At 47.4% G+C, this 115,343-nt stretch carries 91 protein-coding genes and 1 pseudogene (2 of these 92 running past the window's edge); 40 read left to right on the plus strand and 52 right to left on the minus strand.

Translation table 11 applies throughout. The annotated features are described in order from the left end of the window. On the minus strand, positions 1–67 hold the beginning of the coding sequence (locus NF543_RS01975; protein ID WP_257666406.1) for a winged helix DNA-binding domain-containing protein. It extends 1,097 nt beyond the left edge of the window; only the first 67 of its 1,164 coding nucleotides appear in the window; the start codon lies at positions 65–67; its stop codon lies off the left edge, out of view. Positions 68–144: 77 nt separating this feature from the next. Here NF543_RS01975 and NF543_RS01980 point away from each other — a divergent pair, with 77 nt between their 5' ends. The 4 genes from NF543_RS01980 (at position 145) to NF543_RS01995 (ending at position 11,846) form a co-directional block, all read left to right on the plus strand. Next, positions 145–4,239, plus strand: coding sequence for a hybrid sensor histidine kinase/response regulator transcription factor (locus tag NF543_RS01980; RefSeq protein WP_257666407.1), 4,095 nt, complete (start codon positions 145–147; stop codon positions 4,237–4,239). 138 nt (positions 4,240–4,377) lie between these two features. Beyond that, positions 4,378–7,596, plus strand: a complete 3,219-nt coding sequence (locus NF543_RS01985) for a SusC/RagA family TonB-linked outer membrane protein (protein WP_257666408.1) — start codon at positions 4,378–4,380, stop codon at positions 7,594–7,596. An 11-nt stretch (positions 7,597–7,607) separates the two neighbouring features. Beyond that, positions 7,608–9,329 carry a RagB/SusD family nutrient uptake outer membrane protein gene (locus tag NF543_RS01990; protein WP_257666409.1) on the plus strand — a complete coding sequence of 574 codons (1,722 nt, stop codon included), beginning with the start codon at positions 7,608–7,610 and terminating at the stop codon, positions 9,327–9,329. Between the two features lie 63 nt (positions 9,330–9,392). Beyond that, positions 9,393–11,846 carry a glycoside hydrolase family 2 TIM barrel-domain containing protein gene (locus NF543_RS01995; RefSeq protein ID WP_257666410.1) on the plus strand — a complete coding sequence of 818 codons (2,454 nt, stop codon included), beginning with the start codon at positions 9,393–9,395 and terminating at the stop codon, positions 11,844–11,846. 16 nt (positions 11,847–11,862) lie between these two features. Here NF543_RS01995 and NF543_RS02000 read toward each other — a convergent pair whose 3' ends face one another. The 6 genes from NF543_RS02000 to NF543_RS02025 all read right to left on the minus strand — a co-directional run bounded on the left by NF543_RS02000 (position 11,863) and on the right by NF543_RS02025 (position 15,583). Then, positions 11,863–12,243, minus strand: a complete 381-nt coding sequence (locus tag NF543_RS02000; RefSeq protein WP_257666411.1) for a VOC family protein — start codon at positions 12,241–12,243, stop codon at positions 11,863–11,865. A 159-nt stretch (positions 12,244–12,402) separates the two neighbouring features. Beyond that, complete coding sequence (locus tag NF543_RS02005; RefSeq protein WP_257666412.1) at positions 12,403–13,218, minus strand: DUF6597 domain-containing transcriptional factor; 816 nt, start codon at positions 13,216–13,218, stop codon at positions 12,403–12,405. An 81-nt stretch (positions 13,219–13,299) separates the two neighbouring features. Next, a complete protein-coding gene (locus tag NF543_RS02010; RefSeq protein ID WP_257666413.1) occupies positions 13,300–13,722 on the minus strand; it encodes a hypothetical protein in 423 nt (140 codons plus the stop codon). Then, entirely contained in the window at positions 13,706–14,470 is a 765-nt protein-coding gene (locus NF543_RS02015; RefSeq protein WP_257666414.1) for a methyltransferase domain-containing protein, read from the minus strand. Before NF543_RS02015 ends, NF543_RS02010 begins: the two co-directional genes overlap by 17 nt. Continuing rightward, positions 14,458–15,198 (minus strand): DUF2071 domain-containing protein, encoded by a 741-nt coding sequence (locus NF543_RS02020; protein WP_257666415.1) that lies wholly within the window; start codon positions 15,196–15,198, stop codon positions 14,458–14,460. The genes NF543_RS02015 and NF543_RS02020 overlap by 13 nt, the downstream gene beginning before the upstream one ends. Position 15,199: 1 nt before the next feature. Next, the gene (locus tag NF543_RS02025; protein ID WP_257666416.1) at positions 15,200–15,583 is read right to left on the minus strand and encodes a DoxX-like family protein; all 384 of its coding nucleotides are present in this window, start codon (positions 15,581–15,583) and stop codon (positions 15,200–15,202) included. 107 nt (positions 15,584–15,690) lie between these two features. Here NF543_RS02025 and NF543_RS02030 point away from each other — a divergent pair, with 107 nt between their 5' ends. Together NF543_RS02030 and NF543_RS02035 are read left to right on the plus strand one after the other, a co-directional pair. Beyond that, on the plus strand, positions 15,691–16,233 hold the full coding sequence (locus NF543_RS02030; RefSeq protein ID WP_257666417.1) for a PH domain-containing protein: 543 nt from the start codon (positions 15,691–15,693) through the stop codon (positions 16,231–16,233). After that, positions 16,234–17,757, plus strand: coding sequence for a PH domain-containing protein (locus tag NF543_RS02035; protein ID WP_257666418.1), 1,524 nt, complete (start codon positions 16,234–16,236; stop codon positions 17,755–17,757). Positions 17,758–17,772: 15 nt separating this feature from the next. Here the strand turns inward: NF543_RS02035 and NF543_RS02040 are convergent, their stop codons facing one another. Continuing rightward, positions 17,773–18,528 carry an EcsC family protein gene (locus NF543_RS02040; RefSeq protein ID WP_308378389.1) on the minus strand — a complete coding sequence of 252 codons (756 nt, stop codon included), beginning with the start codon at positions 18,526–18,528 and terminating at the stop codon, positions 17,773–17,775. A 90-nt stretch (positions 18,529–18,618) separates the two neighbouring features. Between NF543_RS02040 and NF543_RS02045 the strand changes: the two genes are divergently transcribed. Beyond that, positions 18,619–19,254 carry a peroxiredoxin gene (locus tag NF543_RS02045; RefSeq protein WP_257666420.1) on the plus strand — a complete coding sequence of 212 codons (636 nt, stop codon included), beginning with the start codon at positions 18,619–18,621 and terminating at the stop codon, positions 19,252–19,254. A gap of 65 nt (positions 19,255–19,319) precedes the next feature. Here the strand turns inward: NF543_RS02045 and NF543_RS02050 are convergent, their stop codons facing one another. Together NF543_RS02050 and NF543_RS02055 are read right to left on the minus strand one after the other, a co-directional pair. After that, entirely contained in the window at positions 19,320–20,432 is a 1,113-nt protein-coding gene (locus tag NF543_RS02050) for a S1C family serine protease (protein WP_257666421.1), read from the minus strand. Positions 20,433–20,520: 88 nt separating this feature from the next. Continuing rightward, positions 20,521–21,129 (minus strand): RNA polymerase sigma factor, encoded by a 609-nt coding sequence (locus NF543_RS02055; RefSeq protein ID WP_257666422.1) that lies wholly within the window; start codon positions 21,127–21,129, stop codon positions 20,521–20,523. A 68-nt stretch (positions 21,130–21,197) separates the two neighbouring features. Between NF543_RS02055 and NF543_RS02060 the strand changes: the two genes are divergently transcribed. After that, complete coding sequence (locus NF543_RS02060) at positions 21,198–22,247, plus strand: polyprenyl synthetase family protein (protein ID WP_257666423.1); 1,050 nt, start codon at positions 21,198–21,200, stop codon at positions 22,245–22,247. Between the two features lie 136 nt (positions 22,248–22,383). After that, positions 22,384–23,163: an amidohydrolase gene (locus NF543_RS02065; protein ID WP_257666424.1), complete on the plus strand. Its 780-nt coding sequence runs from the start codon at positions 22,384–22,386 to the stop codon at positions 23,161–23,163. Positions 23,164–23,223: 60 nt separating this feature from the next. Here NF543_RS02065 and NF543_RS02070 read toward each other — a convergent pair whose 3' ends face one another. The 6 genes from NF543_RS02070 to NF543_RS02095 all read right to left on the minus strand — a co-directional run bounded on the left by NF543_RS02070 (position 23,224) and on the right by NF543_RS02095 (position 32,079). Further along, entirely contained in the window at positions 23,224–23,700 is a 477-nt protein-coding gene (locus tag NF543_RS02070) for a hypothetical protein (protein WP_257666425.1), read from the minus strand. A gap of 94 nt (positions 23,701–23,794) precedes the next feature. Further along, positions 23,795–24,691 (minus strand): DUF6528 family protein, encoded by an 897-nt coding sequence (locus NF543_RS02075; RefSeq protein WP_257666426.1) that lies wholly within the window; start codon positions 24,689–24,691, stop codon positions 23,795–23,797. A gap of 16 nt (positions 24,692–24,707) precedes the next feature. Further along, positions 24,708–26,450 carry a RagB/SusD family nutrient uptake outer membrane protein gene (locus NF543_RS02080; protein ID WP_257666427.1) on the minus strand — a complete coding sequence of 581 codons (1,743 nt, stop codon included), beginning with the start codon at positions 26,448–26,450 and terminating at the stop codon, positions 24,708–24,710. Positions 26,451–26,487: 37 nt separating this feature from the next. Further along, the gene (locus tag NF543_RS02085) at positions 26,488–29,961 is read right to left on the minus strand and encodes a SusC/RagA family TonB-linked outer membrane protein (protein WP_257666428.1); all 3,474 of its coding nucleotides are present in this window, start codon (positions 29,959–29,961) and stop codon (positions 26,488–26,490) included. 285 nt (positions 29,962–30,246) lie between these two features. Further along, a complete protein-coding gene (locus NF543_RS02090) occupies positions 30,247–31,401 on the minus strand; it encodes a FecR family protein (RefSeq protein ID WP_257666429.1) in 1,155 nt (384 codons plus the stop codon). Positions 31,402–31,497: 96 nt separating this feature from the next. Next, positions 31,498–32,079, minus strand: a complete 582-nt coding sequence (locus NF543_RS02095) for an RNA polymerase sigma factor (RefSeq protein ID WP_257666430.1) — start codon at positions 32,077–32,079, stop codon at positions 31,498–31,500. Positions 32,080–32,502: 423 nt separating this feature from the next. Between NF543_RS02095 and NF543_RS02100 the strand changes: the two genes are divergently transcribed. Further along, entirely contained in the window at positions 32,503–33,000 is a 498-nt protein-coding gene (locus tag NF543_RS02100; RefSeq protein ID WP_257666431.1) for an RNA polymerase sigma factor, read from the plus strand. After that, the gene (locus NF543_RS02105; RefSeq protein ID WP_257666432.1) at positions 32,987–33,586 is read left to right on the plus strand and encodes a hypothetical protein; all 600 of its coding nucleotides are present in this window, start codon (positions 32,987–32,989) and stop codon (positions 33,584–33,586) included. Before NF543_RS02100 ends, NF543_RS02105 begins: the two co-directional genes overlap by 14 nt. Before the next feature lie 36 nt (positions 33,587–33,622). On the opposite strand, the gene NF543_RS02110 is transcribed toward NF543_RS02105, so the two are convergent. From NF543_RS02110 to NF543_RS02120, 3 genes are read right to left on the minus strand one after another with little or no spacing between them, the layout of a single operon-like run. After that, positions 33,623–34,390, minus strand: a complete 768-nt coding sequence (locus NF543_RS02110; protein WP_257666433.1) for a Rossmann-like and DUF2520 domain-containing protein — start codon at positions 34,388–34,390, stop codon at positions 33,623–33,625. Beyond that, positions 34,390–36,840: a cytochrome c biogenesis protein CcsA gene (ccsA, locus tag NF543_RS02115; RefSeq protein WP_257666434.1), complete on the minus strand. Its 2,451-nt coding sequence runs from the start codon at positions 36,838–36,840 to the stop codon at positions 34,390–34,392. Before ccsA ends, NF543_RS02110 begins: the two co-directional genes overlap by 1 nt. A 10-nt stretch (positions 36,841–36,850) precedes the next feature. Further along, a complete protein-coding gene (locus NF543_RS02120; RefSeq protein WP_257666435.1) occupies positions 36,851–37,285 on the minus strand; it encodes a cytochrome c maturation protein CcmE domain-containing protein in 435 nt (144 codons plus the stop codon). A 236-nt stretch (positions 37,286–37,521) separates the two neighbouring features. Between NF543_RS02120 and NF543_RS02125 the strand changes: the two genes are divergently transcribed. Continuing rightward, complete coding sequence (locus NF543_RS02125; protein ID WP_257666436.1) at positions 37,522–38,514, plus strand: lipid A deacylase LpxR family protein; 993 nt, start codon at positions 37,522–37,524, stop codon at positions 38,512–38,514. 129 nt (positions 38,515–38,643) lie between these two features. On the opposite strand, the pseudogene arfB reads toward NF543_RS02125, so the two are convergent. Together arfB and NF543_RS02135 are read right to left on the minus strand one after the other, a co-directional pair. Continuing rightward, positions 38,644–39,018 (minus strand): annotated as a pseudogene (gene arfB / locus NF543_RS02130) (alternative ribosome rescue aminoacyl-tRNA hydrolase ArfB); the annotation flags it as partial. Positions 39,019–39,049: 31 nt separating this feature from the next. Next, the gene (locus tag NF543_RS02135; RefSeq protein WP_257666438.1) at positions 39,050–40,300 is read right to left on the minus strand and encodes a dicarboxylate/amino acid:cation symporter; all 1,251 of its coding nucleotides are present in this window, start codon (positions 40,298–40,300) and stop codon (positions 39,050–39,052) included. A 42-nt stretch (positions 40,301–40,342) separates the two neighbouring features. Here NF543_RS02135 and mnmC2 point away from each other — a divergent pair, with 42 nt between their 5' ends. Next, complete coding sequence (mnmC2, locus tag NF543_RS02140) at positions 40,343–41,014, plus strand: tRNA (5-methylaminomethyl-2-thiouridine)(34)-methyltransferase MnmC2 (RefSeq protein WP_258171672.1); 672 nt, start codon at positions 40,343–40,345, stop codon at positions 41,012–41,014. 56 nt (positions 41,015–41,070) lie between these two features. On the opposite strand, the gene NF543_RS02145 is transcribed toward mnmC2, so the two are convergent. From NF543_RS02145 to NF543_RS02155, 3 genes are all read right to left on the minus strand, one after another. Next, positions 41,071–41,568: an FKBP-type peptidyl-prolyl cis-trans isomerase gene (locus NF543_RS02145; RefSeq protein WP_257666439.1), complete on the minus strand. Its 498-nt coding sequence runs from the start codon at positions 41,566–41,568 to the stop codon at positions 41,071–41,073. Positions 41,569–41,606: 38 nt separating this feature from the next. Beyond that, entirely contained in the window at positions 41,607–43,610 is a 2,004-nt protein-coding gene (locus NF543_RS02150) for a thioredoxin domain-containing protein (RefSeq protein ID WP_257666440.1), read from the minus strand. A gap of 134 nt (positions 43,611–43,744) precedes the next feature. Beyond that, complete coding sequence (locus NF543_RS02155) at positions 43,745–44,242, minus strand: SixA phosphatase family protein (RefSeq protein WP_257666441.1); 498 nt, start codon at positions 44,240–44,242, stop codon at positions 43,745–43,747. Between the two features lie 480 nt (positions 44,243–44,722). Between NF543_RS02155 and NF543_RS02160 the strand changes: the two genes are divergently transcribed. Together NF543_RS02160 and NF543_RS02165 are read left to right on the plus strand one after the other, a co-directional pair. Continuing rightward, entirely contained in the window at positions 44,723–46,240 is a 1,518-nt protein-coding gene (locus tag NF543_RS02160) for a S41 family peptidase (protein WP_257666442.1), read from the plus strand. 322 nt (positions 46,241–46,562) lie between these two features. Continuing rightward, a complete protein-coding gene (locus tag NF543_RS02165; RefSeq protein ID WP_257666444.1) occupies positions 46,563–46,781 on the plus strand; it encodes a hypothetical protein in 219 nt (72 codons plus the stop codon). Positions 46,782–47,077: 296 nt separating this feature from the next. Here NF543_RS02165 and NF543_RS02170 read toward each other — a convergent pair whose 3' ends face one another. Next, on the minus strand, positions 47,078–47,272 hold the full coding sequence (locus tag NF543_RS02170; RefSeq protein ID WP_257666445.1) for a hypothetical protein: 195 nt from the start codon (positions 47,270–47,272) through the stop codon (positions 47,078–47,080). A 44-nt stretch (positions 47,273–47,316) separates the two neighbouring features. Here NF543_RS02170 and NF543_RS02175 point away from each other — a divergent pair, with 44 nt between their 5' ends. Next, the gene (locus NF543_RS02175; RefSeq protein WP_257666446.1) at positions 47,317–47,595 is read left to right on the plus strand and encodes a hypothetical protein; all 279 of its coding nucleotides are present in this window, start codon (positions 47,317–47,319) and stop codon (positions 47,593–47,595) included. Between the two features lie 493 nt (positions 47,596–48,088). Then, on the plus strand, positions 48,089–49,594 hold the full coding sequence (locus NF543_RS02180; protein WP_257666447.1) for an MAC/perforin domain-containing protein: 1,506 nt from the start codon (positions 48,089–48,091) through the stop codon (positions 49,592–49,594). A gap of 523 nt (positions 49,595–50,117) precedes the next feature. On the opposite strand, the gene NF543_RS02185 is transcribed toward NF543_RS02180, so the two are convergent. Genes NF543_RS02185 through NF543_RS02195 form a run of 3 tightly spaced genes read right to left on the minus strand, consistent with a single transcriptional unit; the run spans position 50,118 to position 52,798 of the window. Beyond that, positions 50,118–51,002: an alpha-1,2-fucosyltransferase gene (locus NF543_RS02185; protein WP_257666448.1), complete on the minus strand. Its 885-nt coding sequence runs from the start codon at positions 51,000–51,002 to the stop codon at positions 50,118–50,120. Continuing rightward, the gene (locus NF543_RS02190; RefSeq protein ID WP_257666449.1) at positions 50,999–51,754 is read right to left on the minus strand and encodes a DUF268 domain-containing protein; all 756 of its coding nucleotides are present in this window, start codon (positions 51,752–51,754) and stop codon (positions 50,999–51,001) included. Before NF543_RS02190 ends, NF543_RS02185 begins: the two co-directional genes overlap by 4 nt. 18 nt (positions 51,755–51,772) lie before the next feature. Continuing rightward, positions 51,773–52,798, minus strand: a complete 1,026-nt coding sequence (locus NF543_RS02195; RefSeq protein WP_257666450.1) for a glycosyltransferase family 2 protein — start codon at positions 52,796–52,798, stop codon at positions 51,773–51,775. 100 nt (positions 52,799–52,898) lie between these two features. Here NF543_RS02195 and NF543_RS02200 point away from each other — a divergent pair, with 100 nt between their 5' ends. The 4 genes from NF543_RS02200 to NF543_RS02215 are packed head-to-tail and all read left to right on the plus strand — an operon-like array spanning position 52,899 to position 56,497. Beyond that, the gene (locus tag NF543_RS02200) at positions 52,899–53,642 is read left to right on the plus strand and encodes a hypothetical protein (RefSeq protein WP_257666451.1); all 744 of its coding nucleotides are present in this window, start codon (positions 52,899–52,901) and stop codon (positions 53,640–53,642) included. Further along, the gene (locus tag NF543_RS02205; protein ID WP_257666452.1) at positions 53,639–54,505 is read left to right on the plus strand and encodes a glycosyltransferase family 2 protein; all 867 of its coding nucleotides are present in this window, start codon (positions 53,639–53,641) and stop codon (positions 54,503–54,505) included. Before NF543_RS02200 ends, NF543_RS02205 begins: the two co-directional genes overlap by 4 nt. 8 nt (positions 54,506–54,513) lie before the next feature. Beyond that, positions 54,514–55,314 (plus strand): DUF5672 family protein, encoded by an 801-nt coding sequence (locus NF543_RS02210; protein ID WP_257666453.1) that lies wholly within the window; start codon positions 54,514–54,516, stop codon positions 55,312–55,314. 10 nt (positions 55,315–55,324) lie between these two features. Then, positions 55,325–56,497, plus strand: a complete 1,173-nt coding sequence (locus NF543_RS02215; RefSeq protein ID WP_257666454.1) for a glycosyltransferase — start codon at positions 55,325–55,327, stop codon at positions 56,495–56,497. Here NF543_RS02215 and NF543_RS02220 read toward each other — a convergent pair. The 7 genes from NF543_RS02220 to NF543_RS02250 form a co-directional block, all read right to left on the minus strand. Next, positions 56,494–57,501, minus strand: a complete 1,008-nt coding sequence (locus NF543_RS02220) for a glycosyltransferase family 2 protein (RefSeq protein WP_257666455.1) — start codon at positions 57,499–57,501, stop codon at positions 56,494–56,496. The genes NF543_RS02215 and NF543_RS02220 overlap by 4 nt on opposite strands. After that, positions 57,498–58,295 carry a glycosyltransferase family 2 protein gene (locus NF543_RS02225; protein WP_257666456.1) on the minus strand — a complete coding sequence of 266 codons (798 nt, stop codon included), beginning with the start codon at positions 58,293–58,295 and terminating at the stop codon, positions 57,498–57,500. Before NF543_RS02225 ends, NF543_RS02220 begins: the two co-directional genes overlap by 4 nt. Positions 58,296–58,601: 306 nt before the next feature. Beyond that, entirely contained in the window at positions 58,602–59,687 is a 1,086-nt protein-coding gene (locus tag NF543_RS02230) for a glycosyltransferase family protein (protein ID WP_257666457.1), read from the minus strand. Then, positions 59,680–60,768 carry a glycosyltransferase gene (locus tag NF543_RS02235; protein ID WP_257666458.1) on the minus strand — a complete coding sequence of 363 codons (1,089 nt, stop codon included), beginning with the start codon at positions 60,766–60,768 and terminating at the stop codon, positions 59,680–59,682. The genes NF543_RS02230 and NF543_RS02235 overlap by 8 nt, the downstream gene beginning before the upstream one ends. Before the next feature lie 92 nt (positions 60,769–60,860). Next, positions 60,861–61,985 carry a glycosyltransferase family 4 protein gene (locus NF543_RS02240; RefSeq protein WP_257666459.1) on the minus strand — a complete coding sequence of 375 codons (1,125 nt, stop codon included), beginning with the start codon at positions 61,983–61,985 and terminating at the stop codon, positions 60,861–60,863. Next, on the minus strand, positions 61,982–63,013 hold the full coding sequence (locus NF543_RS02245; protein ID WP_257666460.1) for a glycosyltransferase family 9 protein: 1,032 nt from the start codon (positions 63,011–63,013) through the stop codon (positions 61,982–61,984). Before NF543_RS02245 ends, NF543_RS02240 begins: the two co-directional genes overlap by 4 nt. Further along, positions 63,013–63,615, minus strand: coding sequence for a DUF4254 domain-containing protein (locus NF543_RS02250; protein WP_257666461.1), 603 nt, complete (start codon positions 63,613–63,615; stop codon positions 63,013–63,015). The genes NF543_RS02245 and NF543_RS02250 overlap by 1 nt, the downstream gene beginning before the upstream one ends. Before the next feature lie 250 nt (positions 63,616–63,865). On the opposite strand from NF543_RS02250, the gene NF543_RS02255 reads away from it, so the two are divergent. The 5 genes from NF543_RS02255 (at position 63,866) to NF543_RS02275 (ending at position 69,797) form a co-directional block, all read left to right on the plus strand. After that, a complete protein-coding gene (locus tag NF543_RS02255; RefSeq protein ID WP_257666462.1) occupies positions 63,866–64,744 on the plus strand; it encodes an AraC family transcriptional regulator in 879 nt (292 codons plus the stop codon). 242 nt (positions 64,745–64,986) lie between these two features. Next, positions 64,987–65,940, plus strand: coding sequence for a dihydrodipicolinate synthase family protein (locus NF543_RS02260; RefSeq protein WP_257666463.1), 954 nt, complete (start codon positions 64,987–64,989; stop codon positions 65,938–65,940). Continuing rightward, complete coding sequence (locus NF543_RS02265) at positions 65,937–67,430, plus strand: aldehyde dehydrogenase (NADP(+)) (protein WP_257666464.1); 1,494 nt, start codon at positions 65,937–65,939, stop codon at positions 67,428–67,430. Before NF543_RS02260 ends, NF543_RS02265 begins: the two co-directional genes overlap by 4 nt. A 53-nt stretch (positions 67,431–67,483) precedes the next feature. Continuing rightward, entirely contained in the window at positions 67,484–68,491 is a 1,008-nt protein-coding gene (locus NF543_RS02270; RefSeq protein ID WP_257666465.1) for a 4-hydroxyproline epimerase, read from the plus strand. A gap of 22 nt (positions 68,492–68,513) precedes the next feature. Continuing rightward, positions 68,514–69,797, plus strand: a complete 1,284-nt coding sequence (locus tag NF543_RS02275; RefSeq protein WP_257666466.1) for an NAD(P)/FAD-dependent oxidoreductase — start codon at positions 68,514–68,516, stop codon at positions 69,795–69,797. A gap of 27 nt (positions 69,798–69,824) precedes the next feature. On the opposite strand, the gene uvrB is transcribed toward NF543_RS02275, so the two are convergent. After that, positions 69,825–71,858 carry an excinuclease ABC subunit UvrB gene (gene uvrB, locus NF543_RS02280; RefSeq protein WP_258171673.1) on the minus strand — a complete coding sequence of 678 codons (2,034 nt, stop codon included), beginning with the start codon at positions 71,856–71,858 and terminating at the stop codon, positions 69,825–69,827. Positions 71,859–72,012: 154 nt separating this feature from the next. Between uvrB and upp the strand changes: the two genes are divergently transcribed. Further along, entirely contained in the window at positions 72,013–72,657 is a 645-nt protein-coding gene (upp, locus tag NF543_RS02285; protein WP_257666467.1) for a uracil phosphoribosyltransferase, read from the plus strand. Between the two features lie 184 nt (positions 72,658–72,841). After that, positions 72,842–73,315 carry a ribonuclease H-like YkuK family protein gene (locus NF543_RS02290; RefSeq protein ID WP_257666468.1) on the plus strand — a complete coding sequence of 158 codons (474 nt, stop codon included), beginning with the start codon at positions 72,842–72,844 and terminating at the stop codon, positions 73,313–73,315. A gap of 113 nt (positions 73,316–73,428) precedes the next feature. On the opposite strand, the gene NF543_RS02295 is transcribed toward NF543_RS02290, so the two are convergent. The 10 genes from NF543_RS02295 to NF543_RS02340 form a co-directional block, all read right to left on the minus strand. Next, the gene (locus NF543_RS02295; RefSeq protein ID WP_257666469.1) at positions 73,429–74,637 is read right to left on the minus strand and encodes a hypothetical protein; all 1,209 of its coding nucleotides are present in this window, start codon (positions 74,635–74,637) and stop codon (positions 73,429–73,431) included. 23 nt (positions 74,638–74,660) lie between these two features. Next, complete coding sequence (locus NF543_RS02300) at positions 74,661–76,061, minus strand: glycoside hydrolase family 2 TIM barrel-domain containing protein (protein ID WP_257666470.1); 1,401 nt, start codon at positions 76,059–76,061, stop codon at positions 74,661–74,663. Between the two features lie 7 nt (positions 76,062–76,068). Continuing rightward, positions 76,069–77,445, minus strand: a complete 1,377-nt coding sequence (locus NF543_RS02305) for a glycoside hydrolase 5 family protein (protein ID WP_257666471.1) — start codon at positions 77,443–77,445, stop codon at positions 76,069–76,071. Positions 77,446–77,480: 35 nt separating this feature from the next. Continuing rightward, complete coding sequence (locus tag NF543_RS02310) at positions 77,481–79,145, minus strand: FAD-dependent oxidoreductase (protein ID WP_257666472.1); 1,665 nt, start codon at positions 79,143–79,145, stop codon at positions 77,481–77,483. A gap of 52 nt (positions 79,146–79,197) precedes the next feature. Then, on the minus strand, positions 79,198–80,664 hold the full coding sequence (locus NF543_RS02315; RefSeq protein WP_257666473.1) for a RagB/SusD family nutrient uptake outer membrane protein: 1,467 nt from the start codon (positions 80,662–80,664) through the stop codon (positions 79,198–79,200). A 20-nt stretch (positions 80,665–80,684) separates the two neighbouring features. Beyond that, the gene (locus tag NF543_RS02320) at positions 80,685–84,029 is read right to left on the minus strand and encodes a TonB-dependent receptor (RefSeq protein ID WP_257666474.1); all 3,345 of its coding nucleotides are present in this window, start codon (positions 84,027–84,029) and stop codon (positions 80,685–80,687) included. Positions 84,030–84,207: 178 nt separating this feature from the next. After that, positions 84,208–85,377, minus strand: coding sequence for a FecR family protein (locus NF543_RS02325; protein ID WP_257666475.1), 1,170 nt, complete (start codon positions 85,375–85,377; stop codon positions 84,208–84,210). Positions 85,378–85,447: 70 nt separating this feature from the next. Further along, complete coding sequence (locus NF543_RS02330) at positions 85,448–86,041, minus strand: RNA polymerase sigma-70 factor (RefSeq protein WP_257666476.1); 594 nt, start codon at positions 86,039–86,041, stop codon at positions 85,448–85,450. 99 nt (positions 86,042–86,140) lie between these two features. Then, complete coding sequence (locus tag NF543_RS02335; protein WP_257666477.1) at positions 86,141–87,571, minus strand: sulfatase family protein; 1,431 nt, start codon at positions 87,569–87,571, stop codon at positions 86,141–86,143. 244 nt (positions 87,572–87,815) lie between these two features. Continuing rightward, on the minus strand, positions 87,816–90,083 hold the full coding sequence (locus NF543_RS02340) for a glycoside hydrolase family 20 protein (protein WP_257666478.1): 2,268 nt from the start codon (positions 90,081–90,083) through the stop codon (positions 87,816–87,818). A gap of 57 nt (positions 90,084–90,140) precedes the next feature. Between NF543_RS02340 and NF543_RS02345 the strand changes: the two genes are divergently transcribed. The 9 genes from NF543_RS02345 (at position 90,141) to lipA (ending at position 102,178) form a co-directional block, all read left to right on the plus strand. Next, on the plus strand, positions 90,141–90,305 hold the full coding sequence (locus NF543_RS02345) for a hypothetical protein (RefSeq protein ID WP_257666479.1): 165 nt from the start codon (positions 90,141–90,143) through the stop codon (positions 90,303–90,305). Positions 90,306–90,402: 97 nt separating this feature from the next. Continuing rightward, complete coding sequence (locus NF543_RS02350) at positions 90,403–91,077, plus strand: helicase associated domain-containing protein (RefSeq protein ID WP_257666480.1); 675 nt, start codon at positions 90,403–90,405, stop codon at positions 91,075–91,077. Positions 91,078–91,446: 369 nt separating this feature from the next. Then, positions 91,447–92,109 (plus strand): hypothetical protein, encoded by a 663-nt coding sequence (locus NF543_RS02355; protein ID WP_257666481.1) that lies wholly within the window; start codon positions 91,447–91,449, stop codon positions 92,107–92,109. 46 nt (positions 92,110–92,155) lie between these two features. Next, positions 92,156–92,782, plus strand: a complete 627-nt coding sequence (locus NF543_RS02360) for a hypothetical protein (protein WP_257666482.1) — start codon at positions 92,156–92,158, stop codon at positions 92,780–92,782. Positions 92,783–92,803: 21 nt separating this feature from the next. After that, the gene (locus NF543_RS02365; RefSeq protein ID WP_257666483.1) at positions 92,804–96,073 is read left to right on the plus strand and encodes an RHS repeat domain-containing protein; all 3,270 of its coding nucleotides are present in this window, start codon (positions 92,804–92,806) and stop codon (positions 96,071–96,073) included. A gap of 12 nt (positions 96,074–96,085) precedes the next feature. Further along, positions 96,086–99,601 (plus strand): DUF6443 domain-containing protein, encoded by a 3,516-nt coding sequence (locus tag NF543_RS02370; protein WP_257666484.1) that lies wholly within the window; start codon positions 96,086–96,088, stop codon positions 99,599–99,601. A 5-nt stretch (positions 99,602–99,606) separates the two neighbouring features. Continuing rightward, entirely contained in the window at positions 99,607–99,852 is a 246-nt protein-coding gene (locus tag NF543_RS02375) for a hypothetical protein (RefSeq protein WP_257666485.1), read from the plus strand. 913 nt (positions 99,853–100,765) lie between these two features. Then, positions 100,766–101,110, plus strand: coding sequence for a hypothetical protein (locus NF543_RS02380; RefSeq protein WP_257666486.1), 345 nt, complete (start codon positions 100,766–100,768; stop codon positions 101,108–101,110). Positions 101,111–101,296: 186 nt separating this feature from the next. After that, positions 101,297–102,178 carry a lipoyl synthase gene (gene lipA / locus NF543_RS02385; RefSeq protein ID WP_257666487.1) on the plus strand — a complete coding sequence of 294 codons (882 nt, stop codon included), beginning with the start codon at positions 101,297–101,299 and terminating at the stop codon, positions 102,176–102,178. Between the two features lie 11 nt (positions 102,179–102,189). Here the strand turns inward: lipA and NF543_RS02390 are convergent, their stop codons facing one another. Beyond that, positions 102,190–103,071: a bestrophin family protein gene (locus NF543_RS02390; RefSeq protein ID WP_257666488.1), complete on the minus strand. Its 882-nt coding sequence runs from the start codon at positions 103,069–103,071 to the stop codon at positions 102,190–102,192. Positions 103,072–103,100: 29 nt separating this feature from the next. Then, complete coding sequence (locus NF543_RS02395; protein ID WP_257666489.1) at positions 103,101–104,294, minus strand: MFS transporter; 1,194 nt, start codon at positions 104,292–104,294, stop codon at positions 103,101–103,103. 181 nt (positions 104,295–104,475) lie between these two features. On the opposite strand from NF543_RS02395, the gene NF543_RS02400 reads away from it, so the two are divergent. From NF543_RS02400 to NF543_RS02410, 3 genes are all read left to right on the plus strand, one after another. Next, positions 104,476–104,970, plus strand: a complete 495-nt coding sequence (locus NF543_RS02400; RefSeq protein WP_257666490.1) for a methylated-DNA--[protein]-cysteine S-methyltransferase — start codon at positions 104,476–104,478, stop codon at positions 104,968–104,970. Between the two features lie 119 nt (positions 104,971–105,089). Then, positions 105,090–108,398 carry a UvrD-helicase domain-containing protein gene (locus NF543_RS02405; protein WP_257666491.1) on the plus strand — a complete coding sequence of 1,103 codons (3,309 nt, stop codon included), beginning with the start codon at positions 105,090–105,092 and terminating at the stop codon, positions 108,396–108,398. Between the two features lie 4 nt (positions 108,399–108,402). Beyond that, complete coding sequence (locus NF543_RS02410) at positions 108,403–111,297, plus strand: PD-(D/E)XK nuclease family protein (protein WP_257666492.1); 2,895 nt, start codon at positions 108,403–108,405, stop codon at positions 111,295–111,297. 43 nt (positions 111,298–111,340) lie between these two features. Here the strand turns inward: NF543_RS02410 and NF543_RS02415 are convergent, their stop codons facing one another. The 4 genes in view from NF543_RS02415 to NF543_RS02430 are tightly spaced (at most 55 nt apart) and all read right to left on the minus strand, a layout consistent with a single transcriptional unit that may run on beyond the window. Continuing rightward, positions 111,341–112,288, minus strand: coding sequence for an NAD(P)-dependent alcohol dehydrogenase (locus tag NF543_RS02415; RefSeq protein ID WP_257666493.1), 948 nt, complete (start codon positions 112,286–112,288; stop codon positions 111,341–111,343). A gap of 45 nt (positions 112,289–112,333) precedes the next feature. Further along, positions 112,334–113,395, minus strand: a complete 1,062-nt coding sequence (locus NF543_RS02420; protein WP_257666494.1) for a HesA/MoeB/ThiF family protein — start codon at positions 113,393–113,395, stop codon at positions 112,334–112,336. A gap of 47 nt (positions 113,396–113,442) precedes the next feature. Continuing rightward, the gene (gene thiH / locus NF543_RS02425) at positions 113,443–114,573 is read right to left on the minus strand and encodes a 2-iminoacetate synthase ThiH (RefSeq protein ID WP_257666495.1); all 1,131 of its coding nucleotides are present in this window, start codon (positions 114,571–114,573) and stop codon (positions 113,443–113,445) included. A gap of 55 nt (positions 114,574–114,628) precedes the next feature. Further along, positions 114,629–115,343 carry the 3' portion of a thiazole synthase gene (locus NF543_RS02430; protein ID WP_257666496.1) on the minus strand. 59 nt of this gene lie beyond the right edge of the window, so 715 of the gene's 774 nt are visible here — the last part of the coding sequence; its start codon lies off the right edge, out of view; the stop codon is at positions 114,629–114,631.

Consider the following 115,343-nt stretch of genomic DNA (forward strand, 5'->3'; position numbering starts at 1 on the left):
TCAACGGTTTCTGCTGCCCAAAGATAAGGGTTTTGTCCACTTCCTCGTGACTTTTGCCGATGGGCATCACGAGAATAATTACTTTTTATGTACATTTATCCCGCTTTTGGTTAATTGCTTTATGGCGCTAAAGTCTCCCCGATCATGACAATCACCGGCCTGCTAACATTTGTGGCCTTACTACATAGCGGCTTGGAAAAGCCGCCTGAATATGTACCTCACCACTACACGATGCAGGAAGGGCTTATCTTTGACAACGTCAATAGCATAGCGCAAGACCATGTTGGTTTCATTTGGATGGCAACCGACGACGGGCTAAGCAGATTTGATGGAAAAACCTTTCAAAACATCAAATATGACACCCGAACGCCCGATGGGTTGGCGGGCAATTATGTCGCACAACTCTATACCGATCCGAAGGGAGATTTATGGGTCACTTCTAGAAACGGAATCAGTAAATATGATGTTTCCAAGGAGTCTTTTGTTCATTATCAATTGTTGACGCCACAAAAGGGCCGATACAAGACCGATGTAAGCTCGATCAATGGCGCGTCTACGGCACATGAATTATGGGTTTCCGCAAACGGACTCGGGCTGTACCGCTTTAATACAATTACGGGTGACTTCAAGCGGTATACCACCGAAAATCTATTTGGTCTTAACTCCAACATGATAACCTATGTTTTTGAGGATAGTCATGGTCTGCTATGGGTAGGCACTCAAGACAACGGCGTTCAAGTATTTGCTATACAGCCAGGAGGATTGGTATTATATGAGCCACTCAATGCCCTGCAAGAAGCAAATAAATACACAAGGGTACACCAAATCTATGAAGACAGCGAGAAAGACATATGGGTAACCACAGACAACGGCCTGTTGTATTGCAACGTACAAACTGCAAATTACACCTGGTTCAATGCCGCGGAATTAGGATTGCCTAGTAACAGATTTTTGTCTGTTATTTCCGACAATCATGGCTATGTCTTCTTTGGCCTACAAGATGGTGGCGTATACCGATTCAAGATCAGCAGAAAGGCGGCGATCAAGCTAGTGAAATCGCCTTTCGTCTCTGACACCAACCACAAAGCATGCCTTACCAATCGGTCTGTTCCTTCACTTTTTTTTGACCGTGCAGGAAATCTTTGGGCCGGTACATCTGGAGATGGGGTGTTCTTATCGGCAAAACCCAAGTATAATTTCGAAAATTTTCGCCACACGAAAGCCCCATCAACGGAAAGCTGGGACGGCATGCGCTTTTACGGCCTTACAGAGGATTCCGATGGCAATCTATTCATCGGCACCGACGGACATGGGATTTTCAAATTCGACAAAACGGATCGGTTCGTGACTCGCTATACCGCGAATAACCGTGGAGGAAGCATGACAGACAATGCCATTCTGTATGCCTATCACGACTGCAAGAATAGGGCTTGGTTTGGCACTTACAATGGGGGATTACTCTTATACCAGCCGATTACTGACGACTTCAAGTCCTATAGGTTCGACCCGAAAGAAGAAGGATTCTTAGGGGGCAACGATGTGCGCATTATTTTTGAGGACCGAAACGGCCAACTATGGATCGGCACCAACGGCGGTGGACTCAACAAACTGAATGAAGGAACCGGGAAATTTAGCCGCTACCTGCAAACCAACAGTAACATCCCTTCCAATGACATACGGGCAATTGCCGAAGATCAAGAAGGGCTTTTGATTATAGGTACTTATGGTGCCGGTATCACGTTCTTCGATCCCAAGAAAGAACAATTCGGGCAATTGCCAAACAATGAGTTATACGAGCTCCTGGCCAGTGAGGTAATTTTCGCGCTGCGAGTATCGGACGATGGTAAATTGTGGATCGCGACAGAAAGCTTAGGCCTTCTCGTATATGATCTCAAAATCCGAAGGGTAATCCACCACTTTGACGAACACCATGGCTTGGCGAGCAATACCGTTTTCAGCATCCAGTTTGACAACCATCGGCATTGCTGGACGAGCACAAACAAAGGGTTGTCAAAAATCATCCCGCATACTGGCCAAGTGTTTAATTATGGTCGATCATCGGGAATCCAGTCGGGGATTTTCAATCCTAACGCTACTCTTTACAGTCGTTTCCGCAATCAATTATTCTTCGGCGGCACGGGAGGCTTAACGCACTTCGATCCGCTTACCGTCACATCGGATACATTCATGCAGCCCGTCACACTGACGGGAGTCGAGATTTTTGGACAACGCGTGCGCGTTGGCAAACCTGAAGAGCACGTTATCATGGAACGGGCATTAAATGACGTGGCAATCATTAGGCTGAAGCCTTCCCAATCAACCTTTACACTTAATTATTCATCGCTTGAATATGGCTATGCTGATGGACAGAATTTCGCCTATAAACTCAACGGTCTGGACAATGACTGGAATTTCGTCAAAGGACAACAATCGGCCACTTATCGTTACCTATCGCCTGGCCGCTATACGTTTATGGTAGGCATTGAAAGCGGGGGGCGGGTTTCCGAAGGCAGCATCAAGACCTTGGAAATTGTTGTGCTTCCGCCTTGGTATCAAACAAAATGGGCCTATATCGGTTACTTTGCGATCGGCTGCTTCATCTTCCATTATTACCGAAAATATCGAAAACAAAGGGAAAAACTAAAATACCAACTGGCCATTTCACAAATCGAACGCGCAAAGGAACGGGAATGGAACGACCTAAAGATTAATTTTTATACACGCCTTTCCCATGAATTCCGCTCGTCATTAACGCTCATCCTCAATCCCGTCAAAGACTTGTTGAACAGCGGCCCGCCGCCTCAGTTTGAGCCATACGTTAATACATTGCACGCAAACACATCCCGCTTGCTGCGCCTAGCAGACCAAGCCCTGAGCATTCGAAAAGACGATCTGATTACCGAAAATGTACTATGGGAGGAGGTGGACATCGTCCAACTGGCTAATGATGTACTCAATTGCTTCACCAACCAAGCTGCCAAAAAGAACATCAGTATCACGCTGCATACGCAGGAAGAACAACTGTTCATCAAAGCTGACAGGGAGAAACTGGAAATTATTATTTTTAATCTGGTATTCAATGCGGTAAAGTTCACGAACCAAGGCGGTGTCAGTCTCGGCATCAAACGGCTTAATGAACGGTTAGAAATAACGGTTGCCGACACCGGTTGTGGTATAGCCGACTCTGTGGGGCCGCGTCTTTTCGAGCAGTTTTATCAGGAATCGGCATCCGACTCCAACGTACCAAAAGGGTTTGGCGTAGGACTATGGATGGTAAAATCATTGGTGGAGCTTCATGAAGGGAAAATCACATATCAAAGCGAAAAAGGCCTTGGAACGACGTTTACTATGTTTTTGCCCCAAAACACCGCGACAACAGCACCTACGAAGCTGGCTACAAAAGAAATCGCTCCGCACAAGGACATCGCCAGAAAAATCATGAAGGTACCAAAACCGCATAAAATCCTAATTGTTGAAGACGATATCGAATTAGCACTTTATCTGAAATCACTTTTTGAAGAAGATTATGGGGTATGGCTCACTGACAACGAAAGCGAAGCTTTAACGATTGTAGAAAAGGAACTGCCTGATATCATCTGTTGTGATATGATGTTGGCTACTGGCAATGGGATGGACTTTTGTCGTACTGTAAAGCAAACCAATAATTGGAAACACATCCCCATCCTGTTGATTACTGCCGCCAAAGGTGCCGATGTACAAATAAATAGTATTGAAAGTGGCGCAGACGACTTCCTAGCTAAACCATTTGATAAAGGTGTATTGCAGGCCAAGGTGAACGCACTCCTTCAACGGGGCAAGAATCTACGGGAGTACTTTTTCAATAACATCACCGATGTGATGGGCTACCAAAAGGTATCTTATGAAGATAAAGTACTATTGGATAAATGCGTCTCAATTATCGAAGCGCATCTCGAAGATGAAAGATTCAGTGTCCATGTGCTGGCCGACCAATGCGGCATGACCTATGCAACCCTTTCCAACCGCATCAAGGAAATCAACCAGCAGACGCTGAATACCCTGATTCGGACGGTTCGGCTCCACAAGGCTGCGCAGTTGCTGTTGACCACGGACAACACCATCTATGAAGTCGCCTATAAAGTAGGCATCAAGGACTTGAAATATTTCAGGGAACAATTTGCTAAATTGTATACGCTTAATCCCTCCGATTTCATCCGGAAATACCGCAAACCATTCCATGAAATCCATCATCCTAATTGATGTAAACGAAATTCACCCCCTATCATTTTCATTTTTACCCCTCACTCCCGTAAGGGCATATGCTTGACATTTGTCCTTAAGTTATAAACCGGTTATCCGTTGGTCTAACCCATCGGAATCCGCTAACCAAATTTAAATATGGCTATAGATGTACAATGTGCAACGCACAACAACAAGGGAGTTAAATGGATCGTGTTTTTGCTCCTGACGGGGTGGGTTTTAACCGTTAACACATTCCTCGCTTACGGTGCTCCGCCTTTATCAAACAGCCCTTCGCGAGATGCTTACGACGAATCTACTCAAACAACCCTATCAGGTATCGTACGGGATGAAGATGGAAATCCGATACCTGGGGTGACCGTAAGCAGCAAACAATCTGGAAAGAGCACCGCAACGGACAATGAAGGCCGTTATCAGCTATCGCTTGCGGCTGATGACGAAACATTAATCTTCAGCTTCGTCGGTTACGTTACACAAGAAGCGGACATCAGCACACAAGTAACGCTAAATCAAACCACGCTAGATATCGTTTTGGTCGCTGACCCCATGGCTTTGGAAGAAGTGGTGGTGGTAGGGTATGGAACCCAAAAAAGGGCCACATTGACCGGGTCCATCTCGGAAGTAAAAGGAGCGGAAATTGTGAAAAGCCCTCAACCCAACCTATCCAATTCCTTGGCAGGCCGTTTCTCCGGAGTTGTCATCAGCAACCGTAGCGGTGAACCTGGTTATGACGGGTCAAACATCACCATACGGGGATTGGCCACCACAGGCAGCAATAGTGTCTTGGTAGTGGTCGATGGCATACCCGGACAAGTTGGTGGACTTGAACGGTTGGATCCCAACGACATCGAAAGCGTATCCGTTCTAAAAGACGCTTCAGCTGCCATCTATGGCAATAGAGCGGCCAATGGTGTCATCTTGGTGACCACCAAAAGGGGAAAGAGCGGGAAGCCCACAATCAATTACAGCTTTAACCAGGGATTCAGTTCTCCCACCCGCTTGCCTCAGATGGCCGATGCACCTACCTATGCCCAGATGATGAACGAAATAAACTACGACGCCAATCCAGCCGGCGGCATGAATCAAGCCTATTCTGAAGAAGAAATACAGAAATTCAGGGATGGGTCGGATCCAATTCTTTACCCGAACCAAGACTGGATTGCGGCCACCTTGAAAAATACAGCGCCGCAAAATCAGCATAACCTGTCTGTAAACGGTGGCAATAACGACATCAAGTACTTCCTCTCGCTAGGGACGGTACGGCAAGACGCGATATATAAAAACGGAGCGACAAAGTATAAGCAATACAACGTGAGGTCAAATATTGATGCTAATATCAACGAACGCCTCACAGTAAGCCTTTCGCTATCGGGCAGGCAGGAAAACCGCACCTTCCCCCAAGTAGGTGCCGGAGACATCTTTCGGTCCATCTACCGGGCCAAACCCATCATCGCAGCGTACTATCCCAATGGCCTACCCACCACGGGAATCGAGAACAACAACCCAGCTGTGCAAGTGACCGATATCGGTGGAACAGCCGAATCACCCACGCAGGTGTTTAACGGTATTTTGAGGGGTAGTTATCAAATGCCCGGCGTAACGGGGTTGTCGGTAGACGGCTTTTTCTCGGCAGATAAGTCCAATACATTTAACAAGAGCTTCAGCAAGCCCTACCTGTTATATAGCTATAACGATGGTGAGTACAACAGTGTCATCGTGGGCGGCAACAACAACGCCGCCACGCTAATAGAATCCCAAAGACAGGAATCCCTCATCACCTCCAATATCAAACTAAACTACGCAAGAGCATTTGGGCAGCACCATGTAGACGCCTTCGTGGGCTACGAACAGAGCAGTAATCATTTGGAATATTTTGACGCCCAGCGCTTCAACTATCTTTCAACCCTGTTGCCCGAACTGTCACAGGGCGGTTCCGCGGCCACGGACTACCTGAATTCGGGCTATAGCTCCAGGTATAACCGGAGGAGCGTGATTAGCCGACTCGCTTATAATTTCGATGAACGTTACCTGTTCGAAGGCCAGCTGCGTGCAGATGGCTCGTCCATCTTTCCAGAAGGCAAGCAGTGGGGCTACTTCCCATCGGCATCCGTGGGATGGCGCATTTCCAAGGAAGCGTGGTTTAGTGGGGTTTCCTTCGTGGACGACCTGAAGCTACGTGCATCATATGGAACACTCGGCAATGACAATGTAAATGCGTTCCAATATTTTGACAATTATGTGCTGGTGGGAAATGGCCTCGTGGCCATCAACGATGGAACGCCTGTCATCCAGCCCAATATTCGCTTGGCAAAACTCGCCAATGAAAATATTACCTGGGAGGTCGCCAAAAAACTGGATATTGGCATCAATACTGTCCTGTTTAAGCATTTTTCGTTGGAAGCCATTTACTTCAACCAAAAGCGGACAGACATCCTCGCTACCAGGAACGCATCATTGCCCGGCTCATCGGGCATTGTGAATCCCTTTGGGTCCGACCCGCTGGTGCCCTCCGAAAATATCGGGAAAGTCAATAGCAGCGGTTTGGAAGGAACAATCGGCTATCAACGGCCGGGAGAATTTAGCTGGGGCATTTCGGCCAACCTCACCTACGCCAAAAGTAAGATCGTCTTCATCGATGAAGCCAGCGGCACATTGGAACATCAGCGGCAAACGGGCCGTCCCTTGAACACCTATCTGCTCTATCGCAGTACGGGCATATTCCGCACACAGGAAGATCTTGACGCTCATCCACATGTCACTGGAGCCAAGTTAGGTGATTTAATCTATGAAGATTATGACAACAACGGCGTCATCAATGCCGATGACCAAATGCGTACCAAATACGGCAACATCCCGGAGATTGCCTACGGCTTTTCGCTGAATGCGAGCTACAGGAATTTTGATGTAGCTGTACTGTTTGCCGGCCAAGGCCGAGTGTCGCAATATGTACTACCCGAATCGGGCAGCGTAGGCAACTTCTACAGCAGTTGGGCAGACAATCGATACAGCGTAAACAATCTCAATGGTACCTTCCCACGGGTGACCGAGCGTGCATCGAATGCCATCAGCGGTGGTCTGTATAACAATACCTTCTGGCTCAACGATGCTTCCTTCCTGCGCCTGAAGAATGTGGAAGTGGGCTATAACATCCATGCACCGTTCCTCGATAGGGCAAAAATCACAGGCCTGCGGCTTTACGCCAACGGGTTCAACCTGTTTACCATTACTAAAGTAAAAGACTATGATCCCGAGGGATCCAATGGTAGTGGGCAATCTTATCCTGATGGAGCCTATGGCAGCGGACAGTTTTATCCGCAGCAACGGATCGTAAACGTAGGTGTAAATGTCAAATTTTAATTAAGCAAAAAATGAAAACATTGAATAGCAATATTTGTCAACTACTCGCGGGCGCCACCATTATCCTATCGCTGGCCGCCTGTAATGAGGATTTCCTGAATGTGGATCCCACGGACAGGATCGCTACCAGCGGAATAGAAGCCGATACCGCACTACTGGAAGCCTATATCACCAACAGATATATTGGGGCACGTTTGCAGGACAAAGAGGGAGACGGCACGGATCCCGGCTTCGGCAGGGGATTTGAATATGCCATGTGGAGCTCGCTGACGGATGAATCAATCTATAACAATGACGACGCTACTTGGTTGATACAGCGCGGCCAACTGGCACCCGAAAACTTAGGAAATGCCGGGGTACTCTGGGCACGCAGTTACCGCAGCATCCGGGAGTGCAACTATGCCTTGCGCGCACTGACAAACATCGAGATGAGTGCAAGCAAGAAGGCTGCGCTGGAAGGCGAGCTGAAATTTATCCGGGCATTCCGCTACCATGATCTTATCAGGAATTACGGGCGTGTGGTCCTATTGGGTGACACGGTTTTCGGACTCACTGATGATCTACAGGATCCCATCCTGTTCAAGCGTGCCAGCATCAAGGAAGGGATAGATTATGCCCTTGCGCAGCTGGTGGAAGCGGCAGAGAAATTGCCCTTGGACAATAGTTCATCATGGCTATTGGGAAGAGCCACAAAAGGCGCAGCCTTGGCACTGAAAGCACGGTTGGCACTCTATGCCGCAAGTCCACTCTACAGCGCAGGCTCCTGGGAAGATGCGGTATCAGCGACCCAAGAAGTGATTTCTCTCAATAAATATGGCATCTATAATGGTGGATACAACAACCTCTTCTTGATCGATGAAACCAATGAAACTATCTTTGCACGGCATTATACGAAGAACGCCAACCATGTGCACTTGGAAATCGCCAACGGTGCCAACGGATATGGCGGATGGGCAGGCAACACGCCGCTGCAGAACCTCGTAGATGCCTACCAGATGGCCAACGGCATACAGCCGTTCAACGACGACGGTTCAATCAACGTGGCTTCGGGGTACGACGCCGACAATCCATACCAAAACCGCGATCCGCGGTTCACGGCAACCATCTTATACAATGGTGCCGAATACCGTGGCCGCGCAGTGGAAACCTTTACCCCCGGTGGCCGGGACAGCCGCGATGGTCCCGACAACTGGAACACCACCAAAACGGGCTACTACCTCAAAAAGTTCATGAACGATAACTATCCATTACAAAATCCCTGGGGCAATGCCGGTTTTCAGCCTTGGATTTATTTCAGATATGCTGAAGCGTTGCTTAATTTTGCTGAAGCTACCAATGAAGCGTATGGCCCTGATGTAATACCGGCCGGCAGCAACCTATCCGCAAGGCAAGCTGTCAATCTCGTCCGTGCGCGTGCAGGCGTCAATATGCCAGAACTGGCCAGCGGCATGTCCCAACAGGCGATGCGGCAGGCCATCCGGAATGAGAGGAGGGTTGAGTTGGCTTTTGAAGAACATCGCTTTTATGATGTTCGGCGATGGATGATTGCCAGCACAACTGAAAACATCCCTGCGTACGGAATGGAAATTACCAAAACAACGTCAGGTTATACGTACACCAGAAAAACAGCATTGGACGGCAGGAACTTTGCCGAGAAGCATTACTGGCTACCCATACCACGGGCAGAAATATTAGCTTCAGGCGGACAATTGGAGCAGAATCTAGGTTATTAAGAAACTCGCTACGCTGCTTAATATATACAGGAATACACATAAAGCGCTAACTTTAACACCGACATGCAAACAATAGCCGTAACTACACGCTCCGCCCGATTGTACATCATGATAGCAGCAATCGCGCTAACACTATTCCCCACGTTGCTCGCTGCCCAGATGGACGGCCAGTCTGTTTTGTTGAACAACGACTGGAAATTCCATCAGGGGGATATTGATAGTGGAGCCGTCGTCCAATTGGATGACAGCCGTTGGCGGACGGTAAACCTCCCCCACGACTGGAGCGTGGAAAACCCGCTAAGCCCTTCACTCGCCAGTGCCACTGGATACCTGCCGGGGGGCTTGGGCTGGTACCGTAAGCAAATCCATATTCCCGCCGAAAGGCGCGGGCAGCGACTCTACATTTATTTCGAGGGCGTATACAACAACAGCGAAGTATTTGTCAATGGGCACTCCATCGGGAAACGCCCCAACGGCTATGTGTCCTTCCAATACGACCTCAGCGACGATGTTGAATTTGGGGCAGAAAACGTCATCGCGGTAAAAGTGGACCACAGTCGCTATGCGGATTCACGTTGGTACACGGGTTCTGGCATTTATCGAAATGTATACCTCACCTACACTAATCCGATACATATCGACCTATGGGGGGTAAGCTATGTCGCAAAAGAAGTGAAACCAAACCAAGCCAACCTTGCCATCGCTACCAAAGTCAAAAACGTTACCGAGGTGAAAACTGAGGTAACCGTAGCGCATGAATTGTTCTTGAAGGGAAGCGAAACATCCTTGGCAAAGGTGGAGAAGAAACAAACAGTTGCCGAAAGCAGCATTATCGATGTCACGCAGGAGATGCGTGTACTTACGCCTAAGCTGTGGTCCGTGGATGACCCCAACCTATATACGCTTCGGACGACCGTAATTCAACGGGGCAAAGTCATCGACGAAACATCGACAACCGTGGGCATCCGCACATTGACGTTTGATGCCAACAAAGGATTTGCGCTCAATGGCGAGTGGATGAAGCTGAAGGGCGTATGCATCCATCACGACGCCGGGGTGTTAGGCGCTGCCGTGCCTCGACAGGTATGGGAACGGCGCCTCAAAACGCTCAAGACGATGGGCTGCAACGCCATCCGGATGAGCCACAACCCGCAGGCATCCGATGTATACGACCTCTGTGACGAATTGGGACTGCTGGTGATGGACGAAGCATTTGACGAATGGCGGCATCCGAAGCGAAAATGGCTTGAAGGTTGGAATGTGGGCACACCCGGCTTCGATGGCTACGCACCGCATTTTGAAGAATGGGGGGAAGCCGACCTGCGCGATATGGTACTGCGCGATAGAAACCATCCTTCCATCATCCTGTGGAGCATCGGCAACGAAGTGGATTATCCAAACGACCCGTATTCACATCCGGTACTCGATGGGGCTACCATAGGGCAGAAAGTATATGGCGGATACCAACCGGAACGGCCCGATGCCATGGAACTTGGCGAAATCGCTAGGCGATTGGTGGCCGTGGTAAAGGCCCACGACACGTCACGGCCGGTTACCGCGGCCTTGGCAGGTGTGGTGATGTCAAATTTTACAGGCTACCCCGAAGCGTTGGATGTAGCGGGCTATAACTACACCGAAAATCGCTATGAAGAGGACCACCTAGCCTATCCCGAACGCATCATCTATGGCAGTGAAAACAGGCACGACCTAAATGCATGGAAGGCTGTTCGCGACAACGACTATATTTTCGGTCAGTTTTTGTGGACTGGTATTGATTATCTTGGTGAGTCCGGACCGTGGCCTTCACGGGGTTTCCATTCCGGACTGCTCGACTTCGGGGGCTTCATTAAACCAAGGGGATATTACCGACAATCACTCTGGACAGACCAACCGATGGTGTACATTGGCACTCATCCGCTTCGCCGCCGTGGGTCACAGCGTACCTCCATTGATGCCTGGCCGATATGGAACTACAATTCGGGCGATACCATACGGGTAGTGAGCTACACCAACTGCTCCGATGTACAGTTGTTTTTGGACGGCCAAAGATTGGATATCAAAGCCAATCGCGATGATGAAAACGGTGTCTTCTATTGGGACCTTCCCTACCAACCCGGAACACTTGAAGGGGTAGCCTTCCGTAACGGGCGTGAGGTAGCCCGCCATGCTATCCAGACCTCTCGGCGTCCATTCAAGCTTAACGCGTATGCCGACCGCTCTGTCTTGAGCCCCGGTAGGGACATTGCGCATATGATCATCGAGGTTATCGATGAAAACGGGGTACCCGTGATGATCGCTGACGACCTCATCACTTGCGAAATCGAAGGACCGGCTAAACTATTGGGGCTGGAAAGCAGCAACAATACGGACATGAGCGATTATACGGACCATGTACACCGGGCCTACCATGGACGGCTATTGGCGTATATCGAGACAACGGGTCGGACCGGCAAGGTCAAGGTGAAATACTCCAGCCCATGGCTGAAACCAATAGAAGTGGAGTTGGAAGTGCGGTAAAACGCTACCGTCGCGTTTATTGGGGTTGACTCGAATACGTCACAATATCAACACCTACACCATTGGGATCCTCAATAGCGAAATGTCGATCTCCCCAAGGTTCATCTCGGATATCGATTTTGATGTCCACACCTTTCGTTTTGAGTTCCTCATAAAGCGCATCCACATCGTCTACCTCAATGGTGAGATACATGCCCTGCCCTTGGAAAGCGGGATGGAAGAGGGGTTGTTGTGTGGGATGGTTGGGGAGCAAAAAGCTGATTTCCGCAGTGCGGTCAGGAGTGTGGAGCAAGAGGTAAAATTCGTTCTCGAATGTTACCCCAAAACCCAATGTCTCGGTGTAGAAAGCCTTGCTCTCGGCTAGCTTTTCGGTGATGATTCCAGCGTTTAATTTCATTTCGTTTTGTGTTTTACGGGCATCCATGGTTTGTGCACTCGCGGATACAAAGCAGCAAAGAACGGAAACCCAAGTGAATAAATATTGCATAACTCCATTGTTTTTGACTATGCAAAATTGTCCAGAATCCGCTACCATAAATTGTAAAAATCGGACAAGTTACCTCCCAAATGCCCGACTTGGCGTAACACCATAGAAGTTCTTGAATTCCTTGATAAAATGGGCTTGGTCATAATATCCAACATCGTAAAATAATTTGTTTTCCCGTAAGCTTTGCATGGATGGTTTGGCGCGGAGAATATTTTGGAAACGTACCACTTGGGAAAATGTTTTGGCTGTATCGCCAATATAATATTCGAATAGTCTGCGCAGCTGACGTGGACTGATACCGGTATCGATGTCGGTTTCTACGTTGAGTACACCTGATTTTTGCATGATGCTGGCGATTGCTCCATATAACCGGGGATCGGCATCCAATGAAATCCCGCTCAGGTGCCGGAGGAAATAGGTATCCAATATCGGTTTGATGGCTGTTATCGATTGGCCAGGCGCAAATGTTTCGGCAATGAATTTAGCCGTTGGTGGAACGACTGCATCGAGGCTTTCGGTACGGTTGCTCAACTGCGAAGCATCGGTTTTGAAAAGCTGCGGGAACATCGTGGGTAAAAACCGAATACCGATGTAGTGAAATGAGTTGTCCAGCTCAAATTCGGTATATTGTTTGCAGAAGCCCATCACAAAGCTTTCCAGTGGCTGAGCGGGCTCGAAGAAAATATCAATACAACCATCGGCAACCACGCGATATGTAAACGGGTCTTTTATAGGTTGCTTTGTTTTAAGCTCCCAATAGCAATAGATGTAGGGTTGTAATCGAAGATCGGGCAACACCTCCACATAGATCACCGATTCACCCGATTGCCGTACGGTGGGTTGTATGGGATTATAACCATTTCTTATGTTGATTGGTGTATTCAATGGTTAATTCGGTTATTTGCCATGCGTTCTATCATCATACCAAAGTTATGAAACAGTTTTCGTCAAACCAATGATAACGTTTTATAAACAATACATTTGACCTTTCCACCCCATCCAGAATATCGTTAAAAATACGGCACTAAGGTAAAGCCATAACATGGAAAACAGCACATGGATGATAGTTTCAAATGCCTTCCCTTTCCAAAGCTTGGCGGAATAACCGAAAAACTGCACCAATAGCCTGATAGCCCAAAACATCCCTATGCCCAATGCCAACTTGTGGCCCAGCGATGTTTCGATGATTTCCCTGGCAGAAGTGATGCACAACAGTCCGATAAGGCCAACTATTAACGCGATAAACAATGTATGTATATATAGCATCTGCCGGTTGATGAGGCTTATTCCACTCAAATCGACCTTCCAATCGAAATATTTGGGGAAGATGAGATGCACTAAACTCAAAGCGATGAGCAAAAAACCGATGATATTAAGGTTCAATTCCATGTTTTTCCAGTACAAAAGAGGTAATAAATGGTGTAATCTTTAGTTCTTTGGAGATACGTAAGCCGGCTTGCTTAAATATCCTTCGCCAAGATACCTTAGGGTAGAAATGGAAAAAACCAATATTGTATGCCAAAAAATTAGGCACATCACGCAGGTGTTCCGTTACAATAATCTTCCCGTTTCCACTTAGTATCCGTTTCAATTCACTAAAAAAGACGCTTCGTTCCCGATTATCCCGGATTTCGTGGGCGGAGAAAATAACAAAGACCATATCAGCATAGTCATCAGGTAAACTTACATCCGCAGTGCTGATTTGCTGTGTGCCAGGGTATGGCGGATAAGCCTTCCTTGCTCGCCTGATAGAAATTTCGGTATGCTTCGATGGATCATAAAAATCAAGAACGGTTAACACTGCATTGGGACACCGGTATTGAAACGACGCACTGGTTTCATCAAAACCTGCATGGATATTCACCACGATACCTCTAGTCGCCACCCCCAATTCATCCATCCAATGTAGTTGATAAAAACCCGACAAATCATACACATACATAGAAATCAGTAATGAAATGATGGTGCTAGCGATAATTAAAAGGCATAATACATTTCCGAACACCTGATACTGTTCGGGCAGCTGCATATTCAATAAGAAAAAGAATGCAACGAATACCGCCGCCAAGAGGTAAAAATGCCAATTGAACCGGATAATATTGCTGACCCCTTGCAAAGGTTTTCTTATTTGCTCCATTGTTCCGTTCCGCCTTTCTTCCAGTAATAGGGAATATCGTTGATGAGGAATGCATTGGCCAATCTTATGTCCTTGAAACCAAGCAAATCCAAAAATGAAAAATGGTACTCCCGCACATATACAGGTTTGGGTATCCAATTTTGCCGTACACCTTCAATGATCAATACGCTTTTTGTTTCAGATTGATAAGTAAATGTAAAGGGTAGGGGACCGGCAAACCGCCGTGCCTCTTTCCAGTCGGTAAAAGGGGAATGCTGGGGTAATGCAATGTCTGTGTGATGTGTTTCAACAGTTAGGTTAAAATCGGATTGGATAGATTGAATGGTAATGATATCACTCCGATGCTGTCGTTGTATATCTGTGGTAGCATAGTTGTAATGCGTAAAAACATTGCCGAAAAATTCCATCTTTTTCTTATCCGTTTCGGATTTGATGATATACAAGCCCCTCAATCGTTGTCCTACGTTGGAGTAATACTTGACGAATATGCGGTAGCCGATCAGGAAAAAATCATTTCCAAGTAGTTTAGGGAATCCCTTTGGTCGCAACCCCTTGGTTTGCACCATGGCTACCGCTATGAATGCCCATTGGTCATTGAAGATGTCCAATTGAAGGCACTCAGGGATTAAAGGCAAAAGTTCATTTTTCGGAATGGCAAACGTGAGGACAAGTGAACTTTCAAAGAATGCTTCAACCGCAAATGGATGATTTTTTAACCAGGGAAACATATCAGGAATTTGAGATTATTTTCTTCCCCAGCACAAATTCGTTAACATAAATGAGTGATATAAACATGAAAGCAAAAATAGCGTTTGCTTTTCCCCAAAGCAACAAATCGGGAACGGCAAAAAATTCAATGGTATTCATTGTAGCCACAATGATGATCTGAGCGATAGCACACAGTCGTTTTGTAATGCGGCTTAAAATCCAACTGGCCATGAAGATTTCCGCCATGCCAATGGCTATTGTCAAAGGTCGGGCATACTCCCTACCCAAAATCTCAGCGACAATTTGTTGGTGGCGGGGAACAAGGTTGAGGATTTTGCAGAAAAGGCCGTTCACCAACCATACTGTTGCAATGAAGATGGTAAGTATTTTATATGCATTCTCCATGATTGCTTTTTTCAAACATACTGAATATTGGCCATCAGGTCAACAAATCGGGATATCAGCCGTAATATTTTCCTATATTCGTCCATTCAGATTGTTAAGAATAGGCTATGGACCATTTTACGAATGACATGTTGGATGCGTCATCACTACCCAAACATGAGGAAGTCCAAATAACTCCCATCCACCCCAGCTATTGGAACGTGATTGTCTTTAATTTTGGCATCATCTTTTTGCTATTTGGCACAGCGTTAGCCACTATCGTTTTTAGCGCCTCCAACTTACGGCCATATGCTTGGTATCTGTTGGTCGCCTATATCTTATGGATGGGTTCGGTATTCGTCGTGCAGCGCATTGCTTTCCGTAAGCGGGGGTATGCCCTTCGTCAGCGTGATTTGATCTATAGACGAGGGGTTTTGGCTACGATCACTACCATCATCCCTTTTAACCGGATCCAGCATGTGGCACTCAACGAAGGTTTCCTGTCACGCTATTACGGATTGGCCCAGTTGCAACTATTCACGGCGGGAGGGGCATCGAGCGATATACGGATATCTGGATTGGTCAAGGATGAAGCTGAACGCATGAGGGAATTGATTATGCGACAAATCGCCGATGAAGAAACGGAGCAATCAGGGAATGGAATACAGTAAATGATGGCAAGCGTGGAAGCATCCGGAAATACAGCTTTTGATACCCCTCAAAGGCAATCCCGTGTCGGGATTTTGGTCGAATTCGCTTATACGTTGCAGCGTACGGTTCGCGCATTCTGGCCGGTATTCCTGTATTTGGCAATCCGGTTTAAGGAAGTGAATTTTTTATATGTCGGGCTAGGAGCCCTATTGGTGCTTGCTGCACTTGCGGTACTTGCCTATCTAAAATACCTGAATTTTGTTTTCCATATTGATGAAAGTCGAAGGGAATTCATACTCCATCGTGGGGTCTTCAACAAAAAACGGGTGGTGGTACAGCTCTCTAAGATTCAACAGGTGAATATCAACCAAAGCTTCATCCAGAAAATGGTGGATGTATATGCCGTGGAAATTGAGACCGCTGGAAGCGCCAAAAGCGAGGCAACCATCAAAGCCATATCCAAAGCATCTGCATTGGCGCTGAAAGAACGCTTGCTGGACGTAGCACAAAACAAGAAGGATCGAGTTGCCCCTCCCGGAGAAGGAGAAATTGCTGTAGAGACGCCTCCACCCTTTATCACGATCAGCCTTGGCAGCTTGGCCAAAGTAGGTATTACGTCCAATTACATCGAAAGTTTCACCTTATTGCTTGCCTTCCTTTACACCATTTATTCCAATGTAAAGGACGTTTGGTGGAATGAAAAGGATCAGGAAAGTCGCTTGCAGGATTTGGCCAGTTCCTTGGTCATCACGCAATCGTTACTGGTGGTATTCGGGATTTTAGTTGTCGTTACCTTCCTCATTAATCTATTGCGCATGATGATTCCCTATTTCCATTTCAATATCAGGAAACAAGGGCCATCACTCCTATTGTCCTATGGATTGGTCAACAGCAAAAACACCCTATTACGCCCCCATAAAGTACAGGTGGTGAAATTAATTACCAATTACCTCCAGCGGAAAATGGATGTATTGCGGATGGTGATACGCCAAGCTTCAAGCGACATCCGTACGGACAAAAAAGCGAGCATTCAAATCCCTGGTTGTAGCGGGACTGAAAGCAAGACTATATTAAAGCTAATTTTTGGGAAACACCCACAAAAAGGAATCATGCTTAAACCAAATATCCGTAGGATAATCAGTTCGATTGGTATTTTTATCTTCATTCCTATGGCGCTATATGTCGCCGTGGCTTTGGCCAATCCATTGGCCTATCAATATCGTTATCTTCTGCCCATATACCTTATGGTGGTGTCTGCTTTTATTTATTTCAGCTACCAAAACAACCGCTTGTTTATCAATGATCAATTCATCATCAAGCAACATGGCATCTGGGATATCCATACTGAAATCATCGAGCCGTTCAAAATCCAAGCCATCACTACCCGCCAAAACTTTTGGCATAGGCGTGTGGATATCGGGCATGTGACCCTTCACACGGCAGGAGGTGATATCACCTTTCGTTTTGCAGATTTTTCAAGGGTAAAGCCTTTTGTAGACTACTGGCTTTATCAAGTGGAATCCTCGGAAGAAGCATGGATGTAGCTTTAGGAGGCTAACCTATGAGGTTTCCAACATCCGCATCCGATAGCAATTCATGGCTGTAGTGCCCAATTGTTGTAGTAGACGATAATTGACCACGGCGCCCACTGCAGCACCGATGACTGGAATGAGTTGGGCCATCTTGGCTAAATCAAGGTAGTCCCTATACTCTAATTGGAAGGTGCGCCAATCAAAATGGTCGACATCGTCCGGGAGGCTTTCAGCATAGGTATCCCAATGGAGAAGTCTTTGATAGACTTCAGCACGATGCTTATGGCTGGAGAAAGCCAACTGGAATACCGTCAGTAAAAAGAGCCGTTCTTTATATTGCCGCACGTCATAGCCATAGGTAGCAGCTATATCAAACAACATCTTTACTTTGATAGCCAACAGCGCAGGGAAATCTGCGACACCCATCAATATGCCTCCAGCCCCGGTAACGGCACCCTCCACTGAAGCTGTTTTTTTGTAAGTTTCGATGAGTTTTTTGACATATGCCTCACACAGCTGGAAACTCTGGTGTGTCTTGGGTAAAGTGGTGGTGTATCGCGCACCAAAAAGTACGCCTTTCACCATCTTTTCAATGGTATAGGTAATGGCCCGATGGATTTTTTCAGGGATGAGGTTATTGAGCTTGGTCTGGATATTTTTGGCCCATACGCTTCCAATTGGTTGCCGTTTCGTCATTTTATGTTTCCAAAATGACAACTCAATCATGACTCGCTTTCGGTATAAGGGTGTCATTTCCACTGTAATCATTTGATGAACGTACATTGCATTTTGTTACAAAAAAATGATACGAATAACGTTGGAGTTTATTTAAATCCACTAACTTTGTAGACTATAAAAAAGGAGGAACAAAATATGAGCTTACGATTGGGTGATACTGCGCCAAATTTCAAGGCGGTAACGACAATAGGAGAAATCGACTTCTATGATTATACCAAAGACAGTTGGGTAGTACTGTTTTCGCATCCTGCGGACTATACCCCGGTATGTACAACGGAACTGGGACGCACGGCCCAGTTGAAGGAAGAGTTTGACAAACGTAATGTAAAGGTATTGGCTGTAAGTGTCGATCCACTCGACAAACACACCGGCTGGATCAACGACATCAATGAAACACAAAACACGGAAGTTAATTTCCCGTTGATAGCTGATGAGGACCGCAAGGTATCTGAATTATATGACATGATCCATCCCAATGCTTCAGCCACTGCTACGGTACGGTCAGTATTTATCATTGGCCCAGACCATACGGTCAAACTGACCCTTACCTACCCTGCATCAACTGGACGTAATTTTCAGGAAATTCTTCGGGTCATTGATTCATTGCAGCTCACTGCCAATTACAGTGTGGCCACACCGGCTGATTGGGCGCATGGTGAGGATGTCATTGTGGTACCAGCTATCGCGACGGAAGATATCCCCGCAAAATTCCCAAAAGGGCATAAGGTTATCAAGCCTTATTTACGTACTACACCGCAACCGAATATTTAAAAATAAAAAACCTCATAGGTCTCGAAAACCTATGAGGTTGATATTGGTTTTGTTTCACAAAGATCCTAAAAGACCCTTACCATATATACATAATCCTGGATCCTTTTCACTTGTTCGGTACGTCCAAGCCCGTTGAGCATGTTTTTCTTATTAATGATCAGCTTGTTGTCCAGCGAATCCGTTGGAATAGCCGATATGGATTTCAGAAGTGCTTCGGTTTTGATGGCAAACGAGGCTCCATCGATACCGGTTTGCTTACCACTGATAATACCAATGACATGGCCCTTGCTATCTAGCAAGGGGCCGCCGCTATTACCAGGGTTAACCGGGATAGAAATTTGGTAAGCTGTGGTATCGCCCGCATATCCAGTACGTGAGCTGAGATAGCCTTGTCCATATACCACCTCATCACGCGGGAACCCAATGGTAAACACATCTTCCCCGATATCCGAAGCTGCTTCCTTGAAGGTATACGGCGCAGCTTTCAGCATTTTGAATGTACTATCACTGATATATAACATCGCCAAATCGTTGGTGGGATCTATATACACTACATTGGCTCTGAACGATTCCCCTTTGGTATTCTGTAAATGGACGGAATCCGCGCCTTTCACCACGTGATAATTGGTCAGCACATAACCATTTGCCGAGACAACAAAACCTGTGGCACCGAAATGGCCCTCAGCGGGATTACCTTTCCGTTGTTCGTTGTTGATGTTTCTGATAACCGCATTTTGGGCATTCACGTTCTTCTTCACCGTATTCATATCCCGGCGCAATGCGCTATAATTGGAAGAGGTCTTCTCAATAGTCTTGTAGTATCCAGATAACCATAGGGTGGAAAATACAGCCACGATGGCCACGCTGGCCGCAACCAGTGAATTGATTTTAAACTTATTCCATAATGTGACGACGAATGGCTCATGGCGTTTATTGGTCAATGAAACCCCAGAAGCGTGGTACTTAGTCGCCACCGATGCCAACGTATTTTTCAACGCTGCCCTATCCGTGTGATCCTTGAGTTGTTGGAGAAAAAACTGATGTGTGGCCAATTGCTCCGCCGCATCCGTATTTTCTTCGCAATACTTCTCAAAAGCCTCCCGTTCACTGTCGTTTAGCTCATTTCGCAGGTAGCCGTCTGCCAATGTCATGAATTCCTGCTCATTCATCTTATCCATTTCATTACAATATTAATCATCTATTAAAAGGTAAAAGGCTTAGTTCACCTTCCGTTGGAAGTGCCGTTTGGCTCATCCATGCGGTTGACTATTCCCCATTACTTTCTATTACTTTTTTGCTATTACTTTTTGCTGTAAAAAACAATTTCTTCAACCGTTGTAAGCATTTGTATTTTTGTGTTTTGGCGTTATCCGCATTGGTATATCCAAATTTTTCACAAATCTCCTGCATGGAGAGATTCAGTATATAAAAATCCTGAATAATGCTACGACAAGGTTCTCCCAATTTATCCAACGCCTCTTCCATCAACGACAGATGCATATCCTTTTCCAGATGTTGGACTAAATCTTCTTCAACAGGTATGGTTTCCTCATAACTGCTGATATCGTGAAATGCCCGTCCCTGATACCCCAATTGCTTGAGCCATAGCCGCCTGCATACGGAGTAAATATAAGTTTTCAACTTGCTGCTCAGCTCAAAATTACCACGCTTAATCCTATCGAATAACACGATGACAGCTTCTTGGAAAACATCTTTGGCTTCCTCCTCCGTACCGTTGTTTTGAACAACCATGTTCAATATCATGGGAAAGTAATCACTGTATAACCCCGCTATAGCTTCGGCATTTCCAAGGGCAATGCCTGCGATGGTTTCCAGATCCGCTTCTGGTACGTTAGATTTACTTAATTTACTCACTAATTAATACGCTTATGCCCAAATAGTAACCCATATATCCCACCAAACGTACCATATTTTTTTTGATTTTGAAACCGCACAACCGTAAAGGGGCACATTCCAGACCGAATACCTATCTTAGCCGCAAAAAACGCACAGTAGTCATGCATGACATCGCCGCATTGCAACATCGAATCGCCCAAGAATTATTAGATATCGGGATTCCCGAACAACCTGAAAACTTGTATGACCCCATCAGGTACATGCTGCAAATTGGCGGTAAGCGAATCCGGCCATTGCTCACCTTGATGGCAGCCGACCTATTTACTATACCCGACATGGGACAGGCGCTACCAGCCGCACTAGCCATCGAATTATTCCACAATTTTTCTTTAGTGCATGACGATATCATGGACAATGCACCCCTGCGGCGTGGACAGCAAACCGTTCACGAACGGTGGAATGATAACATCGCTATCCTATCCGGCGACAAGCTGTTAATCATGGCATACACCCAGTTAGCAAGGTGCGATAGTGACAAGTTGCCGCCACTAATGGAAACATTCAATACAATGGCCGCTGAAGTGTGCGAAGGCCAGCAATTGGATATGGATTTCGAAAACAAGATATCCGTTGGAATCGATGAATACATCCAGATGATTCGGTTGAAAACATCCGTTTTATTGGGTACGGCTTTGAAAATGGGGGCTATACTGGCTGATGCGCATGAAACCGATGCAACGCTAATCTACCATTTCGGCGTAAATGTGGGTATCGCCTTCCAATTGCAGGATGATATCCTCGATGTATATGGCGACCCCCAGCATTTTGGTAAAAAAAGAGGTGGTGATATCCTTGCTAACAAAAAGACATACCTATTGGTAAAGGCCTTGGACATGGCTGATGCCGAAACGAAGGCAGAATTGACACACTGGCTCGCAGACCGCAGTCAACCCGCAGCGAAGATCGACGGGGTGACTGCCATATATGATAAGCTGGGTGTGCAGTCGGCGGTCGAGGCCGCCAAGCAAACCTACATCCAACAGGCATTCATGGCCTTGGATAATGTTAGGGTGGAAAGCACTCGTAAAGCCCCATTGCGAACACTGGCTCAAAATTTGCTCGTTAGAACGCAATAAGGGATTTCTACTAAATCAATGTTAGTTGGCCGTAAAAAATGCAACATAGAAGATATGGTCTTTACTTTTTACGTTTTTATTCCTAACTTGTACTTTTTCGCACACCATTTATAAATGGACACCATAGTTTTCGTGTATGGATGCATTAAAAATCACTACTTTCCAGGCATATCTGTTTTGGGAAAACATCGATAAAAACTTGAGTAACCTGTCGCTCAGGCTGTCTGCAATCCGGGAAAAGACCGATTTGATTGTACTGCCTGAAATGTTTAATACCGGTTTCACGATGGATGTGGAGAAATGTGCTGAAAAATCAGATGGAAAGACTATGCATTGGATGCTAGAAACGGCGCAGCAGTACGATTGTGTGGTGGCGGGCAGTCTCATCATTGAGGAAGAGGGCCTTTATTACAATCGGTTTATATGGATGACCAAAGATGGTAATTATGTGAAATATGATAAGCGCCACCTCTTTGGAATGGCGAAAGAAGATGCTGTTTTTACTCCCGGAAACCAACGGGTAATCGTCGACCTCAATGGTTGGAAAATATGTCCCATGATATGCTATGACCTTCGTTTCCCAGTCTGGTCGCGCAACCTCAATGGTGCCTATGATATCTTACTTTACGTAGCGAATTGGCCTGATAAACGTTCGGCACACTGGCGGAGCCTAATCCCTGCAAGGGCCATCGAAAACCAAGCGTTCGTCATTGGTGTAAACCGTGTGGGGCATGATGGTAACGAGATTTATTACTCGGGCGGCTCCATGTGTATCTCCCCGGGAGGAGACGTGGTTTATTACAAGCCCGAATATGAAGATCTATATACGTTTACCATTTACCGCAAAGACATCGATGACGCGCGGGAAAATCTCCCTTTTCTAAAGGATATGGACGATTTCAACCTCCAAGTTTAGCTCCTAGCATTCGCTTATAAAACTGATGACTGAAGGCCGAAAGCTGATTACCGAAAACTGTCATTGATACGGTCGTTCAAGGATTGCTGCTTTAATCACCGCATCGCGCAGGTCAAATGCTTCCTCATCCTCCAATACATTGGAATCTGTTAGTTTACTTACCTCTGTCTTTTTAGGTATCACTGTCTGTTTACGAAGAGGTTGACGTATACGTTTCACCTCGTCTTTGGTCAATACGCCTGAATATTCGTCAAAAACCTCTTGCGCGGGTAGCTGTTTTTCGTCCATCCGAGGACTGTTGTGCTGGATGGTTCGCCGTGGGGCAGGTCGCTGTGGGGCAGGTTTTTCCCAGTAATCCGGTATCTGAGGTTCTTCCTCATCAGGATACCCTTCAAAAGGCTGTCTGTCGGTTTCAACAGGAGTCCGCGGCTGCCCGGGGTTCCGCTTACGCGCCTTTTCCTTTTCCTTCTGGAAATTGGAGTACGCCTGAGCCCCAAAGATGATTGCGGCGATGAGTATCGGGATTATGGTTTCCATAAATATAAAGGTATGGAAAATATTTTTCAGGACGTAATCTTATATGACACGGATGGCATTACCCCTAAGCCTGGTACGGATGTTCCGTTGAACGTCAGTGCGTAAACCGTACTTTATAGAGCTTGAGGTTGGGCATATCAATGGTTACCTTGGGGTTTCCGATATAGATATGATGAGTCCACCATTCGATTTCGCCCTTGGTGTAGGCCAACAGGTCCGTATCGCCATTGAAGTTTACGGATTTTACATTAGCCACATCCAAAAGAGGTTCAAAAGGGGTGAACGAACCCGTGGATGCTTCAAACTGCCATACGTTTTTATGTGTCGTCACCAGCATATGATCACCATCAATGGCCGATAAATCATGTCCACCATTATCGGGTAGCGTCCAGTTGTCTACCTGGCGAAGCGTCGGCGCTGTTTCCCAATCCACCAGTTCATAAGCTAAAAGCCGGTCATAGCCCAATGCATATAAACGCTGTGAGCTGGGCTGCCATACTACCCCATGGCCAGAATACAACGTGTCTTTGAACAGCACGTGCTCCGGCTGCGAGCTGTCGTATATTTCCAGGCTATTACCCCCCGATGCGGTGGAGTTGGCTACCACTATGCGGTTATTTGGCAGAAATTCTACCGAATGGGCATTGGGTGTACTCGCATAGAACAATGCCGTTTTCTCTTGGATATCGATCAATACGGTAGCGCCTGAAGATGAACTAACCAACAGTTGTTTTCCATCAACCGAGGGTTTGCAGTCATCGATCGACCGCAGCTTGGGCAAGTATTCCGGCGGTAGGTTTTCGGTTTCGGCGGCGCGCCAGTGCCAAACCGTATCGGCATGGCCATTCGCGTGGATATCGAGGTGATACACTTGGTCGTCGCCACAGGCGTAAAGTGAAACCAACGGTGTTTCCCCGCCGTTACGCTGCTGGCTGTCGGGTTGGCTGCATGCAGCCAACCCCGCCAAAATGATGATGAATGATCGTGTCATTGTTTATGTTTAATTATCAAGGCTGCCATCCTTCGTTTTGCTCCAGGTTCGGGTTCAGGGTGAGCTCTTCCGTAGGGATGGGATTGAGGTACTCCCAATCTTCGAACGCAGGCAATTGCTGGTTGAATGGCCTGATACGGCCTTCGGTACCTCCGGAAAGCCCGTGCACATTGGCCATACGGAAATACTGCACACCCGAAAGCTGGTTACCTGGAGCCGATTGGCTGCTCAGATACACGTAGAGGTCGGGCTGGCCATCGCGGTCCAGGTCGATGTATTCCTGCAAACCGGGTATGTAGATGCCCTCGTACGTTTTGCGGAACAGGTGACCGGCTTTCCAGCGTTTGAGGTCGTCCGGTCGAAACCCCTCAAAAGCCAGTTCAATCCGCCGTTCGCGCCTTACCTCGAGCAGCAACGCGTCTGCAACATCGGGATAAAGCACCTGCTGGGTGGCATCGAGGGCAACATCCGCTTGAAGGGGTGGCAACGCCACGCGCTCACGTATCTTGTTGATGGATTGGTCTAACCCGTGCTGGTCAAGCTGCCCCAACTCGGCCTTCGCTTCGGCGTAGTTCAACAGCACTTCCGCATAGCGGATAATGATCACGTCGCGGTATCCACCCCCTTGGTCTTCGATGGGTGGCCCTACGTGCTTATGGATCATGTATCCGGTAGCGTTTTGGGCGAAATCCGTGACGGTCTTTTCCGTGGTGCCTACGCGTACATATCCCGGATACACCAGCGTTTGCCATAGTCGTGGATCACGGTCGGCAAATTCTTCATAGTAGTCCATTTCCTGCCGTTGCGTTTCGTTGGGATAGGCCACTGGGAAGGTGCGCCCATCAGCCATAAGGTACGAAGATACGAGATCTCGGGTGGCTCCATAGTTGCCATTGGAAGTGAATAATGGTGTGTAATAGAAGGTCTGCGTATCCGATGAACGTGCGAGGATGACCTCCTCTGTATAGGTATCCTTCGGCTGGAAGAGGTTGAAATAGTCGGTGTTTGGGCTACCGGTACTATACAATGCATATACGCCACTTTGCATGAGCGTTTCACTCGCAGCCACAGCCAATTCGAGGAAGCGCTCGGCATTAGTAAGGCCCGCATCCATATGATATTTACGCCAAGTGCCCTCATATAGTGCAATACGGGATTGCAAGGCAAGGGCGGTCCACCTGGTAATCCGGTTCTTGGATTTAGTTTCAGATAGGTGTGTTGCTGCGAACTGGATATCGGCCATGACCGAATCCATCACCAGCTCCCTGCTGTCGCGTGGCTTATAAAGTTGTTCATCGTCAGTGGTGTTCAACACGGTGGAGTACCAAGGCACATCACCAAATTGCTGTACCTTCCTGAAGTAGAACCATGCTCGGAAGAACCTGCCCAAGGCGAGATACTGCAGCTTAACGTCAGCGGAGATGGTCGATTCGCCACTTTTTTCGATAAAATAATTAATGTTGCGCAACTGTGTCCAACTCCACCCACCGCTGCCCAGGGATGTCGGAAAGACGTAATCTTTCCGCCGGATGGCTGGTGGATTGGTGCGGTGCTCAACATTATCGCTCGCAAAATCGCGCGTGAAATCTTCCCGTGCGATGTCGTTGTAGAAGCTGTTGGAGAAACTCTCCAGACCGCTTTCGTTCGCCCAGAAAGCATCAGATTCGCCGATCTGCGTGGTGGGCTCCAAGTCCAAATACCTATCATTACAACTGGCCATCAGGACCATGGTGGATAAAATCAAAGAAAATCGTTTCATTTCGTTATTGATTATGAAGTGCTTGTAACTACTTGTTTTAAAAATTGGCTTGTATGCCAAATGAATAAACCCGTTGCACGGGATATGCCGTGCCTAATCCCACATTGCGAGCATTCGCATCGGGATCTTTTACCAAGCCCTCTGGATCCAAACTGAAGTGTAAGCCGGTAGCTTCCCAAAGGTTTTGACCGGAAGCATAAATCCGGATACTGCTCAACGGGATCTTCCGGAGTGGTTTGCTGACCGTATAGCCAATGACCAAGTTCTTCAACCGGATGAATGAAGCATCCTGCAAATATTTCGTTTGCGGTTGGCCGAGATCGTTCGACGCCAAGGCGACATATCCCTGCGGACGGGGAAAATATGCGTTGGGGTTTTCGGGAGTCCACCGTTCTTCTACGGTGTGCTTGAGCATCACCTGGTACTTACGGTTATAAGGGCCCCAGAAGTTGACCGCCTCAGAGCCCGGATAGATATCCTGTTTGCCTACCCCCCGGAAAAAAGCATTGAAATCGAACCCCTTCCAGGCAGCATTCAGGGTGATGCCGAATTGATATCGGGGTGTCGAGTTACCGATTACCTGGTAGTCGCCGGGGTTATCCAGCGTGCGGTCTGCCCACGAAATTACGCCATCGTTGTTTACATCTTCGAACTTGATGGTACCAGCCGCCGCATACGATTTATAGGCGCTGGTGGCTAGCAAGGGGCTATTCTGCGCCTCTTCATCGGTCAGGAAGTAACCCAACGTGTTGAGTCCCCAAATTTCGCCGATTACTTGGCCCACGTAGTAATCTTGCAGGTAATTTGTGGGGTTGTAGTAATCCGTTATCACCGACTTGTAGTCAGACAGGTTGGCCCGCACACCGTAACCGAACTCGCTGCCTCCCAACCGGATCCGGTCTGCCCAGCCCACACTAAGTTCCCATCCGCGGTTGCGTAGCTTGGCGATATTTTCCTTGGGTACGTTGGCACCGAACACCGAGGGTAGCGACCTGAAGTTGGCCAGCATATCCATTGTGGTGCGCTGGTAATAGTCGAACGATCCGACCAGGCGGTTGCGGAGGAAGGCAAAGTCTATCCCACCTCCGAGGGTTTCGATGGTTTCCCATGTGAAATTGGGCGACCGTGGTGCGGGCACAGACGTGTAGCTCACGCGCTCGCCATCGAGGGTAAAATTAGACAACGCTACATTCAGGATCGGAAGGTAATCATACGAGCCGATATTGGCGTTGCCGATACTGCCGTAAGAAGCACGGATTTTCAGGTTGTTCACTACGGATTTCAATGGGTCGAAGAACCCTTCTTCCGAGAGGCGCCACGCCGCGGAGCCCGCGATGAACCCTTGGCCGCGGTTTTCCCTGGTAAATTTTGAACTAAGAAAATACGAGCCGTTTATTTCGAAGAGGTATTTGCCTTGCCAATTGTAGTTCACTCGCGAAAATACGCTTCGTGAGGAGTTCCGGTTATCTTCATCGCTCACTTGGGCCATGCCTGTGGCGAGGTTTAGCGCGCGTTGGGGCAGCGCCAGCGGGCCTATGCGTTCACCATAGTTATAGCGGTAGTCGTAAGCTTCCTGGTTATAACCGCCCATGATGGTAAAATCATGGCCACCCAGCACCTTGCTGTAGGTAGCATAGGCATTGATGTTGTGCGTGGTGGTATTGCCCTGGCTACGGTACACTTTGGCCGGCCCAGCATCTGAGTAAAAGTCCAACACGATGTTGCGGTTATTGAACGAGTTGGAGAGGTAGGGTCCCGCGTTGTCCCACCATCGCAAACGCGCAACGTTGCGGAACTGGTAGGTGGCATCAACGTGTACTTTCAGGTCGTTATCCAGAAACGACATATCAAGTCCCAAGGTACTCTTCGCATCGTGGTCGTCATCCTGAATGCCGGATTTGTCACGTAGGAATTCCTTGTAGAATCCGAGATCTGTAGGCACCGATTGGCCGTCCACCTCCACATATTCCGGCATCATCGGATGCGAATTTTCAATGAAACGGAATACGTTTGACGTGAAGTTATACAGGAACTGGTTGGGATGCTCCTCGTCGCGCTTTACCAGCGTTGTATAGTTGAAGATGGAGATGTGGTCATTGATCTTGTAATTCAAGTTAGACCTCAAGCCGTAGCGGTTTATCTTTTCGGGTTTGAATTTAATGAGACCTTCCTCGTAGTTGAAATCCGCAGAGACATAGTATTGGAACCTGTCAGTCCCCCCATTGACATTCAGCCGGTGGTTCTGTTTGGGGGTATATTTGCGCAGCCACTCCTTATAATAATTGTATACCTTTCCGCCCACAAGCAGGTTGGGGCGTCCGCCGATTTCCGCCACTTGCGCATAAGGAAGTGATGGATCGGCCGCTACCTGCTTGGGATATTCTACTTGGGCATCGGTCCAATAGGTTTGGCCAATATTCCCGTTGAACTCGTTTTGGTTGATTTCCAGGTAATCCATGGGGTTGTCATATACTTCCGGAACTCGTGTAGAAGCGCTATATCCGAAGTAATTGCTGTACTGGATTTGCACACCGTCCTTCCTCCCCTTCTTGGTGGTTACGAGAATCACCCCGAACGAGGCCCTTGCTCCGTAGATGGCGGTGGAGGCGGCATCTTTCAGGATGGAAATATCTTCGATATCCTGAGGTGGGATGTTGTTCAAGTCTGTACCCGACTGGGGCACGCCATCGATGACGATGAGCGGGCCGCCCTCATTTATGGAGGTGGTTCCCCGGATATTGAACGACGCCGCTCGGCCCGGCTTTCCATCTGCTATGCCGACGTTGACCCCAGCCACCTGGCCCTGCAGGGCCTCTCCAATGGTGTTTACCTGCAAAGCTGCAAGCCGCTCGCCGTCAATCCGGTCTACTGCGCCGGTAAGGTTCACTTTCTTTTGGATACCATAGCCCACTACCACCACTTCATCGAGGTCGCTCACCACAGATTGCAGCGTAATATTGATGGTTGTTCCTTCGCCCTTCATGGAAACTTCCCGCTGTCCATAGCCCAATAGGCTAAAAACAAGACTAGGCTCGCCCGCAGCGGGCAACACCAGGCTATATCTTCCCTGTGCATCCGTAACGGTGGCCAAATTCGTGCCCTTTACCGATACCGTGACGTCGGCCAACGGCTCCCCCTCGCTGGATATTACAATGCCGTTTATAGTCCGTTGCTGCTGCACGATCGGCGCCGCCACCACAACTCCCACTGGGTGGCGCTCATACCTAACAAGGATATTGCTATCCACAATCTTGAAGGAGTAGGGCTTGCCCGTTAAAGCTGTTTGCATCACTTCTTGTACCGTGGCGTCCTTTAGCTGCACGGATACATGCATCCGCGACAACTGGGGGTCATTGTGTACCACCACGTAGCCTGTTTGCTCCTTGATAGCCTTGAATACCTGCGCAATCGGGGCGTTGTTCAATCGGATGGAGACCCCTTGTGCATGACCGGCAAAGGACAATTGCAGAAAGGGAAGTATGATCGCGCCAATCAATAGGTAAAACCGCATGATAATATTCCAAGAAAAAAGATGTCGATGTGTTAAAAAACGTATTGGTTCCCACGCTAACCATGGGCGCCATTTCAATGAAATGGCCATTGTGCACAACTGAAATTTCATTACCTTTGTGATGTTGGGTTAATAATTAATTCTACGTTCGTTTGGGATTATCCATCAATGGGTTAACTCACATTTTCGTCTTCTGATGGCAGTCAGAAGACGTTTTTCGTTACCCCTTCGGTGGAATTAAGTGCTGCGTTCTGTATCGTTCATATTGTTCCTCCTTATGGTTAGTTAATCTTTGGCGAGTATGGCGATCCGTTTTTCATCCCCTTTCATTTCAATGCGGTATTTCAGTCCGAAGTAGCTGAGCATTTCCATCGCCTTGGCTGCATTGTCGTGCCGATATACTTCTCCCCACAATTTCATTGTTGGTTTTTCACCCTCAAATACGACCGTTACGTCATACCAGCGGGCGATTTGACGCATGACCACTTCGATGTCCGAATTGTTGAAGCGAAACAAGCCGTTTTTCCACGCGATAGCATCGGCCACATCTACCTGGCTAATCGTGATGGCATTGCCCGCGTTTACGGTTGCTTGCTGATTGGGCTTGAGGACAATGGGTTTCATGGAGCCAAGCGATGTGAGCTGTACAGACCCTTCTATCAGGGTGGTTTTGGTGCTCGGCTCGTCGTTATAGCTATTGATGTTGAACTGCGTACCCAACACTTCCGCCTCCTGGCTTTCGGTGATGACTTTGAATGGATGGTGTCGGTCTTGAGCTACATCGAAATAGGCCTCCCCCTGGAGCTTCACAGTACGGTCTTCAGTAAAGACATTGGCCGCATAAGTCACTGATGAGGAAGCATTCAACCAGACCAACGTGCCGTCTGGTAGGCGAAGCTTGTACTGCCCTCCTCGGGGCGTACTGATCGTATGGTACGAAGGCGCTATACTCGTGTCGCCCGCACCTAGTCGATACGACAGCGTACCTTCATCATTCTTATAGATCTGACCGCCGGCCTGGCTAGCAATCATCCCTGAATCGGCGTTTTCCAGCACCAATTGCCGACCATCAGCAAGTGTCAACGTGGCTTTATCTCCGCCTGGGTAAATGTCGGCCGCATCCAATAGCACCGTCTGTGTAGACGCAATGCTGCTGTCCATCTGGTCGAGATACGGACGACCATACCACACAATCGCTAGGAGCAATGCTGCCGCGGCAAATGTCTTGGGAATCCAACCGATGCGTAGTCTCTTATTTCGTGGAAGGAGTTGATTGCGTATCTCCTCGACATCTGCCCGTACTTCTTCCTCCGGTATGGGGGCTGACGAGGGGGACGGCTCTAATTGCTGGTACCAGCGCTCCAGCAATGCATGCTCCTCCGCCGTGCATTCGCCCGCAAGATAGCGCGTTAATAGTCGATTGATTTGATCTTTATCCATGACTGCTGGTATACATGTGCTCCCCTATTGATACATATCAATCGAACCATAGCTAAGGCGTAGAAAAAAATAGAAAAAATTATAGTAGGGTATCCGTCATGCTGCCAGGATCACCAACATCAGGAGGTAAGCACCGAATTTGAGACGAAGTGTCTTCAGTGCATTGTTGACTTGCTTTTTGACGGTACTTTCTGATAAGGAAAGCGTTTGGGCGATTTCTCTGTGGCTGAGATGCTGCTCCCGGCTCATTCGGAAAATAGCTTGCATTTTTTTGGGGAGTTGGCTGATTTCTTCCTCGATTTGTTGCTTGACCTCCGTCTCAAGTATGCGTGTATCGGCGCTTTGATTATCCATAAAACTGTGGGTAAGCAGCGTATGGATGTATTTATCGTTGTGTTTCCTCCGAGCGATCCAATTGATAGTTTGGTATTTTATTGCCGCAAATAAATAACCCGATAGGCTGATGTCCGCGCGCAACGCTGCGCGATTTTGCCACAATGAAGCAAATAATTCTTGAACCAAATCTTTTGAGGCCTCCCTATCTTGGGTCTTATTCCGTACATGTATATACAATTTCTCCGCGTACCGGCTATAGATTTCCGAAAACGCCCGGGAATCGTCTTCTATTAAACGACTAATAAGCTGTTCATCTGAATACGCGTTGTAGCGGTTCTTCATAACATTCTTTCGTATTACATTTTTGTACAAAAGGTAACCTAGATATGCTCCGCGTCAAATTTCGCTTACCTACAAAAACTCATCATTACATGATTGTTAATAAATCTTCTCTTTTATTCTTCGGTTTACAATAAGCATTCAGAAAGGTGATACCTTTCAAGCAACAAAACTAATAAATTCTTTCTTGCTATTGCAACATAATCGGTGGAAGCACTTCAGCCCTATACAGGTACTTTTTGCGAGCGCTTTGTAGTAGTTTAGGGTATAAATGCAACACGAAGACCCGCTGAGTCTACTAGGATAGGGAAATTGATCACTAATAGTTGCCAGGGTGATCCGTAAGCATTTGTAAAAGAAAGGCAAAATAGCTTAGTTTGTAACAGGTAAAACCTAATGGCGTCCAATATCACGTAACTGCTGTCTATGAGTAACCAACGTTTATTATTCCAGCAACTGTTTGATGATAACTCCAAAAAAGTTTACCATCTCTGTTATGGTTATACCGGTGATGGCGATTCGGCAAATGACTTGATGCAGGAAACCTTTATCAAGGTATGGCAAAACCTCGATAAGTTCCGCAACCAATCACAACTCTCTACTTGGATATACCGCATCGCCGTAAATACCTGCCTTTCCTACCTGCGTACGGCAAAGCGCCGGGCGACCGACGAACTCAACGACAACATCATCGAAAACTACTCGGAGGAGCCATCCGAAAAACAGGAACAAATTGCATTATTATACAAATCCATTGCACAGTTGGAAGAAAATGAACGTATTATCATTACCATGGTGTTGGATGAGGTACCTTATCCCGAGATTGCCGAAGTGGCCGGTATCTCCGAGGGCAACCTCCGTGTGAAAATACATCGGATAAAACATAAGCTAACCGAAATATACAATAGAAATGAAAGGGTTTGATGATATACAACAGCTTTGGCAACGGCAGGAGCCGGAGTCAAGCGTTAGCTTTGAAACGATTCTGAAACGTGTCAGTGGCAGTAAAACTGCGATTGCCAAGAAGCTCTTCTGGCAAAGTGTGGCTATTGGGGTGGCGGTAGTGGTGCTGCTGTGGATGTGTGTGACCGTTGAATTTTCGACATGGACAACGTACCTTGCCTTAGCGATCATGATAGGCTGTATCGGTTATTATTTTGTGAACCAGCTGCGCGATTACCGTAAAATCAGCAAGAGCCACGAGCTACTGTCAAAACCACAGGATTATATCGATTACCTCAAGACGTTCAAACAGCGGCGCAATCGCTTCAACACCCGTAATTACGCCATCTATGAAACCTGTGTCGCTGCGGCGTTTGCTTTCTATGCCATTGAAATGTATTTCGTGCTACCGTTTTGGACGTTCATCGGTTTCATTCTGTTCATCGTTTTCTGGTTCTTGATTTGCCATTTCATCTTCATGAAACAATACATCAACAACGAGAACACGCGCATTCAGGAAATGATTGACAACCTCGAACGCATCAAAAGCCAGTTTGAAGAGCATTAGTGCACTACGACTATTTCGAGCGGGTTGCTATTATACTTACTTCTTATATTGCCGTAGTTGTTTACTCATCCGGGCATATAGTTCCTTCAAATCAGGGTGACCTTCTAACATTTCCAAGTGTTTTTCTATCGTACCCCTATCATTCCGTACCGCCGGTCCCGTCAGCACATCCTCGGGTAGATGTATCATCACCTTTTCGGCTGTTTCGAGAATAAGCGGCCTGATGACATCGAAGTCAAGATTATGTTCGTAGAGGATATCGGCACTGATGGAATAGAGATAATTAGTGAAATTGCAGGCAAACACTGCCGCTACATGGAGTGAAAGGCGCTGCTTTGAATCGCAGGGAAAAACTCGGTTTGACAAACTGCTTGCCAAATTTTCCAACTGTACATAGGTGGCCTCATCTGCCCCCTCAATAGCCAAAGGTATGGATGAAAAATCAACAGCCTTGGCTTTCGAAAAGGTTTGGAGCGGATATAACACACCATAATGCATAGTATACGCTGCAAGGACGGTCGCATCCACACTCCCTGCGGTATGCACAACAAGACCCTTTAGGTGAGTGGGTAATTGGGAAGCTACCTGCGCTATGGCATCGTCTTTCACGGCAATGATATAGGCATCGGCTTGGGAGTCGACATCGGCAAGGTTGTCGATAGCTTTCGCCTTTAATGCCTCTGCCAACAATTCGGCATTGGTTTTCGAGGGGCTATACACTTGGGCAATCCGATGCCCGACCTCGGTAAGCGCCTTGCCAAGATGCGTAGCCACATTTCCGCTGCCAAGCAATATGACGTCCATCAGGTTTTTTCGGGTTTGATTTCTTTATTGCGGCGAAGGATAGCCATGAAGAAACCGATGGTCATGACAATGGCTCCGCACCAAAGGAAGTTGATGTAGGGGAATTTGATGGCTTTAAAGACCACCCACTTCTTCTCGGGCACGGGTTTCTGGTATACCATCAGCTCCAGCTTGTCTTTTTCCGGCATGATGTTGCTAAACCGGAACCGTAGCCCCTGCTCTTCCACATCCTTGCTAAAATCGTATGTGGCGCCATCTTTGATGAGGAATACAGGTTCCACTTCGTACATTTGACCTTCGGCGGTGTGCACATTCAAGTGAAGCCCCACGATGACATCATCTTCCCCTTTTGGGATATTCTGCAATGTGGCATTTCGGTTAATACCTGTCACCACGATATACCCATTGCGGTAGCGTAGTGTATCGCCGATATTGGTTTCATAGATCGCTGGCTCTTCGTAATCCTCAAAACCGGTCTGTTCATCCGCTCCTTGGCTTTGCTGGTGTGTATCAGACATCGCTGCGGTGATGAGGGTGTAAATATCATGAGTGAGGTAATGCCGTGTGTCTGGTGTACCAATAAGCCCCCCCATTTGTGGGTTATTCTGTGCAAAAGGGCGGAGTTGGAAGCTTTCGGTGACCCTGCCTGTTTCCTCGTCTATTTTTTCGTAATTGATTTTGTAATACACATTGGGAGGAACTACGCTATCTCCTACATAGGTAATGCGGTAATCCCCCATCTGTACGGGTTCATCCTCGGTGAGGAATAGGTTATCGCCCGGTTTTTCCACTTGGTCAAAGCCAGCTACAGCGATATAACCGCTGTTGTTTACAGAAATCACTTCATTGGTAGCAGCTGCCACCAATGCACCGATGAGCAACAGCCCAAATCCGATGTGTGCCACCGCCGAACCGGTGAGTTTCCATTTTCCCTTGATGGCTTCACCCAATATCCGGCCGTTGGCCACAATCGTATACGTCGCGGCAAAAACCATCAGGATATACATGAAATTGGTATATACTTTGGTGACATACACCACGATGGCTGTTATCACCACGGCCACCACCAACGAGGCGATAGCTGACACATAGAATTTGCGGACATCCGTCCGCTTGTATTTCATGAATTGTGTAAAGGCTGAAAGTATGCCGATCACCACGGCAAAACCAGCCTGCCATTTATTGTAATGTTGTACCGGATCGATTGGTGGAGCTACCTTAGTACCAAATACCGCATTAAATACCGGGATAGAAGTGGAAGCAATGATTTGAACACACGCTACCGAGAGCACCAATGCGCCAATGAATAGCCAAAATTCGCGGGAATAAATGTCTTCTTCTTTTTGGGTGGATGGCATACGCTTCTTATGCTTCACAAGTAAGTATACCATGATGGCCAGGAAAATCACATTGAATGCGATCAATTGCCAAAACAAGCCCAAATCGGTGAAAGAGTGTACCGACGTTTCCCCCAATATACCGCTACGGGTGAGGTATGAGGCATAGATCACCAACACAAAACTGATCATGACCAAAAAGGTGGCCGTGAAATAAGAATGACCGGAATTTTTGTAGGCAACCATTACATGTACGGCCGCGATCAAGGTAAGCCATGGAATAATGGAAGCATTCTCTACTGGATCCCAAGCCCAAAAACCACCGAAATTGAGTGCTTCATAGGCCCAGAATGATCCCATGATAATACCTGCCCCTAAGGTCATCACAGCGAACAACGCCCAGGGTAATCCTGGCTTCATCCATTCTTTATAGCGTTGCTGCCACTGGCCAGCTACAGCATAGGCAAAAGGCACGACCATTGCTGCAAACCCTAAAAACAGCGTTGGAGGGTGGATGACCATCCAATAATTTTGAAGCAACGGATTAAGGCCTGTACCATCGGCTATCATGCTAACGTAATTGGGGTCGGAAAAAATGGGCCCCTGCATGGCTTCCCGTAATAAGATAAAAGGCGAACTTCCCACGCGTTCCCCAAAAATTTCAATACCAATCAGCATGGAACCCAGTACCGCCTGACATAGCATGATGATGGTCATCACCGGAGTTTCCCAACCTTTGGCTCGGAATACCAATAGTATTCCCAGCATGCCTTGCCAAAACATCCACAGCCAAAAGCTCCCCTCTTGTCCTTCCCAAAAACTAGAAATAATGTAGTGCGTGGGCAAAGACCTGGAAGAATGCGCCCAAGCATAATGATACTCGAAAAGGTGGTTGTAAATAATGTAATAGAGGCAACTGCCCAGCCCTAATACCGATACAATATTGATCCAGAAAGCAATACGGGCGATTTTTTGCCACGAATGGTCTTCCTTGTGCCGAGTAGCGAAATAATAACTGATGCAGGACAGCAACGCGGTTCCAAAGGAAAGAATAACAAAGAACTGGCCTATTTTGCCGGGCAAAAGGCTTTCACCTACATAATTTATATCCATCTACGTCAAATCAATTATCGGTTGGTGTTTCAGTAAACCCCATAATTTGGGCCGTTGACGCCTCAATCACTTCGACCTCGTCTTGGTTGTATTTAGAAGGGCACTTCATCAGAATTTTACTGGCGTGGAACTCATCTCCCACCATCTTACCCGTCAGTACGATTTGCTCCGAACGCTCGATATCCTGTGGCTTTGCACCCCTGAACACCACTTTGCATTCGGTGCTGTCATTGTCGTACATATGAAACGAAAAATGATTGGCATCTACCGTAGGGTCATAATATAGTGTTTTTGCCTTGTTGAGCACACCCACCACATATAGTTCAGATTGTTTCTCCCTCGCTTCCGTGAATGTGGAATAGGTACTCGAATCCGCATATATCACAATAATCATCGCAATGGCAATAGCGATAACGATGATACCTATTACCGAACTTTTCTTCATGTCATTATCCCCCAATGGATTAATACCGAAATGCAAAATTACGAATTGAAATATGAAGCTACGAATATTGCAAGTTATTGGTATTTTTTAGAATCGTTCTAAATTATATTGCTTTACAGGCATAAAGGCACAGGGTTATTGTAGTTCAAGCTTATGGCCAAATCCATAAAAATATCTTATGTTTGCCAATGCAGTGTATGGAGAACTGTATATAATGAAGAATTGTAAATCAGGCAATGCCCAACCACCTATACAATAAAAATAGCGGCTTTGCACGAATGCCTGCCGGTAGGAAAAGTATTTCAACCGGTATATTGCTAATTGCCTTCGTTTCATGCCTGGCACAAAAAATGCCTCGGTTGGAAATCCATTTCCAAAACGACAATGACCTCTACCTGTTTAACAGGCAAGACCAATACTATACCAATGGGTTGTTTTTCAATATCCGTAAAACAGTGGATAGCACAGCATTGGCACCCAAAGAAACGAATAGGCTATGGGGTATTACAATGGGGCAAAAGATGTATAATGCTTATACTGCCCAGATTCACCGCATAGAGGAGGTAGATCGCCCAATTACCGCCTATCTTTTTCTAGCTGCCAATGTAGACCGATATTTTGCCAACGAAACGTTCTTATCTTTCACAGCAGAAATCGGCACCATCGGACAGCGCGCATTGGGTCGGCAGTTCCAGGAAAGTATCCACAGGGTATTGAGACTATATGAAATCGCAGGCTGGGAGTACCAGTTGGAAAATGCCTTTGGCTTGGATGCCTCAATCCGGTATGGCGGTTTACTATATCGCAACAAGCGCCAATGGTTTGATATTTCAGCATACACAGAAGCAACCCTTGGATCAAACCATACCTCCTTAGCTGCCTCCCCAACATTCAGGTGGGGCAAAATCAATCCCCTACACCAATCCGCCCATTGGTCTGGCCGGTTACAGTCGAGGAATATGGCGGTGAAGCGCGAGTTATTTGCCTATTTTAGGCCACAATTGAATCTGGTCATTTATGACGCGACGATACAAGGAGGGTTATTCCGTCGTGATAAGGGGCCTGTTACCTATGAGCCCTCCCGTTGGGTATTGTCTAACCATTTCGGCGTAACGTATGCGCGAAATTCCCTGACGCTCAATATGCAATATATTTTTAATACCAAAGAATTACCAGGGATGTTCTTCAGGCACCAATATGGGTCTTTGGGGTTGAGTTATCGGTATTGATATTGGAACGCAGATGACGCAGATTGAACAGATTAGCACGGATTTTTAGAGCAAGCGTATGAGAAAGCATTGTGCTGTAAACCTGTGATCATCCGCCAAATCCGTGTCATCCGCGTTCTATTGTTCCATTCATAACCAATCTTTCTTCCTATTAATCTTCCGTAGTGCTTGTTGGCGCTTGGCGTCAAGGCGCTTCTGCACAGCAGCTTTAGACGGTTTGGTAGTTTTACGCGGTTTTTCGGTTTTGAGCGCGTATGAAAGCAATTCCACCAATTTCTGAAGGGCAATTTCCTTGTTTTTCAGCTGGCTACGGGTCTGTTGACTATGTATTTGCAGCAATCCATCTGCTTGTAAACGATTCCTTAGCCGCTGCTTGATGCGGTCCTTCTCCACTTCAGAAAACACCGTCGTCGCATCAATATCGAATAGCAACGTGACTTTGGTTTCCACTTTGTTTACATTTTGGCCACCACTGCCCCCACTCCGGGAGGTCTGGAATTGAATATATGGTAGGAGTAAATCCGTCTTTATCCGCTCAACCCGCGTCATCCGTGTTCAATCTTTTACGCTTCAATCCAAACCTACTGACCAGCATGGCAGCCACGGAGTCGCCCGTTGCGTTGAGCAATGTGGCCATTGGGTCTACCAAGGTGCCAATGATCATGACTGCTGGGATAGCTTCCGTGGGCAACCCATATACCGAAATCATCAGCATCTCACCGATATACCCCCCATTGGGGATGCCTCCGGCTACGATGCTCACCAACACGGTGATACCCAATGCCATGATTAATGTCATCGGGTCAAAGAAATCCCACCCAATGAGTACGAAAGCTACGTATATCTTAACGATGCTGGACATGGATGAGCCATCTTTGTGCAAGGTGGTTCCCAACGGAATAACCACATTAGCTACAGATGCTGGGATACCCATTTTAGATGCCGCTGCTAAGTTCGTCGGCATGGTAGCAATGCTGCTGCATGTGCTGATAGCCGTGGCCGACGGCATTATGTTGTTTTTCCAATACTTGGTTATGCCCTGCCTACCTCCAGCGACATAAGCATATAGGCTGAAGAATACGATAAAATAAAATAGGCCAAGGATATAGTATAACCCCAATGGTTTGGCATAAAATCCGAAAAGCTCGGGACCAATGGTACCCACTTGGTAAGCGAAATAAGCACCCAGACCAATAGGAGCCACTTTCATAATCAGGATCAACAATTGTTTCATCACCTCGTTGCCCGATGACAGAAATTTCCTGAATGGTGCACCCACTTCGCCCGACCGCATGGCGGAGATGCCCACAAGAAAGGAAAAAATAACAAAAGCCAACATGTTTTCCCTTGACAATAACTTGTAGAATTCATCTACCGTGACAAACCTCACCAACTTATCACCCCATGTATCATTCGGATTTCCCCGCAGCACTTCTTCGGCGACCTCCTGCGAAGCTTGTGGTGCTTCTACGGGAAAGAACCATAGCGCAACAATGGTAAGTACCGCCGCTATGAGCACGGTAGACAAAAAAACCGCTATCATGGTAGAAATGATACGCCCCAATTTCTGTGAACCGTCGATATTGGCTACAGCAGACGCTATGGCAAAAAATAACAAGGGTATAACAGCGGCAAACAATAGGTTGAGAAAAATATCTCCCAAAGGCTTGAGCCATACCACGATACCTGGGAAAAAGCCACCGATGATGCTCCCTATCACAATACCTAGCAATAAGAGCAGGATGCTCCCGTAATTCTTCAGGAAATTGCCACGTTGAGTCGTCATGTTGGACACTAAAGTAATGGAATTATTTTAAGTTTGCATAACATGATAGAATTTGTTGTCACATCCGATGGATCCAAGACCCTGTATCATGCTGAAATCGGCGAACATTACCATTCCCGACACGGCGCCGTTCAGGAAAGCAAGCACGTGTTTCTCAGCATGGGACTACGCCATTTTCTGGAATCGCAACATCCGGATGCCGTATCTATATTGGAGGTTGGGTTTGGGACAGGGCTTAATTTCCTGCTCAGTGCAGATTACTGCCGCTTAAATGGGGTGGCACTGGACTATACAGGCGTGGAAGCTTTTCCGCTATCGGCAACGGTCATTTCTCAAACGGGATATGATGCTTATGTTTCCCAGGGGTTATGGGCATCGTTCTTGTCTCGATATACGGATAGCCTGCGTACTGTACAGCAAATCCACGACACATGTCAGCTGGAGGTCGCGCAATGTGAAGCATTGCAATTCAGCACCGTAAAACTATTCGATGTTTTGTATTTCGATGCTTTTGCCGCCATACGCCAACCAGCGATGTGGACGGAAGAAACGTTGCGGCATGTATGCACGTTTTTAAAACCAGGCGGCATATTCGTTACCTATGCTATCACCGGGCATCTCAAACGGTGCATGAAAGGATTGGGTTTTACCATTGAAAAGGTGCAAGGAGCTCCCGGCAAGCGAGAGATGCTAAGGGCTATTAAAACCTCATAGGTTTACCACTTTAGGCGGTAAATCTATGAAGTTTTTAATGGGTGATAAGATCCCGATTAATGCTCTTGTGTCCCATCGGGACCATGCGAATGCCCATGGGCCAATTCCTCAGGTGTGGCTTCACGTACCGCAAGCACTTCAATATCGAAATGTAGATTTTGCCCTGCCATTGGGTGATTGAGATCGACTACCACTTCTTCCGGGCTCACATCAGTGACCTGTCCACGGAATTGATTGCCTTGGTTGTCTTGCAATGGCAAAATTTGCCCTACGGCAGGGATACCACTTTCCTTAAACATATCAACAGGAAGTGAAGTAACGGCCTGTTCATTTACCTCACCGTAGGCATCTTCAGCGGATAATTCAAAATCCGTTGTATCTCCACTTGTTAATCCAGCAATGTTTTCTTCGAATTTTGGCAACATCATGCCCGCTCCGAACATGAAATCCAATGGATTATCCTTGCCGGCCTCTTCTACAAAAGTTTTGGTACCATCCTCCACAGTATGGAGTTTGTAAGTCAACGTTACTACGCTGTTAGCTGCTATAGTCATTTGTTTCAATTTTTATGGATGCACTAACCGCATCCGGTTCATATAATTAATTTCATCAATTCATCTATGCCTGTTGTAGGCATGCTACAAGTCTTATCTTTACAGACATAAGCTTGTGTTTCATTGCCCATTTTACCTGCTAACAACGGGAGTGTACCCTTTGTTCCCCCCAATATCATTTTGTTTGGCAGGTAGTGCTTATCTAGGGCCCTACGCATAGTCAACCAATCCGGGCCGGTAAGCACGATTTCATAACACCCATACACTTCTTCCAGCAGCTGCGTTGCCCAATTGGAATATGCAGAACCATATGAAGCAAGCTGTGGGAACACATTAGCTAACGCCTGTGAAGCAATATCCTTGTACCGCTGTTCATCAAAAACCAAGCCCAGCCGATAAAGCTGCCGCACAATGGAAGAGCTGGATGAGGGGATTACATTATCCATGATTTCTTGCTTGCGAGCAATGAGTTGCTCAGCCTTGTCCGACGCATAGTAGAATACGGCAGCCTTCTTGTCATAAAAATGGGCCAGCACATACTCCATTAGCCGTTTAGCCTCTTCCAACCAAACCTCTTCAAACGTGGCTTCATACAGCGCGATATAGGCTTCAATACAAAATGCATAATCATCAAGGAAGCCAGCGATTGTCTTTCCATTTGATGCCGGTTGGTGCAATAGACCGCCATCTTCGGCATAGACGTGTTGACGCAAAAATTCCGCATTACCCAGTGCCATCTCCAAGTATTCAGCGTCATCAAAAACCCGATATGCGTCCACAAAACCTTTAAGCATCAACGCATTCCATGATGTCAGCAGCTTATTATCCAATCCTGGATGTACCCGATCATTCCGGTAATCGAGTAATTTTTGCTTGCCTTGGGCAAGGTATGCTTCCCATTCCGAATCGGAAAATCCTACTTCTTGCGCCAATTTGTCTGCCTCCATGTCGACTTTCAGCACATTCGTCCGCTCTTCCTCCCAATTTCCTTCATCCGAGACCGAAAAATACCGGATGAACAGTGGGGCATCTTCTCCGAGTACTTCCTCAATTTCAGCTTGATGGAATATATAAAACTTGCCTTCCACGCCTTCGCTATCGGCATCCAATGCACAATAGAAGCCTCCCTCCGGACTAGTCATTTCGCGCCGCACCCATTCCAATGTTTCAGCTACCACCCGTTTGTATTGGTCGGTAGGCCGTTGCTGCCAAGCTTCGGCGTAGAGGCTTACCAGTTGGGCATTATCATATAGCATTTTTTCGAAATGTGGAATATGCCATTCGCCATCCACCGAATACCGCGCGAAACCGCCGCCTACGTGGTCATAAATACCTCCCGAAGCAATCTTGCGGAGCGTGAAATGCACATGGTTGAGCACATCCTTATCTTGGGCCAATGCCCCATAGCGGAGTAAAAACAGCCAATTGCTTGGCATGGGAAATTTGGGCACCCGCGTATGGCCACCTTCCTGTTTGTCGAAAAGGCGTTTCCAGGGGGTAACGATGGCTTCAACATCCTGCACGGAATACGTTTCCGGTATGCGGTTTATGGGTAGTTGCTCGCTCTGTTGAATGCCTTTGGTCAGCCTTTCGGCATAGTCGAATGCCACTTCAGGGGTTTCTCGCCACATATCGGCCAATTGCAGCAGTACGTTCTTCCAATCGGATGGCCGGAAATAAGTACCACCATAGATGGGACGACCATCAGGCAAGCAGATGCAGTTAAGCGGCCAACCGCCGCTGTTGGTCATCAGTTGCACGGCAATCATATAGATTTGATCGATATCAGGCCGTTCTTCTCGGTCAACCTTGATGGACACGAAATGCTTATTCATCACTTCCGCTATTGCATCGTTTTCGAAACTTTCGCGTTCCATCACATGACACCAATGACAAGCGGAATAACCAATGCTAACGAGGATAAGTTTGTTTTCCGACACAGCCTTACTCAATGCTTCCTTTCCCCATGGGTACCATGCTACGGGATTATGCTGATGTTGCCGGAGATAAGGTGATGTTTCGTTATGGAGCTTATTGGGCATCTGGGGGTAAAAGTAAGGAAATAAGCATAAAGATGAAAAGAATAAGGAGCAAAGATGACGGAAAATCGGCTTTCAGCTATCGGTTATCAGCTGTCAGCCCATCTAAAATCTACAATCTACAGTCTAAAATAACCTCACTCACCGTCCCTTGGGTAAGCAAACCAAGCCAGCTTTCCAGTCCCTTCACTCAATGAAGCCCAATCTTCAGCATCATCAAAGCGGAGATGCACGATACCACAAGTGGGAATGTTATAGACATTTTCATCAGCAAAATAATTGGTCAGCAAGGTAAAGCTGGGATTGTGTCCAAAAAGGGCTACACTATCGTGTCTATCATCCAGCTCGTTTATGATTTGAAACAATGTGTTGAGTGCGGCTTCATACATCCGGTTGTCGGTTTGGATATTTTTCACCGGCATCTTTAAATGTTCGGCAAATATCTGCGCCGTGGTAATGGCTCGTTTTGCAGGACTGCTCACCAAGTGCTGGGGGAGGACGGAATATTGGGCGAGCCGCAGGGCCATTTGTGGGGCGTTTTTAAATCCACGGGCGTTGAGTGGCCGCTCAAAGTCGCGAACATCAAAGCTCCAGTCCGATTTCGCATGCCTGATAATGAATAAATGTTTGGCCATAACAAATTTATCTCCTCTTTTTATCCATTGGCAATAATCATGCCCCGCTATTAATGGTCTGTGATGATATTACCTAATCATTTTACATTTAATGCGGGCCTTCTACAGGGTCTGCCGCTATTGCCGGATAGAATTCCATATTGCTTTGGCACATGTTTTGATTTTCTTAATAACAATTCATGCCGCGATACCGGGTAATTGGTTAATTTCTTGATATTGGTGTAGCAATATCAACCCACAATCCGTTTGCATTGATAGAACCAAAAAAGATAATATGATGTATTCATCTTGTTCGCTTGCAGAATTTATCCAACAACCGAAATTCTTGCCAACGGCAGCCGAATATATCGCGGATCGGATGGAGCGCCTGCAAAAAAAACTCCAACCCCTCCTTTATACTTAACGGCGCATGCTCGCGACCTGTACAACTTTTCATATCTTTGACAAGAATTTTATCCTTTTAATAGGTTTTATTGAAACATGTATAAAAGCATCTGGTTCTCCATCGTCATTTCGCTCATGGTTTCGAGTTGCAAAAAAGATTCGGCAGAACCCGATCCTTATGCTGCAATTCCCAAAACCGGTTCGCTCCCGGAACGAATCCTCGATTCCATTTACATGTATAGCAATGAAGTATGGCTTTGGCAGCAAGAACTCCCCTCCTATACTACGTTCAACCCGCGCCAATACGCAACATCCGGCACCGAGGTTCAGCAATACAGCACAGCCCTATTTAATTTATTGCGGCATGCCGTCAATCCGGCTACCGGCGCACCCTATGAAGCGCCCTTGAGTTCCTCGCAACTAAAATATTCCTACATCGAAGAAATTGAAGAACGTACAAACGGTGACCAGACAGCGCGCGTCACACTTGAAGGCATTGGTGACGATTTCGGCTTTGAAGTGGGCCAGTATGATCCGAGTGATGTACGCGTCATATACGCCAATGCAGGATCCCCGGCCTACCAGGCGGGTCTAAGGCGTGGAGACCGTGTATCGGAGATCAACGGCTCCCTTACCACGAACGCGAACACGGTAAACAATATGCTGAGGCAGGCCCAACGCATCGATATACGCACAATCAATCCAGACGGCATCCAGCGAACCGCTACGCTCAATAAGCAGCGTTACGAAAGCAACGCCATCTTTAATACCCGCGTGATTAATCTAGCAGGAAGGCCGATAGGTTACCTTGCGTATGCCCGGTTTTCGAACGACCAAGCCTCCAGGGATGCATTGTTGGAGGCCATCAGCCGTTTCAGCAGCGAACAGGTCCGAACCGTGGTCATCGACCTCCGTTATAACCTAGGGGGTTATGTGTCCAATGTTGCATACCTTGCCAACCTCCTTGCACCCCAGGCTTTGCAGGGGAAAGTGATGTTTACCGAGCATTTCAATGAGTTGATGCAAGCAGGCAAAGCCACCATCCTGAAGAACCAATTGTATAACGATTCGCAGGGCAATCCCGTATACATCCAGGACCGGCGTGCCACCTATTTCGACATCGACTACAGTGTGGCTGGTAATACGCGGCATTTTGAAAAGACCGCCGGTATCGATGGGATAGCGGACATCTATTTCATCACCACCCGCAACACCGCCTCGGCAGCAGAATTATTGATCAACCTTTTCGAACCCCACCTCAACGTCCGCATGGTGGGGCGGACGACCTTCGGCAAACCAGTGGGCTTTTTCGGACTGCCGATAGACCGATACGACCTCTACCTCAGCAGCTTTCTCACCAAAAACGCCAATGGCAGAGGCGAATATTACAGCGGCATTGTGCCGACCCTCGAAGCAGCTGACGATATCGGTTATGACTTCGGTGATGTACGTGAGAATTGCCTTGCCACGGCATTAGCGGATATTGCCGGTGAACAAGCGATAGGAAGGCAAATGGACAGCCAGCGGCGTCCAGCGGGATACGACACACCGGTAACTGTATCGGGCTTCAAAGGCCTTGTAGACGATGGTGAACGGCGGTTTCGTGAGGAATAGGTTCGGTCATTCTTGGCTGGATACCCGCTTCGGCTGGATACCCGCTCTATACCTGACGCGTACCTGCTCCGCTAGTTCTTCGGTGCTCCTCCGCTGCTCAAGCGGAAAAGCACCGGAAAAGATGCGGAGAACAAGCGACTCCAATATCCCGCACGTACACAATAGGCATTGCCCGGATAATGACAGTCAGCGGAGCACGGGCGAAAGCCCACCGGACACCGATGCCTGACCAAAATGGCGTATTTCCCGCGTTGGTTGCAGCAACGGGGGTGGTGAAAGCAACGGCAAATGAAGGCAGACGGCAACATGCGACCTGCTCAGCGTGGAACAGGAACTCACCAAAAATGGCAATGCCCGCATCGACTACGACCTCAAAGGGCGCATCCGGCAAATCGGCGACAAACGGTTCGACTATGACCTCAATGGATACATCCGGTCGATAGGCGGAGTGCCTATCGAGAAGGTAGCTCGAAAAACCCTACAGCGTTACCGGATGATCCAGCGGATGAATGGGGGTAAAAAGCTTGGAAATACTACGTAACATTACACGGACATCGTATTGTCTTGCACAGAACCAGTATTGTTTTACCGCCAAGCACCTTTATTCTTCGTGGATCCTGCATTATTTAACGCAAAAACAGGCTTACTACGCACAGGAACAACATTATTTTGCGCTGCCATATAATCGATTGGCAGGGGGGCTGTCCTATTTTTCATGGGAATAATCCAATGATACGCCGGAGGTGGATACCGATGCACCGGTTGAATTTTCTTAATAGTGAAACCGGTTTTCGTTTTTATCAACATCAGATGGATATTTATCATCCCAATCCACCTTTATACGCAACCAAGACGCTTATTCGGCGCTTCTGCCTCCTTATTCAGCACTTCCATCTTCTTATTCAGCGCTTCCGTCTCCTTATGCACCGCCGTAAGAATGAATTCCGTGGGATTATTTTCGGGTTTCACCGCCCTTATCCGGTTTTTAAGCCCAATATCCCTGTTTTTCACGAGGCCAATCCTTTGTATCACGGAAATAATATTGTCTTGATGGAGAGCAACATTTCCTATAAAGAATGTTACGTAACATCGTGCTGGAACCGAATGGTTTCCATGCGCCATTGACCAATAGGAAATACCCGTATTACGCTGATGGAGCAACGGTGTATATCCCTAGCGAACATGGGAACAAGAGGGACGACATAAGGTGTTGTTGCCATGCGTTTTGTTCCGGCGGCCGGGCGGCTAACGATGGAGCCGGTGTGCAGCATGATGATGCAGGTGCCTACCCTTATTGGCCCGGTGGGTTTGAATATACTTGTCGGGCGGCTAAAGACACAGGTCGTGCATCGTAGGTAGTTGGCGGCCCTGCTGAAAAGCAACTGGGCTAGGCCATATCCAACCCCTGCCTTCCCGAAGACTCGTTCGCGGCAGAACATTGGCGTTGGTATGCAAGGTTGGTTGTATTTACTGCCCCCGGGGCATCCACTGTGAAACAATAGGACTGAAGACGGATAAAACAATCGCGTAGGTGAAGCCCAGCTTATCTGGGCTGTTGTTCGTGTATTCGAACGCCACGGTGACCACGCCAAAGCTGTCCCCGGCACATCTTGATGGAAGCCATACCCCTACCAAGCGTGACGGATCTTGGGCCCATTGCTCTCTGTTATATCACCCAAATTGGGGTAGTATTTCCCACAATTTAGGATAAGATTTTTATTTAACTTTGTCGCGTTAATCGCTTCGTTCGATATTTTGATGGCTCGACAAGCTATACAGCGTACTGTTCCTAAGGAGGATTAACAAGAAGAAAAAAGTTTAAACAAGTTCACATAAAACAACATTATTATGCAAACAAAAACAAGAAGAACTTCAATTCAGGTGGTTATTTTAATTGCCGTACTATCGGCATTCACAGGATGTGTCAAAAACGACGTTGAGAAAGAAATTGTCCCCAAGTTGACAGAGGATTACTTAGCTACGGGTGGAGATGGGAAAAATGATTTATTAGGGTATGGCTACGACGTTACGGGTTCACTGATGGGAAACGAAAGTGCATCAGATGCTCCAATTATCAATTTGGCTAGCTTTGTGAAAGATCATTCCAATAAAATTGATGCACCTACAAATTCAAAGGCGGAACAACACTATTACTCAGGGGCAACAGCATTCGACTATCTTAGCGATATTACCAAAAAAAGATCTGGATCTTTCGGGCTGAACGCAACCGGAGCAGACGGTAGCGCCTTATTTTCGTTGACGTTATCTGGAAATAGAGACACACAAAAAAAGTATACTTTTTCTAGCAAGTATTCTTTCGCAAGTTTTGAACAAACGCTGACGATAAAAAGGATTAGGTTCACTCAAGATGTCAGCACCAGTATGTTAATAAAATATCTAACACCAGAGTTTATAAAAAACGTGGACACCTATAGCGCTGATGCTTTAGTTAAAAGATATGGTACTCACGTACTGCTGGATATTAGCTTGGGAGGGCGCCTGATGTTTGATTATAGTGCGTCCATTGTTAATGAAGATAATTACCAAAGAAAAACAAGAGGAATAGAAGCTGGTCTGTCCGCAGGTTTGAGCGAAACAATAGGCATTAAACTTTCTTTGGGTATGAGCACCGAAGAAATAACTAAAGCGGCTAGAGAGAGTCGAAATAAAGTATTCTCCCTTAAATTTTACGGAGGAACAAATTCAGGCAGAACCATCTCGTTTGATGCGGATGGCAGACCATCGGAATCAATTAACATTGCTAGTTGGGAGCAGAGTGTCAATGTAAACAACGCTTCTTTAGTCGATATTGGTAAGGCAATCCCATTATACGAATTCATAGCCGATCCAGCCAAGAAAAGTGCGGTTAAAGCAGCAATCGACAAACATATACTCAATAGTCAAATTAACGTAATAGATGTCCTACCCCTACACAAGGTATTTAGCAAGGGAGACAAAAATCATATGTACGTCACTTCCAAAGCGGCGGCCGACCAACTGGTAAGGGATTGGGGCAATGAATACCAAGGTATTATAGGATACATTCTAGCGAAACCTAATGGTAGCAGCACGATTCCTTTACACTATATGAAAAGCATTGGTGATAAAAATAATTTCTTTTTGACTAACATGGCCGCTGTAAACGAGCATATAGTAAGATGGCGTAACATTCACTATGGTATCTCGGGATACCTTTCGTCAACCCTCAATAGTGAAACTCTACCGCTATACCAGGTAAAAAGCCATGGGGATAAGAATACAATGTATGTGACAAGCCAAGCTGAGGTTGACGAGCTCGTAAATAGGTGGAAAAACGAATTCCAAGGAACGATAGGCTATATAATAGCACCATAACCATAACATAAAGCTAAAAGCCTAGACTCAAAACCAGTCTAGGCTTTCTTAGGCCTAGAAAAATCATCAACTTTATGGTGTAAAAAAGCGAACGAAGAGATTTCACAATACTACAAATATGGTTTTCTTAACCGTTGTACGCCACCAAATAGAAACGTGATATCGATGCACTACTCCAAACAACGTCATACTTATCAGAGGAAACTGCAAGTTACGATATTGGCGCTGGTTATCGCCTTAGTTGTAGGATGTAAAAAAGACGACTTAACACCAGAACCATATGGAGAAATCAGGGATTTCGCTCATATCTTTGAATACTGATATCTTTGAAGTTGAAAAACAGAGCCAAAGCAGCAGCGGAATTGCTGATTAACATTTTCAAGCCTTATCTTGATATCCATTTGATAGGTCCAGATGATTATCCCAAAACAGCATGATGAACCATATGAACGTATGCTTCTCAACACTTAGCACGATTCTACGTTGCTATTTCGTGCCATAGGAGTTTCATAGCTGGATAAAGCTACCACTTGGAACCCGGGTTAAGGAGATTTATTTGTTGGAACTCTGGCAATATAATCCCAGAAAGGTCCAAACCCTCCATCCCCACCCAACGGTCGGGCGAAACGACAATCTTTCCAGCGTACTGGTTTAACCACGCTCCCCACCAGCTAAAGCTGCTATTTGCAATGATATGATGCTTACAAAAGCTCATTAACTGCATATCGCGAAAACTCTGAAGTCCGGTATTCCAGTCAACAAAAATGGCATTTTGCATCGAGAAGGTTTCCCGGCACCAAGGGATATCATTGGAGAAAAAAACGAAATGGGAATCAGCAATATGTTGTTCCATATATGCCAGTGCTCGACGGTAATATCCCACATCACAAATACCTCCTAGTACCGGATCGTTCAGGTAGTCCCCCCTACGCACGTGCACGCTCACCGCGTTCATCATGGAAAGTTTTTCAGACAACTCCATGTTCCGTTGGTCGGCAAAAGCAGGAAACGCAAGTTCCAAACGCAGTTGGTCCTCCACAGGGTTGATGTAATTGATGTGTTGCCAATAGCCCCAATAATAGCGGTTCCGGGAATCATCGAGCAACGTATCATCGTAGCGGAATAATACAGGCTCTTCGTAGTATCCGTCTTTCGTGCCAAAAAGCCGTCGAAGCTTCCGCTGGACCCAACGGCGATCCTGTTGATCGAAGAGCTTCTGTTCAAAGGGAGAGGCCTGCGGCAGAAGGACACCGAATATCCGCTCCAACTCGTAGCCGTTATGAAGCTCATACGCGTCGAATCCTGAAAAATCGGCTTTGATTTTCCGAAACCTCTGTTGCAGTGCACAAAAAAATGCATATTGGAATAGCTGGTTGCCCAAGCCACCAAGGAATTTGACGATTTTCATATTGCCAACTCCCGCTTTTTGAACCAGAAGCAGCCACAGGCATAAAACTGTTTGTGCAGCAATGATTCCGGCGGGTCAGCCACGAGCCCACCGTCTTTCCCGTCTTCAGGTATCAGCGAAAAATCCATCAATTCCATATCGGAGAATAGGCTCAGCACGTGGTCTTTATCGTAAATGCGATGGGCATTAAAGCAGATTACACTCTCCCCGCCCAGAGGTACGACGAAGAGCAACGATCCCCCAGGGGTCAAAACTCGTTTGAACTCGGCGATGGCTTTGCGGTCACCATCATAATCCAACACCTCACCGTATCGTCCCAATCCGACATGTTCAACGGTTTGCATACACGATAATGACGAAACACTGCTGTCGGTGAAAGGTAAATTAGTCAGGTCAGCGAATGAGGAGGTCAAGTTGTCCAACACCAAGTCAGCGGGTCTATAGTCGTAAAAAGCTGTAGGTATAACCGCTGACAGCATGGAGCAGAAGTGTAATGTGGAGGATATATCAATGTGCAGGGCTGGGTCCAATTGCGTTACAATCCGCATGGCCCACGCGGGATGGTAGACATAGTGCCGGTCGAAGCCGGTTTCCTTGGTTGCATCGTCCAAACACGGGTGAAACAAATCCTCCGAAACACGGAAGCTGGTGGACGTAAATCGCTGTTGCTTTACGATGGTCTCGTATTCAGCAAGGAAAGTGTTCGGCAAACCATTTTTCGTCTTGTTCTTTTTCCATAGTTGTTTCAACATACGTGTATCATCGTTGCGTTAGAAAAACGATCGTAACCATAATTTAACAATACGCCTCGCTTGCTTAAAAGTCAAATAGAATACACTAAAAAGCCCCTTTTTCAGCAAGTATGCTGCCGCTTGTTTTTTGGGCGTTGTTGCTAACACCAAATCGTACCACCGCGTGTAGAGTTCCCGCTCGAACAAACGGATCGGCAATTTTCTGCTTCGCCGATTGGCGTCTTTTAATGCCACCAACATGGTGTAGAAGTCTTGAAGGCTATGTTCAGCAACCCGCCACCACAAAAGGGCATCAAATATAGCGCCATATTGTTGCGGGTCCACTCTCAGCAACCGAAGCTGGTCATCCTTGATTCGACGCAACTGGAATATCGCGGTGTCTCGTTTAGATTGGGAAATGTTTCCTTCATGAGTCCGGTAATAGACCAATGGTTCGTTGAAAACATGGATGGCGTCTTGATCGGCAAGGCGCACAAAGAGGTCGTAATCTTCCACAGGAGCCCGATCTCGATAACCACCGAGTTGTACCGCCTCCGCTCTACGGAACATAACACTGGAATTGACGAAAATGTTATTGAAGAAAAATCGGATCTTCAATTCTTCTTGTCGGTAGGCTTGATGAAGCAATTCTCCACTTGTTCTGCCTTCGGCGTCCATCAGCAGGGCATTACCCCCACATAAAATGACCTCCGGATGCCGTTCCAGAAAACGATATTGCTTCTCCAATCGATCGGGAAAGGAAACGTCGTCACTGTCCAAAATGGCGACATACCGACCAGTGGCCAATTCCAATGTAGCCTGTCTAGCGTGCGTGAGTCCCTGGTTTTGCTTATTGTCGATGAATTGGATTCTCGGATCCAGGAACTGCCACACCTTGCAGGCAGTGGTATCGGTGGAACCGTCGTTATAAATAATTAGCTCAAAATCCTGAAATGGTTGATCCAAGACACTTTGAATGGATTGGCGGATGAACGCCTCGGCATTGTAGGCAGGCATCAGGACAGAAACTGCCGGAAGCCGGCTTTTTTCGCTATGTTCAGACAAATCAACCATTTTGTTACCTTGGCAAATGTAGCTATTTCTCGCTAATCAACGTCTAGAAGAAGGTTTACGAATACTTTACCTAATTTTGGGACGTTTAGCAATGATGGAAACTGGAAGTAAGGGCATGAATTACATCGCGTTCAGTCTTTGGGGAGACTCGCCGCATTATACAGAAGGTGCCGCCCGTAACGCGGAGATTGCGCCGACGGTCTATCCCGGATGGCGTGTGGTGGTGTACCATGATGGCACGGTGCCGTTACCCACACTGAAGGCACTTCGCGACCGCGATGCGATGTTGGTTGATATGACCGGAAACGATATCCTTGGCCCGTTTTGGCGTTTCCTGGCGAGCGATTTTCCAGACTGTAGGTACGCGGTATTCCGTGACACCGATTCGCGACTGACCGCAAGGGAGTACAATGCCGTATCGGAATGGGTACAGGAAGGTAAAAAACTCCATGTGATACGAGACCATCCGTATCACGAAATCCCTTTCGGTACCGAACAACGCGGCATTCTGGCGGGAATGTGGGGAATACAGGGAAACGTTATTCCTATGGAAGCCGAGGTTAGAAATTATATAACGGGAAAGGAATTTTACTACGGGATTGACCAGGCCTTTCTGCAGCAGGTCTATCTTCGGTTTCAGCACTCGCTAACGCTGCACGATGAATTTTTTGGTGGGAAGCCGTTTCCTGACAAGCGGATCGGGTATCAATTTATAGGCGAACGCATTGACGAGCACGAACAGCCAATCGGTGATGACCGCGAGGCACTGAAAGCCTACCTGGGGCAACGCAAACCTTCCTGGCGAAAACGCTTGAAAAATCTCTTCCGCAAATGAGCCATCCCCTGTTTTCCATCATTATCCCTACCTATCAATCAGAGCCGGCCATATACACGTGTGTAAAAAGCGTATTGGATCAGACCTATGAGGACTTTGAAATTATCCTACAGGATGGTCAATCGTCAGACCGGACGGTCGAAATAATCCGTTCATTTAAGGATGATCGGATTAAAATCGTTTCGGAAAAGGATAAGGGAGTGTATGATGCAATGAATCGGGCCATTGAGCGGACTTCAGGTGATTGGATCTATTTTTTGGGAAGTGACGACTCGCTGTTTGAGCGTGCGACACTTGCTTCACTTCGCGACATTGTGGGGAAAACGGAGGCTGATTTGGTTTATGGCAACGTCATGATGTCTGGTGACAGCCATTGGATTAATGACGGAACGATTTATAGGGGTGAGACCGATTTAGCCTCCTTATTCGAACAAAACATAAGCCACCAATCCATTGTTTACCGTCGGAGAATTTTCACCGATGGTCATCGATTTAACTTGGCTTATCCTGTATGTGCAGATCACGACTTCAACTTGTTCTGTTTTGCCTCCTATAAAGTGGAGTATACGCCTCTGATCGTTGCCATGTTTGCAACGGGAGGCCTTAGCACCCATATCGTTGACGAATGTTTCGAAAGAGAAAAGTGGGGAAATATAATAACGTATTACAAAGGCAAACTTAAACACCCCTCACTGTTACGCCACAAAGGAAGCATTAAAAGGACCGGAAAAATACTAGTGAAGAAAGGCAGGTATTGGTTGGGTTTAAACGCGCTTAAGACATATGTTTATTTTAAGTTTATTAAGATCCGGAGCCTCGTTTCTAAGCAATCAATATGGGGCGAACCCTTAAAAGAAGTATAACAAGATCAATGCGTAGCGCAATCATAATACCGCTTTACAAAGAAGTACCAACGAACGATGATATTGTTTCGTTAACGCAATGTTTCAAAGTACTACACAGCTTTCCCAAAATTGCCGTTACACACCATCATCTTTCACTAAACAACTATCCATTCTTGTTTGACCGAATTGAAAGGTTTGATTCTGGCTTTTTTGAAAGCATTGCTGGTTATAATTGTCTGATGTTGTCCAGCCAATTTTACGAACGGTTCGTGAATTACCACTTCATACTGGTACACCAGACTGACGCGTTTGTCTTCAACGATCGGCTAGACTATTGGATGAGGTCTGGATACGATTATATTGGTGCTCCTTGGTATATAGGCGACTTTCCGGACGTTATTAAGATGGCGAAAGATACCATAAAAGGGTGGGTACATCGAAAATATAACATCAAGAAAAATGGCACCGATTTGCCTACGGATATTCAATTTAAAAATCAAGTTGGCAATGGAGGGCTTTCCTTAAGGAATATTGAAAAATTCTATAAGATATGTGTAACGGAAAAAGGCATCATATCCTCCTACCTCAGCAGGACGGAAAAGGATTTTAATGAAGACGCATTTTGGTCTATCGAAGTTAACAGAACAAAAAGACAACTAAAAATCCCTGATTACAAAACTGCATTACATTTCGCCATCGAAAGTGAACCCAGGGTAGCCATGAATCGGTTGAGAGATTCATTACCTTTCGGCTGTCACGCTTGGGACAAAAACGATAAAAGGACATTCTGGCGTCCTATTTTCAGTGATCTTGGTTACGAAATCTAAGGAAAGTCACATGGCTAATGTACTTTATTTCTTTCCGATGAATCCCCATCGTGTAACCGCTGGTAACGAACAACGGGCCCGAACATTGTTAACCTATTTTCGGGACAAAGGACATACAGTTGACTTTGTAAGCAGTAACGATTATTGGGGGGGGGTGATTGCTGAACAAGATATATTATCGCTGAAACAGCAGCGTCTTATCCGGCACCACTTCAGCCTATCAAAAAAGCCCCATATCCTTGGTATTAAAGATTTCCTACGTTTTGAAATCATTCGTTTTATCCGAAAACAACTTAAACCCAAAAGATCAGGCATTTCAAATTTCACCACAGACTATTCCCGAAGTCAATTCAATAAAGTAATTAAAACGCACAGCTACGACTATATTGTCATTAGCTACGCCTTTTGGGCCGATCTTGTCAAAAACAACCGCAATATCGGACATTCCACTATGACCATAATCGACGCCCATGATTTCATCACCGCACAGGAGCAGCCAAAGGTAGACATTAAATTAGGTAGTGCTTTTTCCGATGAAATCGAAAGATTAAGGGTGTTTGATGAAATATGGGCCGTGTCTGCTGATGAATATTATGTTTTTTCCCAACTTTGCAGGAAGCCAGTGCGGCTTATTCCCATTTGCGCCGATGCGGATTCCGACGAAATCGCTTCCGATAAAGAATTTGACCTCATTTTCGTCGGAGGCGATAACCCGCACAACGTCAAATCAATCCAATGGTTCTTTGATGAAGTTTATCCGAAATTGCCTCCATCACTGCGCATCTGCATCGTCGGTAAGATTAACACGGTTCTTCCGGTCTATCCCAACGTAGTTAAAATAAAACAGGCCGTAAACCTCGGTGCCTATTACCGAAAATCGAGAATTGCCATTTGCCCGATGCTAAGTGGAACAGGAACCAAGGTAAAGGTTATTGAGGCGCTCGCTTACGGCCTTCCAGTCGTGTGTTCACCTCGGGGGGTGGATGGGTTGTTGAATAAGCGGGATAACGGATGCCTGATCGCGGAAACTGCTGAATCATTCGCCAACCTGATCCAACGACTCTCGGCAGACATGGATTTCTATGCGTCGACTCAAAATCAGGCAATTTCCTACCATAAAAAATACCACAGCCTCAGGCACCTATATCGCGTTTTGGATGAGGTATTCGACAGCAGCCGTTAACGATGTTTAGGAAGTTGTTCATCTCGCAGCAAATCCACAATACCCCATCCGACAACATCTTCCCAACCATACTTGCAGCGGAGAAAACCCCATTTCGCGCGCGCGCGGATCTTTCGTTTAAAACTTTGGGCAAGTAGGCTACCAATGAAGCCGGATAGCCGTATTCCCCACAGCTCCCTTTTCTGAAGCAGTCCGCCTCTGTATATCTTCATGGCCAAAAAGTATTTTCCGTTCACGGCATAGCTTGCATGATGCCGCTTGTAAAGGTCGTCAATGAATGATCCGGTTAATTTCCTAGAGGGAATCAGGTGCCGGTAAACCAGTGTATCGTCATAATATAACTTGTAACCACGCAATACCAGCCGCAGGCAATATTCGCTATCTTCGGTGGACATCAGGGATAGATTGTTGAGTTGCAATAAAAACGACGGGTATTTGTTATAGATTGCCCGGTACAATGCCGTCCGAGATCCTAATCCGGCCCCCCAAAGGTGTCCTTTGTAAGTAACGTCACCTGTTTGCTTGCCTTGAGGCCCCACGGCATACCCTTCCTGATACCGGTCAAACCATTCCGGCAACGGCTGGTTTTCCTCAGTAACGGGAATCCCCTGGCCACCCACCGCCCCAACTTCGGGGTGGGCATCCAATAACGCCACAGTCTTATACAAGTAGTCAGGAGCCAGCCAATTGTCATCATCGCATATCACAAAGTAAGCATAGCGGGCGCGCTTCATGGCTGCCTGCAGTGCATAATATTTCCCCGACCGCCCTTCTCGCAAGTGAACCAACCTGCTGCTTAGTCCGCCAAATTTTGTCCATTCGGCCTGCGCAATTGTGGTTGATTCGTCGGTAGACGCATTGTCAACAAAAACCAACTCCCATGGAATGGTAGCTGGCAATTGCTGCGCCGCCAAATGCCGTAACGTATCGGGTAAGTTTTTGGCCCCATTGTGGGTACACAGGATAACGGACATTCCCCGTTCTAAATTGTTCGTCGAACTCATACCGTAACCGGACTCGGCGTTTGGCGGTACCCCGGCCCACGGTAAGCCAATTTATGGGTAACGGATTCCTCATAAATTTGTTTATTCGGTTCGAAATTGGATCTCGGGCTCAGTCGGTGAAACAGGTGGTATCCGACCGCAGCCCATTTCAACCGGTTTTTTCGGATACCTGCATTGATCAGCCGTTCGCCAAATTCAGTGTCTTCCCAGCCCCATCCCTCAAAACCGTTGTAATAACCATTTACTTTAATATAGTCTGCGCGCCAAAAGGCTAAATTACATCCTTTTACTTTTCGTGAACTCAACGAATCCGTATGGAAAATGCCGGAAAGTTTGGGACACCGAATCGCGTTGAACCGCCCACAGGTTATTTCTTTTGTGAAGAAACTGAAATCTAACTGCTTATTCGCTAACGCTTGTGCAGTTTTCCGCTCCCCGATCATCGCCCGGCTTCCCTGCACGAAATAACCGCGTTCGGCTGCTTTCAAATGGTCTTTGATGAAATGACGGTGGAGGACGATATCTCCATCAATTTCGATGATATAGGGGCTGGTTGCTTGCTGTATGGCTTTATTCAGCACAATGGTTTTGCGGAACCCCTCATCCTCGTGCCAGACATGCTTAATGGGGAGCCTCCCCGCGTAGCAATCAATCAACGCGCCGGTGCGTTCGTCCGAACCGTCGTCGGCAATAAGTACTTCGTCTGGCAAGCGGCTTTGGCGGACAACGCTTCGCAACACGAGGTCAAGTGCCTCCGGCCAGTTAAATGTCGAAATTAATAACGCTATTTTCATGTACCGTTCAAATTTTACAAATGACTATAAACACACCTCCATTGGCATCGAATCCAATACTCATAAATTCCCTACTACTCCAGACGTATTAATCAAATACCATGCTAATATGAGCCGATTCCTTATTTTCTAACGGAATAACGCCTACATTCGCTACAATCCTTGCTAATTTCTTTTAAGAAAGACAAGTCCCATCAGCGATCTAACTACAAAGTTCTACAGAATAAGTAAGGCACTCATTGGAATGGGAATTAATTGATCCGTGGTGATACTACCTCCGCCAAAACCTTACATAAAATACCACTTTTAGCTCAAAACAAACGCTAAGTAATTGTTTTGCTGAAATGCAAATTCCCACTTTGCTGACTGATATAGGGTTCCGTCCGTGTTCGCAGACTGACCGTTCGTGCCGGTAAATATATCTTCGCTCAACGTTTGGACATCATAAAAAATGGCGTTTTCCTTGAAGTCCTCGATACCACGGAACGATGCTTCCATGAGTAAGGGTTTCTTGAACGCAAAAGCCATATTGAAAGCTCCGGTAATTTTATGGTGTTGGTAAAGCACAAACCCCGGCGTACTGGGGTGAATGAGTGGCATCACGGCATCTGCCAATTGCATATAGGCGTGGAGCAACTCGTAAGGAACAAATGCATCAAAAAGGATGAAGCTCGACTGCAAACCCAGTTCGTTTGCCTGCTGCTTAATCATATCGCCATCATTGCCTTTAGCGTTGCCCAATAGAATGAATTTCCACCTGCTCTCCAACTCAGCCTGCTTAACCGCCTTAATCAATCCCAAATAATCTCTTCGTTGTAAGCTCACTTGCCCCGGAATACATATCCAAGTCTCCCCTGCTGGCTTTGTAATTTGATTGGGTGTCGCTAGCTTCGGAAAAAATGCCGGATAATAGGAAGAAAACTGCAACCCTTTTAATGAAGCTACAGATGGCAATAGGTAATCATTCAACACCAAATACTTCTTGATCTTACTGCTGATAATTCGCTGTCCAATTCCTTTGTAAAATTTATGGGTATTGTGGATGGTACCTATCAGCCTCATACTGCGAGGGAACGGCAAGATAAACAGTTTCTTGATCCCCCCCTGAGCGGTGTTGAACACTACGCGGTCAAACTTTTGCTCCAGCAAATAACGGTATAGCTTCCAGACATTTTTCCATTGGAACGACTGTGAGGATTGGAAACCGAATATCTTTACGGATAACACCAGTTCTTTACAGGCTGTTACCCGTGGCTCCAAATCAGCCGTGATAACCAGTATGGTATCTGCATGTCCATGAAGGAAAAGACACTGGCTATAGAGGCACTCATCATGGGAGCCCCCCACCTCAACCAAAGCTATGCGCTTGTGGGGTACCTTCTCGCTATTCATTGATGTATGCCTCTACGGTGGCCATGATTCGGGATTTCTCAAACGTATTAATAATATGCAACATGCCGTCCTCACCCATCTTCTTGCAAAGCTCGGGATCATTTTTCAAGAGACATACCTTATCTGCACATGCTACCACATCATTCTTGGATACCAAAAAACCTGATAGGTTAGGTTGTACAAGTTCAGGATTGCTGCTGACATCAAAAGCGATGATAGCTTTTCGGCAAAGGGAAGCCTCGGCGAGCACGTAACCGAACCCTTCCCACAGGGAAGGGAGTAAAAAGATATCGCATGGCATCAGTACATCCTTCACGTTGTCGATAAATCCTGTGAATAGGATATTATTTTCCACGCCAAGACTTCGGCTCAGTTTTTTCAGCTCACTTTCTAATCTGCCTGAACCGGCAATGATGATTTTATGAGCAATGCTGCGCTGCTGCAACTCGGCTGATAGCAGTATCAAAAACTTTTGGTTCTTTTGTTCCTCAAGCCTTCCTAGGTTTGCAATGACTACCTCTCCGGGCACTTTGGTATAAATCGGATCAAAAGGAGCATGCACAAATGCTTCTACATCGATTGGATTATAAATCACTTTGATTTTCTCTTTCGGGAAAAGGTGTGTGTTGCGTTGTAGGATAGTCTCTTTGGTAGCTTCTGAATTGGCCAATATATCCGTGATCCAATAGTTAAACATGTACTGATTAAATAGGCTATTTTTTATGGGAATGGCGCTCCCCCGTCGATAAATAATCCGTTGCACGCCCGCCTTCGCAGCCGCCTGCCCGGCTAGTTTCAGATCGCTGGATAGGTTAATCAATAAGATATCAATGTGGAGTGCTTGAAAAATCTGTTTGAGTGCATACACTTTCAACCGGTTGAGGAAACTGTAATTACTTACTTTAAAAGGCACAAACTTGACATTGGGATGTCCACTGATTTTTTGCTGCAAAATGCTCCCCTCCTGGGCAAAAAAGACGACCGGGTAACCACGATTAGCAAAATACAATGCGGCTTCATAATGCCACTTTTCTCCTCCACCCCATGTTTTGGCCGAGTTGAAGAATCCTAATTTCCGCATGGAACATTGATTCAATAAAGTCAGGTTCGAGCAGCTAAGTTAGAAATTTATATGGAAAAACACGAGGATGCAATTAAGGGGTCACTTAAGATTTATCCCCTCAATACGTTTCCATAGCATGCCATCAACTGCCGGGCAATGGGGGCATCATTGAATCGCTGGGCGTATTCAAACCCTTTATCAACCATTTCGGTTCGTAATTGAGTATCGGTAAGCAGGTCCTCGATGGCCTGGCCTATCCCCGCTACATCATCCGGGGACACATATGTTGAATGCGGGCCGCCCGCCTCAGGGAAACATCCGGTATTGGTAGTGATCACGGGCACACCGGAATGGAGTGCTTCAATAATAGGGATACCAAACCCCTCAAAACGGGAAGGATAAATAAATAATTTGGCTAACTGATATACGATAGCCAGTTCCCGAATGGACAATCCCTTGGCAAAAAGGACATTCTTTTGCAATCCATTATGCCGGATATAGGTCCTCACCTCCTTCGCATATTCGGTTTCTTTCCCCACAATGACCAAGCAAGTATCCGATAAATGCTTGATGGCTTTTACCACGGACAAGACGTTTTTGCGTTCCTCGATGGTACCCACATTCAGAATGAAAGAGGTAGGGAGGCTATATTTTTTTCGTATCTGTTCTTTTTCATATTCATCATACCGCTGTTTGAATGCCGGATGGCAACCTTGGTATATTACTTCTACTTTCGTTTCATCCACGTTCAGAAATTCGACGATGTCACGTTTGGTCTGCTCACTGATGGCAATGATACGGTCTGCCCGATGGGCAGCATACCTGAATTTACGGAAGTATATATTACAGTCGATATAAGAAAATAATTGTGGGTAGCGCACAAAAATAAGGTCGTGGATGGTGACAATACTTTTAATTCGATGTCGCCCAAGGCCAACGGGTATTTCGCCTGATAGCCCATGAAACAATTCGATACCATCCTTCTTCACATCGCCTACCATATTCCGTTGCCGCCATAAATTGTAAAACGTCCTATTGAAGCGAGATTGGGGCAATCGTTCGAACACATGGGTACCATTAGGTTCAAATAGCCTCTGCCGTGCGGATTTAGGGTTGTAGAGATAGTATTTGTTTTCAGGATAGTGTTCGCTCAGCATCCGCACCAAATCCCTTCCATAATTGCCTAATCCCGTTTGGTTATGGAATACCCGTTTTGCCTCATAGCCGATGTTCATAGACCTAGTTCCCTTAATTTATCGATAATCATTTCTGGAGCGATTAACTCCATGCTATCTTTTCCATTACAGATGCAGGGTTTGTTTCCATAGATGGAGCTTGGCCGTGCCGGATGGTCTACTTGTATGCAATCTTCCAGCCGTTGTCCGTACCCCAGGAAACCAGCATAAGGATGTGTTGCACCCCAGATGGATAGCGCACGTACCCCCATGAGGGAGGCCATGTGCATACCAGCTGAATCCATGCTCAACATGGTATCCAAGTTGGAAATGATGGCCAACTCCTGTTGTAAGGAAAACTGGCCAATGGTACTACATACATTTTCATATTTCTGCTGCCATGCACTCGCTATTTGCGCTTCCCATTCACCTCCTCCAAAGATAAAAATGGCATGACACTGTCTGTCGAGGTATTCAATTACCTTTTCCATACGCTCCAGTGGGTATACCTTAGGAAGATGCTGCGCAAAGGGAGCTATTCCGATCTTGGCTGCATGATCATCGGCAAACAACCGCTTTGCCGTTTCGGGGAGTGGCAAGCGTCGCCGATGCAGGGTATGGCTAAGCACGATAGGATATCCAAGTTGCCTGAATACATCCGCATAGCGCTCCACGGTAGGTTTCAGTGGTTTCAATATTTTATTACGTGGCCGCGTCAGCTCCTTTTTCTCTTTTTGACCTTTATCAATTTGTTGAATGGGAATCCCATTTGTGCGAAACAACGAAGATAGTACTCGGCTACGGATATTGTAATGCAAATCGGCAACCACAAGTGGTCTATAGGCCAGCAACTCCTTGAAAAGCTTGTATAACCCCTTGATTCCCTTGTGTGCATGGTTAGGATGGAATGGATGGAATAGCAGCCCCGGAATGTCCGCAAAAAAAGGTTTGAATACCTCCCTGCTTACCATGATAATACCGACACCTTGGTGTTGACTTGCAAATTCCCGCAATACACTTGCCACCATGGCCACATCGCCCATGGCTGAAAACCGGAGCACCAGAAGCCTGGGATTGCCCTGCTCCATCACTTGCCCGCATATAGTACCGGGTTGAGAGCCGGGTCGTTATACATTTTCATCTGCTTGTATACCTTCATGTATTTCCTGCCTGCCTGTATATCTTCAAGGAGTTCATCAATGCTGTGAGAAAGATCCTTTTGCTGTTCTACCAATACCGCTAGCTTACTTTTACATGCCGTGATATGCGCTAACGAGGCCTCTGCACGCAAAGTTTCCTGCCGCATGTGATAGATTTTGAGGGTTAGGATGGATAATCGGTCTATCGCCCATGCAGGGCTTTCCGTATTTATTTTGGCATCGTCGTGTGGCTCCACCCCGGCAAATTTCCGCAAGAAATAACTGTCAATGTATTCTACCGTATCTGTGCGGTCTTGGTTGGATTGGTCAATGCGCCTTTTCCATAGCAAGCCCGTTTCAGGATCAATATCAGGCCTACGAACTTCATCTTCCATGTGCCACTGTACGGTATCGATCCAGCACTTCAAATAGAGCAAATGTTCCAGCGAATCGGGGGGGTATGGGTTTGAGATATCATGGTCGATTTGATCATGGACATGGTACGCTGTTACTGCCTCGTCGAAAATCCGGTTTGCTTCTTCGCTAATCATGGTCAAACTTAGATAAACTTGGTATTTTTTACAAGTGTTAGTTTTTACGTTACAAGCTCCCACCAATTTATCCTTTTCTCATCGGCCATAGATAGGATGAAACCTGAAGCACAAAAGTGATACCAATACCAGGCATTTCTATTCAATTCTTGCCTATTAATAACCATATTTTAACCTATTTTAACAAATAGTTGCATAAATGAAGTTAATATCTGTATGTTTATATATGGTTTACTAACTTTATGCTATTATGAAAGCGCTCCAATTTACCATCCCTGTTGAGCCCGATAAGACTGTGATTGTACAGGAAGACATCGTTCCCCAATTTTATCCACACTTGCATAGGCATAAAGAGGCTCAGCTGATTTGGATTCTTAGGGGAGAGGGCACGTTGATTGCCGAAAACACGATGCACACATTCAAGCCAAACGATATTTTTATGATCGCCCCAAACCAATCGCATGTATTCAAAAGCAGTCGAAAGGAAGGGGGAAGCATTGAAAATGAGGGCATCCATAACATTTCCGTTTTTTATGACCCGAACGGCCATCTCGCCAATTTCCTCCAACTTCCCGAATTGAGTCAATTGAATGCGTTCTTGAAGGAATATAAATGTGGATTCAAACTTCCGGAGGACCATTTCCATTCGGTCTCCAAACGTATCTTGAAGCTCAAAGAGTCTAACAGTATGGATCAGATGCTGCATTTTCTCCATCTTCTCCGTATATTCTGCCGCATGACGCCCAAGCCTAGTCACCTTTCTACATTCAACAAAGAGCACATCACCGATGGGGAGGGGTTACGCATGGGTAATATCTACAACTACATTTTGCATCATCATCAAAATGCATTGACATTAGAGGAAGTGGCGGCCGAGGCTCACCTAACACCGCAAGCTTTTTGCCGATATTTCAAAAAGCATACGGGAGTTACCTTCGTTACATTCCTCAATGAGATGCGGATAAACCAAGCTTGTAAAAAACTCACAGCTGGCGAATATGATAGCATAGCCACCGTGGCCTATAACTGCGGATTCAATAGCATCACCAATTTCAACCGGGTGTTCAAAAGCATAGCCGGAGCATCGCCCAAGGAGTATTTATCCAAGTATCTCCACAACGTACAATGACCTATCCTGGCGGCATATTGTCACTTAACCTACATGATGATTGGATACCACGACGAAGCAAATGTTAATATTTGCACAATATTGATTAATTAGTAAGTGGTTTGAGCTAGCCATTGCGGCTATCTTTGTGCAATCCCAAAACGATATTGCACCTTATTTTGGTGGGGTTAAGATTGGAAAACACATACGTATAACAGCAAGGGCATTGCCCCATCATTAAATTAAAAGGTATACTAAAAGACATGAGTAAAAAGGAACTTTGGCATGGGGTCTACCCTGCATTGCTGACACCGTTTACGGAAGACGGAGCGATTGATTATGATATGTTCAAGAAAAATTTCTTCGCGCAGATTGATGCCGGGGTCTCCGGGCTGATCATTGCGGGCACGTTGGGTGAGGCCAGTACATTAAGTAGGCAAGAGAAATTCGATTTGCTTGCCTTCACGAAGCAACACATTCCTGCCCATATACCCATCGTCCTCAACATCGCGGAACAAGCTACTGCCGAAGCGGTAAGCATTGCGGAAAAGGCTGAAGAGCTTGGCGCCGATGCATTGATGTTACTCCCTCCGATGCGCTATAAAGCTTCAGATAGGGAAGTGGTGTATTATTTCAGGACGATTGCAAAAGCCACAAACCTACCTATCATGATCTATAATAATCCTGTAGATTATGCCATCAATGTAACCGTAGACATGTTTGCAGAATTGGCTGAAAGCCCCAATATCCAAGCGGTGAAGGAATCTACCCGCGACCTTACTAATGTAACACGGATGATCAACCGTTTCGGCGATCGGTTTAAGGTATTGGGAGGCGTAGATACCATCGCGTTAGAAACACAACTTATGGGTGCCATCGGTTCGGTTGCCGGATTGGTAGATGCCTTCCCTCGTGAAACTGTCGCCATATACCGCTTGGTCAAAGCGGGTATGTTGACAGAAGCGTTGGCGATATACCGTTGGTTCATGCCATTGCTGGAGTTGGACATCCATCCACGCCTTGTGCAATACATCAAACTTGCAGCTACTGCAGAAGGTCTCAGCAATGAATATGTAAGGGCACCAAGGCTTACATTGGAGGGCGAGGAAAGGGCACGGGTTCAAAAAATTATCGATGATGCTATTAAAACACGACCAGAATTGCCAAATTACTTAAATTTACCGCTAAATTCGGAAATCGAAAAAGCATCATTATGAGTGAAAACACATCAATTCAGGCGATAGAAGGCCTCCTTACGTTGGCACAGGAAGCATTTTTAACCTATAAACGCTCCAATCTAAAGCAAAGGGCTTCGTTTATGCATCAAGTAGCCGACGAAATCGAAGCTTTGGGACCGGAACTTATCGCCGCGGCACAAGCCGAGACGAATCTTCCGGAGGCCCGGTTGATGGGTGAAAAAGCGCGGACAGTCTTTCAATGGCGTAGCTATGCGGATGCATTGATAGCAGGAAATGTATTGGATATACGAATCGATACGGCTACTCCAACGCGTACGCCTCCCAAACCGGATTTACGAAAGACCTGTACAGGGTTGGGTATTGTAGTGGTATTTGGGGCAAGCAATTTCCCTTTTGCATTTTCTACTGCAGGAGGCGATACGGCTTCTGCAATTGCTGCAGGCTGTCCTGTCATCGTGAAGACCCATCCTGGCCATCCGAATACATCTGCCTTGATGGCCGGTGCTATAAGCACTGCCGTTCAAAAAGCCGGCCTGCCAATAGGCTTGTTTGCAGAGGTGCGTAGCGATTCATTTGAGGGCGGCCAGTTCCTGGTATCCCATCCATTGGTCAAGGCCGTAGGCTTCACCGGTTCATTCGCGGGTGGCAAAGCCTTGTATGACTTGGCGGCCAAACGCCCTGAACCCATACCTATCTTCGCCGAAATGGGCAGCGTAAACCCGGTGTTTCTCCTACCGAAAAAACTGGAAAATGCAGCGGCAGAAATGGCAAAGCAATATGCTGCCTCCTTGACATTGGGCGTAGGGCAATTCTGCACCAACCCCGGAATCCTTGTTGTGCCCAATCACCCGGAATTACAGCACTTCCTTCACGTTCTGAAGCAAGAGATTGATAATACCGCGCCTGCACGCATGCTGCATCAAGGTATTTCCGATGCCTACCACAAAAATAAAGCGGTATTATTAGCACAAAGTGGAGTGAAGGTCCTTGCAATGGCAGAAGGTGTTTCAGCGGGCAATCATGGAAGTGCTGTGGTAGCCTCCGTCAAGGCCTCTCAGTTTTTGGCTAATGAAAAATTAGGTCATGAAGTATTTGGACCATTCGGCCTAGTGGTTACCTATGACAACCTCGAAGAAGCGGTTGCCCTAGCCCAAACCTTGCCGGGACAGCTCACAGCTACCCTATTAGCCGAACAGCAAGACTTAGAAAGTCATCAAACATTAATCGAACTACTTACCGAAAAATGTGGACGTCTGCTATTTAATGGATTCCCTACTGGGGTGGAAATATGCTATGCCATGCAGCATGGAGGGCCTTATCCCGCAAGCACCGATAGCCGTTTCACTTCCGTGGGACCAGATGCCATCAGACGGTTTGCTCGGCCATTGAGCTACCAAAATTGGCCGGATGAATCCCTGCCAGATGAACTGAAAAATGCTAATCCCTTGGAAATTTGGCGTACGGTTAATGGCGAGTTGACTAAAGAACCTATTGATTTTAGATTGTAGATTTTAGATTGGCTGACAGCTGATAACCGATAGCTGAAGGCCGATTGCTGACGATGAAAAAAACATTCTCATGCATCGATGCCCATACCTGCGGCAATCCAGTAAGACTGGTAACTGGTGGCGGGCCATTGCTACAAGGCAATAGTATGATGGAGCGTAGGCTCCATTTTTTGGCCGAATACGATTGGATACGGAAAGGGCTGATGTTTGAACCGCGGGGCCATGACATGATGAGCGGCAGTATCCTCTATCCCCCTGTAAATCCCGCTAATGACATTGGTGTACTCTATATTGAAACCAGCGGTTGCCTTCCCATGTGTGGGCACGGCACCATCGGCACAGTCACCATTGCCATAGAAGAAGGATTAGTCATACCGAAAATCCCGGGCAAGCTCCGCCTGGAAACCCCCGCCGGATTGGTACTGATTGATTATATCCAAGTGGAAAAGAAGGTGAAATCGGTGAAGTTGACCAATGTTAAATCTTTCTTGGCCGCCGAAGGACTTACCGTCGAATGCCCGGATTTGGGAAACCTTAACGTGGATGTGGCTTATGGGGGAAACTTCTATGCGATTGTTGATCCGCAGAAAAACTTCAAAGGGCTGGAACACCATACGGCCGACCAATTAATCAGTTGGAGCCGGATATGCCGCCAACGGCTCAATGATCAATATACCTTTATACACCCCGAAGATAAAAACATCAACGGACTGAGTCATATTCAATGGACAGGTTCCGTACTTGACCCTACTTCTACAGCGCGTAATGCGGTATTCTACGGCGATAAGGCGATAGACCGTTCACCTTGCGGTACGGGCACATCAGCCCGCATGGCGCAATGGCATGCCAAGGGCAAACTCAAAAAAGGTGATAAGTTTGTACATGAAAGTATTATAGGTTCCAAGTTCGTCGGTACCATCGAAGAAGAAGTGGCCGATGCGTTTGGTGATGGGAGGCCGGCTATCGTGCCAGGTATTGAAGGGTGGGCCATGGTGACGGGTTATAATACCATCATCATTGATGATGATGATCCCTATGCGCATGGATTTCAGGTGATTTAGTCATTAGTCGTTAGTTAAAGAAATGGTTTCAACCAGCCAACCCAATACAACCGCAGCTAGTGGAACCGCCCTCGTCATTGGTGGTGGTATTGTAGGCCTTGCTTCAGCATATTATTTGGCCAAAGACGGATGGCAAGTGACCGTTGTGGATAAAGGCGATTTTTACGACAACTGTTCATACGGCAATGCGGGCATGATTGTACCGAGCCATTTCACTCCGATGGCTGCTCCCGGTATTGTAGCACAAGGCATCAAATGGCTATTCAATAGCCGGAGTCCCTTTTATATGAAGCCTTCGCCAAGTCTTTCGCTTATATCATGGGGGCTTAAATTTCTCAAGCATGCCAATGAAAAACATGTAAAACAATCTGCACCGCATATTCTGGGCTTAAATGTATTAAGTAAAACACTGTACAACGAGCTTTCCGTGGAATTGGGTGATGAGTTTGGTCTAGCGCATAAAGGCATCCTGATGCTGTATAAAACGGAGAAAACTGCCGAAGAGGAAATCCACCTTGCAGGTGAGGCCAAGGCATTGGGGCTAGAACTTGATATCTTGGACAGCAAGCAGGTACAGGCCTTGGAACCTGATGTGCAGTTGGATGTGATGGGCGCCGTACATTACCGGAGTGACGCTCACCTCTATCCGCCTGCCTTGATAGCGCTTTTAATCGCCAAAATCAAGGCTATGGGTGTCCGGCTCGTACCGAATGAAGAAGTGGTGGATATCCTTCACCGCGATGGAAAAATCACTGAAGTTATTAGCGAGACAAATGAATTTCATACAGACATCGTGGTACTTACCGGTGGTGCTTGGTTGCAAGGATTGGCCAAAAAGGTTGGGTTATCCATCCCATTGATGCCCGGAAAAGGGTATTCCTTCATGACTACCGCATTTGATGGTAAAGTGAGGCATCCATCCCTATTGCTGGAAGCACGTGTGGCGCTTACTCCCATGGGTGGCAAGGTACGCATTGGTGGCACGATGGAGCTTGGTCCTATCAATCACCATATCAATATGCACAGGGTAGAAGGTATCGTGAATGCCATACCGGAATATTATCCCGGATACCGGTTGCCCATGCCTGACAAAAAGGAAATTTGGCATGGGTTCAGGCCTTGCTCACCAGACGGCCTTCCCTATCTGGGGTATTCGAAAACCATTAATAATTTGATTGTGGCGGGAGGCATGGGCATGATGGGGCTCAGCCTTGGGCCCGCGGCCGGAAAAATTGTGGCTGAGCTTGCCCTTGGCCAAAAACCTTCGGCTGATATCATATTATTCAACCCCCAACGGTACCATTGATCGTAGTTTTAGCTGGAAAATTGAACCTTATAAGCCGAACAATTCCGCATAAGTCTTCTCCAACGCAAACATCTCGTCACGCAATTTGGCTGCCTGCAGGAAATCCATTGTTTTGGCTGCCTTTTCCATGTCTTTACGCACCTTATCGATGGACTGACGTAATTGAGGCTTACTCATGTATTGAACCAACGGATCGGCGGCTATGCTACTGGTGGGGTCTGGTTCTACGTAGATATTGGCTTCGCCACCTTTAAAGCTAGCCACCGAGGTTTGCCCCATGATGGATTCCCGCGATTTACCCACCGTACGCGGTGTGATGCCGTGCTCCTCATTGTAGTGGACCTGTTTTTCGCGACGACGGTTGGTTTCCTCAATGGTGGTGCGCATGCTATCTGTAATCGTATCCGCATACATGATTACCCTGCCCTTATCATTCCGTGCGGCGCGACCGATGGTTTGTATAAGTGCGCGCGCTGATCGGAGAAATCCTTCTTTATCTGCATCTAAAATGGCCACCAGAGTCACTTCGGGAAGATCGAGCCCCTCACGGAGGAGGTTGATCCCTACCAACACATCGAACTCGCCCAAACGCAATCCCCGCAAAATTTCCACCCGCTCCAAGGTCTTGATTTCCGAGTGGATATAACGCACACGGATACCCAATTTGGCCATGTATTTAGTCAGCTCCTCACTCATTCGTTTAGTAAGAGTAGTCACCAATATCCTACCTCCTTCCTTGGTCACCTTGTCTACTTCATCCAGCAGGTCATCCACTTGATTGATAACCGGCCGAATCTCAATCATGGGATCTAACAAACCGGTAGGGCGTATCACCTGCTCCACCACCACACCTTCTGTCTGCTGCAATTCGTAATCGCCCGGTGTGGCGCTCACATAAATGGTCTGTGTGATGAGCGATTCGAACTCGGGAAAATTCAGCGGTCGGTTGTCTAATGCCGCCGGCAAACGGAAACCATATTCTACTAATGACATCTTCCGCGAACGGTCGCCTCCATACATGGCTCGGATTTGGGGGATGGTTACATGGCTTTCATCAATTACCATCAGGTAATCATCCGGGAAGTAATCAAGCAAGCAGAACGGACGCATGCCCGGCTGTCGGCCATCGAAAAACCGTGAATAATTCTCAATGCCACTGCAATACCCCAGTTCACGCATCATCTCCAGATCATAATTGACACGTTCCTCTAACCTTTTGGCTTCCATGGGCCTGCCATCCGCCAACAATTGCGTTTTGCGCAACTCCAATTCCTCTCCTATGGCCCAGAGCGATTGCGTAAATTTCTCCTTTGGTGTTACAAACAAATTAGCCGGAAACAACGCCATGTTTTCCATTTTCTCCAAGGTCTTACCCGAGATAGGGTCAATGACACTCAGTTCATCGATTTCATCCCCGAAAAAAGAAACGCGATATGCCTCGTCCATATAAGCAGGAAACACATCCACCGTATCGCCTTTGACACGGAACGTACCGCGTTTGAAATCAGTGGTGGTGCGTGCGTACAATATCTCTACCAGCCGATGCAGAAATGCATTCCGGCCAATGACTGTACCCACCCCAAAACGGAATATCGATCGGGAAAAATCCTCTGGATTACCCATACCATAAATACATGAAACGGATGATACCACAATCACATCCCGTCTGCCCGACATCAAGGCCGATGTGGTGCGTAGGCGCAATTTTTCAATTTCGTCGTTGATGGCGAGGTCCTTCTCGATGTAGGTATTCGATGACGCGATATACGCTTCCGGTTGGTAATAATCATAGTAAGACACAAAGTAATTGACCGCATTATCAGGAAAAAACTGTTTGAATTCGCCGTAAAGTTGTGCTGCCAATGTTTTATTGTGGCTTAAGATCAACGCAGGTCGTTGGGTTTGTTGGATGACATTGGCAATGGAGAAGGTTTTGCCTGAGCCAGTCACCCCCAACAGGGTTTGGTACATCTCGCCGGCGTTGACTCCTTCCACCAACTGACGGATGGCCTCGGGTTGGTCGCCTGTCGGTGTGTATGCTGAGGTGAGCTTAAACTTCATGTGAATTGGGAAGATAGTATGCTTTGGAAAAACTTTGTTACATCGGAATTGTTTACAAAGGTACAAAATAACAAGCAGACCGGCATCTGTCAGTCGGCCGATTATCAATAAGAGCCGTGTTTAATCGTCTATAAATTATACCTATATTTACACAATGGTCCATATCTTAACCCAACAGAATAGTGTTGCCAACCATTTCCTTGCCGAGCTGCGCAATGTAGAAGTGCAACAGGACCGCATGCGTTTTCGGCGGAACCTTGAACGTTTGGGAGAAATATTTGCTTACGAAATCAGCAAAACACTGCCTTATGAACCAATTGAGATCGAGACACCGTTGGGCCTCGCAGAGACTTCCTTGTTACAGGAACAGCCTGTACTGGCCACCGTCATCCGTGCAGGATTGCCTATGCATCAAGGTATGCTCCATGTTTTTGACCAAGCCGAATGTGCATTCATTGCCGCTTACCGCAAGGCTAAGAAAAGCGGAACCTTTGAAATCCATAAGGAATATGTGAGTACCGTTAATCTCGATGGCCGTATTGTGATTTTGGCAGACCCCATGCTGGCTACAGGCAAAACCATTGTACTTACCTGTAAAGAGCTACTGGACGAATTTGACATCAAAAGTCTTTATATTGTAGCGGCGATTGCCAGCGAGGAAGGCGTTGCTCATGTACGTGCATTCCTGCCCCAAGCACAACTATGGGTGGGCGACGTAGACAGCGAGCTTACTAGCAAATCGTATATAGTCCCTGGTTTGGGTGATGCCGGAGATTTGGCTTTTGGGGTAAAAGAGTAATAGCAGTAGGCTGATAGCTGACATCCACCTGTTGAAAACCAACATTATGTTAATAAAAACATAACGCTAAGTTGTTGGGATTAAGAAAGTTTTGCACTTATCTTTATATGATTTTTGACCGATGTGGATTATCGATGTGGAAAACTACCATTGGTCTTTATATTACCAGCTAAATCCGATCAGTATGACTTGGAAAAAATTCAGTGGCGAACCCTTACGCCAACCCATTCTTGACGAAGTATCCACCACCATTGTCCGTGAATATGCTCTGGGCAACAAGCTCAAAGTCTGTATCGGTACGGACTCCCAAGTAAAGGGTGCCACCACCGAGTTTGCTACGGTCATCGTGTTTGTACGCGAGAAGAAAGGCGGATTCATGTACATCCATCAAGACCGAACCACTCAAAAAATGAGCATCAAGGAACGCATGCTTGCCGAAGTACAGCGCTCCATTGAGATTGCCTATTCGCTCTGCGACATGCTTGACCGCTATGATGTAGATCTTGAGGTACATGCCGATATCAATACCAACCCCATGTTCAAATCCAATCAGGCCTTGCACGATGCCATGGGTTATATCCTCAGCATGGGATTTGTATTCAAGGCCAAGCCGGAGGCCTTTGCCAGCTCAGCATGTGCGAATAAAGTGGTGCAGTAGATGGTCTCTCGGGTGACCCGATGGGCATATGGTTCGCCATAGGATATTGGGTAGGTCTGCTTGTCCTAGTGCAAGCACAGATAGAACCACGAAAAGCAAAAGGACTATCCTGATCATTGCTGTACCTTTACTTCCAATACCATGCTGTCCGCATTGTTTTCCGGCACCTTGGTGATCCGTATCAAACCGTGTTTTCCGTCTGCCGTCTGGAATACAGTTACATTGCCGACCGCCAAGGCTGATAGTGCATTGGCGGTATTGGCCACCCCTTCAAAAATTGAAATCAGTGCATCGTCCTTTTCGATGGCTTCGAATGCAGCTTCAGTAACTGAAGATGTTACATTCGCCAGTTTTGTATTGTTACGCGTTGGCCATTCACCCAAAGCATCGTCTCCCGAATTGGCTGCCGTATAGATGAATTGCGCAGCATTTTGGAAATCGGGCGCCGCTAGGTTGCCCCGTGTACTGGAACTGTAGAACAACAACAGGTCAATGTCGGCGCTGATTGCAGCCACACCTTGCCTGAAATGCACGCTTCCTGTCGCCAAATTCAGGAAATGCCCGTGTTCGGCACTCATTTGGGAGCCCAGTTCCGCAGTGTAGGTAATGATAGGCTGTGGTGCACGATCCCCGTCCACCGTAACGGTGTATGTAACCTCGGCCGTTTTCTCTTCTTCATCAGTTACCCGGACGGTAAACACCAATTCCATGCCTGCATCGTCGTTGCCGGGTGAGAAGGAAAACCGGTAATCCGTAGCGAATGGGTCGGCAAACTCCGTTTGGGTCAGGCTGTCGATGGCCATTCCGTGCAATAGGGTTTCGATTTTACGGATCTCCATTTCTGAAACAACCTGTATTTCAAATTCCAGGTGCTCATCGATAAATATGGTTTCCGGCAGCTCGCTTGGCAATAGCATGGAAATGTTGATAGGCGCTTCCTCCACTGTTACATGATGGGTGGCCGTGGTGGTATATCCACGCTTGTCGTGTGCAACGATGACAAAGGTCAAATTCCTCCCGATATCAAACCGCGTTGGCGTAAACAAAAAACTGTAGGTGTCCGAACTCGCATTTTCGAAGCTGTTTTTTTCACTGCCGGCTACGGACTGGAAATCCATTCGCACTTCAATTTTCTCAAGTCCAGCGGAGGCCTCTACCCCCACGTCAAATGCCAATTCGCGCCCAGCATAAGCTGTAGTCGGCAATCCCGGTGGAAGCACGACGTTAAAGGTCGCAGGCTCTTCCATTTTCTCACAGGCGGTATGCAGGCTTGCAACAGCAAACGCAACCACATAAAATAAGAAAAAGCTGATTCTTTTCATCTCAATAAGTTTTTATCGGTCAATTATTCAACAAGAAAGGGGATGACGGCGCTCGCAACCTTGTTATGGTCGTCCTTTACATAAACGTATAGCCGATAGGTCCCTGCGGACGGAGCGGTGAATGTAACCGTATGCGCTCCGTTCGAATTGATCAGGCCGGGAATGCCGAGATGCGGCCCGCCATCCGGTGCCACCGCGCCTTCCGGCGAAATCAGCCATTCGTATTCCAGTGGGTCACCATCAGGGTCGCTGGCCAGTACAGTAGCATGATTGGTACTGTCGGCGATTACTTTGATGTTCTCCTCGGCACGTTTCCCGTTCAAAAGCACTTTTTCCCTCGAAGTAATCATGGGGGCGCGATTAGCAGGATATTGGCCGGTCCAGCAAAATTGCATGGCGTCCGCCGCACCAAAAGCGCGACCCTCGCTGTTATGCAATCCGAACCACGTCGCTACTGCTCCGTGGGTTTGATACCCCCACATAAACACGAAAGAACCGATGCAGCCGTTGTTTATATTGCTTAAAATGTGGTCTTGGAAACAGTTTCGGTAGATCTGTTCCTTCTCGGTACTCGTTTGTTCTACCAATGCCCCCCACTCCAATATTCGCTCCGGTTCGGGGTTCATCTGCCAGGTGCCACGAGGTCCAAACTCGGTAATCATATAAGGCTTTTCCCAACCGGCCGATTGTATATTACTGAGTACGTTTGGCAGGGATGGCGCATACATATTGATGGAAAGAATATCCAATTCCGGTGCACGTTCAATGATGGCCCGGATTTTATTAGGATCAGAATTGCTCAGCGCCGCGGTCGTCGGATGATCTGGATCTTCTTCATGGATCATCGCACAGATGTCATTGACCGCGTCCCAAAGCTTGAGATTCGTATAAGATGCTTCGGCTTCATTGCCCACAAACCATACCAGCAGCGCGGGGTGATCCTTGTATTGACGGACAACTTCGGTAAATTCCTCCAACTGTTGTTGTACCAATTCCTCGTTGTCGTAGTCAAAACCATCGGCCTCACGACGTACGTATAGCCCAAAACCGACCGCTATGCCGTTCGCGTGGGCAGCATCAAGCACCCGCTGAGTATGCTCGTTTACGCCGTACGTGCGTATCGTATTCCCCCCGTAATCGGCTAACATGCCATAATAATAGTCCGGACGATCGTCTACGTACGTTGACGCGCCGGGAGCAGCACCGCGTATATAAAACATTTCCCCTTCGCGGTAAAGCCGCCACCGGCCGTTTACGTTCACTACCTGCACCTTTTCGGGCCCCAATTCAGGTTTGTTCGGTGTTGGATCTTCGTTTATTGACGCGTTTTTACTACACCCGAATAGCATGCTGATACACGCCGCGATGGAAACAGCACGGCACGTGTTCGACACAATCATATAGGATATCGTTTTGATGTTCATTTTTCCACTAATTTTCTTCCACTCGAAATGGTATAACCGCACTGGCCAATTTATTGTGATTGTCTTTTACATACGCGTAAAGCCTGTAATTCCCGGTAGCCCAAGCCCTAAACCACGCTTGGTTTCCGGATATCGTAAGGACCCATCCGGGCAAGCCGGGATGAGGGCCGCCATCCGGACCGGGAACTCCTTCGGGGACAAGCACCCAATCGTACGTCAGGGGGTCTCCATCCGGGTCTGTTGCCACCACCTTGGCCCGGTATAGGTTTCCTTTTGTCAGGTATATAGCATCTTCAGCGTGCTGTCCTTCCAAGGTCATATCGTTTCGTGATGCGATTACCGGCGCACGGTTGGCAGGATACCAGTCCGACCAGACCCTTTTCATGATGTCAGCCGCGCCGAAAGACCTTCCTTCGGTGTTATGAAACCCAAACCAAGTACGTACGGCCCCGTGTGTCTGGTATCCCCAAGCAAAAGCGAACGAACCGAGGCAGCCATTGTCAAAGTTTGCTTTTATGTGCTGGTTGTAACTGCTTCGGTAAATTTCGGCCTTTTCGGTACTGGTTTGTTCTACCAATGCCCCCCAAGGTAAAATCCGGTTCGGTTCCGGGTTCATTTGCCAGGTGCCGCGTGGGCCGAATTCGGTAATCATGTAGGGTTTTGTCCAGCCAGCGTTCTGCAGATTGCCCAGCACCGCGGGTAAATTGGGCGCATAGGAATTGATGGAGATAAAATCCAGGTCAGGCGCCCTGCTGATGATTTCCGTTATTTTTGCAGGTGCAGAATTGACAAGCATTGTCGTCGTCGGATGGTTGCCGTCTTCTTCATGGATCATTTCCGAGATGCCGTTTATGGCATTCCATAGCTTTAGGTTTGCATACGACGCATCCGCCTCGTTGCCTATGCCCCATGTCAGCAAGGCTGGGTGGTCTTTATACGTAAGCACTTGTTGCCTCAGGTTTTCCAATTGTTGTTGCACCGCTGTCGCGTTGTCATAATCAAAACCGTCGGTCTCCCTGCCTACCCAAAGGCCCAGGCACACGCTGATACCGTTGGCGTACGCGGCATCCAATACATCTTGCGTGTATTCATTGACACTGTACGTCCTCACCGTGTTTCCACTGAAAGATTCCAACTCCGATAAATAGTAACTCGCGTTGGGATAGGTGGATTTGCTGGCCGCGACCCCTTTTACGATATAGTTTTGTCCGTTGCGTTTTAACCTCCATACACTGTTCTCTTTCACAACGGTCACGATAGCCGGCCCTTCCTCTGTGGTTGCTGTCTCGGTTAGCTTATCGGTAAGTTTCAACGCTGGGTCGATGGCGCTTCGTTCACAGGAAATCGTCAAAATTGACAGTGCAAAAATGAATAATCTCTTCATAATATGATTAGTTTTGTAATTGGTTATAAGGGTATTTACTTCACGTCAGGCACTGTTATGATTTGTCCATCCTGGAGCAATTTGGCCCTTAACTTTCCATAATCGAGCTCTTGTACGGTACATTGCTCATCCAATGATAGTGCAGCGGCCGTTCCGGCAGATTGACCAAGCACCATGTATACCGGTTCCATACGGATGGAGCTAAATGCGATATGCGAAGCCGACAAACATATCGGCACCAACAAATTCTCGCACTCCTCTGCCTTCGGGGTGATGGATTGATAGCTAATTTGGTAAGGGCCGGTACGCAAACCACGCCCATACACTGAGCCTTCATTCCTAAGTTTACCTTCAGCATCGACAACACGCGATACGATATGGCAGTCGAGCATGTACGTACCCACCGCTACTGGATCAGAGGCCGCTACCCGATTCGCAAGTAAGCAGTTGTGCTCCGTCATGATATACTCGCCGATCATCCTTCTCGACTCACGCACATAGAGTTGATAAGGGAAATGATCATTGTCTGCAAATTCATCCTTTGGCAATCCCCACGCTGCCATTTCCGTCCGGATATGCTCAGGAACCCGTTCGTCATTTCCCAAAAACCACAGCATACCCAATGCATAGTCCCTGTGTCGTTGTGCAATTTCCTCCCGCGTAGCATAATCGCCTTCCGGATAGTCAAAACTAGCTCCGAAAAAATCCAAATGATTCGTATCGGTTTTTTTATTGGGCATCGGAGTAAGCGTGATGATCTGTTGCAGTTGTTTATCTGGATTAAGCTCCAAAAACCGCGCAAGAACTTCGTGCCACAATGGGTTGTAGCCTGCTGGCTTTTCAATCGGCACTCGATTTTCGGGGTCATTGGTCAACGTCATCCGGTAGCAGAATGCTTGCGTCCGTTTGTCAGCTTCACCTTCGCTTCCCCACAACTGTGCATCGACGAATGGTAACAAACCTGAACTAGAATCTCCCTTGATGATGTATGGATCTACCGATTGTTCGCCATTACCGATGACCTCGTTGAGTACAATCCCATTGTGGAATTCCCCGTACGTGCTATTGGCTTCCCTTCCGATGACATACGATATATTTGCCAGCTTCATCAAGTCTCCTTCGTAGCTGGCATCGATAAACCGCTTGGCAGCATACGAACTACCTTGCTCCGTCCGAATGCGAGCAATCTGTTGTCCCTCTTTTTCCACCCCTTTTTCCAAATCCAGTCGCTCATTATACACCACAGTGACACCAGCTTTCTCAAGCATCTCCTTCATGATTTCTTCAGCCACATGGGATTCATAAACCCACTGCATGCTGAGTGAGTCATTCTTGCCTGTAAAAGTCCTTTTGAGACTTGACACGAAAAACGACTCTCGGTCTTGGTTTCTCCATGCCTCTGGCCGTTCGTAATACGCATATATATGCTGATAAAATTCACGGGCAATTCCTCCGATCAATGTATTCCTGTTTATATCTGTGGCTGTCAATCCCGAAGTAGCAACACCACCCACATGGTCTGTATCCGATATTAGGAGTACCGACTTGTCCATCCGTGCCGCTTGGATCGCCGCCATAACACCCGATGCAGTTGCCCCGTACACACAGATATCATATGATGTTTTCCCAACTTCACACCCAGTTAGCCAAGAAAAGCAGGTGATCAACAGTACTAAAAAGTAATTGGCATATTTCTTCATGTCTCTTCTTTATTTATGTAGCCATTTATTGTTTTATAGTTGTTCGTTTTCCCTAGTACCCTGTATTTTGCGTGAGCAACGGGTTAATGATTAATTCATCCTGTGGTATGGGAAGCAACACATGGTGATCTTCCACCAAGACGGTGGGGTCTTGTACATTCATCATCTCCTTCAGTTTGCCCATGCGCAGCAGGTCGTAGCGACGCTGCCCTTCAAACGCAAACTCAAGCCTGCGTTCCAGCAGTATACTGTCACGAAACTGTGTTTGCGTCAAACCGGTCGTGAGGTCGTGAGGTGACGGCACGGTCGGCGGCACACCAAAAGCCCGTCTCCGTACTTGGTTAAAGGCATCATATGCAGCTGCATTGCCAGGACTCATTTCATGCAGTGCTTCAGCGTACATGAGCAGGATATCTGCATATCGGGCAATGAAATAATTATTGCCTCCGTCGTTTACATCAAACGCATCCGGATCCTGGTATTTATTCACATAAAAGGGATCGCGGATTGACGCCGGTGCCGTCGGCACATACAGTACATTGACGTCCCGACGTTGGTCGCCCGGTGAATACGCTTCGTAGTGGCTGCGGGTAACGGGGTTATCTCCGTAGCCGCCGAACCCTCCCGGCGGCACCGGCATGACCAGTGCGGATGGTTTGAAAAATCCGGCATAGGAAGACCCATTGGAGTTACCGGCCGTGCCCATACTCATATATTGAATTTCAAATATGGATTCGGTTTTGTTCTTGTTGGAAATTTCAAAGACTTCACCATAGGTCGGCCAAAGCGAATACAGTCCACTTTCCATGAGCCCACGGGCTTCATCTGCCGCCTCTTGAAATTGTTTATTGTATAAATATGCCTTCACAAGCATCGCTCGTGCAGCCCCCTTTGTTGCCCGTCCGATATCACGGGATTCATAGATTTCCGGAAGGTTGTCTTTAGCAAACTGGAAATCCGTGATAACCTGTTCGAAGGCCGCGTCCGCAGACGATCTGGCAATTTCTAATCCATCCAACGTCTCGGTGGCTGTTAAGACTAAGGGGACACCCCCGTATAACCGGACAAGGTTGAAGTACATCAGCCCCCGGATAAAATGGGCTTCTCCAAGAAACTGCTTTTTCTTTTCTTCATTGATGTCCATCCCGGGTACGTATTTTAAGGCGATATTGGTTCGGTTGATATTCCGGTAGTGCACCTCCCAGTATCGGTAAATAACTTCCGAAGCGGCGGTGAACGTAAATTTGTCCATGGACAGTTTATCCGCGTTTCCGGTATTGCGGCCAAAGCCCCACTCAGCATCATCTGTGCCTTGCGATTGGACAGTCTCATTAAACTGGTTGTAGATATCGTGGGATCCCAACGAAGAATACATAGCATTTACTGCCGCCTCCGCATCGCGTTCATTCCTAAAAAGATTTTCGGTCGTATTGATCCCGTCCGGGATTTGTTCCAGCTTAGCACAGGATACGGCTAAGACCATTGCTGGTATAACAATTATTAAGCTTTTCAAGTTCATCGCTATCACATACTAATGGGTTAAAAACTAGCATTTAGGCCGAAGGTAATGGTCCGTACGGTCGGATAAGCTCCGGAATCATACCCTTGTCTCACGTTATTGCTGGCATAGCGGTTTGTTTCCGGATCCATACCTGTATAATTGGTAAACGTAAGCAGGTTCTGCGTGTTGACATATACCCTCAGTATCCTAATTGTCTTTCCAAATCCAGTGTGGTGTAGTGGGATTGCATATGCCAATTGCACGTTTTTCAACCGAAGATAGGATCCATCTTCAACATACCGATCGTGGGCATCATCTGTTGCCCTAGTAGAGGAGGCCCTGGGTATAATCGTATTCCGGTTATCGGGAGTCCAGCGGTCTAGTACCGTGCTGCGCTGGTTAACGATCCCCCTCAGGTTCTCCAGCGATACCAAGTTCTGGTTATACAGTTGGTTGCCGTACACAAATTGAAGGAAAAAGGAAAAGTCTATTCCCTTATACGAAAAACTGTTGTTAAACCCTCCATAAAAACTAGGTTGCGCATTGCCCATAACCTGCCGATCCAACGCATTCATGACACCGTTTCCGTCCACATCCACAAACCGGATATCGCCGGGCCTCGCCGAAGGCTGTGCACCATCAGCGACCTCTTCAATGGTTTGGAAAACCCCTCGGGTTCTGTAGCCGAGAAAGTTGCCTAGTGGTTCGTCAACCCTTAGCACCGTAGTAGAAACCCCTGCAGGAATAATCTCCTCTTCCAATCCTAAGTCAAGCACTTTGTTGCGGTTGAACGAAATATTAAAACCCGTATTCCAAGAAAATGCCTTGTTGATCGGCACGGCATTTAGGGAAAACTCAAGACCTTTGTTTTCCAGCGACCCGATATTTTTCACTCCGCTGGTGAATCCCGATGTTGCCGGTACGGTCACATCCAATAACAAATCGTATGTTTTTTTATAATAGACATCGGCAGCGAGGGTTAGCCGGTTGTCAAAAAAACCCATCTCCAATCCCACATCGGTTTGTGCCGTGGATTCCCAGCGTAAATTTTGATTCGAGATTTGATCGGGCGTGATGCCCTGCGCGATCTGATCATTAAATACATAGTTGGCCCCACCCCAAAGGTCGAGTGCCGGATAGTTTCCGATGCCATCTTGATTACCGGTAATACCATGACTGACGCGCAGTTTAAGATCGCTGAACACATCCAGGTTGCGGATAAATTGCTCCTCAATGGCCCGCCAGGCAAACGCTGCGGAGGGGAAGAAGCCCCATCGGTTGTTCTTACCAAAGCGGGACGAACCGTCGTATCGTCCTGTAAGTGTCAGCAAATACCGGCTATCGAATCCATAGTTGACCCGGGCGATCCAGCTGAGGATTGTCCAGCCTGCGGTACCTGAGCTGGGTAGCGTGGCCTGATCCGGATTACCAAGCCCGAGGTTGTTGCTTCCAGTGTTGTCATTGAGAAAGCCCGTTGCTGAAGCCCCCAACTGCTCATAGCGAGACGATTGTTGCGTATATCCGGCCAACGCTTCTAGGCGATGTGCTCCGGCTGTATAGGTATAATTCAGGGTATTCTCGTTTAACCAGATGATGTTTTGGTTAGTAGAAACCGATGCATTTCCGCCAACCAATGCACCATCATATACCGTTTGTGGCAGATATGAATCCTGCTTCATAAACGACGCATCCAAACCCCACATCGTCCGGAACGTAAGCCCTTCGGCAAGATCGATACTTCCATAAATGTTACCCAGTGCTCGCATTACCTTGTTCAGGTTCTTGTAGTCATTAAGCAACGCCACGGGATTGTTGAAGGGCAGGCCCTGATTATTAAATTGCGTATAGGTTCCGTCCGGTTGCCGTATCGGCAGGTTGGGAGCCGTGGTAAGCATGGAGAATAACGAGCCGCTGCTCACGCGGGTTGTATTCACCCTGCTGAACGTAAGGCTATTGCCCAGGGTAATCCGCTTATTCACCTTGCGATCAAAATTGAAGCGAAGCGAGTAGCGCTCCATGTCGGACGATTTAATGATTCCCTGTTGGTCAAAATAGCTTAATGTCAGCAGAAACCGGTTGGTGTCATTCCCTCCGGACGCCGACAGCTGGTAGTTCTGAAGGGGTGCGCTGGAGCGAAATAGCACTCCCTGCCAATCGGTGGTTACGGGATTTAATGCTGGATCAAACAGCAGTGCCCCCCCCTCGGCAACGCTGGCTTCGTTTGCCAGTGTTTCAAATTGTTTGGCATCCAGCAGGTCATAACGGCGAAGCTCCTTTTGGAATCCGGAGTTAATGTCCAAATCAATGCGCACATCACCGGCACGCCCCCGTTTCGTGGTGATAAGCACGACACCGTTCCCTCCGCGCGAGCCGTAGATTGCGGTAGCCGAGGCATCTTTCAATACCTCCATAGACTCGATATCTGCTGGGCTTATCGTATTCAGCGGATTTAATGACGTTGCATCGTTAGGGCTCACATACACGGGCACCCCGTCGATAACATATAGCGGCTCGTTACTGCCAGTGATCGAATTTCCGCCTCTTATCCGGATGGTGCTTCCTGCCCCGGGTTGTCCCGAATTCTGGATCAGAAACACCCCGGAAACCCTACCCTGCAAGGCTTGATCCATCGATCTAAGCGGAACACCTTCCAAATCACTCACCTTAACGGAAGATATGGCCCCCGTGATGTCCGACCGTTTCTGCGTACCGTATCCCACCACCACCACTTCATCCAAGTCGCTCATCGCTGCATTCATCGAGATATCGATTGTCAATAGGTTTTCAATTGTCCGTTCAACGGCCTCGAAACCCACAGTGGTAAACACCAGCGTATTCCCATTCGCTGGAATGGTTACTTGATATCTGCCAGCTTCATTGGTAATGACAGCTACCGAGGTACCCTTGACGGCTACCGTTACACCGGTCAACGGCTGACCAGATTCATCGGTTACCTTACCAGTCACGGTTCGTTGCTGCACAAATTCTGTTATCTCCTGACGTTTACTATGCGTCATAGCCAACCTACGAATCAGCACTGTCTTTTCCTTAATTTGATAGGTCAACGCCTCTCGACTCAACACCGTTTCAAGAAAATCTGCCAGTGGCATGCGCTCGGCTACGATTGTGACCAGCTTAGCCGACTTGACAAAACGATCGCTATAAATCACCTGATAACCGGTCTGTTTTTCGATGGTTTCAAATATCTTAGTAATCGGTTGCTTGTCTGCATAGAGGGTAATCGTCTGCGACAGGGTTGTCGCACTTAGATGCATGCACCCAACAACGAGCAATAGCATGGTTATTCTCATAATACGGAATAATTGGGCTAATTCATCGGGCAGTTTTCTCCTGCCCAATGGGGGAATTACATAATTTATCATTACGTTTGTACAGTTTGGATATTGGATAATCCGGTTTCTAATACTTGGTTTTATTAGGGCAATATCTGGACGCCTCAGGGAGGTGGTGATGACACTTCCCTGTTTTTTGTGTCCCGCTGGTTAGTATTTTATCCTCATGTTTCCATCATATTTTAATTGGGTTTACGAAATTGGTTAACTATTCAATGATCAGCTTGTTTCCCTCAATATAGAAGCTGATTTCTGATGCTTTCAATAAATCCAGTACGGTCAATAAACTGACATTACGCCGCATCCGCCCGCTGAATGTCTCCTGCGGTATCCGGCTCTTGTAAATCACGTCTACATCGTACCACCGCTCGATCTGGTACATCATATCCGCCAACGGAGTGTGCTTGAAATGGAACATGCCCGATTTCCAAGCAACATATGGATCAATGTCCACATCGTCAACGCTGATGTTTCCGTTCTCGAGCTTGCTCTGCTGGCTGGGTTTTATGGTAGTTGGTGGTCGATGTCCAGTGGTCAGCACCACTTGCACGCTCCCTTCCACTAACGTGGTTTTCGTTTCGTTTTCATCAGGATAGGCGGAGATGTTGAACTCGGTTCCCAATACCTTTACTTCCTGTCCATCACTCTTTACCCTAAATGGCCGCCTTTCATCTTTCATGACCGAGAAGTAGCCTTCTCCATCCAATTCCACTACGCGTTCATTTCCTGTGAATCGGCTGGGATATTTCAGCGTAGAAGCGGCATTGAGCCAGACTTTCGTTCCGTCGGATAAGGTGATTTGGTAGGTGCCACCTTTCGGCGTTGTTAACGTCAGGCGGCTGAAGTCAGCCATGGGAAGTTGGTTTTCATCTTGGCCTGTCTTCGGTCTCCGACCTCCGGTCTCCGGGCTAAGCACAGCGCTTCCATCCCCATACGTAATCCCATCTCCAACCACAATTCCGCTTTGCCCCTCACTCAAATCAATCGTCCGGCCATCGGCCAACGTAAGGGTGGCTTTATTTCCTCCAGATGCGATATCCGCCGCTTGCGCCAGCCCTTGTTCTTTATTCGCTCCCCTGTCCAAGAAAAAGATCCCGACGGCCAGTGCAAAAATCACGGCCGCAGCATAGGGCAGCCAATTCATCCTTCGGGTGTTGATCTTGCGTTGAGGCTTCGCATCGATGGCCTCCAGGACGTGGATTAGCATACGTTCCTTCAATTGCCCGGCATCGCGGGCAAAGGCAGCATCCACTTCAAACGTTTCCTTGACCATCTGCTCATCCACCCATGCATTAAATCGCTCCTGTTCGGATGCGGTAATGCTTCCGTCGATTAGTTTTGCAGCTAACGCTTCAATTTCTTTATGTGATAAAGCCATCTATAACCGGTTCATTGGTTATATAGTCTACCATTTTTTAAGGACGGGTGTATCGGGAAGGAAAAAAAACTTACAGGTCTTTGTCGATAAATAAGACTAACACCATAGGAATTAGTATCAGCAGATCGTTTTTGAGCTTTTTGTTCGCATTTTTGAGATGCATCTTAACGGTGTTTTCAGACAAATGGAGTTCTTCGGCTATGGCTTTGACGGCCATGCCTTGTTCACGGCTCATGCGAAAAGCCAATTGGCATTTTGGGGGAAGTCGGTTGATGCTTTGTTCGATACGCTGCTGTAGTTCTTTGGCAATGTACTCGCCCTCGGGGGATGTGGTATCGGCTACATCTATCGCATCATCCCATTCCGCCTGCGCATGACGGCGGTGATTTCGTGCCATCATGCTGAAGGATTGGTATTTGACTGATACGGAAAGGTAGGTATTTAGTGAATGGCTCAGTAGCAATGTCTCCCGCCGCTTCCATAAACTCAAAAACACATTCTGCACGCATTCCTCCGCTTCCTCAGCACTATCAAGCAGGTTGGCGGCGACAACAAATAACTTATCCCAATAGCGGTTATACAGCTCCACCAAGGCTCGCTCCTTGCTGTCACTCAGTCCTTGTAGCAGATCGGTATCATTATATTGGCTGTAATCAGTGACCACGCTCAGTTTATTTGGCGCCGGAAAGTTAGTGATTATTTAACTGATACGCAACCTGCCTCCAAAATAGAGCGGTTACAAGCGGGTAACCGTTCAACGCTTCTATTTTTCAGATCCAGGCATTTCCCCACGAACCCCTTTTGACTCCAGGGGCTGTCCCGTCTCCCGGTCAAACCAATCCGGCGTAAGCTGATCGGGGGTACTGTCGGCAGTCTCTGCTCGCCAACGTTCCATTGTCGTCCGAAGGCGTTCCAATTCATCGACATATCGAGGTAGAGAAGCCACATTGACCAGCTGCTCGGGATCAGATCGGCAATCGAACAGCTCCTCCCGCGGGCGAGGGGTCGCAAAAATATCCGCTTGTGCGGCACTGAGCCTTCCGGCATCCCGTGCTTGTTTTAATTCCGCGAAAGATGGGCTATTCACTGCATCAGCAGGCCCTTGGTTTGGCAACCATGGGCGCAAATTCAATATGTAAAGGAAATCGTCGGTTCGAACCATTCGCTCCAATGCCTCATAATCGTGCCAATTATGCTCTGCAAACACATATTCACGGAAACGTATAGCAGGGTCATCAAACAGCCCGCAGAATGACAACCCTTGAATGCTCTCAGGAATATCAACATCTGCCAATTCCAACAAGGTTGGCGCGATGTCTATCGTACTGAGCAAACTACTGCTCACAACGCCCTCCTTTTTAATGCCCATAGGCCATTTGACGATAAAAGGTGTTTTGACGCCACTGTCGTACAGTCGGGTCTTGGCACGCGGGAATGGGCGCCCATTGTCCGACAGGATAATCAGCACCGTATTTTCCAGTACCCCCTGCCTTTCGAGCTCTGCTTCCACTTCTCCAATAGCACGGTCAAAACGGCTGATTTCGTCGTAGTAGGCCGCTAAGTCGTTTCGGGTTCCTTCCGCATCAACCAGATGCGAGGGGACGATGACTTCATTCGGGCTATGGCTGCCACTCAGGTCATTGGGTCCCCAAGGCCGGTGGGGGTCATTAGCAGCAAACCAACAGAAAAACGGCTTGTCTTTAGGCCGGGCCTGCAAGGTGCTCACCCATCTGGCCTCCCCGCCGTTTCCGTTGAGTTTTCCTTCTTGTATGATATCAAAACCACGCTTGGCTGGTTCACCCATATGCCATTTGCCGGCTTGGGCGGTGTAATAACCTGCGCTTTGCAATAACTCCGCAAAAGTAACTACCTCAGGGGGCAATGGTGTGTGCAATTCAGCGGCACCCGTATTATGTGGATATCTGCCCGACAGGATGCTGCTGCGACTGGGGCTGCATGAGCTGGTCGTCACATAGGCATTGGTGAATCGCAACCCCTCAGTCGCTATGTGATCGATATGTGGGGTGTTTACCGCTGGGTTGCCATAGCAGCCTACGTCTTCAGCTCCTAGATCGTCCGCAATGAGCAGCACGATATTGGGCCGCCTGTCTTGGCCATATCCCGCAACATCCCTTCCCAATAACAGGACGAGTATGGTTATGCTGAAAACGATACTTTGTTGATTAAAAATCATAAGCTGCTCAATACTAGGGTAAAAAAATCTTCAAAGCCGGTCAACCACCGCTTATGAATTTCGGTTTATTTTTTGGAAAGTTAATCATTATTCAGCATTCAGTCAGGTATCTCCTCAACAGGGTGCAATTCAAGGCCAAGCCAGCGGCCTTTGGATCGGGAAAGACTCACTGGTGATATGCATGGACAGGCACCAATTCTTTGGTGCGCAACCGCTTTGTTAAAAAAGTAATAAGCACTTACACTTAATATATCACAATTTCATCCGTGAATAGAAAGGCTTGATTTACATTGGTGGCTACTACCCGCACATAACGTGCAGTCTGTCCGGCATCAAACTCCAACTCGAAAGTCTTGAACTGTAAGGAGGGGTCATCTTTTGAAATATCGTTGACCACGATTCCCGTTTCCCGGAAATTCTTACCGTTATCCGATAACAATATTTTCACTTCCCCGGGCATAAAAATACCCGGTCCTTTATGTTGCATGAAACGGATGGCAAGCGACTGGATAGCCTCTCTCCTTTCGAAATCAATCGTTATATCCAAATCATTCAGGAATCCCTGCCATTGTCCATCGCCATAAGTGAGTTCGCCTTTCTGTCCGTTGGTGAGTGTGGCTTCCCCCTGGGCCGGATAGCGATCGTTCCATTTCGTATGATAGGTCACTTTTTTTCCAATGGCTTTGTGCAGATCGGCTCGATCTTCTGTCACTCCACCCATTCTGGCAGAATCCCTGAAATAAGCGGCTTTGATGGTAGCTGGCACCGATAGCTCGAAAGGTTTACTATACAATGGCGAATTGACAGTAGGTTTGCTTCCATCAATGGTATAATGAATATTATTTTCGTGTTGTTCGGACAAAAGTGATATGATATTGAGTTGCGTATCTGCATTAAAATCGATGGCAATATCCACCTCGTATGAGGGCCGGTAGTAGTTTACATGGAGCTGCTGCAAGAGCGTATAGTGGCGACGCAGCCTTATCGAAAAACCATCCCAATCACGACGCTCTTGGGCCGACCATAACACCTCGGCGAGGGCCAAAGCACGAGGAAACGCCATGTATTCAACATGTTCTTGGGTGGGCATGTATTCCGTCCAAATATTGCCTTGGGCACCAAGCACATGTTTGGTTTTATCCGCTGCGATTTCCTTTGGTATTGGGTCATAAGCATACACTTTAGACAACGGGATATAGCCACCAATCGCTTCAGGCTGTGTGCGCGGGTCGCTTTGATAATAATCGAAATAAAGGTGTGAATTGGGTGTCATGATAACATCATGGCCCGCGTTGGCCGCGTCTATCCCCCCTTGTTCGCCACGCCAGCTCATCACCGTGGCACCGGACGACAGTCCGCCTTCTAGTATTTCATCCCAACCAACAAGTTTTCTTCCGTTGGACTGCAAGAATTGATCCATCTGCTTCACCGCATAGCTTTGCAATTCGTCTACATCTTTCAGCCCTTCCTTTCCCATCAATGCCTGACATTTGGCGCAGGTTTTCCAAGATTCCTTATTCGCTTCGTCCCCGCCGATATGGATGTATTCGGATGGGAAAATATCCATCACCTCGGTCAATACATCGGTAAGAAAAGTGAACGTCTCCGCATTGCCAATGCAATACTCGGCATGCTTATGTGGCTCGCCCCTGCATGACAATTGGGGATAGGCAGCTAACACCGCTTCAGAATGTCCGGGCATCTCGATCTCCGGGATCACGGTAATTCCTTTACGTGCTGCATATGCCACCAGTTCACGGGCTTCATCCTGTGTATAATAACCCCCGCTTGCATTGGGGTGACCTTCATCCAAGTATCTTCGCCCGTTATGCCACCAATCTTTCCACGCCACATGGGTGCGCCAGGCTGCATATTGGGTCAATTCAGGATATTTCTTGATTTCCAACCGCCAACCCGGTCCATCGGTAAGATGCCAATGAAACCTATTGAACTTGTAAAGCGCCATCAGATCAATGAATTTCTTCAGAAAGGACAGTGGGTAAAAATGCCTGGAGACATCCAAATGAAGCCCACGGTAACCAAATCTGGGTCGGTCTTCGATAAGCATGGCCGGCAATGCCCCACCATCAGGCTGGGTATAGGCCAATTGCAGCAATGTCATGATCCCATTAATCATGGCCTCGGGCTGGTGGGCCATGAGTACGATACCACTTGTATCTACCGTTAAGCGATATGCGTTGGATGGTAATTTGTCGATGCCTTCGGCCTGCACCAAGCGCACTCCAGATTCTGGAACGCGTTTGCGCGATTTAATACGCTCAACTTCCATGAAATTGGTATGAGGGTGTTCCGATAGTAATGAAGCCACTTCCATAAACGGTTCAAAAGCATGGAGTGATGTCGTAGCAGGAAACACAAATTTGCCTTCATGAATTTCTAGTACACTGGGCCGGGGGATGATGGAAACCTGACCTTGGGCGTGGGCAGAAACCATCGGGATAGACAACACGATGATTACACCCAACATCAATCGAAGTGCATATTGAGCCATATGAACAGTTTGTTTTAGTACGTATCTGACTACAAACTTAATTAAAATGCTTCTATTATGCAATTAAGACGGGTGCAATTCAAAGCGCTCCTCGTCTTTGCGAACCAGCGGGGGGGGCATAAGCGATGGAGTGACCGCAAAGCAGCTCCGAAGGAAACCAATCTAACCCTGACGAAGATTGGCTTTTATCAGCTCCGCTGCCCCATACAGGTGTCCCCATAATTTTCCAAATAAAAAAACACTGCGCATGGTGGTTGAATTATGAGTGAAAATTTATGATTATTTTGGATATTGCATCCGATAGCCATAACGAAGATATATGCCTGATAAACAGCGTCAGCGGAATTATTACAAAAAGGTAAGCATCCACAAATTCGAACTGGACTGGCAGGCGAAATTCTGGGAGCTGAAAGCCTTTAAAGACAAATTCGGGCATTGCAATGTTCCGCAACATTGGCAGGAAAACCACGTATTGGGGAGGTGGGTGATCCGCCAAAGGGTGCGGAAAGACAAATTGTCCCCTGACCGGATAGATAGGCTCAACGGTATCGGGTTCATCTGGGATTTACCGGACTTTTGGTGGGAGTGCAAGTACAGCGAGCTATTGGCTTTTAAGGAAAAATACGGACACTGCAATGTATCGAAAGGAACGGACGGCTACAAACCACTTGCTGATTGGATAGTAAAACAGCGGAAGGATTTTAAGCAAAAGGAAACAAGGCTTGACACTTGGAAAATCGGGAAACTCAATCAAGCCGGTTTTAATTGGGGAACCATCATCCGTGTTCCGTGGGAATATAGGTACAAGGAACTCAAGGAATTCGAAAAGGAACACGGTCATTGCCGGGTTCGGCAAGGGTGGAAGGAAAACCCTTCCTTAGGCAACTGGGTTTCTATACAACGCAGGAAAAAGAGGGAATTACCGCAGGGAAAAATTGACTTACTTGACAGGATCGGATTTGATTGGGTGTTAAAGAAGCGCCGCAAAACCTGAGGCGGCGGAAGGGTACTTTGCAGTGGTTTCAGCTTGTCCGGTAGCTTCTCGAATTTGCCTTCATAAGGGTGCCCGTCATTTAATCGTTTCCCAGTATTTAAATAATCATCCAACTCCGGCCTTCATTACCCGTTCGGTGAAAACGGGAAACCATGAAAAAATTCAAAACTTAATTTGGAATTGTGGAAATGTATCCCGATAATTACAGTGGATAAGACATCAGCCTAAACGTGTGTAAGATTCCATCAGGGTGTATTTTCGGCTAATGTGTGCGGGGGTGGATGGCCCCAAGGGCATATTTAATGATTAAACCGATTTACGTAAACCAACAGATCAACTTGAGGAATTAACATACACCAATTAACATTTATGAAACCTATACTCACCTTTATAGCCCTGCTATGCGCATGTGCCTTACACCTATCCGCCCAAAATTTATTTCCAACCACCAAAAATACCTATGTAACGATAGACGGTGGCGGGATCAAACTAATCAGCCCGGTTACGACGGGAGGATGGGCAAGGGGCATAAGTTTTTATACCAACCAGCAACCCAGCGTACGGGCTATGGAAATGGGTATGTTCGGATCCGCTGAAGAAGTCCTGCGTTTTTACATGGCCTATGGGCAGAGCCCATGGAATTCAAAACTTGGTATTCACATTCTGCCAAATGGCAATATCGGCATCGGCACCATTGACCCGCGAGCGAAGCTGGCTGTTGATGGCAACATCCTGGCCAAGGAAGTAAAGGTGAAGACGGATATCACCGTGCCGGACTACGTGTTCGAACCGGACTACGAGCTACCAACGCTACAGTATATCGAGGCCTATGTGAAAGAGCACAAACACCTGCCGGAAATCCCCTCCGCGGCAGAGATCCAGCGTGACGGCCTCGACTTGGCTGAGATGAACCTGCTGCTGCTGAAGAAGGTGGAGGAAATAACACTGGTTTTGATCGAGAAGGAGAAGGCAGAAAAACTTCAAAATGTCCGCATCGAACGCTTGGAAAAGCAACTGCAAAACAAACATTGACCGAACCCTACAACAATAACCATATAAACAACTTATTCGTTTTGATATGAGGACTTTCAAGAATGTAAATGAAACGGTAAAGAAAATGCTGGCCACAGGCCTCATTTGTCTGGGCATTTGCTCGCTTAATGCCCAGACATACACAGGTCTATTCCGTACCATAAGTGGTAACACCACTTACCACCAGTTCAACAGGAACGGGGCTGGCGCGGCGGTATATGTTAACCAAGAGGACACCACCAATCCGATATTTCGACTATCCAGCGGAACTGCGCAAGCCAATGTAAATGTTCGGTTTACGGTGGAGAATAATGGAAACGTAGGCATCGGCACCATCACCCCACAGGCCAAACTGGCCGTCAACGGCAACATCCTGGCCAAGGAGGTAAAGGTAAAGACGGATATCAGCGTACCGGACTATGTGTTCGAGCCGGATTATAAGCTTCCCTCATTATCAGAGGTGGAAGCCTATGTGAAAGAGCACAAGCACTTACCGGGGATCTCTTCGGCAAAGGACATTCAACGTGATGGCCTTGACCTTGCCGAGATGAACCTGCTGCTGTTGAAGAAGATTGAGGAGATGACATTGATGATGATCGAGAAAGCAAAGACAGATAGAGCGGGTTACCGGTCGATTGGAAAAATTGGAGAACGCGGACAAAAACACGGATGACCAATGATAAAGGTGATTACCATGGCAATGAAAATTAAAAACACACATTTCCCGGTTTTGGGTATAGGGAAGGACAGGAAAATCCGATGTATTTGGCTGGCTGTAGGCTTCTTGGCAATAAATTTACTTTCAAATGTCCAAGCCCAAGTAACCCCACCAGTGTTACCGAACAATGTGCCCCCATCACCTACGGCGGCCGGGCTAGGACAATATGGAGAAATCGAAGTCGGCCATTATAGCGGGTTACCAAACGTGGGCATCCCGCTTTATGCGTATTCGCAAGGTGGATATGACTTTAATATTGGCCTCAGTTACCAGAATGCGGGTTTAAGGTATCTTGACGAGGCGTCATTGGTTGGGCTGGGATGGAGTTTGGGTAGTTCAGGTGTCATTACCCGTTCGATAAAAGGCGTGGAAGATCTAATGCCCAGTAAGGGTTTCAGTAGGATCCCGACGAGCCAGATGGATCCGACTAATGCCGATGCCGAACCCGATATATTTTATTTCAATGTAAATGGTAAGGTAGGTAAATTTTTACTCCCCTATGCCCCGGGCACAAGGATTTATGCGAAGCTGATCAATCAACAGGAAGATATCCAGATTTACCTTGACTGGAACAACAATTTTACAATGACCACGCCCGATGGGATAATCTATCGCTTTGAAAAGAAAGAAATGTCCCATGTAACCACTTCTTCCAATAGTTCCGCCGATCGGATTACGTCGTGGTTTTTATCCAACATCCAACTCACGAATGGTGAGCTCATAAATTTCGTGTACAAGGCAAATCCTGTCAGACTCATCAGCAGCACCCTCCAGACTTACAGGATCAACGTCATCAACGTTCAGGCATTGGGCGGAAGCACGGCGGTGTCCACCTGTGTGAATAATCACATCAATGACTTATGGATAAACCAAACAGTAGGATCCGGGACAGCTTCACAAACCGACGAGGTGCTCCTAGATCGTATCGAAGCGAAGAACGGGAAAATTGAATTCGGCTACTCCGCTCGCAACGACATCGGGGCAACCGGGGGTACGCCCAGTAAACTGCAATCGATGACAGTAAGGGACGGGGAGAATGCGATATTGAGGCAATTCACTTTCGGTTATGGTTACTTTACATCCGGAAATTCAAACACCGTTGTCGGCAATCGATTAAAACTTATCAGTATAACCGAAACCGGCAACGGTGTCAATAACCAATCGAAGGTTCACTCATTCGGTTATTACGAAGGTACGATCCCCAATAAAACGCACCTTACCGGCAAATATTTCGGGTTTTACGACAGCAACCCAACCGTGGCGCTATTGAGAAAGATCACCTATCCCACGAAGGGGTATACCGAGTTCACCTACGGGAACCATGATTATTCCGTGACGCCGGGTAACGTGCCGGGTATCCCTTTCAAGGACCTGGGTGTGCGGATCGATCAATTGGCTAATTTTGACGTAAACGGAGATACCCTCCTCAACCGGCAGTTCCAGTATAAACGGCAGGACGCAAACGGTGCGCTGGTCCCAAGCGGGAAACTTATTTCCTATGCAACGAATTACTACGAGCCTCCCAAGGAAATGGTAACGCGGTACTGTCATAATCCGCAGACAAATATAAACGAGGCTATACCATTCAACGTATCCAGGCAGATTAACTATTCCAGCAGTATTGTTCCGTTAGGTGGCTCGTCAACCGTGGTGGGTTATGACCAGGTAACGGTCATTGACCGGACTGCCAGCGGGGACAACGGAAAAACGGACTACCATTTCATCAACAACCCGGACGGCTACAACGCCATCGTACCGGGGCTCCAGGGTACCCATAATTATAAGAACGGTACACTCCTTATGCAACGGGAGTACCGTTTGGATGTTTCGTCAAGTGAATTCAAGCTGTTACGTGAATCGAAATACCAGTACCAGTATGTGGGGAACACGCAGTACCTTGCCAAGGTTTACGTGCCACGCGTCGGGATCTTCGGTTATGGCATAAGTAGCTTTAAATCCAGACCAGAAGAAGTTATAGAGACGCTGCATGAGAGCACCTCAAACATACTTGAAACCAAGCGTACATTCACTTACAATTCCAACTACCTGCAACCTGAAATCATGGAAACCGTAAGTAGCGCGGGCAAGGCAGAACGCCTGAGCAAGCGATATCCGTATCATTTCAGCTCGATTTTCCCATATAATGAAATGGTCTCCCATAATATCGTTACGCCTGTTGTCGAGGAGATACATAGTCTGTACCCTACTGTTTTATACACAACATCAAACATATATAAACGTGTTGGTACGGCATCGCAGCCGGTTTTTGTACTGGATTCGGTAAAAACGAAGAAAGGTGGTGAGGGCTTTGAAGAGAGAATGGTGCTTCCAAATTATACAGAAAAAGGCAAACTGCTGCATGCTTCAATGATTGATGGCCCACCAAAAGCATTGCAATGGGATCAAAGTGAGGAATACGTTGTCGCTGAACTTACAAATGCCAATAACAGGGCTGACACGTATCGTCCTCGGGGATACCAGGGTAATTTAACAGTGCCGATAATCGAGTATTCAAGTAATACAGTGACAGTTTATACACGTGCCACAGGAGACATTACGGTGCAATTGGTGTCTACATCATCCCTTCCAACAGGTACTTCGCTGACGCTGAACTATTCAATTACAGGCCCGGTTTCTAAAAGTGGGCAAATATGTGCGAGTAACACACCAAGTCATCCGTGTTATAACACGAGTAATAATGTACATATTCTTAGCGGAGCGCCGCCGGGCGTGTATACTATTACTATAACCTCGGCCTCGACTATTTACGGAAGCGTTGCGGCAATACGTTATACTTATATTGGTGGGGATTTCCTGCTGCCGGAGCTGAAGGACTTTTTCTATGAGGGCTTTGAGGAGGTTTCCGGCGCAGCTACCACAACGCCTTACGCGGGCAAACGCTATCGCTCCGGTACCTATACGGTACCTTTTACCAAGCCGGACGGAAGGGAATATACGGTGGAGTATCGCTATCTCCAGAACGGCAAATGGATTTTCCAGAAGAAGGTGTATCAGAATAACATGGTGCTGAACGAAGGGACGGCGATCGACGAGGTGAGGGTATACCCCGCCGGTGCAGGCATGACCACGCATACCTACGACCCGATGAAAGGAATGACCAGCAAGACGGATGGAGCAGGTACCACGGTATTTTACGAATACGATGCATTCCAGCGTCTTTGGCGGATCCGGGATGACGAGGGAAACACCCTGGAGGAGTATAAATACAATTACCGGATGAATTAAGCGGAACGAGCCATGAAGAAAAGAACAAACGAATATAGTGCCCAATGGGCATTCTTTACACTGGCCATGGTGCTGGTCTTTCCGCTGGCGTCATGGGGGCAGGTAAACCCAACCTATAGCAGCTATGGTGGGCAGCAGGAACTATACGGCACGCAGAGCGTGCGGTTACTCCCGGGTTTCCACGCCACCGCGGGCAGCACGCTTCGGGTCTTCATCACGGACGATGCGGAACTTGGCACAGGGGGGACCAGCACGCAAAACTATGTGCAGAAAACGATGTTCCTGCGTCCCGGCATCCAGACACCATTGTTGACCGGCGACGCGATGCGTGACATCACCTATTACGACGGGCTCGGCCGGGCACTTCAGGAAGTACGGGTAAAGGCCGCTCCCAATTACCATGATGTGGTGGTGCCCATCGCGCATGATGCTTACGGTCGGCAAGCCTACCAATACCTTCCATACGCAACCCCCACCGGGGCGGGCGGTGCGTTCAAGGCCAATGCCGTTACGGCCCAGGCCTCCTATTACAGCGGCACTCCCCCCACCGGGCAAACCGCCAATTCCTTTGCGTACGGCCAAACAGTGTTTGAGCCATCCCCACTCAATAGGGTCCAAGAACAGGGCTTCCCCGGGCAGGTGTGGCAACCGGGATCCCGCGGTGCCAGCGGTGGCCGTACCGTGATGACCGTATACACCACGAACAATACCACCGGGTTTGATTCCCCGGCATCGACACGCCGGGTGGTACGGTATGCCGTGGGTTCGGGCGGTGAGCTGACCGTCAGCAGCGTTTACCCGGCCAATTCCCTCCACGTAGCCATCACGCGGAACGAAAACTGGGGAGGTGCGACAAGCGGTATCAACAGCAGGTTGAATACGTTTGAAGAGTATGCCGATAAGTCCGGAAGGGTGGTATTGACACGGACATTCAACCTGGTTAACACCAACGACCTTGAAATACTCAGCACCTACTATGTGTATGACGACCTGGGCAACCTGGCCTATGTCCTTCCCCCGGGCAGGGATGCGGATTTCAACCCCGACGCAGGGAGCCTACCGGTGCAGGCCAAGCTGGACCAATACGCATACCAGTACAGATACGACGAGCGTAACCGCGTGGTCGAAAGGAAGATCCCCGGTAAGGGCAAGGAGTTTATCGTGTACAACAGGCTTGACCAGGTGGTGGCTACCCAGAACGCCGAGCAGCGCAAGAAGTCACCGCAGGAGTGGTCCGTCACCAAATACGACGGACGGGGAAGGGCGGTGCTCACCGGCCTTTGGAGCCATTCGGGCAGTTCGGCAAATACCGACTACCGGCTCGCCGTGCGCGACTCCGCCTATGCGGGCGGGCAATGGGAAAACCGGATCGGCACGGGTATCGGCTATTCCCACTCGGCATGGCCCCGGGGGGCGATAGGCACCATGCTGACGCTCCACTATTACGACGATTACTCGGTGCCCGGCTTCCCCGCGGCATACGATAAGCAAAGCGAGCATAGCAAGAAGATAAACGGACTGCCCACGGTGAGCCGTACCAAGGTGCTGGGGAACGGCACCGGCACCACCAACATGCTATGGAGTGCCGTGTATTACGACGACCAAGGCCGCGAGGTGCGCTCGATAAGCCAGCATTACCAAGGCGGGGTGATCGGTACGGCCAAAATCGATGACATCACCAACGAATACAGTTTTACGGGCCAGTTGCTGAAAAGCACGCGCAAACACCATATTGCAAGCACCTCCTCCACGGCGGCGACGGTGGTCACGGAACATACCTATGACCATAGGGAGCGGCTGAGGGAAACACGGAAGTCGGTAAACGGTGCCGTGCCCACGGTGATATCGCGCAATACGTACAATGAAGTGGGGCAACTGGCCACCAAGGAATTGCACCGTAATCCCAACGGCAGCTATGCCCAGACGGTAAACTACAAATATAATCCACGCGGATGGCTCGCTTCCACCGAATCGGAACTGTTCAAGCAGTACCTGAAATACCAGGACGGTCCCGTACCGCAGTACAACGGCAACATCAGCCGGCAGGAATGGCAGCACGCAGGGACTGCGACCCAGCATTACAATTATACCTATGACCGGGTGGGTCGTCTGCTGAGCGGCATAACGGGCTCCGGTAAGGATGAGCGTGACATCCGTTACGACCGGATGGGCAACATCACACAGTTGAAGCGCGATGCGGGTGGCACCTTGCTCTCCTTTAGCTATGGCACCTCGGGAAACCAGCTCCAGACCATCACCAATGGCCTGAAGACCTATACCTATGACCTCAATGGCAACATGACCCTTGACGGCCGGCAGGATCGCTCCATTGGATATAACCACCACCTGAACCTGCCGGTCTCGGTAACGGGCGTGGGCAACTATGTCTACGACGCCGCGGGCCGGAAACTCCGCTCCACGCTTAGCGGCATCACCACGGATTATATCGACGGCGTCGAGTGGCAGGGTACCGCGCTGAACGTCATCCATATGGAGGAGGGACGCATCCTTCCCGACGGATCGGGAAGTGGTTACCAGTACGTGCTGCGGGACCACCTGGGAAACAACCGCGTCGTATTCAACCCGGGCAGCCCGACGGTACAGAAAACGGACTATTACCCATTCGGATCGCACTACCAATCAGGCACCATATTTTCGCCGAAAGATCGGTATCTTTACAACGGCAAGGAACTCCAGGACGTAACGGGGTATATCGACTACGGCGCAAGGTTCTATGACCCGTTCATTGGCAGGTGGGGAAGCGTGGATCTGTTGGCTGACTCTATGCGGAGGCACTCGCCGTACAACTATGCGTTCAATAACCCGATCCGGTTCATTGACCCGGATGGGATGCGGCCTGATGATCCCCCTGGCTCCAAAGGTGAGCCCAGCTTTTTGGAAAGATTTTTTACGATCATACTCTATGGCATGAATCAAGCTGGAGCGGTTGTTAATGAATCTAAAGGATTGCCCAGTGATAATTTTGAAAGCAATCTCCAAGCTTTTGGTAAAAGTTTCAGGGATTATACATTAATTTTACAAGGGCAGAATGAACTAATAAAACCAAGAGTAAATTCATCAAACACTTTCAATCAGATTGACGATATAAGCTATGTTTCAAGCAACCGCTTGACACGAAGCGGTGTTTACGATGGTGTCCGTGCAGCTTCAAAATTTTTGCAGGGACAAGGGGTACCGAGGGCATTCAGAAAACAAATCTTGCAAAGCTATGAAATTGAAACGATATCTCTACAAACAGCAGGTAATGCGACATTTGGCCTGAGATTCTATGGAGGTGCTGCAAATCAAAGTGGGAGATATTTATTTCCAACATTCACCAACTATACTAACAGAAACGGATTGGCTCTCCCACCGAACTGGAATAGCATGACTGGAGTTTCACAGTTTCAAGTTATGCCTGGAAGCAGATATATTTCTGGACGTACAGCTGCTCAAGGAGGTATATATAGTGGTGGAAATTATCAAATGTATATTAATGATTTAAGAAATTTGAAAAAAATTCAATAGGAATAATGAACGAAGAGGAATTCGAAGCAAAGAAAAAAGAATTAATCAGCATAGTTGCTGCTTCAATACACCAAAATAATATATCTGGAGAAAGAGAAGCATCTTTAATTAGGCTCTTAGAGATACTCTATCAATATTCGTTTGAAAATAGATTTCAAGTAAAAGGGCTTTTGTCTCACACGATTGTTGATAGTTTGAACTTGGAATATTCTTTAGGAGAAAAGATTATTAAGTTTGATCATGATATATAATTGGACCGCCTAGAACTTGGAAATACTCAGCTACCGTTTGGAAAAGGCTTGAAATGATACGGTTCTGGTGCTTCGGCATACGCCAGCGGGTTATTTCCGTACGGAAATGCGCCATTTCCGTATGGTTTCAGGTTGTAACTGTATGGTGAAGGCGCTGCGACGTTTGGCTATATACCTTCGGCATACGGTTTTGGGCCGTTTCCGTATGCCGATATCCCGGAACCGTTTTATTCCGGTGTCCCGGCATACGGCAATTCCTTCCCGGCGTATGGTTACCGTATATTTCCATACGCCTCCGGCGTGGAATGGGATGGTTATGGCATCCCGGCATACGGTTTTACGTCCGCGGCGTTTGGTTATTCCTCATTTCCGTACGCCTCTGGCCCAAAACCGTTTTATTCTACTTTACCACCGTACGGTTAGCCCCATTTTCCGTACGGTTTGGCGCTATAGACAAACGGTTCCAACCCATTTCCAAACGCCACAGCCCTTAAGACAAACGATTCCAATGCGTCATTTGGCCATTGGGCAATCACATTTTGAGAATTATTCTTGACCTATGTTCAAAGCGACGGGCGCCCACCAGACGTCTAGAATATGTATAGGAAACAGGTAGGCGTAAAGTACGGGATAAGTAGGTGTAGAGTACGGGCAAAGTACCCTAGCCAGTACTTACCTGGTGCTTTGGACAAGCTTTTTATACGCTTATGAATATGTCGATCATTGATTGGGGCATTCCAATGGAAGAGTTGGAGGAGGCAATATTAAGACATACTTACCCCAGCAAACACAAAATATCCATACCTTTGCAGAAAGGAAGTACTAACCGTATTCATCCCATCACATGTTGGCCAAATTATTCTTGAAGCGAGCCATTCTTACTAGCAGTTGTCTTATTCAGGTTTTAACCATAATGGCACAACACCATGTGGCCATACCCCAGATTATCAATTACAATAGCGGCCAATTCAAGGGAGGGCTGCAGAATTGGGACATTGCACAAGACACACAGGGTATCATGTATTTTGGGAATAATGAAGGCTTGCTCACATTCAATCGCCGATATTGGAACATCCATCCGTTGCCCAACGCTACCGTGGTGCGTTCGGTAGCCATTGACAGGCAAAACAGGGTATATGTAGGTGGCCAAGACGAATTGGGGTATTTCGAGGCAGACACCAAAGGATATGCCTCGACAACACAGCATGGCATCAGTGATACGGACAAGGATAGTTTCATGAACCTCTTAAAAAAATAAATGTTTTGGGTTGTGCCAGTTTTAGAGGTTGTTTATTTCGGCAAACAATGCCTTGAAACAGGCAGATTCACTTTCGGCTTCTGCAGGAAAATTCATCCAAAAAAGAGCTAGCATCAGACGTTTTATGATATAAACCCAACAAAACCCCATATTGGGAATTCAGGATTAATCCCTAACTTTGCCATCATGATTGAACTACCGGTTATCCCAGCAAACCAGCTGCAACGCAAGCCCGATTGGTTGCGCGTAAAGCTACCCGTAGGTAAGGAATACAGGCATGTGCGCGGTCTAGTCGATGAGCACAAACTGCATACCATCTGCGAAAGCGGCAATTGCCCCAATATGGGGGAATGCTGGGGGGCGGGTACCGCGACATTCATGATTTTGGGCAATATCTGTACCCGTTCTTGTTCTTTTTGTGCAGTGGCCACGGGCCGACCGCTGGCGGTGGATTTGGACGAGCCCAACCGGGTGGCACAATCGGTGAAACTCATGCAGGTCAAACATTGTGTCATTACTTCGGTTGACCGCGATGACCTCAAAGATGGTGGTTCCATTATTTGGGCGGAAACCGTCAACGCCATCCGCCGTGAAAGTCCGGACACTACCTTAGAAACCCTCATCCCTGATTTCAAAGGACAGTGGGAAAATCTTGAACGTGTGCTGGCCGTACGGCCTGAAGTAGTATCGCACAATCTAGAAACCGTGCGCCGCCTCACCCGCGAGGTGCGGATACAGGCCAAATATGACCGTAGCCTTGAATGCCTACGCCATATATCGGCTGCAGGATTACGTACCAAATCGGGCATCATGCTTGGTTTCGGAGAAACCGAAACGGATGTTATTGAAGCCATGACCGATCTTTATGAAGCCGGTGTACACATCCTCACCCTCGGCCAATACCTGCAACCTACAAAAGCCCATCATCCAGTAGTGGAATGGGTCACACCTGATCAATTCAAATACTATCAGGAAGTTGGTCTGCGCATGGGCTTCAAATACGTGGAAAGCGGCCCATTGGTTCGTTCTTCATACCATGCCGAGAAGCATTTGTTTGATATGCAGTAACGATCCAAACGTTAGCGGATGATTTCCTGCACATGCTTTTCGATATTCTCGCTAATTTTGGCTATCGGTAAGTCATCCGGATCTTCACCGAAGGGTTCTTCAATGGATTCAGCAATGAGCTCCAATGAAGCCATTACATAGAAGACAAACGGCACAGCAGCAATTACAAAATACCCCATAGAAAACACATAACCCAATGGAAGGGTGGTCACATAGACAATAATGAATTTCTTGATAAACGAGCTATAGGACCAAGGTATCGGTGTGTTTTTTATCCGCTCACAAGCTCCGCAAATGTCTGTCAGTGCAAGCAATTCATTGTTTATGACGATTAGCTGGTCGCCCGTGATATGCCCTTCCTTATATAAGCGATTCATCCTATTATACATCAAGGAGGCCACTTGGTTCGGGCCATGTTTACGGTTATCCAACTGTTCAAATTCTGGATGTGCTTTTTCATCCAGCATAAACAGTGTCTTATTGGAACGCAAATGCTCAAAAAGCGTGTGGGCAAACATAGGGATGGTTTTCAGATAAAAACTGCGTCCAGCCGTGTCATTAGGAGCAAGAAACGCATTGATCTTGATGGCCAAATTCCTGCTTGCATTCGTCAGTGCCCCCCATTGCTTCCTTGCTTCCCACCAGCGGTCATACGCTGTGTTGGTACGGAACACCAGCAAAATGGACATCACAAAGCCCAATAGGTTATGCAAAATGGTGATGTTTTTCACCCAACTCCGTTCTGATAGTTTTAGATATTCGAGCTCCCAATAGGCAATTCCCCAAGAATATAAAGCCATGAGCGCCAGCATGGGAAATAGTTTACGGATGGTATCTGACTTATGCAGGGTGAACACGGCATGAAGCCAATCTTTGGGGCTATATACAATCATATTACAAACATAGGAATTTGGAATAATCACTAAGCACCGACCTCGTTATTTTTCTGTTGTTGAATTGAATATGACCATAAATACAACCACGCAACCATTACCACTGCTGCCGAAGCGTATAAGATATACGGTATCCGAGTAATCACATCATGATAAACCCATCCTGCGAACAGCGCTCCTAACCCGATACCGGCTTCCAAGGCAATGTACATGGTGGCCATGGCTTTACCTCGGTGTTGCGGATGGCTGAGGTCTATTGTCCACGCATTGACAGCCGGTGAGAGGATTCCCGTACCAATGCCATATATCAAGGCTCCCACCATGAGCCAAAAAGCATTGCTTCCATAACCCAAAACACACAGGGAGATCATCATGATAACCAGTCCGACCTTAATCACACCCACACGTCCATATTGGTCAGAAAGCCGGCCAGCCACAAAACGAATCAGCAACGACGCGATGGTAAATGCGACGAAGAACAATCCCTTATTGGTAATGCCTACATGCCCCGTCCAATCGGGAATCAACGTAAGGATGACACCATAGGCCACATAAGACAGCAACGTGACGACCGCCGAAGGAAACACCCGTAAGTCGATGATATCATGCCTGGATATCCGAAATGAAGACCAACTTAGTCGCTGGCGCTGCTTTTGAGGCAACGTTTCCTTCATGTTCATCAATATGACAATGGAAAGCAACGCAAAGGCTGAAGAGCAATAGAAAAGCGCATCAATGGAATAGCGCTGGCTGATGGCACTGCCTACCGCAGGCCCTATGGCCATACCCATGCTGAAACATAGGCCATGGATGCCTGCCGCCTCCCCCCATCGTTCGCGCGGAATGATATCCGCTACATACGCCGCCGTAGCCGTAGGCTTGAAACCTGTGGAAAACCCATGGATGAGCCGAAGGAAAAGAAACCCAGCCACACTGCCCAGTACCGGATAGAGGAATCCGCATATGAAACACACGATGGATCCCACGGCCATCACGGGTATACGTCCTACCGTGTCCGTAAGCTTACCGCTAAACGGCCTGGAAATGCCTGCCGTGAGTGTAAACAAGGCAATGATAAGTCCCTTGTACTCCCCTCCCCCCAAACCGCTCAAGTATGCTGGTAGCTCCGGTATAAGCATGTTGAAGCTAGCGGAAAAGAGCAATGAACTTAGACAGAGTAGGGCAAATGGTACGTTATATATGGAACGGGAGGGGTTTTGCATAGTCGCGACAAAGTTAAGTAAATCCACGTCAGTCGGATGGGTTGATATTTAAAATTCCGATGCTCAACAAGCGACAATTTGAACAGCGAGCCCCATAACGAAGTTAACGGCAAAGCCCTCAACAAAGTTATTTGCCCCCACTAACCTGTTTTTTCAAATGGTATGATTATCTTAGCCTTTGATGGAACAAATTGTAAAAATACAAGAGGCATTCATACAAACACCGCTTGGTATTACGGCTATCAAAGGAGATGAAAGTGGCATAGTTTCCATTTATGTTCTAAATTCAGACACCATCGCTCCATCGACAGTAATTCCCGATTGCCTCGAAACTACAATAGTCCAGTTGCAGGAATACTTTGCCGGAACAAGAAAGGCTTTCCAACTTCAACTCAATCCCAAGGGCACGGATTTCCAAAAGAACGTCTGGCGGGAACTGCTTAACATTCCCTATGGCAAAACCCTTTCCTACCTGGAGCTTTCCAGAAAGCTGGGCGATGTAAAGGCCATCCGTGCAGTCGCTGCAGCCAATGGCCAAAATCCATTTTGGATCGTGGTGCCCTGTCACCGGGTGATCGGCAGCGACGGATCCCTCACCGGATATGCAGGTGGCCTTTGGCGAAAGAAATGGCTATTGGAGCATGAAAGTCCGTATAAACAACAAACCTTGTTTTAACATGGACACCTTATTATAACAATCGATGAATGGCAATCAACTATTGCCTATAAATATATCCGCCTTTCTTTGTTTTTCCACTTCAAAATTCCCTATCTTCACTCCTGAAAATACGGATTATGCCCACTATTCCTCCCCTCAAAATATTGAAAGCCTCCGCAGGGTCTGGTAAAACGTTCAGCCTTACTGCACATTACCTTATCTTGCTGTTTTCAGGCGAAAACAAATACCGGGAGATACTGGCCGTTACCTTCACCAACAAGGCCACGGCCGAGATGAAGAGCCGCATCGTTGAAGTGCTGGAAAGCCTGGCTACAGAGGGAGCGCAAAAACCGGACAAAGCGAGCGGTTACCGCGAAATACTGCTTGAGGCCTACCCTGAATGGGATGCTGATACCCTGCAACAACGTGCAGCAGCTGTGTACCGCAAAATCCTACATGACTATAGTCGTTTTTCGGTCAGCACGATCGACGGCTTCACCCAAAAGGTCATCCGCGGTTTTACCTTTGAACTGGGTATCGATGCTACATACAAACTGGAAATGAACCTCCGCAAGGTGAAAACCGACCTTGTACTACGGCTTAACCGCTTGCTCGATGAACGCCCGGAACTGCTGCAATGGATTACGGACTATGCCCAAGCTAAAATTGATAAGGACGAAAATTGGAATTACCGCTGGGCATTAAATGACTTAGCTTCTGAAATATTCAAGGAGAATTTTCAGGACTTTGACAAAGCGGTGGCCAACATCCCCGAACAGGAATTATTTGGCAGCCTAGATAGCTACTGCAACGAAACAATCACCCAATTCGAGAATGGGTTTGGTAAGCTGCTGAAGGAAGCACTGGAAACATTTGAAACATCTGGTGTGGACGCCAGTGAACTGGTTGGCAAATCACGCAACCAATTGGCAAAGCTGAATGCATTATCGGCACAAGATCCCCATGGAGCCATAAAAAAAATCGAAAAATACATCCACGCACCTGAACAATGGCAAAAGGGGGGACTTACGGGGCCTATGGCGGAACTATACAATAAATTGAATCCTTTGCTCGAACGGATTTACGGTTATTTCACCGGCCAAAGTCCGGCCTATTACCTCGCCCAGGCCATCCACGAAAACCTCTATTTCTTGCGTCTGCTTAAGGAAATGAGCGCACTCCTTGCCGAATGGCGCAAAGAAAATACAGCCCAGCTCATCAGCGATGCCCAAATACTGCTCAACAGCATTGGCATCAACGAGTCGGGCGACCCCACATTCATCTGGGAGAAGACCGGTAACCGATACCGGCATTTCTTATTTGACGAGTTTCAGGACACATCCAAGAAACAGTGGGACAACCTGCGTCCCCTGCTTATCAATGCCATGGGCAATGCTGCTGGAAAACGCAGTGAACACCTTATCGTGGGCGATGTAAAGCAAAGCATCTACCGCTGGCGCAACGGCGACTGGCGTATCTTGCTCGATGGGGCCGAACGGCAAATTGCCGAAACGTTCAACGTAAAGGATACCAAATCGCTTATCGCTAACGAGACATTGGAGGTAAACTACCGTAGCTACTCAACGATCGTCGCGTTCAATAACCTGATTTTCCACCATGCCCCCACTTGGCTGCAGAGTCGGCTCAATGATAAAATAAAGAAAGACTTGGGCGATGAGCGGTATGAGCAGTGGTGGGTTCCTTCCGGCAATCACGATACGGTTATTCGGGCCTATCAAGACAGTATGCAACGGCTACCCAACGGAGATGGCAGCAAAAAGGGAGGCACCATACAGGTCGATTTTCTCGAAGTGGAAAGCAATAACCATCGCGCTAACGCCGTGAAAGCCGAAGCACTCCTGCGTTTGTCGGACACGCTTATCCAATGGATTGAGGGAAGAAAATACCGTGCCGGACAAATCGGCATACTTGTACGCACCAACAATGAAGCGCGTGAAATCATCCAATACTTGCTCGATAAACAAACAGGCTTAACCGTATCCTTTGATGTCATCTCGGGCGATGCCCTCACCTTGGCAAACAATCCATCCATCCGGCTATTGGTAGAAACCTTACGGGCATTGATAGGCAAAGCCTCGGATTCGGCTTTATATCGCACCAATTGCATCCATCTATACCGTCAACTGCAAGGTACTGGCACCTTAGTGCCCAATGATTGGTTACGCATTCGACATAGCAAGCCCGAACAACTAACGGGATTGCTACCTGAATCGCTCTGCCAAAACTGGGATACATGGACACAGCTTCCTTTGGCCGAACTCATCGAATCGTTGATCGCTGTCTACAGCTTGTGTGACCAGACGGAAAACCTACCCTACATATTGGCTTTCCGCGACCTCATTGCCACATTCACTGCCCAAGGCGAACGCGGCATACCAGCTTTTCTCGCGTATTGGGAAGAAGAAGGAATAGACAGGGCGCTACCAGCCAATGCTGACATGAATGCCGTGGAAGTGCTAACCATCCACAAATCGAAGGGGTTAGCCTTTGATGTGGTGATGATCCCGTTCTGTGGTTGGCCGGTAGATGGCAGGATCAATGGCAACTTTTGGGTAGATACCCGAGATACACCTTATGCCTTATTGAGCAAAGCGCCCGTAAAATATAAGGGAGATTTAGGGAAGTCATCACTATATAAAGCGTATTATGAAGAGATGCTCTTTAACTACATGGATGCCCTCAACACGTTGTATGTAGCCACGACCCGTACACGCAAACACCTTTACATCACCGCACCCGGGAAAAAGGGTGAAGATGACGTCAACGCACTACTTGCTGGAGACTTGCTATTGGAAGTATTACCTGTCCATGCACATGAATTGGGTGTGGAATTCGATGGTGGGATACATATGGAAGGAACGACGGAGGAGGATGCCCCCAAGGGAAGCCGGGAAGATGTTGCAGGCTGGTCTTTTGACCATTATCCGGTATCCAGCCGGATGAAAGAAGAACTGGCGCGGCCGGAACTGCACGCTGAATTGGATATCGTGCGGCTGGAAGCCGCCAAGCGCCATGGGCAGCTCCTGCATGAGTTGATGGCTTCGGCTACCAACATCCAAGACTTGGAAACCCAACTAGACAACCTGCAAGTGCAGGGATTGTTCCAAACCGAAGAACGCGACGAAATCCTTGCCTTGGCGCAAGCCACCTGGAACCATCCCCAATTACAGGATTTGCTGGCTGGTGATTACCAGCATTGGAATGAGAAGAGCATCATCTTGTCCAATGGCCGTACCTTACGACCAGATAAGGTATTGGTTGCCCCGAATGAAACCATCGTCCTGGATTTCAAATTCACGCAGCATGAAGACGATGCATATATAGCCCAGGTTGCGGGATACCAGTCCGTACTGCGTGAACTGGGCATGCCCAATGTGAAGGGGTTTATCTATTACGGCGCACTTGGAAAATTAGTAGAAATCTAACCATATGACTCCATTTCTTAAACGGGTAGCTACTGATTTACTGTCACGGTTCGATGACGGCCTCAACGAGGTAGCCGTGGTATTCACCAATAAAAGGCCCATTGTTTTCCTCCGGAAGCATTTGGCCGATTTATTGGGTAAGCCCATGTGGAGCCCCCCTTTTTTCACCATACAGGAATTTCTCGCGCAGTCATCGGCATACCCCGAGGCCAGCCCATTATCCCAGTTCTTCGTGTTGCACAAACTGCATAACGCGCTGCTGCGTGAAGAAGGCCGTCCCGAGGAAACACCCGATGAGTTTTATCCCTTGGCGGAAACCATCCTCAGCGACTTTGCCCAGCTCGACTATGACTTGGTCAATCCCGAGGAGGTCTATGCCGAATTGCGCGATATCGCCTTGCTCCAACAACGGTTCCCGCATCTCTCAGCAGAACAGCAACGGTTCATGCAGCAATTCTGGGAATCCTTCTCTACCGGCAAGCAAACGGCCATCCAACAGAAATTCCTGCATCTATGGGCGCGGCTACCCAAACTTTACCTGCTATTTACGAAGGAATTAGCACAGCAAAAATTAACCACTACCGCTGGCATTTACCGTAATCTTGCCGAAGGCCGTGCGGCCCATCCCGAATTCTTGGCCGATTACCGGCAAATAGCCTTCATTGGCTTCAATGCGCTTAACCAATGTGAAGCAAAGCTATTCACCCATTGGCAAGAACAGGGAAAAGCACTTTTCTATTTTGATGCAGACGGCCATTATCTCGATGATGACTTACAGGAGGCCGGGCTTTTTCTCCGCAAAAACCTCTACCAGTATGCGCTACGGAACGCATTGGGTGATATCCCTAACACATTAAAGACCAAAGCCAACCGGATAGACCTCATCGCAGCCTCGGGTAAAGTGGCCCAAGCCAAATTACTGTCGAAACTATTGGCTGGGAAGTCCGTCGATCAGGCACCTCCTACGAAGACCGCAATCATTCTTGCCGATGAAAGCCTGCTGATTCCAACACTGCAAAGTCTACCCGATGATATCGACTTCAATGTGACTATGGGCTACCCGCTGATGCAGTCTACACTCTTCGGCTTTATCGATCTGTGGTTAACCATCCAACAACACCTCGCCACCAGCCAAGGCCGCACCGTACATCACTTCGATGTGGAAGCTGTAATTGCTCATCCGCTAGGCGGGGTGTCGCCTGAGGAACGGCATATCATCCAAGAGAAAATCAATGAAAATGAATGGCTGGAAGTACCCCTTACCGAACTGGAATTAAAAACCGGCAGTTACCCCGCTTTCTTTGCTTTCATGCAGGGCAACGAAAACATCCTTCAGGGACTGCATTTGCTGCTGGAAGGCGTATTGGAGCAGCGTCAACAGCGCCATGCACTACGGCACATCGAGGCCTCCCTTATCTTGGCAGCAAAAAAGGCGCTCAACCTCTTGCAGGATGGGCTGGCCGACCAACGGCGCCTATCAACTTCCTTCCTTTGTTCGCTTATCCGGAAAATACTAAAAAGTATTTCCTCACCCATCGAAGGCGAGCCCCTGAAGGGCGTACAAATTATGGGCTTGCTCGAAAGCCGTTGCCTCGACTTTGATGAAGTATATATCATTGGTGCAAATGAGGGCACACTACCAAAAATCACGGCTCCCCCCACGTTCATCCCGGACTCCATCCGGCGGGCGCATGGACTTCCCGTGTTAGAAAACCAAGACGCCTTAGGGGCATATTTGTTTTATCGGTTGTTGCAATTTCCCCAACACATTACGCTGGTATACAATCAGGTGGTGGATGACAACAACAATGGAGAGGTAACTCGCTTTGTAAGACAGTTGGCTTTCGAAAGCCCTTTTGTATTCCACAGCAGTATACAACGGCAACCGGTAAAAGCCTCGGCTATACCCGCACCACTCACCATTGCCAAGACTGGTGCTGTATGGCAAAAACTGATGCAATATTTGGATACCAGCGACCCCAACCGCCCAAAGCTCTCTGCATCAGGATTGACTACTTTTCTACAGTCGCCTCTGTTATTTTTTCTTAAATACGTGGCCGAAATCAAGGAACCACCGAAAATAACCGAAGAGTTTGAGATGAATAAGCTCGGATCAGTCGTACATCAGGCAATGCAGGATTTCTATGAGCGGTTACGCGATAAAAACGACACCATTAATGCCCAGGATATCAGGCAACAGCTGAAAGAATTGCCTCAAATCTGCCTGCAAGCCCTTTCAAAAGTGCGCTATGGGGTGCCCGGCAAAATCTCCAACCCCAATAGCATGCAACGTATCCTACTCAAAATTGCCGAGGAGTATGCGGCTGTATTTCTGCATTATGATGCGCAATATGTAGCCCCATTCCGCATTGTTGAACTCGAAAACGAGCAGGATTATTCCATCGAATTTCCCATTACCGTTGATGGTGAATACAAAACCGTTCGATTATATGGTATTATCGACCGGATAGATGAGGTAAGTGGCAAAACACGTATCGTGGACTACAAGACTGGTCGCGATGAGGTGAAATTCACCAGCTTGGAAACGTTGTTTGCCCCGGCATCCGACAAGGGCAACAAAGCCATGATACAAACGCTTTTTTACACTTTTGTGTACGAGCGTGTGACGGGTAAGACAGCCGTGGAACCCAACCTATATATTGCCCGCAAGCTCCGTACGGAAGGGCCAATTTTCTATAAGGGCGGACGAGGCGGTTTTGAGGTACAAGGGGTGGATTTGGAGGAAATTAAGCAACAATTCACTGATTTCCTAAGGTATACGCTCGAAGAGTTATTCAATCCCAGCATCCCGTTCCGGCACAACGACAATGCCCCACGATATCCAAACGACCCTTATCATGAATTTATCGGGCAACCACAGCCTTTAGAGGATGAATAAGGCTATAAAACGGTAAACCAGCTGGCTATATAAGTCTGACTGATTACGTCCAAACCATTGCCACTTTTCCTTTGGTGCGCATGGCCTCAATATAGCTTATGGCTTTCGGAATTTCTTTATAAGAATAGGTCTTTTCTATGTGAACTTTAATTTTCCCGTTTTGAATCAAAGATGCTAATGTCTCTAAATCCTTGGTGTTAGCTTCTGCTGTAAATTGAACCAACGGGAATTTACTAAAAACTTGTTTTAAAAGCAACGGAATCATATGCCCCATCGTTGTGAAACCTACCATGACACCTCGCTGGCCCATGCGTTTGTAGTCTTTATGTGAAAGATTGCCATGCGTGTCAATAATGAGGTTGTATTTCCCTTTGTGTTGATGTATGTTTTCTTGATCGTATGCAATAACCTGATCAGCACCTAATGTTTTTACAAAACCACTATTTTTACTGGAACAAACTGCTGTTACATGAGCGCCATAGGCTTTTGCGATTTGCACGGCGAAATGACCGACACCTCCTGAAGAGCCGTTGATAAATACGGATTCACCTTCTTTGAGTTGTCCATGAGTAATAAGGGCCTGCAAAGCTGTTATTCCGGCAACGGGGACGCTTGCCATTATAGGGAAATCTATTTCTTCCGGCATAATGGCACAAACATTTGCCGGCACGCAAGTGTATTCAGCAAAAGCCCCTCCTTTAAGTGTTTCACCAAATACGCGGTCTCCAATCTTAAACTGCGCTACATTGTTTCCTACTTCTTCTACAATTCCCGCAAAATCCGCCCCGAGAATTTTATCTTTGGGTTTAAACAATCCGAAAGAGAATCGTGCAAAAAAAGGTTTTCCCCGAAGAATGTGCCAGTCAGCGGGATTGGCTGAATTCGCAGCAACTTTAACCAGAATATGATCATCTTTCAAAGATGGCTTTTCTACCTCTTCCAATTGAAGGATTTCCGGTCCTCCATATTTTGTTTTTGTGATCGCTTTCAATTTAATTAGTTGTTACTTTTCAATTAATTTCGTTTTGCTATTCGGTCACTCCAGCCGTTCAGCATAGGCCTCCACTCCTTGCTTTTTGACCAATTCCACAGCCATGCGACTGCGCTTGCCTGTCGTACAGTAAAACACGACGGGGCGGTGGGGTGTTCCCTCGTCCGTCAATCCTAGCAGCTCTTCCATGCGCTGTGGCAACTCATGCAGCGGCATGTTGATGTGTCCGTCTTCGTGGCCTTCCTCGTATTCCCAGAGCTCCCGCACATCCACTAGCAGTGCATCATCGGGGTATTGCCCTGCAGATGGTATCTCCTGTTCATCATAGGCAGGTATCGGTGCATAATCCACTCGCAGGGAATGGATATTTTTGTTTTCCTCAATGGGCGAAAAATGAAACGTATCGAATCCATTTCCTGAAACATCCATAACAAGCAATTTCCCAGACAGCACATCACCATATCTACCCAGCACCTTGATGGCTTCATTGGCCATCAGTGTACCCACGATGCCCGGCAAGACGTTGAGCACACCATCGATGGAGCATGAACCACAATTTTCGGGAGCTTCTGGATACAAACAGCGATAGGTGGGGCCATCTTGGTAATTGAATACCGATACTTGCCCGGTATAACGATCTATCGCGCCGGATACAAAGGGGATGCCCTGTATGACACAAGCATCGTTCACCAAATACCGGGTCTCAAAATTGTCGGTGCCGTCGATAACCAAGTCATATCCATCCATCACTTCGAGGGCATTCCTTACCGATAAGGCCTCCATATAGATGGAAAACTTCACAAAAGGCACTTGATTGGCCAATTTCCGTGCTGCCGTTTCCGCCTTATTTTTCCCTACATCATCAGGGGTAAACAACACCTGCCGGTGCAAGTTGTGAAAACTGACAACATCGTGGTCGATAACACCGATATGGCCCACACCAGCCGTAGCCAAGTATTGCAAGACTGGACATCCCAATCCACCTGCTCCCACCACCAGCACTTTTGCGGCTTTCAGCCACTCTTGTGCCTGCCTGCCGAAACCGGCAAGTTTGAGGTGCCGATCAAAATAGGCTTCTTCGGTTTTTGTTAGTTTATTGTCCATCATTTGCCGTGTCGTATTGTCAATCAAATATCGGCTTTTTTGGTAGATTATTATAGTGCGTTCAACGCATGGTCCCAATCTTTCCATACGGGTTCGTATCCCGCTTGTCTGATGGCTGAAGTCATCTGCTCTGGACTCCGGCTATCATCGATTTCAAACTGCTCAAGGCTTTGCGGCTCCACGGCATACCCACCAGGATTAGTTTTTGATCCCGCACTAATGGCCGTTATACCCAAGGAGATGATGTGATCTCGGAAACGAGGGCTTTCGCGGGTAGACATCGATAGCTCCACCTCGCCATTGAAAAGTCGCCAAGCGCAGATCAACTGTACCAGTTCGCGATCGGTGATTGTTGTTTTCGGCTGCATGCCCCCAGCATGTGGCCGGAGTCGCGGAAAAGATACGGAAAACCGGCTCTTCCAATATGTTTTTTCTAGGTACTGAAGATGCAAGGCCGCAAAAAAACTATCCGTACGCCAGTCGTCCAGCCCCAGAAGGGCGCCAACCCCGATTTTATGGATGCCGGCGGCACCAATACGGTCGGGGCACTCCAATCGGTATTCGAAATTGGCTTTTTTGCCCTTGAGATGGTGTTTGCGATAGTCTTCACGGTGGTACGTTTCCTGGTAAACCAAGATGGTATTCACCCCTAAAGCATGCAATTCCATATAGTCTTCCATATCTAAGGGCTGCACCTCCATGGAGATCTGTTGGAAATGTTGTTTGACGAGCGGTAGCATCTTGCGAAAATAGGGCATGCCGACTTGTTTTTTGGCCTCGCCTGTGACCAATAGGACGTGACGGTATCCCATTTCTTTCAGTACATTAATTTCCTGTAACAATTCTATCGCGGTGAGTGTCTTCCTTGGAATCTTATTGTCCAGGCTAAAACCGCAATAGGTGCAAATGTTTTGGCATTCGTTGGAGAGATATAAAGGAGCATAGAGCTGGATGGTCTTTCCAAAACGCTTTTGTGTGGCCAATCGGCTCATGCCAGCTAGCTGTTCAAGGAAAGGAGCCGCCGCCGGAGATATCAAGGCTTTGAAGTCTGCCAATGACCGTTTCTCACGAGCCAGTGCTCGTTGTACATCAGCCTCAGTAATCCGATAGATGGATTGCAGCTCATCGTCCCAATTGTATTGGTTGAATATCGGTGTGAACATTTTCCTTCGGTTATCCATTTTCAGCAATTATCTATTGTCTCACGTCTCAAATCTCAAATCTAATGTCTAGCGTCTAATCCAAAAAAGCGGTTAATGGACTAGATGCCTCTACTGCTGTTCGCGGTATGGGAAGCCCAGCCAAATACGCCTGTCTGCCAGCCTGTACAGCCCATTTGAATGCCTCAGCCATGGCTATCGGATCGCTGGCCGTTGCCATCGCCGTATTGACCAGCACCGCATCCGCCCCCGCCTCCATAGCTTGTGCTGCATGGCTTGGCGCCCCAATACCCGCATCGACCACCACCGGTACGTTGGCCTGATCGATGATGATATGTAACATATCGAGCATAGCTAAGCCTTTGTTACTGCCAATAGGAGCCCCCAATGGCATTACGGCAGCCACCCCCACCTCTTCCAAACGCTTGCATAGTACCGGATCGGCATGGCAATAAGGCAACACGACAAACCCAAGTTTGACCAGTTGCGCTGCCGCATCTAAGGTTTCAATAGGATCTGGCATCAGGTACTTAGGATCGGGATGGATCTCCAGTTTCAGCCAATGCGTCTGTAGCGCTTCACGTGCAAGCTGAGCCGCAAAAACAGCCTCCTTGGCATTGCGTGCGCCAGAAGTATTGGGCAAAAGATGGATATGTTCATGGACCAAATGCCGCAACAATGCATCTTCATCCTGCATAACATGCTCCACACGTTTCAGTGCCACTGTCACCAACTCAGTACCAGACGCCAATAGCGCTGATTCCATTTGTTGATGGTTGCCGAATTTTCCT

This window comes from Parapedobacter tibetensis, from assembly GCF_024704835.1.
Classification (GTDB): Bacteria; Bacteroidota; Bacteroidia; order Sphingobacteriales; family Sphingobacteriaceae; genus Parapedobacter; species Parapedobacter tibetensis.

What these genes read in the sequence shown, in the direction of transcription:
- NF543_RS01980 (WP_257666407.1), top strand. Translation starts at nt 145, where the DNA reads ATGACAATCACCGGCCTGCTAACATTTGTGGCCTTACTACATAGCGGC.
- NF543_RS01985 (WP_257666408.1), top strand. Translation starts at nt 4,378, where the DNA reads ATGGCTATAGATGTACAATGTGCAACGCACAACAACAAGGGAGTTAAA.
- NF543_RS01990 (WP_257666409.1), top strand. Translation starts at nt 7,608, where the DNA reads ATGAAAACATTGAATAGCAATATTTGTCAACTACTCGCGGGCGCCACC.
- NF543_RS01995 (WP_257666410.1), top strand. Translation starts at nt 9,393, where the DNA reads ATGCAAACAATAGCCGTAACTACACGCTCCGCCCGATTGTACATCATG.
- NF543_RS02000 (WP_257666411.1), bottom strand. Translation starts at nt 12,243, where the DNA reads ATGAAATTAAACGCTGGAATCATCACCGAAAAGCTAGCCGAGAGCAAG.
- NF543_RS02010 (WP_257666413.1), bottom strand. Translation starts at nt 13,722, where the DNA reads ATGGAATTGAACCTTAATATCATCGGTTTTTTGCTCATCGCTTTGAGT.
- NF543_RS02015 (WP_257666414.1), bottom strand. Translation starts at nt 14,470, where the DNA reads ATGGAGCAAATAAGAAAACCTTTGCAAGGGGTCAGCAATATTATCCGG.
- NF543_RS02020 (WP_257666415.1), bottom strand. Translation starts at nt 15,198, where the DNA reads ATGTTTCCCTGGTTAAAAAATCATCCATTTGCGGTTGAAGCATTCTTT.
- NF543_RS02025 (WP_257666416.1), bottom strand. Translation starts at nt 15,583, where the DNA reads ATGGAGAATGCATATAAAATACTTACCATCTTCATTGCAACAGTATGG.
- NF543_RS02030 (WP_257666417.1), top strand. Translation starts at nt 15,691, where the DNA reads ATGGACCATTTTACGAATGACATGTTGGATGCGTCATCACTACCCAAA.
- NF543_RS02035 (WP_257666418.1), top strand. Translation starts at nt 16,234, where the DNA reads ATGATGGCAAGCGTGGAAGCATCCGGAAATACAGCTTTTGATACCCCT.
- NF543_RS02040 (WP_308378389.1), bottom strand. Translation starts at nt 18,528, where the DNA reads ATGTACGTTCATCAAATGATTACAGTGGAAATGACACCCTTATACCGA.
- NF543_RS02045 (WP_257666420.1), top strand. Translation starts at nt 18,619, where the DNA reads ATGAGCTTACGATTGGGTGATACTGCGCCAAATTTCAAGGCGGTAACG.
- NF543_RS02050 (WP_257666421.1), bottom strand. Translation starts at nt 20,432, where the DNA reads ATGGATAAGATGAATGAGCAGGAATTCATGACATTGGCAGACGGCTAC.
- NF543_RS02065 (WP_257666424.1), top strand. Translation starts at nt 22,384, where the DNA reads ATGGATGCATTAAAAATCACTACTTTCCAGGCATATCTGTTTTGGGAA.
- NF543_RS02070 (WP_257666425.1), bottom strand. Translation starts at nt 23,700, where the DNA reads ATGGAAACCATAATCCCGATACTCATCGCCGCAATCATCTTTGGGGCT.
- NF543_RS02075 (WP_257666426.1), bottom strand. Translation starts at nt 24,691, where the DNA reads ATGACACGATCATTCATCATCATTTTGGCGGGGTTGGCTGCATGCAGC.
- NF543_RS02080 (WP_257666427.1), bottom strand. Translation starts at nt 26,450, where the DNA reads ATGAAACGATTTTCTTTGATTTTATCCACCATGGTCCTGATGGCCAGT.
- NF543_RS02085 (WP_257666428.1), bottom strand. Translation starts at nt 29,961, where the DNA reads ATGCGGTTTTACCTATTGATTGGCGCGATCATACTTCCCTTTCTGCAA.
- NF543_RS02090 (WP_257666429.1), bottom strand. Translation starts at nt 31,401, where the DNA reads ATGGATAAAGATCAAATCAATCGACTATTAACGCGCTATCTTGCGGGC.
- NF543_RS02095 (WP_257666430.1), bottom strand. Translation starts at nt 32,079, where the DNA reads ATGAAGAACCGCTACAACGCGTATTCAGATGAACAGCTTATTAGTCGT.
- NF543_RS02100 (WP_257666431.1), top strand. Translation starts at nt 32,503, where the DNA reads ATGAGTAACCAACGTTTATTATTCCAGCAACTGTTTGATGATAACTCC.
- NF543_RS02105 (WP_257666432.1), top strand. Translation starts at nt 32,987, where the DNA reads ATGAAAGGGTTTGATGATATACAACAGCTTTGGCAACGGCAGGAGCCG.
- NF543_RS02110 (WP_257666433.1), bottom strand. Translation starts at nt 34,390, where the DNA reads ATGGACGTCATATTGCTTGGCAGCGGAAATGTGGCTACGCATCTTGGC.
- ccsA (WP_257666434.1), bottom strand. Translation starts at nt 36,840, where the DNA reads ATGGATATAAATTATGTAGGTGAAAGCCTTTTGCCCGGCAAAATAGGC.
- NF543_RS02120 (WP_257666435.1), bottom strand. Translation starts at nt 37,285, where the DNA reads ATGAAGAAAAGTTCGGTAATAGGTATCATCGTTATCGCTATTGCCATT.
- NF543_RS02125 (WP_257666436.1), top strand. Translation starts at nt 37,522, where the DNA reads ATGCCCAACCACCTATACAATAAAAATAGCGGCTTTGCACGAATGCCT.
- NF543_RS02135 (WP_257666438.1), bottom strand. Translation starts at nt 40,300, where the DNA reads ATGACGACTCAACGTGGCAATTTCCTGAAGAATTACGGGAGCATCCTG.
- mnmC2 (WP_258171672.1), top strand. Translation starts at nt 40,343, where the DNA reads ATGATAGAATTTGTTGTCACATCCGATGGATCCAAGACCCTGTATCAT.
- NF543_RS02145 (WP_257666439.1), bottom strand. Translation starts at nt 41,568, where the DNA reads ATGACTATAGCAGCTAACAGCGTAGTAACGTTGACTTACAAACTCCAT.
- NF543_RS02150 (WP_257666440.1), bottom strand. Translation starts at nt 43,610, where the DNA reads ATGCCCAATAAGCTCCATAACGAAACATCACCTTATCTCCGGCAACAT.
- NF543_RS02155 (WP_257666441.1), bottom strand. Translation starts at nt 44,242, where the DNA reads ATGGCCAAACATTTATTCATTATCAGGCATGCGAAATCGGACTGGAGC.
- NF543_RS02160 (WP_257666442.1), top strand. Translation starts at nt 44,723, where the DNA reads ATGTATAAAAGCATCTGGTTCTCCATCGTCATTTCGCTCATGGTTTCG.
- NF543_RS02175 (WP_257666446.1), top strand. Translation starts at nt 47,317, where the DNA reads ATGTTACGTAACATCGTGCTGGAACCGAATGGTTTCCATGCGCCATTG.
- NF543_RS02180 (WP_257666447.1), top strand. Translation starts at nt 48,089, where the DNA reads ATGCAAACAAAAACAAGAAGAACTTCAATTCAGGTGGTTATTTTAATT.
- NF543_RS02185 (WP_257666448.1), bottom strand. Translation starts at nt 51,002, where the DNA reads ATGAAAATCGTCAAATTCCTTGGTGGCTTGGGCAACCAGCTATTCCAA.
- NF543_RS02190 (WP_257666449.1), bottom strand. Translation starts at nt 51,754, where the DNA reads ATGTTGAAACAACTATGGAAAAAGAACAAGACGAAAAATGGTTTGCCG.
- NF543_RS02200 (WP_257666451.1), top strand. Translation starts at nt 52,899, where the DNA reads ATGATGGAAACTGGAAGTAAGGGCATGAATTACATCGCGTTCAGTCTT.
- NF543_RS02205 (WP_257666452.1), top strand. Translation starts at nt 53,639, where the DNA reads ATGAGCCATCCCCTGTTTTCCATCATTATCCCTACCTATCAATCAGAG.
- NF543_RS02210 (WP_257666453.1), top strand. Translation starts at nt 54,514, where the DNA reads ATGCGTAGCGCAATCATAATACCGCTTTACAAAGAAGTACCAACGAAC.
- NF543_RS02215 (WP_257666454.1), top strand. Translation starts at nt 55,325, where the DNA reads ATGGCTAATGTACTTTATTTCTTTCCGATGAATCCCCATCGTGTAACC.
- NF543_RS02220 (WP_257666455.1), bottom strand. Translation starts at nt 57,501, where the DNA reads ATGAGTTCGACGAACAATTTAGAACGGGGAATGTCCGTTATCCTGTGT.
- NF543_RS02225 (WP_257666456.1), bottom strand. Translation starts at nt 58,295, where the DNA reads ATGAAAATAGCGTTATTAATTTCGACATTTAACTGGCCGGAGGCACTT.
- NF543_RS02230 (WP_257666457.1), bottom strand. Translation starts at nt 59,687, where the DNA reads ATGAATAGCGAGAAGGTACCCCACAAGCGCATAGCTTTGGTTGAGGTG.
- NF543_RS02235 (WP_257666458.1), bottom strand. Translation starts at nt 60,768, where the DNA reads ATGCGGAAATTAGGATTCTTCAACTCGGCCAAAACATGGGGTGGAGGA.
- NF543_RS02240 (WP_257666459.1), bottom strand. Translation starts at nt 61,985, where the DNA reads ATGAACATCGGCTATGAGGCAAAACGGGTATTCCATAACCAAACGGGA.
- NF543_RS02245 (WP_257666460.1), bottom strand. Translation starts at nt 63,013, where the DNA reads ATGGAGCAGGGCAATCCCAGGCTTCTGGTGCTCCGGTTTTCAGCCATG.
- NF543_RS02250 (WP_257666461.1), bottom strand. Translation starts at nt 63,615, where the DNA reads ATGATTAGCGAAGAAGCAAACCGGATTTTCGACGAGGCAGTAACAGCG.
- NF543_RS02255 (WP_257666462.1), top strand. Translation starts at nt 63,866, where the DNA reads ATGAAAGCGCTCCAATTTACCATCCCTGTTGAGCCCGATAAGACTGTG.
- NF543_RS02260 (WP_257666463.1), top strand. Translation starts at nt 64,987, where the DNA reads ATGAGTAAAAAGGAACTTTGGCATGGGGTCTACCCTGCATTGCTGACA.
- NF543_RS02265 (WP_257666464.1), top strand. Translation starts at nt 65,937, where the DNA reads ATGAGTGAAAACACATCAATTCAGGCGATAGAAGGCCTCCTTACGTTG.
- NF543_RS02270 (WP_257666465.1), top strand. Translation starts at nt 67,484, where the DNA reads ATGAAAAAAACATTCTCATGCATCGATGCCCATACCTGCGGCAATCCA.
- NF543_RS02275 (WP_257666466.1), top strand. Translation starts at nt 68,514, where the DNA reads ATGGTTTCAACCAGCCAACCCAATACAACCGCAGCTAGTGGAACCGCC.
- uvrB (WP_258171673.1), bottom strand. Translation starts at nt 71,858, where the DNA reads ATGAAGTTTAAGCTCACCTCAGCATACACACCGACAGGCGACCAACCC.
- upp (WP_257666467.1), top strand. Translation starts at nt 72,013, where the DNA reads ATGGTCCATATCTTAACCCAACAGAATAGTGTTGCCAACCATTTCCTT.
- NF543_RS02290 (WP_257666468.1), top strand. Translation starts at nt 72,842, where the DNA reads ATGACTTGGAAAAAATTCAGTGGCGAACCCTTACGCCAACCCATTCTT.
- NF543_RS02295 (WP_257666469.1), bottom strand. Translation starts at nt 74,637, where the DNA reads ATGAAAAGAATCAGCTTTTTCTTATTTTATGTGGTTGCGTTTGCTGTT.
- NF543_RS02300 (WP_257666470.1), bottom strand. Translation starts at nt 76,061, where the DNA reads ATGAACATCAAAACGATATCCTATATGATTGTGTCGAACACGTGCCGT.
- NF543_RS02305 (WP_257666471.1), bottom strand. Translation starts at nt 77,445, where the DNA reads ATGAAGAGATTATTCATTTTTGCACTGTCAATTTTGACGATTTCCTGT.
- NF543_RS02310 (WP_257666472.1), bottom strand. Translation starts at nt 79,145, where the DNA reads ATGAAGAAATATGCCAATTACTTTTTAGTACTGTTGATCACCTGCTTT.
- NF543_RS02315 (WP_257666473.1), bottom strand. Translation starts at nt 80,664, where the DNA reads ATGAACTTGAAAAGCTTAATAATTGTTATACCAGCAATGGTCTTAGCC.
- NF543_RS02320 (WP_257666474.1), bottom strand. Translation starts at nt 84,029, where the DNA reads ATGATAAATTATGTAATTCCCCCATTGGGCAGGAGAAAACTGCCCGAT.
- NF543_RS02325 (WP_257666475.1), bottom strand. Translation starts at nt 85,377, where the DNA reads ATGGCTTTATCACATAAAGAAATTGAAGCGTTAGCTGCAAAACTAATC.
- NF543_RS02335 (WP_257666477.1), bottom strand. Translation starts at nt 87,571, where the DNA reads ATGATTTTTAATCAACAAAGTATCGTTTTCAGCATAACCATACTCGTC.
- NF543_RS02340 (WP_257666478.1), bottom strand. Translation starts at nt 90,083, where the DNA reads ATGGCTCAATATGCACTTCGATTGATGTTGGGTGTAATCATCGTGTTG.
- NF543_RS02345 (WP_257666479.1), top strand. Translation starts at nt 90,141, where the DNA reads ATGCAATTAAGACGGGTGCAATTCAAAGCGCTCCTCGTCTTTGCGAAC.
- NF543_RS02350 (WP_257666480.1), top strand. Translation starts at nt 90,403, where the DNA reads ATGCCTGATAAACAGCGTCAGCGGAATTATTACAAAAAGGTAAGCATC.
- NF543_RS02355 (WP_257666481.1), top strand. Translation starts at nt 91,447, where the DNA reads ATGAAACCTATACTCACCTTTATAGCCCTGCTATGCGCATGTGCCTTA.
- NF543_RS02360 (WP_257666482.1), top strand. Translation starts at nt 92,156, where the DNA reads ATGAGGACTTTCAAGAATGTAAATGAAACGGTAAAGAAAATGCTGGCC.
- NF543_RS02365 (WP_257666483.1), top strand. Translation starts at nt 92,804, where the DNA reads ATGGCAATGAAAATTAAAAACACACATTTCCCGGTTTTGGGTATAGGG.
- NF543_RS02370 (WP_257666484.1), top strand. Translation starts at nt 96,086, where the DNA reads ATGAAGAAAAGAACAAACGAATATAGTGCCCAATGGGCATTCTTTACA.
- NF543_RS02375 (WP_257666485.1), top strand. Translation starts at nt 99,607, where the DNA reads ATGAACGAAGAGGAATTCGAAGCAAAGAAAAAAGAATTAATCAGCATA.
- NF543_RS02380 (WP_257666486.1), top strand. Translation starts at nt 100,766, where the DNA reads ATGGCACAACACCATGTGGCCATACCCCAGATTATCAATTACAATAGC.
- lipA (WP_257666487.1), top strand. Translation starts at nt 101,297, where the DNA reads ATGATTGAACTACCGGTTATCCCAGCAAACCAGCTGCAACGCAAGCCC.
- NF543_RS02390 (WP_257666488.1), bottom strand. Translation starts at nt 103,071, where the DNA reads ATGATTGTATATAGCCCCAAAGATTGGCTTCATGCCGTGTTCACCCTG.
- NF543_RS02395 (WP_257666489.1), bottom strand. Translation starts at nt 104,294, where the DNA reads ATGCAAAACCCCTCCCGTTCCATATATAACGTACCATTTGCCCTACTC.
- NF543_RS02400 (WP_257666490.1), top strand. Translation starts at nt 104,476, where the DNA reads ATGGAACAAATTGTAAAAATACAAGAGGCATTCATACAAACACCGCTT.
- NF543_RS02405 (WP_257666491.1), top strand. Translation starts at nt 105,090, where the DNA reads ATGCCCACTATTCCTCCCCTCAAAATATTGAAAGCCTCCGCAGGGTCT.
- NF543_RS02410 (WP_257666492.1), top strand. Translation starts at nt 108,403, where the DNA reads ATGACTCCATTTCTTAAACGGGTAGCTACTGATTTACTGTCACGGTTC.
- NF543_RS02420 (WP_257666494.1), bottom strand. Translation starts at nt 113,395, where the DNA reads ATGATGGACAATAAACTAACAAAAACCGAAGAAGCCTATTTTGATCGG.
- thiH (WP_257666495.1), bottom strand. Translation starts at nt 114,573, where the DNA reads ATGGATAACCGAAGGAAAATGTTCACACCGATATTCAACCAATACAAT.